We start from the raw sequence: 108129 nt of genomic DNA on the forward strand, positions 1-108129 counted from the left end.
GTTGGGCGATATTTAGACAAAGAATTACCAAATAGTAAGCTTCACGTCTATTCAAATGTCGGTCATTTGTTGCCAGAAGAAATTCCAGAAAAGACATCGCAGGCGATTGCTAAATTTCTTGCGTGAAGGAAGTTAGGGGAGATGGCTTATTGACGAACTAGACATCATGATGAACATGGACAAAATATCTCCGAAGTTTCAAGCAATCTTTGTGACAGGCAGCCAAAAAGTTGTCGGGTACGAAGTGTTTCCGTATTACCGAGATGAAGGACAAGAGTATGAGCTCACTTCTTTTCTAAACAACCGTACAATTCCAGAAGAGTATCGTCTGGAAGTAGATCAGCACGTTCGTAGAATTGCTTTTAAAGAGCTGTCAGCACTTGCACCAGGAAAGGCTATTTATGTAACAATTCGACCTGAATTGTATACTGGAACGATTGGGGACAGCCTCGTTGAAGAACTAGAAACGGTTAAAGATCAGGTTGTCCTCGGTATTCTGTTAACTGATGAATTCACCAGTTGGGCAGATCATAAACATTTTACGTATTATTTGCAAATGAGTGGATTGCGTGTGTCAATGAAGCATACGTCCATTAAAGAAATTGCGATGTCTGATATCGTACACGTAAAGCCAGACATTATTGAAATTGATATGAACGACATTGAAGATGACGTTGCGAACGTTCATCGCGAGTTATTACACGTCTATTCGATTGCAGCGAGCAAGATCGGTGCGTCGCTACTATTTCAAGGGGTTGAAAGCTTTCAGCAGCTCACCGATGCGTGGAAACATGGCGCAAGGTTCGTACAAGGGAACTTTTTAGCCATGAAAAAAGAGTCGACAGCTCACAACCAATCGTATCAAGCAGACTTAGTGAAGCATTTCCGTTCATTCGTCTCGTTTGAGCAAAACCGTATCCAGCGCTTGCTTGATTTTACCGTGTATTTAGATCGGCGAGTGTCGAGCGTTCTTGAAGAAGAGAAAACACGCTCGTACGATGATCTAGCGCTTACAATTGGGAAACGACTCGAAGACGTTTGTTTTCGGGTGTACATCGTAAATAACGATGGAGAGCAGCAATCCGCCAATGCAGTGCAGTCAGACGGAGTGTGGAAGCTAGATGAAGCGAATCGTTGGCAAAATTGGAGTTGGCGACCGTATTTCTTGGAGAACATTATTCGCATGAATGTTGATGGGAAGGGTGTATTGTCCGTATTGTATAAAGATTTGACGTCAAATGAGCACATTCGTACGTTCTCTTATCCAATTACTACTAGCGAGTACGTTTTTATAGACATTGCCTATCATTATTTGTTTGATCATGATTATGTTCACTAAAAGAGTCATCATTTAGTGGACATTTTTAGTTTTCAGAATTTACCTTGCATTCATTTGTTTTCTAAGCGTTTCTATGATACGATGAACGTAGACAAAATTGAGTAGGTGACATATTTTAACTATAAGCCAAGAAAGCTTAGGTGGTAACATGGATAAAGTGTTTATGGATGACGTCCGTGAAAGCCCGGGTGACCACCATCTTGTGCGAACTGCTGAAGACTGTATTGCGATTTTGAAGACAGACTTACCATTAAATCATTTGTCACTTGATCATGACTTAGGAACAGACCAGAAGAATGGTTTTGAAGTTGTTCAATATATGATTGACCATAGACGATATGCAGAGCGGATTACGGTTCACTCCGCGAATGCCCCTGCTGGTAAGCGAATGTACGATGCGCTAACCGAAGCTAGAAATCAAGGGTCGTTCCCATATCACGTGAAGATTTATCTTCGACCTTTACCTTTAGACTGGAAACAGCATTAACAAAGACTCCCTGTCTGAGGGAGTCTTTTTTTAGCATTAAGGTCTCGTAATGAAAAAGGTTGCCAACTGCTTAATCATCGGCGTAACTTGTTGGTACGTTTTCATTGCAGTATCGACTGTTGCCATCGTTTTCTGAACGTCAATTTGTCCTTCTTGGTCAACGAAGCCGTTCATTAAGCTTTTCATATTCATTTTCTTTTGTTTAGGCATTTGCCCTGGGAACCCCATTGACTGAGCTGCGCCGTAAGGGTGAGACGTATACTCTGCTGATTGAGGGTAAGGGGGCACAGAAGGTGGATAAGGTCTTGGTGGATACATATACGGCTGCTGATTGGCAAACTGCGGCGGGCGACCTTGAACGTGTTGCGTATTCTTAAACATTCCATCACCACCTTTCGAAGATTAAAGTCTCGTTCTCGGTTGTACTTCTTTACTACATAGCCTATGAAAACGTGTTGTCCATCGTTCAATGGATCACTAAATTTTAACGGAAAAGGACTGAAACGATGTTTATTGCAGATGGTCATTGTGACGCTACGTTGCGTCAATTTGAAGCGGAGACCCCTTCGTTTACAGAAGGGATGACAATTACTGAATCGTCATTACGTGAAGGACAAGTGAACATGCAATTGTTTGCACTGTTTGCACCGGTTTATGATGAACGCGCCGATTTATTTGACGCAGTATTGCGACAAGTCGATCACTTTTACAATTTGATCGTATCGAACGATCAAATTGAATTTGCGCCATGTACACCGCTTACTGAAACGTCAAAAACGAGAGCCATATTAGCTTTAGAAGGCGCAGATGGGCTTCAAGACGATTGGATGAAATGGCGACTTATAAAGCGGCTTGGCGTTGAAAGTGTCGGACTTACGTGGAATGAAAGCAATGCACTAGCCGCTGGTTGTATGGAAGAACAAGGTCATCGTTTAACGAACAAAGGCCGTGAAGTCGTCACATTTTTACGCAATGAGGGAATGATTGTAGACGGTGCACATTTACATGATGATAGTTACTTTGAAGCAGCGTCATTAAGTGATTCTTTCTTTGTCAGTCATGCGAATAGCCGGACAATCCACAATCACCCACGGAATCTAACAGAAGAACAGTTGCAAGTAATAAAAGATAAAAACAGCCTTGTCGGCATGACATTCTTCCCGAAATTTATAAATGGTAGTGAAGAAGCGACATTCGCTGATTTACTTCGTCATATCGACCATATTGCCGGTTCAATTGGAAGTGATTATGTCGGGTTTGGTTCGGACTTCGATGGCATTCCTCAAAGTGTGAGTGGTCTTGAATCGCCTAGAGGCATCCTCAATTTAATCGACTATATGCAAAAGCATTATAAGGAAGACGATGTTCGCAAATTTGCGGGTGAAAATTACCGCAGGTCTATAACGAACACGTTAAACGCAACACAGACCGCTACCACCGTCAATGATTTGTCACAACTGTCAAAGATAAAGAGAAACTGTCAAAGACGTTGCGTGCATCCCCTGCGTGTGTGATACAATGCGTACAACTGCATGAAAGAAAGGGGATGTCATCTTGAAGAAGAAATGGCTAGCAGGAGGCTTCGCACTCATGTTATCGGTTGGACTCGTTGCATGTGGTGATGAAGAGCAAGAGCAAAACGAAGAAGCTGATGTCGAGAATGGTGAGGAACAACAAGCTTCTCCTGAAGACGAGATGCCAAATCCTGACTTTAGTGAACTACCAGAAGTTGTCGCTGAAGTAAATGGAACTGAAATTTCTAGAGATCTTTTTGAAGATCAATATATGTTCCAAATGCAACAAATGATGATGTTTGGTATGCCTATGGAAGGCGATGAACTAGACCCTGAACTATCAGAGAATATCGTACAAGGTCTTGTCGGACAAGAGTTGTTAGAGCAAGCAGCTGAAGCTGAAGGTGTCGAAGCGACGGACGACGAAATCGATGAGTACGTTTTGATGCATTATGGACAACCAGGTATGGAAGTCGAAGAGATTTACAGTTCTATTGAAGAAGAACAAGGCGTAACAGCAGATGAAGTACGTGACGATCTTAGAACAGCCGTATCCGCTGACATGTACGCAACAAACGAAGCGGATGTTGAAGTAACTGATGAAGAAGTTGAAGAAGCTTACGAGCAAGAAGTTCAACAAATTGAAGAAATGAACGCAATGATGGAAGAACAACAAGAAGAAGCGGATGAAGAAGAAGCGCCAATGCATGAACCACAAGAAGTTCCTGAATTGGAAGAGCTAGAAGATGAGCTTCGCCAAGCATTGCAGCAAGAGAAAGAACAAGAATATGTGTTCAACACATTAATTCCTGAACTACAAGAAGAAAACGATGTGACGATTCACATTTAAGTTTACGTCAACCAGATGAGCATAAGCTCGTCTGGTTTTTTATTGGTTGAAACTAGGTTTAACCAACCTCTGTGAAAAAAAGTTGTAGTTAAATCGCGATTTTTGACGAAAAATAGGTTTTGAAAACAGTGGATTAGGGAAAAAGTAGCTGTCGGTAGAGATATTATTTTTACATAATAGATTCAATTCCAAACCTTCAATCGTGAATCTCGTGTTTTTCGATTAATTTTTCGCAAATATTCTCAGTTTCGTTCAAAATGGGAGAATGATGGAGCTATCATTAGAATTTAATACGCAGTGTCCGTTTAATTCATATTGAATATCAAATATCGAGTATAGGAACGTTAGAATCCATTTGAGCGAACATGATAAACAGCGTATAGTTTTGGAATATGGTGCAAATAGCATGCACACATTGTCTTGGCCGAATAAGAAATGAAAGTATAGTGATATACTCATAAATTGTTGGAGGGGTGGATGCATTGTCAAAGATTAAAGTGGAGAATCTGACAAAAGTATTCGGTAAGAAGCCGAATCGAGCGCTTTCGCTATTAAGCGAAGATAAATCAAAAGCGGAAATTCTCGAAAAAACAGGATTAACTGTAGGGGTTAACAAAGCATCGTTTGAGGTGGAAGACGGTGAGATCTTCGTTATTATGGGTCTCTCAGGTAGTGGGAAGTCGACGCTCGTTCGATTGCTAAATCGTCTTATTGAACCAACACAAGGTTCGGTATACTTGAACGGAAACGACCTTGCAACGGTTGATCAGAAAACATTACGTAACATACGTCGTAAAGATATGAGTATGGTATTCCAGAAGTTTGGCTTATTCCCATTTCGTACGATACTTAGCAACGTGGAATATGGCCTTGAGATTCAAGGGGTAGAGAAGAAGCAGCGTACTGAAAAAGCGATGGAGTCTTTAAAGCTCGTTGGACTTGAGGGATATGAAAATAAATATCCAGACGAATTATCAGGTGGTATGCAGCAGCGTGTTGGACTTGCTCGAGCGTTTGCGAATGATTCGGACGTATTGCTGATGGATGAAGCCTTTTCAGCACTTGACCCATTAATTCGTAAAGACATGCAAGACGAATTGTTAGATCTACAAGAGACGATGAAGAAGACGATCATTTTCATCACGCATGACCTTGATGAAGCACTTCGAATTGGTGATCGCATTACGATTATGAAAGATGGGAAAATTGTTCAAATTGGAACGCCAGAAGAGATTCTCACAAATCCAGCAGATGAGTATGTTGAGAAATTTGTCGAAGATGTCGATCGTTCGAAAGTGTATACTGCATCCAACGTTATGATGCGTCCGGAAACGGTACAACCCGAACGTGAAGGTCCAAGAGTTGCGTTGCAACGCATGCGTGAAAACGGAATATCGAGTATTTTTGCGGTGAAAAGAAACCGTGAATTGATCGGAATTGTCGATGCGAGTGACGTTCGCAAGCTCGTTGATGAGAAACAAGACGATCTTACGTCTGCCATTAAAAGAGACGCGCTAAAGGTCGTTGAAATGGATACACCGGTAAATGATGTTATTGAACTGACAGCAGAGACGAGCTACCCGATTGCGGTACTTGAAGATGGGAAGCTTAGAGGCATTATCATTCGAAGCTCAATCTTGGCTGCACTTTCTGGAAAAGAGGTGAATCTAGATGACTGAAGCAATTCCTAGAATTCCTCTTGACGAATGGACAAGAAGTGTCGTTGATTGGATGACGAATGCAGACTTTATCTTTGATTCAATTGAACAAGTGATTAGTTGGATTCTCCAAGGGTTATACTGGGGAATGGATCTTGTTCCTGCGCTATTATTTATTGCAATTTTAACTGCGGTAACATACTTTTTCGCAGGCCGTAAAATTGGCCTCACAGCTTTTGTGTTTTTCGGACTATTACTCATCGTGAACCTCGGTTTCTGGGATGACATGATTACGATGTTATCACTCATACTAGCCGCAACGATTCTCTCGATTGTCATCGGTGTTCCGATTGGAATTTGGATGGCGAAGAACAATACGGTTGAAGCGATTGTGAAACCGATTCTAGACTTTATGCAAACGATGCCAGCATTTGTTTACTTGATTCCTGCGGTTGCCTTCTTTGGAATTGGTATGGAGCCAGGTGTTATTGCCTCTGTGATCTTCGGTATGCCACCAACGATTCGTTTGACGAATCTCGGAATTCGCGAAGTTTCGACAGAAGCGATTGAAGCTGCAGATGCATTCGGTTCAACAGGTACTCAAAAACTATTTAAAGTTCAACTTCCAATGGCGAAAACGACGATTATGGCCGGTGTGAACCAGACCATTATGTTATCACTTTCAATGGTCGTTATTGCGTCAATGATCGGTGCAGATGGACTCGGAGACATTGTGTACACCGCGGTTGGACGAAATGATGTCGGTAGTGGTTTTGAGGCAGGACTTGCGATTGTTGTTGTTGCCATTATCCTCGACCGTCTAACAGCAGGGTTCGGACTTAGAAAACGTAAATCATAACGAAATCTTCCCTAGCGCTGACAGCGTGTGGGGGTCAAATTAACGAAAAAAAAGAGATCTAAGGGAGCGTGTATGTATGAAGAAGAATTGGCAAAGAATTGGGTTTGCATCAACATTAACACTTGCACTCGTTGCAGCTGGATGTGGGACGGACGACGCGGAAGAGCAAGACACAGCAGATGAGAACGGTGACACTGAAGCGAGTGAAGACGAAGATGACGCTGATACAGCGGGTACGAACTACGGTGAAGAGTTAGATTACACGATCACAGGAATCGACGCTGGAGCAGGGGTTGTAGCGGCGGCTGAACGTGCAATCGAAGATTACGACCTTGAAGGTTGGAACGTACAGACGAGTACAGGTGCTGCAATGACTCAAGAGTTAACGACAGCGATTAATAACGAAGAGCCAATCATCGTTACAGGGTGGACACCTCACTGGAAATTTGAAGCATATGACCTAAAGATCCTCGATGATCCTGAGAACTCATTCGGAGATGCAGAGAGCATTCATACGATTGTTCGTGAAGGACTTTCAAGTGACATGCCTGAAGCTCACGAGATGCTAGACAACTTTGCTTGGACAGCAGAAGACATGGATGCGGTTATGTTAGAGATTCATGAAGGAACAGACGAAGTCGAAGCTGCACAAAACTGGATCGATGAGAACCAAGACGTCGTTGACGGATGGACAGAGGGAATCTCTGAAGTGGATGGAGACGAAATCCTACTTGCATACGTTGCTTGGGATACTGAAATCGCATCAACAAACGTCGTTGGTCTTGTTCTTGAGAGCCTAGGTTATGATGTAAGTATGAGCTCAATGGAAGCAAACATCATGTTTACAGCTGTAGCGAACGGTGATGCAGATGCAATGGTTGCCGCTTGGTTACCAGGAACGCATGAAGAATACCACGCACAAATGGAAGATCAGTACGAAGATCTTGGACCGAACCTTGACGGTGAAGCAGCACTTGGATTAACGGTACCTGCTTACATGGACATTGATTCAATTGAAGATCTTAAAGAGTAATCATCTTGAGAAGCCAAGAAAACTTTCATGTTTTCTTGGCTTTTTTTAATAGTTTTTATCGTACTGCCGATATATACAGTAGAGTGTGTATAGGAGGCAGACAAGATGAGTTCCTTTTTTGATGAAACGGATTATGAAAATGAGGATTTAAATGAATTTGAAGTCATGGTTTACCGTGCGAACGCCATTCACTTGGCCATTAACATTTTAAAAATACGAGAAATTATAACGGTGCAACCGATCACACCGACACCGAATCGTCATCACTTTGTTGAAGGCGTGATTCAAGTCCGTGAGGAGACCATTCCAGTGATCGACGTAGGCAAAGTGTTAGACTTGCCAGCTCAAAACAACGATCAAACGAAAATGATGATCGTAGAGATCAATGAGCTTACGATGGCGCTCTTAATTGAAGATGTGGACCAAATTTGTACGCGTGAACTGGTCAAACGTGCACAATGCCGATGAAATTGCTGCTGGCAGTGAAGCGCAAGCAACAGGAACGTTCATGTTAGAAGACAAATCGATCTTTTTGCTCGATTACGAGAAAATGATTATGGATATTGCAAGTGAATCGTCGCTTAGTCAAGATGAGACGTATCGTTATGTGAATGAGCGGGAACAGAAAATGGTCGTCGCGATTGAGGATTCAAAAACAATGTTAGTGGTGCTCCGCACACAGCTAACAGCAGCAGGTTATACGAATGTCCAGTATTTCGATGACGGTCGTAAAGCATTTGAAGCGTTACAGCGATTAAACCACTGTGACTTGATCGTGACAGACTTAGAGATGCCGGGTCTAACTGGTCATCAATTAACGAAGTACATCCGAGACGATCAAACGCATAAAGCTGTTCCGATCGTGTTATTCTCAGCCATTGAAAGCGAGAACGTCGTAGAGCGAAATGATGAAGTGGGTGTTAGCACTCAAGTATCAAAACCAAACTATGAACAACTCATCCGTGTAATGGACAGCTATGCAACCGTAAATGTTTAAAACAATAAAAGCGAGTCATCGAACGAAGTATTGTTCGATGACTCGCTTTCTTTTTTTTGTGTCAGAGCGTCAATAAATCGCTCCCTGTATTAAAACAGATAAACAATTAAAGATTTACAGTAGTATAGAAACGGGATTTTTTTGGAGTGCTAAGTAAGTGGATCTACAATTTATGCTGATTAATAGGCGAATATCCATTGTGTGAAAGGGATAAAAGAAATATCCAGAATTGTTATATAAAATTGATAAAAATAGTTGACTGTATTATAACAATAGCTTACAATGAGCATACACTATTCCAAAAAGGGAGAGGAAACCTATGGAAATGACACACCGTTATCAAGAAATGAAAGAAAATAACAAAAACGAGACGACAGAGGCGCCATCTGTTATTCAACAGATTAATGAGTACTATGAGCACGATTTCCAAGCGTAACACTCGTCATACGCCTAGTTGTGTGGTACAATGCTAGTCATGTATTGATTTTACCGCATAAAGGCTAGGTGAAATTTTATGGAAGAAAAAGAGAAGTTGTTTCAAATTGGTGAATCAGTGAAATACGAAGGTGAGATGATGAAGGTCATCGCAGAATATGAGCGGACAATCGTTGCTGAATTCAACCGCTTTCCGATTCCTGATAAAGAGGAAGATTTCCCATTTCGTCGAATCGTCATCAAAAAGGGAAACGTACAACGTACGTAACACATCAAAAACCATCGGTGCAATTGCACCGATGGTTTTTTTACGTTAAATGGTATGTTTTTCTTTTAGTGAACGAATGGTCTCTACAATCATTGCTTCTGTCCTTGCGTTCAATTGGATCTGTTCCTTCGCATAAGGGAACAGAGGCGCGAAGTCACCGATCATCACCGAATGAACGGCTTTTTGGAACAATGGCAAATCGTTCAAGTCATTGCCGAACATAATGTAATCTTCGGCGCAAACGCTTTGAAATCCAGCTCGCTTGTTTACGTTCTCGCCAGTTAAATCAAAACGAGCTTCATCGCGGTAACGATGTCTCGTAATGTTTAATGTCGGAATCTGATCAAGGAGTGGCGTTGGGTCGCCGCATTCTAAAACGAGTAGCTTTGAAATGAATTGCAACTCGTCAACAGAGACCTCTTTAGCGTCTTGTAAAACATTAATCAGCGGGAGAAATGGATGTTCTTCGTCCCCGACAATGCTATAGTCCCAATGACCGTCAATTAAGTAGGTGCATCGATGTCTTGAAGAATGGCTGTTACAGTACGAAAAGTTTCGTGATCGATGTCTACATAACGCCTGAGTTTTTGATTCTCCCAAACGACAGCACCGTTGGCACCGATCAATCGAACGTTATGCAGACGCTCATCAATAACAGGAAGCATATCACGGATCCCTCTCGCGGATGCAAAGGTAACATCGTGGCCGTATTCTTTGAGTGCGACAAGTTCATCAGCAATCAATGTCGACATTTTCTTCCCGTTAAAGACGATTGTTCCGTCCAAATCAAAGATAAATTGCATCGTTACTCTTCTTTCCTTGGAAGTGGAAAGGACGGTGTCTTTAACGTGCTGTAGTCACCGGCTAACCGTGCAAGAGGTGAGAGTTCCGCGATATTCGTCTTATAATTGCCTAAGTAAACGTCATCATTAACACGTACTCGTTTGACTTTACCGAGTACGAGGTGGTCTGTACCGACTTGAATAATATCAGATTTCTCACACTCAAATGCAATAGGAGCCTCTTTAATCGTTGGAGGCTGCACGGTAAGTGAAGAAATTGCTGTTAACTGCGATTCGTTAAATTCATCAATATGTTCTGGATAATGAAGAGACGTCTCATGCATCGCATTCGCTAAGTGTTCTGGAACGACGTGGATGACGAATTGTTCCGTTTCTCGTATGTTGGTGAGTGTATCTTTAACCGTGCCACTTCGCTCTTGGACTCCGGGACCAACAGAAAATAATAAGGTTGGCGGCTTTCTTGAAGCAACGGTAAAAAAAAGCTAAAAGGAGCAAGGTTAGAGACTCCGTCTTTTGAACGTGATGAAACCCATGCAATCGGTCTCGGTACGACTGATCCAATCATTAATTTATACATCTCTTGTGTTGAAAGCTCTGTAGGGTCAAATACATGGCTATCATCTTTAGGCACGACTCAACAACTCCTTTATATGTAGAAGTAGTTTAAGTGTAGCACAATTTGTCCAACTACATATGGGTGTTACTCTTAAATTTTCCGCCGTGCACTTCTTGTGCATCCATCACGGTAATGAATGCTTCCTTATCAATGTCAAAGACGATTGACTTTAATTTCATCACCTCTAGTCGCGTGACGACGATGTAGAGCACCTCTTTATCAGAGTGAGTAAACGCGCCGTATCCAGGCATGACCGTCAGAGAGCGTCCGAGTCGATGAACAATCTCGGAGCTAAGCTTTTTCTTTTTGTTGCTCACAATCATGACGGCTTTCGTCTCATCAATCCCTTGAATGACCGCATCAATCGTTTTAGAAGCGACAAAGTACGTAATGATGGACAACATCGCTTGCTCAACACCGAAAACGAACGCTGCCCACGCAAAGATAAAGATGTTAATAAACATCACGAATTCCCCAACCGAAAAGGGAAGGTTTCTCGTAAGCAAAATGCCTAGAATTTCAGTACCGTCTAGCGCACCACCGTGGCGGATCACAATGCCGACACCAGCGCCTAAGATAAACCCACCGAACAATGTGGATACGAGCGGCTCGTGAATAAAAGAATCCATATGAGCAAGTTGTTGCTCGCTAATCGCCATGACGACAATGGCAAATAGAGATGTGACAAAAAAACTGCGGACCGATATGCTTTAATCCAAAAAAAAGAAAAGGTAAGTTAATAATTAAGACGAAAAACCCGAACCCTAGCCCGGTAATTTTAGATAAGATGAGCGCAACGCCGATCACGCCACCATCAATCACCATATTCGGAATTAAAAAGAGTTGGATGGCGATTGCCACAAGGGAAGCGCCGCTTATGACCATCATTGCGCGGTAAAGAACGTTCGACACGACGCGTTTTTTTTCTACGATAGACCATCAGAGCCCTCCCCTTTTAGCTTCTATACTTATACATATCGCTAAAGAGGGACAAACATGCCAATCAGATTTGCTTCGAGGATTTTGTCTCTTTTGAGTGTTGGAGTTTGTACACGGTTGCTTCATCAGGGTAAGCAGGATATAACGACGCTTGTTGTTTCTTTCTCTTTATAATTCCGACCGTAACCATTAGGATGGGTAGCAGTGTACCGACAGTAATGGAATGGGGAACACTGACATATTGATAGAAGCTTCGTTCTTCAGCGATATTGTTGAAATAATAATCGGCTAAATAAACGAGTAATAACGCAATCGCTGGAATGAGTGTGCGCACACTTTTCAGTTTGAAGAAGTGCTTCAAAGCGATGATGATGCAATGAAAATACAACACTAAGTTAAAGTAGATGCAAATAAACCAGATGATCGTAATCGTCGCTTCGACACGTTGAAGAAAACCGGCGGCGTTAATTTCTTGAGCGAGCGTGAATGCTGGATAATGATCAACTGCAACGAGTTCAGGAGATAACACGGCAATACACAAGAAGGTAATAATGGTAAGTGTCAAACAACCAAGTGAGTAACCTGTCCAAAGCGCTCGCTCCCCAGCTTTTTTCTTTGCAAGGTATTTCGGGAAGACGGTTAATTGAATCACAACATTTGAAATGACGTTTCCTAAAAAGATTGAAAATGCTTCAGTCATGTCAAACACTGAAAACGTAAAATGTGGTTGTAAAAATCCAAAATCAATTAACGGTGCGGTCGTAAAGATGAGAAACAATAGCGGAACAATGAAAAAGACGAAACAAAGCTCCGCCGTTCTTGCGATAGGCTCAATACCTGAAAAAAAATACCGAAAGCAATAATGCCAATTCCGATTGCCGCGATAACGATAAACGGTGTTGAAGGTAACGTATAGTTTTGAATGAACGTAACGGAGTACGACGTAATTGCCGGGAAATGAAAAACAGGCAATGACAGAAAGAGTAACGAGAAAACGGTTCCGATTGTTTTACCAAAAAGCTGATCATTGATTTCATAGATCGTTAAGAGAGGATACCAACGAGCAAGCATCGTAAAAAGGAATACGACACCGGCACCAAGTACACTTCCTACGACTGGAACGATCCAGGCATCTTGATGTAAAAACGATGTGAGTGACGTTGCAAGTCCAAGAAGCGCGGTACTACACGTCGCATAGAAAACGAGAAAACCGTATGAACGTGGTGAAACTTGTGCAATGGTTCTCATTTAGCGACGCCTCCTTTGGATGCGTGTCTTTTTTTTCTTGATAATCGTAGTGATCAGAAGTGCGGATGGGATTGTAATCCCAATCATGAGGGAAAGCGTTGAGACGATATAACGATAATAAAATAAATCCTCTGCAGTATTTGAGAAGGCGAGCACCGTTAACATCACCATCAACATGCCGATTGGCAGTGATAATGGTTTGTATGTTTCTAAATTCGAGAGTCTTCCAACGCCGTAAATAATCGCTGTTAAGTAAACGGTAATTTTAAAGTAAATCGTTATAAACCAAATGACGGTAATTAACACTTCAACGCGTTCAACAAACCCTCCGAGCGCAATACGTTGAGCCAAAACGAACGCAGGGTAGTAGGAGGTACTCATATAATGTGGACCTAAAACACTCGTACAAAGGAATGTCATGACGAATAAAATAACATTGCCAAAAATATAGCCTAATTTTATGACTTGTACCGCTTTTTTTTCTTGTCACCTGCCATTTGTGGAAAGAACGTCAATAAAAAGATCGCGTTAATTGCTGTTACGGAAAAGTAAAACAAAAATGCACTAACATAATCTGAGAATGGTTGTTGCAGCATCGGCAAGAGCAGGCTGCCATCTGCTTCAGGGATTTTGAGCACGATTAACAGTACGTAAGGTAAGAAAAAGAAGGGCGTTGATAAGATCGCAAACAAACTGTACGTTTCTGTTCCTAAATAGACCCCATAAATGACGACGGTCATTGAAATGGCAAGGATCCATTCGTTTGGCGTTGACACGAGGATATGACTGCTAATAAACCCCGCAGAGTAATTCATCACTGTGAATAACGTAAGGATTGCAAGCAACACGAGTAAAGCATTGCACAACTGCCCGAGTGCTGTACCGAAGGCTGTAATTGTCATGTCAAATAGGTTTTTGTTTGGGTACAACAACCCGAGTTTGCAGATGAGCAATACAAACACATAACCAACACTCCCGGCAATAAGCGGAATCATCCACGCGTCTTGTTGTACATCGTTCCGAGGATGAGTGGCAAGCTAAGCAGTGATGTACTACACGTGCTATACATCGTAAGGGCAAATAAACCCGGTGTTGAAACATGTTGATGCATCATGGCCTTACAATCCTCTCAGTCGTTTTACGAATTTGGTACTGGCAGTGGCGAAGCTCGGGATGTTAACGTCCAAGGCGATGAGTAAACCGAGAATGGTAGCGGCGGATAAAAAACTATAGAAAAGGACAGTTAGTTTTTTATTATTGTTCTGTTTTAGTGTGTGCCGTTGCGTGATCCAAATCATAAAGCTTGTGAACACGACAGCTAAGACGTTTCCAATCACCATCTACTTAATCATCCTCAGAAAATGAATTGATAATGTTGCCTGTATCTGTAATATTAATGTTTACTTCATACGTCACTTCAACGTTTGGAAACTCTTCATCCCAGTTATCTTCTAGCTGCTCCCATACTTTCGGGTGCTTGCGGTGAATCATTTGACCAAACCCTAATACATCTGCTTGATGAGCCTTTGCTTCTTCTACGGTGCTTTGTAATGTGGCCATAAATTGTTGTTCTGATTGATCTTCAATGAGATAGAAGTTCTCTTCTTTTGATAGATCAAGATCTTTACAATTCACTTCAGAAATATGTGTACCGATATCAACGGTCAGGTCAATAATTGGTTTATTGTTCACGATTCGAACGTCGTACTTTGTACGCTCTTTAAAACTTTCCAGTGCAATCTCACGATCGGGTTCGTTTGGGCAAGTGAAACTACCAACGCTGTCTCTAATATCACCAGTAATATAGTTAAGCCCTTTACTTTGGTCTTGATTTAGCCAACCGACGAGCGCGTTGTTACGGAACATCGCAAGACCTTCAATAAGTAACGTCGTTGTTGGAGCATTTTTCTCTGCGTTTGCACGGTCTTGACCTTCTTTTAAATCCCCAGCGACAGTGACTCCCATTAATGCAGGTTCGACCCTGGTGCGGTTGCATCTTGATACAAGTCATCTAGCGTAACAATTCGTGTCCCTCCGTACGAGCGAGCACCATATTGTAGTGAATCGAATATATTTTGCGATGGAACGTTTTCAAGAGGTGTTACGATACTCATAATTTCTTTCGCACTTTGGTCGTCTTTTGCGACTAAAACGAAAAAGTCAGAGCGTACTTCATGATCCCGGTAAAAGAAATCAAGAATGCTCGTAATACCTTCGCGAGCGACTTCTTCACTAATAACGAGCACTTGCAAATGAGAAATGAACGCACGCCTAGGACTTTTATTCACATGTTTTCGTAACGATTCGTGGATTGTCGGAGCTACTTCGGTCGTGTTAAACGCTTGCGCATAGCCATTTCCAATTTCTTGGGAGGCAATTTCAGCAGGGTTAATTGATTGCATCGTCAATTCATAATGATCATCTGATTTATCAATCGCCATTCCGGTAATAATGGATAGTTCGTTTAACTCCCAACGGTCCCAGCAACCGGAAAGGAGTAAAACGCTCAGTATAACGAGCAAGCCAGAAGAAAGTCGTTTCATAAGCATTCTTTTTCACTCCTATTGGTCAGGGCTCGGTTTTTTTTGTGTGTTGCCGTTCAACGTCTTGGTGATCGGTCGTCTTAGGCCGTTCTTTCATCATCCATTTCGGCAACCGTATGAGCGCGTCTTTTTGATCGGAATACACGAATGGTGATAGATCAGACATATATGGAATACCAAATGATTTTAAGCTTGATAAATGAAGCAGCATCGCGGTAAAGCCGACGGAGATCCCTAACAATCCAAACGACGCCGCAAGCCCCATAAAACCAAATCGCAAGATTCGAAACGGACTTGCCATGCTATAGCTCGGAAAGACGAAACTTGCGATTGCAGTTAGTGAGACGACAATCACGACCGCAGCAGAGAAAATCCCCGCTTGTACGGCAGCTTGACCGATTACAATTGCCCCAACGATTGAAACGGCTTGTCCGACCGGTTGAGGCATTCGAATTCCAGCTTCTCGCAAAATCTCAAAGGTGATTTCCATAAGGACAGCTTCAATAAAGGTAGGAAACGGCGTTCCTTCACTTTGGGCGGCAAGGTTACCGAGCAGCCTCGTTGGAATTAATTCTTGGTGAAACGTCGTAATGGCAATATAAAGAGAAGGAGCGAGTAAGGCGATAAAGGCAGCGCCGAATCGTAACAGTCGCACGAGTGAAGCGATGTCTGCTCGTTGGGTATGGTCTTCAGCATTGTGAAAAAAACTGTACAAAGAGTGCAGGTACGATCAGGACAAACGGTGACCCATCCACGAAGATTGCCGTTTTTCCTTCAAGTAAATGAGACGTAACCGTATCTGGTCGTTCTGAAGAGTAGACGGTCGGAAACGGTGTATACGTAGCATCTTGAATTAACTCTTCTATACTTGCGTCTTCAAGAATCGAATCGGTTTCGATCCGGTCCAAACGTTGTCGTAATTCCGTTAGTAAGCTTTCATCGGCAATTCCTTCTATGTAAGCGATGTTGATTTTTGTTTTCGTTCGTGACCCGATTGTTCGTGGTTCAAAACGTAATTTCTCATCAGGTAATCGACGTCGTACGAGTGATGTGTTGACACGAAGACTCTCAATAAAGCCTTCACGAGGACCACGAATGACCGTTTCAGTTAATGGTTCTGTAATCGAACGTTCTGGAATTTTAATAAGAGAGACACTATAAGCATCAGTTTGACCATCAATAAAGATAATGACGTGACCCGATAAAAGTTCATTAAGTATACTTGGAATTGAGGAATGAACTTTCGTCGTACCTACTTCGTTGAAATAAGAAAGATAGTTTTCATCTTTGTTGTCTGAGTAGAACTTTGCTCGGCTTAAGATCTTTTCAATCGCTTGACTATCAACGGTTCCATCAACATAAATGAGGGAAGCTTTCGTTTTGTTCGTCGGAAATGAAAAAGAGCGATGAAGAATATCATCACTTTCACCCGTTCTTTTCATAATTTGATGAAAGTTGTTCACGGCGTGAGGAGATATGTGGTCGTGCACGTGTGAGGCAGGATGTTTGTTTTGCTTATAACGACGTCGTAATCGTACACTCATATAGACACGCCTTTCTTTCAAAGTTTTGATCGTATTGTGTGAAAAGGAAAGCTTTTCTATTCGAAGAAAATCATGAACAAAAGAGGCGATTACATGAAATCGAACTTTTACGAACGAGTGTATACAGTCACTGCAGAAATTCCTGAAGGAAAGGTTGCAACTTATGGCCTGATTGCAAGGTGGTTAGGAAAGCCTAGAGGTGCAAGAGCGGTTGGATGGGCATTGCGAGATGTACCGACAGATTTACAGATTCCAGCTCATCGCGTCATTTATCGGGACGGTTCACTTGCTGCCAGTGAGGTGTTTGGTGGCGCTGGTATTCAAAAAGAGCGATTAATCGCTGAAGGTGTGCCGTTTAAAGACGACGACCACGTCAACATGAAAACTGCTGTATGGGAAGGTCCGTTACACGTTGTGGATGAATAGGAGTCTACCATTTGGTCATGCTAATCATAACCGTGATTAGAAAGGAGCTTAACAAATGGACGAAGAAAAACATACACAACGAGGCTTTGGAACAAATGCTGATGGAGCCGGGGATGCGAATGACAAGCGCATGGCCGAAAATGAAACAGAAGAGACGCTAACGAACCGACAAGGGCAACCGGTGAAAGACAACCAGAACATACGTACGGTTGGCAATCGAGGACCGTCCACGCTTGAGAATTATGATTTTCTTGAAAAGATGAGTCATTTTGATCGTGAGCGTATTCCAGAACGAGTCGTTCACGGGCGTGGAGCAGGTGCGCACGGATACTTTGAATCTTACGGGAAAATTGGCGACGAGCCGATTTCAAACTATACGAGAGCGAAAGTGTTTACGAATACAGAAGCAAAAACACCGGTTTTTGTCAGGTTTTCAACCGTTATTCACGGCACACATTCCCCAGAAACGCTGCGCGATCCTCGTGGGTTTGCTGTGAAATTCTATACAGAAGATGGAAACTGGGACCTAGTTGGAAACAACTTAAAAATATTCTTTATTCGTGATGCGATCAAGTTCCCAGATATGGTGCATGCATTTAAACCGGATCCGCTAACGAACGTCCAAGATATGGAGCGGTTTTTTTGATTTTATCGCTTCAAGCCCAGAATCAACACATATGATTACATTTTTGTTCTCACCGTGGGGCATTCCCGCAAATTACCGTCAAATGCAAGGCTCTGGTGTGAACACTTACAAATGGGTCAACGCAGAAGGCAAAGCGGTACTCGTAAAGTATCATTGGGAGCCACTCCAAGGCATTCAAAACTTATCGCAAAAAGAAGCCGATGACATTCAATCACAAAACTTTAATCATGCAACGGAAGATTTATATAAAGCCATAGAAGATGGCAACTATCCAGAATGGGAGTTGCACGTTCAGATTATGGAAGACGGAGAACATAAAGAGTTAGACTTTGATCCGTTAGATGATACGAAGTTGTGGTATCGTGACGAGTTCCCATGGTACAAAGTCGGTAAAATGACGTTGAACAAAAATCCGCAAAACTATTTCGCGGAAGTTGAACAAGCAGCGTTTGGGACAGGGGTCTTAGTAGACGGATTGGACTTCTCAGATGACAAGATGCTACAAGGTCGTACGTTCTCGTACTCAGATACACAGCGTTATCGTGTTGGCGCGAACTATTTGCAATTACCGATTAACGCACCGAAGAAACGAGTGGCAACAAATCAACGAGACGGGCAAATGGCTATCACGTCGATACGCCACCGAGTCATGACCCACATATTAACTATGAACCGTCGCTATTAGGAAGCTTAAAAGAAGCCGATCGTACGAACCGTAAATTCCATGAACCTGAGATTAGCGGCAAGCTTGTGCGTGAGTCGATCGATCGTCCGAACAACTTCGGTCAAGCAGGGGAAACGTGGAGACGATTTAACGATTGGGAGCGGGAGGATCTTATTTTAAACCTTTCGGGAGCACTTGCAGATGCGCATGAATCGATTCAACAAACGATGATTAAGCATTGTACAGAGGCAGATTCAGAATACGGGAAACGCCTAGAAGAAGGCATCAAAAACCATATCGCAAGTACGAAAGACAAACACGACGAAGGTGTAGAAAAGTCTCGTGAAATGGGACAGTCATCCGATCCATACTAAATCGCGATAAAAAAGGATAGGAGAGCAGTAGAGCTGCTTTTCCTATCCTTTTTAGTTATTCTCCTAGATGGGCGTGCATTTTCATGAGCGTGTGTTCATGCAAATGAAGATCATAACTTCTTACTAAGTCAGCGTGAAGGCTCTCAACGAAACGAAGAGCATAATCGTAGGCGTAAACTAAAGATTCGCGATCAAGTGAGGCTGTTGTTCGTCTGTAATTCTCGTAGGAATGTTCACTTAAATCGTGCTCAAGGTTTTTAGTAGCATTTATCCAACGTTCAACGGTATTTTCTTGAATCCGTAATAGTTCAATACTTCGTTTTGGACTCGTGAGAGAATGTCGAGTGAGCGGGCGTGTTCTCCTCGTTTCAACACGTTAACACCAAAGATCCATAGGTTAACAAAGTTGTTAAAAGCATCATTTACGTGTTCGTTTGTTTTCCAATTCGGTCCGTCACCGCTTAAGTGTTCTAATAACTCATATAATTGGTCGGTATCATCGTAAATAAACATCTGATCGGCTTTTGGAAATGAACCAGTCTGCTTAAACGCTTCGATTATATTCATTTCAGATTGCGGGAGAAAGTGAAACTCTCCACGCACGAGGTTGCTAAAGATCGCTACCAACGTACCGTATTCGTTATTATATATCAGGTCTGTCGTGAAAAGGTTCGTCACCCACTTATGTGAATCGAACGCATTCATTTGATGATCTTTAACGAAGATATAAAATTCCACGTCTGAATGCGCATCGCCTTCGCCTTTCGTAAATGAGCCATACATCATAGCAGCGGCGATTGAACCATCGACCTGGCAAATGTTTGTAACGTCTTGAATTAATTTTTCTTGAAATAACATGCTCTATTCCCCTTAGTCTTTTTTTAGTTCGTTAGCGTAAGACTAGAGGGCAGATCAATGACTGCAATACATAAACACATAAGAGTCGCCCCTTTCAAGTTGGAGTCAACCTGAGTATAACAGCAATGTGTAAAGAAAAGAAGAACACCAGCCACGATTGGCCGATGTTCTTCTTAACGATTTATTCTTTTTTTGGGTTGTGATCATCCGTGTCGTTTTCTTCGACTGATGGAGCGCTTTTCGTTTCAGAGATGTCGTTACGAATCTCTTCATATACTTCTTCTTTCAAGTCGTCATAGAGCTCATCGCGTAAGTCTTGTTTAATTTCATTTCGTTCTGTTTCTTTCGCTTGTTCTCGAATTTCTTTTAAATCTCGTGTCATTAAGATGAGCATACAAGCTAGCATACCGAGCATTATGAAACTAAACGGTAATGCGGACACGATGGCGGCGGTTTGTAACCCTTCAAGTCCTCCAGTGAGGAGAAGTACACTTGCAGTACCTGCAATAAGAACTCCCCAGATGAACTTGATTGAAATCATCGGCTTTAATCCACCTTGACTTGTCATAACGCCTAGTACGTAAGAAGCCGAGTCGGCAGAGGTGATAAAGAAAATCCCGATGAGAATAAACGCAAGCACGCTTGAGATAAATGCGAGCGGCATGTTCGATAACATATCGAACAGTGCAACTTCAGGGCTTTCTGCAACGATCGAAGAAATGCCCGTTCCACCAAAGATCTCTTGGTGTAGCCCTGTACTACCAAACGCTGTAAACCAAATCACACCAACGAGAGAAGGTAGAAGAAGAACGCCCATCATAAATTCTCTGACTGTACGACCTCTAGAGATCCTTGCGATAAACAATCCGATAAATGGTGCCCAAGACATATGCCAAGCCCAGAAGAAAATCGTATTGTTTCCTAGCCAATCGCTATCCGAGTAAGGAGTCATTTGTAAACTCATCGGAATAATGTTAGCGATGTAGCCACCGAGCACTTGAACGAAGTTATCAGCAATAAACAGCGTAGGTCCTACAAAAATGACAAATAATAATAAGATCGATGCTAAGACTAGGTTCACATTACTCAAATACTTAATTCCTCGGTTAACCCCTGTAGCCGCTGAAACCATAAATAACACGGTAACAATAGCGATAATTGTAAATTGTGTTAAGAAGTTGTTTTCGAGAGGAGATATGTAAGAAAGTCCTCCCGACATTTGCAGTGCGCTAAGTCCGAATGTTGTTGCGACACCCATTGCGGTTGCTATGACAGCAAAGATATCGATGCTTTTCCCTGCCCAACCTTGCATTTGTTTCCCGAAAAGTGTGGAAAACGCGGAGCTGATGAGTGCAGGCTGATTCTTTCTAAATTGAACGTATGCAAGCACGAGTCCGACTAAGCCAAAAATTGCCCATACGTGAAGTGACCAGTGAAAGACGCCGTAACGAAGGCCAACGATCGCTGATTGATCCGTACCTGGAGCAATGTTGTCAGGTGGATCGTCAAAATAAAGGACCGGTTCGGCAACGCCCCAGAAAACGAAACCAACGCCGATTCCAGCGGCGAAGATCATCCCGACCCACGTCGGATAGTTGTATTCTGGACGATCATCTGATTTTCCTAAGCGGATTTTACCGAAAGGACTTACTACTAAGAATAATGATAATGCTACGAAAATAGCGGTAATAATCATGTAATACCAACCGAACGTTTCAATCATAAAGTCTAGTGCTGTATTCGCAGCGGTTTCAAGGGAACCTGGACTAAGTGCACCCCAAAGTACGAATGACGCTACGAGAACAGCGGAGATTGCAAAAACGATGTTCGGTCTTTTCGTCTCGTATGTATAGTGGTTTGCCATTGAGTTCGTAAAGATGAGCGAGTCACCCTTACGCTTCCTCCCTTCAAAATGTAAAGTGTAGTAGAATGGCATATCCTATAACTTACCCATAACGAGTTCATTTTTAACGTGTTTTTATGAAAAACAATCTGGCGATTAGAGCCCAAATTGTTTTTTCGTGTTTTCATCGCTCTCAAGTGACGCAATAAATTGTTGAAGCACCTTAGCATCAAGCGTCACATTCACACCTTCAGGCGTTGTCACAAAGACGTGATTTGCTTTTTTAGCTTTTTTAAATTGATACCCGTCAACATTCATGAGTACTCGTTCATCAGGACGTGCCATCTAATCACCTCAATTATTCATTGTACAAAAAAAATCTAAAGAGTATGCGACAATGTTTTCTAAACGAACCATTTGCAAAAGGATGATAAACGTGAATCATAACGAACTTTTAATCGATGAACAAGTGAAAGCCATAAAAACGTCTGGAATCCGTCAATTCTTTAATCGAGTGAGTACAGTTGAAGGCGCCGTCCAACTAACGCTCGGTCAACCAGACTTTCCGACGCCAGATCACGTTAAGAAAAGTGCCATTAAAGCGATCGAAGAGGGTGCAACGACGTATACACCGAATCAAGGCATTGAACCGCTCAGAATTGCGGCTGCTGACTTTGTGAAAGAAAAATACGGATTGAGCTATAACGCTAAAAGCGAAGTCATTACGACTGTGGGCGCAAGTCAAGCGCTCGATCTTGCAGTGCGAACGCTCATTACAACAGATGACGAAGTCATTATTCCCGCTCCTGTCTACCCAGCGTATGAACCACTCATTACGTTGAAGGGTGGAAAGCCAGTATTCGTTGATACGAGAGAAACGAACTTTACACTTACAGCCAATGCCTTACGAGAAGCGATTACGAGCAAAACGAAAGCGGTTATTTTACCGTATCCTTCAAATCCGACGGGGGTCATGCTTGAAGAAGCGGAATTACAAGAGATTGTTGACGTATTAAGAGAACACCCGAACGTGTTTGTCATTAGTGATGAGATTTATAGTGAACTCGTCTATGAAGGATTTCATCGTTCGATTGCAACGATTGGAGAAATGAGAGAACGAACGTTCGTAATTAACGGCGTTTCCAAATCGCATAGCATGACAGGTTGGCGGATTGGGTTCTTATTCGGACCTGAGTCATTGATTCAACACGCACTAAAAGTTCATCAATACAACGTCTCGTGTCCAACATCGATTTCTCAATATGCCGCACTTGCTGCACTGACGAATGGAAAAGATGATGCAAACGCCATGAAAGATGCGTACGTCGTGCGACGAAACTATGTGATGGAACGCTTGGATGCTATGGGGATTTCTTATACGTTACCGAAGGGCGCTTTTTATTTGTTCCCGTCGATTGAGAAAACAGGGTTAACGTCGTTTGACTTTGCCGTTACATTGCTTGAACAAGAAAAACTTGCTGTCGTACCTGGGACGGCATTCTCTGATTACGGAGAAGGCTACGTGCGCTTGTCGTACGCATACAGTATGGACAACTTAAAAGAAGCGTGTGATCGTTTGGAGCGGTTTATTCAGTCTCTTTAGGATGTCTGGAGACGTAAGGGTTGTCGGCCTCATAAAAACGCCAAAGATAATCTTTTGCTTCGCCGCTATTTGGGATGCCAATTCGTTTTGAACGTAAAACAGTGCCTCGTTTTCCGTCTTCAAGGAAAAGGGTAGAAGAACAAAAGTCATGCCCGTCCATTTCGTCACGGGAAACCCCAAAAGCTTGCCCGAACTTTCCGGGTCCGTTCGTAAGATTTAATCGTTCACGTCTCGTCAGTTCCTCAATTGGTTTGCCGTAGCGTCGCTTACTCATCGTCTCGATTCCTTCGAGTGGTTCAACGGCTCGAAGAAGTACGCCTTCAGGTTTACCTGCACCACGCGTGACGACGTTCATACAATGGTGCAAACCGTAAATGATGTACACATAGGCGGTTCCGCCCCGTTTGAACATGGATTGATTGCGTACGGTTTGTTTACCGCCATACGTATGGCTTGCCTGGTCTTTGGGCCCGATGTACGCTTCGACTTCAACGATGCGACCTTTAAGGTGTGTGCCATCGTCGTGGATGATCGTAAGAACTTTACCGATTAATTCTGGTGCAACGTTGAGCGTTGGTCGTTCATAGAACGTTCTAGGTAACATGAGTCATTCACTCCAAATTGTAGCGTAGAAGTTTGAGTTCTGTTTCATTTTCAAGTATGATATTAGTAGAATGATTGTTGATTAAAGAGGTGACGAAAATGGCAGATGAAGCACTATTAGAAGAAACAAGAGAACGTGTATTTGCAGAATTGGAAAATGTAATCGACCCAGAACTTGGTGTTGATATTGTTAATTTAGGTCTCGTTTATGATATTCAACTTGATGAAGAGATGAACGCAACGGTCGTTATGACACTCACATCAATGGGTTGTCCATTAGCCGGCATGATTCAATCAGAAGTGAAGAATGCACTTAGTGACCTGCAAGAGAACAAAGAGATTAACGGTGTAGAAGTGAGCATCGTCTGGAACCCACCGTGGACGAAAGATAAGATGTCTCGTTACGCTAAGATTGCACTAGGCGTTGCTGATTAATAACAAACGACCGATACATTCGTGTATCGGTCGTTTTCGTTCGTCTAGATGTCCATTGCTCGTAATTCCTCAACCGTTTCTTTAAACATTTTCATCGCATTTTCAACTGGGGCGCTAGTCGTTAAATCGACCCCTGTCTCGTTTAGCAATTCGAGCGGGTCCTTTTTGCTGCCGCTTGCGAGGAATGTTAAATAATTGTCGAGTGTTTCCTTGTCACCATCTAAGATGCGCATGGCAATGTCAATCGCAGATACGAACCCTGTCGCATATTGGTACACATAAAACGCACGATAAAAGTGAGGAATACGAGACCAACCGTATTTCACTTCATCATCAAAGACGAGTTCTTCACCGAAGTACGTACGGAATAATCCTTCATAAAGCTCATTTAAAGACTCTGCATCGAGTGGTTCGCCGTTCTCAGCACGTTCGTGAGTTTGTTTCTCGAAGTCCGCGAACATGACTTGTGTAAAGAACGTTCCTCTAAACTGTTCAATGAAATGATTGAGTAAATACGCTCTCATTCGTTCATCTTCTGTATTTTTGAGTAAATATTGAATGAGAAGCACTTCGTTCACCGTTGATGCGACTTCAGCAACGAAGATTTTGTAGTTTGCGGTGATTTGTGGCTGTTCTTTACTTGAGTAATGGCTATGAAGGGCATGACCCATCTCATGTACGAGAGTGAACAAACTGTTCAAGTCGTCATGATGATTAAGAAGAACAAACGGGTGAACCCCATAAACGCCCATGTTGTATGCACCTGAACGTTTGCCTTTCGTTTCTCGAACGTCGATGTAACGTTTGCCTCGAAACAGTTTTAGTTGAGCTACATAGTCTTCTCCGAGCGGCTCTAACGCTTTTAACATCGTGTCATACGCCTCATCGTAAGGGATTTCTGCTTTAACGCCTTGTACAATTGGTACATTTAAATCATATTGACGTAGTTCATCAATCCCGAGTCGTTCTTTGCGAAGCGTTGCATAGTCGTGAAGCGGCTTGCTATTGTCTTTTGCGGATTGCAACAAATTGTCATACACTTCCTCAGGGATCTCGTCGCTAAATAACGCTTCTCCTAAGGCAGAAGAGTAGTTGCGAACCTTGGCAAGTGCAGCGTTTGTCTTCACTTCGGATGCGTAGTTCGTCGCAATTGTATTGTTCATTTCAACATAAGGTTTATAATACGCTTTATACGCTTCTTGACGCTTCGTACGGTCTTCATCTTCAATGAGCTTCGAATACATACCCCGAGTTAATTGCACGGAATTCCCATCTTCATCTGTTACATCACCAAATGAAATGTCGGCGTTGTTAAACATGTTGTACGTGTTTGATGGGGCTTGGAACGTTTCGTGCAGTTGTGAGAGCAGCTGTTCTTGTTCTTTTGAAAGCACATGCTCTTTTTCCCGGAATGATTTCCATAAACTATCTTCAAAATAAGCAAGCTCAGCTTCCTCTTGAATGTATTGCTCTAGCGTTTTCTTTTCTAAACTTAATAAGAATGGCATAAAGAATGCGGTCGATTCACTGATTTTGACACTAAGTTGAGCAGTTTGACCGTTAAGTTTTTGCGCTTTTGAATCTCTCGTGTCAATATCTTGACGAAACATCGCATATGCAAACACTTTACGTACGATTAAGCTTAATTCTTCTTGTGTTTTTAAATACTGTAGAAGAGAAGTGCTGTCATCAATCTTTCCGTTAAATGTTTGAAGTTTGTCAGCAAGTTCATACGATTGTTTCACATCTTCTTGCCACGCAGATTCATCTTTGTAAAGGTCGGTTAAGTCCCACTTTTCATGATCGGGAACGTCTGTTCGGTTATTGTATGTTTTCGCCAAATCTAATCACCACTTTTTTCTGTTAATGTACCCGTAATTGCTTGGGGGAATTCTTGTTCTAAACGATTTTTAAGTGATCGTGCAATTTCTTTCATGCCGAATTGATTCACTTTTTGTTCTGCATCGCTATTGTAGTTCGTGTTCGTATTAATGTCGTACGTGTACGTATTCCCATCTTCGTCTTGGATCGATTCAATCCCTGCAAATTGTATGCGTGCGTCACGTAAAAATGCTTCATATTGTTGAATTAACGATGGATTAAACTCAGATAAGATCCGGAATTTTTCCTTTGGCGTTTCAGTCGTAGGGCAAGAATCAATCGCAATCGAGCACGCATCAGCAGGACAAAGTTCAAACCCTTCAGACGTATCGACTTCAACAGCATAAAGAAATTTGCCATCAATAAATTCAGAGCGGGTAATCGTTTTCGTTTTACTTTCGATGTATTGTTGAATCAACGTAATGCCATCAATTGAAGGCTCAAATTCATTGTCTAAATACTCAACAAGTCCTTGAATTGAATAAAACAAACGTACACCGAGTCCTTTACCTGCTCGGTTATGTTTCGTAATAAAAGGACCGTCCATTTTCTTTGCACTTGTGATGATGTCTTCTTTGCTCATCGCAACGTACGTTTTTGGAACTTGGATGTTGTTCTTTTCTAAATGTGCATATTGCATAGCTTTGTTGAGTTCAAATTGCAACGCCTGTGTGCCGTTATATACGATGCGGTTATGGCTTTCTAACCAGTGCAACAGAGCAGATGTATACTCGGGTGCATAACGATGACCACGTGTATGTGAAGAGGCACTCATTCGATTGTAATACACGCCTTCAGGGGGCGTGTCTAACACGTTAAAAGCACCATCAGCCATATGCCAAAGTTCAAAAGGGACATTTAGCGCTTCCAGAGCGGTTTTTAACGGTTCTGTCCATTCATCATTTTCATGAAGTACGTAAATCTTTGCCATTACAGTCACACCTTTCCGTTACTTGTATTTTTACAGATAATGTAGAAAAAAACAAAGAAAAAAAGACAGAAAAGAACCTAAGGAAATAGGTTCTTTTTGCATGTTAATCAAATGAACGTTCAAGTTCTGAGATGAGAGAGCCAACGTGAGCGACAGCTTCAGATATTGGTGCTGAAGAGCTCATATCAACTCCAGCCATTTGCAGAAGCTCGAGTGGTGGTTTGGAACCACCTGCGTTAATCATGTCGAGCCAGCGATCGACAGCAGGTTGGCCTTCTTCAAGAATGCGCTGTGATGCATACGTTGAAGTGGTAAGACCTGCAGAGTACGTGTACGGATAAAGCCCCATATAATAATGCGGTTGACGCATCCACGTAAGTTCTGCACCGTCGTTTAACGTCACAGCATCTCCCCAAAAGCCTTTAAGCGTTTCGCGTTTCAATTCGTTCAACTTAGAAGTCGTTAAAATCACATTTTCTTCAGCGAGTAAATACACTTCTCGCTGGAAATGGGCTTCAAGCAAATGCGTTACAAAGTTATGGTAATACGTTCCGAGCAACGAAAGAATGACGAAACGTTTCATTTCGTTAGAGTCGGCTTGTTTGAGTAAATGATCAGCAAGCAACAATTCATTCATTGTAGAAGGCGCTTCAATCATGTACTTGGAAGGACGAGAAGTGCCGATTCGTTGGTTTTGATATGCATGATAAAAGTGTCCGGCGTGTCCAAGTTCATGAGCTAGAATAAATGTCCCGCGCATCATGTTCGTCCACGTTAATAAGATATAAGGATGATATCCATACGGACTCATGCAAAATGCACCTGTCTGCTTCCCGATGTTATCCGCTTGGTCAACCCAGCGCTCTTCATGCGCTTTCTCAATCATGTCCACGTAGTCGCTACCCATCACTTGTAAGGCTTCTTTAATGACGTCCATTGCGTCATCAAACGACATTTCAGGGTTGTAGTTCGGATCAAGTGGGGCTTTTAAGTCGGCGAACGTCATCTCATCGAGACCGAGAATGCGTTTCTTAAGCTTAGCAAAGCGTTGCATGTGAGGACTTAGTTGATCATAAATGGTATTGATTTGACGGTGGTATGTGTCTTGGTCAACTTCTTGGTCGTCAAGAAGCATATCAAGCACAGAAGAATACCCGCGCAGTTGACTCTCTTGTACTTGGCGATTCACTTCAGTGGCGAACGTACTCGCAAACGTATGATTGTAGTTTCGTAACCCTTCTGAAAACCGAACAAATGCGTTCCGACGAATGGATGGATCGCTAGAAAGTTCATATTTGTCTTCAAACAGTGCTTGTGATAACGGGTATTCGTTGCCTTTGTCATCGGTAAACGATGAGAAGTTCAAGTCAGCAGCTTTGCTTTGCTTGTAAATCGTGTACGGCGCTTGTAATGTTTCTGAAAGTGACGCTAATACGTGCTCGGTTTCTTTTGAGAGCAAATGATTTTTGTTCGTTTGGCACATCGTAATAAAGCGCTCGTATTCTCGCAATACCGGCTCTTCATTAAAATATTGCTCTATCTCATCTTTTGAGAGTTGTGCAATCTCATACTCAATAAATGCAAACGCTCGAAGCATGCGGGAGTGAACGCGTGATGTTTTTCCTGAGAGCTCTTGGTTCTTCGGATCGGTTCCGTCGGCTGCGCTCTTTAAGTGAGCATACGATTGAATCGGTACAATTTGTTGTTGCAATTCTTCTTGATAGGTTAGCACTTCAAGCAGTGCTTTTGCTGACTCTGTTACGTGTCCTTCATACGCATCAAGCTTAGGAAGCTGCTTACTAAATTCGTCATAAGCGTGTTGCCAATTGTCATCATTAGAAAATAAAGAGTCAAGATCCCACGTTTGTGATTGTTCAATTTCTGCTCGCTTTAAACGATTAATCATAAAGAACCGTCCTTTCGTTTCTGTTCATAGACTTGGAGATTGCCATAGACGACTTCTAAATAGGGGGTATCAATTTGATGAGCTTTCGCTTGTACATATAAGTAACCTGGGATGTGATCAGCTTCGACAGCGAGCCCTTTTTCTGTGTCTCGTTGCATAGACGCTTTAAAGCTAGCGTTTAAGTTGTCCCATTGTTTCAGGGCTTTTTTTACGTAATCGTTCGCTGTCCATAGAAGGATCAATGCGTTCAATGACGGTTGCGACTTCAGTAATTAATGCTTCGGCAACGTTCATCGCACTTTGAGAAGACTTAATCTGACCGATGTTCGCATCAAAAAGCGTTGTCGTCCCTGAAAGGACTGTAATGAGCATATACTTTTGCCACATATCTGAGTCGATGTTCTCACGAAGGGCAAACGTTGTTTTGTCAGATTGGAACAATTGTTCTAGTTCATCAGTAGACGATGGCGATTGTTCATTTCTTGGGCCATAAAGCATCGTATGCATGTCGCCGTGATGCACAATCGTTCCGTCTTGTTTTAGCGTTGACTCAATGAAGCATACGCCTCCAAAAACTTGTTCCTTCGGTATGTAGCTCTCAAGTGTTTCTAAATGAGCAATGCCATTTAAAAGCGGAATGACGATCGTTTTGTCATGCATGAATGGTTTAAAGTCTTGAATAGCTTGTTCTAAATGATACGCTTTTGTCGTAAGTAAAATCATGTCGAACTTGCCGCTGTCTTCTGTTGTGATCAGCGGTGGATGAATGTTGATATTTCCGTGGGGACTTTCAATAATAAGCCCAGTTTCTTGTAATTGCTGACGCTTTTGTTCGCGAACGAGAAAGGTAACGTCTTTTTCGGCTTCAAAGAGACGACCTCCAAAGTATCCACCAACTGCACCAGCACCAATGACGAGTAATTTCAAAACGATACGACCTCCTTTAGTTACAATTCCAGTATAACGAAATTCATAAAAATTCGAAATAAAATGATCTTATTTTACAATTCATGATAGACTTGTAGAAAAACAGTAATGATCAGGTGGGATTTCATATGATAGAGTTTTCTGCTTCAAAAGCGATTGAACGTTTACCGAGTCAATTTTTTGCTAAACAAGAAAAAGCTGTTTTAGAACGCAAAAACTTAGGGCGCGACATTATTAACTTCTCACAAGGGAGCCCCGATACGAAAACACCAGAGCATATCGTTGAATCTTTAAAAGAAGCGGCAGAAGACCCGAACATGCATCGGTATTCGCCGTTCCAAGGGTTTCGTTTTTATAAAGAGGCCGTATGTGAATTTTATGAGCGGGAATACGGTGTGACACTTGATCCAGATGAAGAAGTGTGTGTGTTATTCGGAGGGAAAGGCGGACTCGTTGAAGTGAGTCAATGTCTTCTTGATGACGGAGACGTTGCGCTCGTTCCAGACCCTGGTTATCCAGATTATTGGTCAGGCGTGGCACTTCAAAACGCTTTGATGCACCCGATGCCACTTCAAGAAGAACATCAATTTTTACCGAACTATAATGATCTTACGAAGGAAACGTTAGAAAAAGCGAAAGTGATGTTCTTAAATTACCCGAACAACCCCACAGGGGCAGTATGTGATGCGAGTTTCTTCGATGAAACGGTACAACTAGCAAAAGACAACAACATTTGTGTTGTTCATGATTTTGCATATGGAGCATTTAGCTTTACTGATCAAAAGCATCCGAGCTTTTTGCAATCAGAAGGTGCCAAAGATGTAGGGATTGAAATCTATACGCTTTCTAAAACATACAATATGGCAGGGTGGCGCATCGGATTTGCTGTTGGGAATCGTTCTGTTATTAAGATGTTAAATGTGTTGCAAGACCATTTGTATGTAAGTTTGTTCGGAGCGGTTCAAAAAGCAGCAGCCACCGCATTAACGAGTTCCCAAGACGAAGTGAAACGACTTCGCGAGATGTATTTGAAGAGGCGAGACGTATTAATGGAAGAAGCAAAAAACATTGGCTGGGAAGGAACAGCGCCAGACGGGTCATTTTTTTTGCTTGGTTCCCTGTACCCAATGGCATGAGCTCTCAACAGTTTGCAGATCAAGTTCTCCTTGAAGCAGATGTGTGTGTCGCACCTGGAAATGGTTTCGGAACTTACGGAGAAGGGTATGTCCGATTAGGACTCGTTCATGACGAGGAGACCATTCGAAAAGGTATGCAGCGAATTGGTTCATTAAATCTTTTCTAAAGGGTGTTTGGAATGAAAGTAATGATGTATCAAATGGACGTTATTGCAGGTAAGCCTGAAGAGAACCGTGCAAAAGTGTCGGAATGGCTTCAATATGAATACAAAAAGTACGAACCAGAAGTCGTTGTATTACCTGAGATGTGGACGACAGGCTATGCTTTAGATGAGCTTGAGCAGATTGCAGAAACGAGCGGTGGAACGACGGAAGCCTTTGTTCAGCAACTCGCAAAAGAGTATAACGTAACGATTGTAGCAGGATCGTTTGCTGTTAAAACGGATCGAGGGATTGTGAACCGAAGCATCGTCGTCAATGAAGAAGGGGAGCTCGTTCATACGTATGATAAGATTCACCTTGTGCCGATGCTAAACGAACCGGATTATCTTGTCGGAGGAAATGAAAAGGCGGCAACGTTTTCTCTGAACGGGGTAAATGCAGGCGTTCTCATCTGTTATGACTTACGTTTCCCTGAAGTGTTTCGCACACTTGCATTAAACGGTGCCGAAGTCATTTTCGTTGTCGGAGAATGGCCAGCAGCAAGAAGAGATCATTGGGATACACTTCTTAAAGCACGAGCGATTGAGAATCAATGTTATATCGTCGCCTGTGACACTGTCGGTGAACATAACAACGTGGAGTACTCTGGAAACTCTCTCGTCTATTCACCATTTGGGACGCAATACGTGAGAGCCTCACCTGTCGAAGAAGAGACTGTGTATAGCGTACTTGACTTAGAAGAGGTCGCTACGTTTCGCAAATCGGTACCGAACTTGAAAAACCGTGTTCCTGACCTTTATTGACAAATGACAAATCTCTATGTATACTAGGTATCTAAGTGATTGCTGGTAATCACAAATCGACTTCACCCTTCTAAACTATGGAGAATGGAGATCGAGCGAGGTTTGTGCTTGTTAAGCTTAAATTCGCAAACTAACGTCACCCATTCAAATTTCATCTAGATCGTAGCGGACGGCCATTGGAGCCGTGGCAGCAGAAGAGATGGAAGGGCTTTTGTGATCTAGACACGCCCACATGAAATTTAAATCTATAAGATATGACCATTAGCGAGAACTGCGGCAGCTAATGGTCTTTTTGTTGTTCAGATTATCTATCGGTCATGAGTACGAGGACGATTGAATACATTCGTTGTAGTACGGTTTAGAGGAGGCTCGTGATGATTGATGGAGTGAAGAAAAAGACGTTGTTAAAGCATCATGATGATCGGGGGTATTTCACAGAACTCGTTCGTGATGATGAAGATCTATTATCACAATTTGGGCAAATGTCACTGTCGATGAGTTATCCAGGCGTGATTAAAGCCTTTCATTATCATGACAAACAAGACGATGTGTGGTTTTTTCCGAGTGGAAATGCACAAGTCGTGTTGTATGACATTAGACGAACGTCTTCAACGTATAAACAAACAGATGTCTATTATATGGGGGAGAATAACCCAATCGTGTTACTCATCCCTAAAGGCGTGGCGCATGGCTATCGAGTGCTCGGAGAGAAGCCAGCGACGATTATTTATTTAACGACACATTCGTACGACAAAGATAACCCAGATGAAAAGCGGATTGCTTGGAACGACCAACGAATTGCGTTTAATTGGCAAACGGAACATCATTAAAAAGAAGACGTCGAATGATTTTCGTTCGACGTCTTCTTTTGTTTATAAAAACCATGTCACATACAGCATTCCAAAGCCACTTAACAACAAAGAGGCCAAGATACAGATCAACAGCAAAGTGAAACTACGCGGATCGATTGCGGAAAGCTTAATTTGTAAACCGAGACCTGCCATCGCCATGCCAATGAAAACATAGGCGAGTTGGACGAGTGGATTCACAATTCCATCTGGGAGGTTGCCGTATGTGACGAGAATACTCATCAAAAGAAACCCGATAATAAACCACGGAAAAGGGAGAGGGGATGATGAAGTGTTTGAGTCCTTGCGCTTATAAACGTAAGCAATAATGATAACGACCGGAACGAGTAATAACACACGTGTTAACTTAATGAGTAAAGCAGCATCCATTGCGGCGTCACTCGCTACACTACTGGCTGCCGTTACATGACCGATTTCATGCAATACGCCACCAACAAACAACCCATACTGTTCATCGGTCCATTGTAGATAAGGATACATAAGCGTAAAGATCAGGGTAAACAATGTACCTGTAATTGAAATCACTGCGACTGCGATTGCGATGTCTTGTTGCTTCACACGGAGTTGTGTTCCGACAGCGGCTATAGCAGATGCACCGCAAATACCAGTCCCTGCGCCAATTAAAAACGTTGGTGTTGGTGACGAGCGAAACAAGCGTCCAATGAGTACGACCAGTCCAATTCCGAAAACGACTGTTATGGTTGCATACAACAGTAAATCAACACCCATTGAGAATAAGTCATTAAATTGTAGTCGTAAGCCAAGTAAAACAATTCCTACACGTAACAGTGTTTTTGTACTAAAAAGAATGCCATGTTCTGCATTGGCAGGTGTACCGATCGATTGTTTTATGATCATGCCGAGGATGATTGCAAGAACAAGAGGTCCAAGCGTTGTGAACAAGGGTAGAGCGGTCAGGAGTTGTGCTACGATTATAATGAGTAGTGTAAGTGAAATTCCTGGTAGTAGGTTCATCGAAGCGTGCCTCCTCGGAATTTACTTTACGTAATGTAGTAGTATTAATAAAATACATATTTATTATCATTGCCATAAATTTAATTAATGATAAGGGAGTTGTGCATTTCGTGATCATTGATGAACGGATGAACGTCTTTTTTTACAGTTGCTAAAGAGCGACAATTTACAAAAGCAGCAATCACGCTCAATCGGACACAGCCAAATGTCAGTTTAACGATTAAAAAACTAGAAGAAGAATTAAAGACAAAGTTATTTATACGAGGAAAACGCCACGTGGAGTTAACGAAAGCGGGCAACATCCTTTATGAGCGTGTGAAGCAATTGTATGATTTAGCGGAAGAAACGACGTTGATGCTTCACGAACTACAAACAGAGGTTCGTGGACTCGTAACGATCGGAGCGAGTTATTCAATTGGTGAGTACGTATTACCGCCATTATTACAGACCATTCGTTTGCAACATCCGAACTTGTTTTTTGACGTTGTGATTGCGAATACGGATGAGATTAAACGAGCGCTAATGAACCAACACATCGACTTTGGCTTCATTGAAGGAGAAATTAGCTCAGAGGGGTTAACCATTGAACAACTAAGTGAAGATGAGATGTGCTTAACGCTTCGCCAAACGATCCGTTAGCTTCCATTGCACAAGTTACTGTTGCTGATTTGCAAGATCGTGCCTGGGTGATTCGTGAGGAAGGTTCAGGAACGAGAGATTATTTAAATGCATTTTTTTGAGCGGCATCAATTATCAACGCAGACGATGACAACGATCGGAAGCAACCAAGGGGTAAAAGAAGCGGTTATGAGTGGCCTAGGCATTTCATTGTTATCACGAGCGGTCATCGATCGCGATCTTAAAAATGGTCTGCTCGTTGAATTGTCATTAGAAGAACTTAATTTAAGGCGTCATTTTTACACAATCACAAAAGGACCGTTATATGCGAGAGAAGAGATCGTGATCTCGCTAGTTAAGGAGCTCATTACATAACGAACTTATCGTTCATCTTCTATTCATAAAACCTCGATACGCTCATCGTAAAGGAGGAAGAGAAGATGTCATACTGGAAAGTGTTATTAATTGCATCTGCTTTATTCGGACTATACGGAGCAGGGATGGGAGCGCATATGGCGGGTGCCGGGTCACTTAGCTTACGACCGATTCATGCACACGTACTCGTACTCGGATGGCTTAGCTTATTTGCTTGGAGTGTTTTTTTACAAAGTGTATCGCCCGAAACAAAAATGGCTGTCACGCATTCACGTCGTAAGTGCAATTGCAGGCTCATTCTTGTTAACGTTTGGGATGTGGCTCTACTTTGAATCGCCATTTAACTTAAACGAAGGGTTTACACTTGCTGCTTATATTATCGGCGGTGTGTTTGTCGTCGTAAGTTTCTTTACGTTTGTCGTACAAGCGATTCTTTTAGAAGATGAGAAAAAATCGGTACAATCGTAAAAACTTTCGATTGACTCCATTTTTGTATATACTAGTGGAATCTGAACTATAGACAAAAGGGAGTCGTATCATTGATTAACAATATCGTGAAGAAACAAGAAAAGTACAAAGAGAATACGAAAAACCGTGGAAGAATTCTCATTACGTGTGAAGATCGTCCAGGAATTGTAGCAGCCGTATCTGAATTCCTAACGGATCATGAAGCGAACATTATCGACTCTAGCCAATATTCAACAAACCCAGAAGGCGGCAAATTCTTTATGAGAATAGAGTTTGAATGTCCTGGGCTTCAAGATCGAAAAGCACAATTAGAGCGTGACTTTAAAGCGATTGCGACAAACTTTCAGATGGACTGGAAGTTGTTCTTCGTCAGTGAGTTGAAGCGTGCGGCAATTTTTGTATCAAAAGAGTTGCATTGTTTACGAGAACTGCTTTTAGAATGGGAAAATGGCGATCTTGTTGCTGAGATCCCGCTCGTCATTAGTAATCACGCGGATGCAAAAGAGTACGTCGAAAGCTTCGGTATCCCATTTGTGCACATTCCTGCGAGTAAAGAAAATCGTGCACAAGCTGAACAACAGCAATTGCAACTATTAGATGAGTACAACATCGACTTTGTCGTCCTTGCGCGCTACATGCAAATTCTAACGCCGAACTTCGTTTCAAGCTTAATCAGAACATCATCAACATTCATCACTCATTCTTACCGGCATTCGTCGGCGCAAAGCCATATGATCGTGCCTTTGAACGGGGCGTGAAATTAATCGGTGCAACGAGCCATTACGTAACGAACGATCTTGATGAAGGACCGATTATTGAACAAGACATTAAGCGGGTAAATCACCGTGATCAAGCCGAAGACTTAAAGAAGAACGGGCGCATCGTTGAACGAAGCGTGCTCGTACGCGCTGTGAAATGGCATAACGAAGATCGTATTATCGTGCATGGCAATAAAACGGTCGTTTTTTAAAGCGAAGCCTCTTCCTTAGGAGAGGCTTTTTTTAATGTCCACAAAATAGCCATTGACTATGAGAATCATTTTCAATTAAACTAAACGAGTGAGAATACCATATAACAATCCTTTGGGGGTACATGATGAAAAAGATTTATCCTTATACACTCGCGATCGCAACGTCTGCGATGCTACTGACTGCGTGTGGGGACCAAGAAGATACAGACAACAATTCAGCAAACGGAGAAGCTGATGAAACGGTAGAAGAAACCGAGGATGCAGACGACAGTGAGTCAGATGCTGGAGGTTCTGAGAAGACAGTAACAGATGGATACGGCAATGAAGTGACGGTTCCAGCGTCACCAGAGCGCATTATCGCACCGTATTTAGAAGATCCCCTCTTAACGATTGGGTTAGAGCCAATTGTGCAATGGTCTGTGAACAATGGAGCGAGTGTTCAAGACTATTTAGCGGACGAACTTGGCGATCTTCCATACATTGATTATCAGTTACCATTAGAATCTGTCATGGAAGCAGATCCGGACTTTATTGTCGTTCCTGATGAGGGTACACTCGGTTCAGGTGACTACAACCAATATTCACAAATGGCACCTACGTACGTAATGGATAGCGAAACGAGTGCAGATTGGCGTGCAACTCTTCTAGAAATGGGTTCATTGTTTGATCGTGATGAAGAAGCTGAAATGGCACTAGAGGAGTATGATGCTCACGTTGAAGAAGTGAAGCAAGAATTGAACGATGCTGTTGGGATGATAAAGTGGCTGTTGTTTGGTTGATTAACGGCTCGTACTTCGTCGTTGCACCGAACATTGCAAGTGGAGCGGTATTGTTTGAAGACCTTGAATTACAACCAGCAAATGCAATTGCTGAGTTGCCAGAAGACCCTGATCACTGGAATGAGCTCTCTCTTGAAGCATTTGCGAATTTAGATGCGGAGTATTTATTCCTCGTTAATGGTGATGAAGACAGCGTTGATTCATTAATGACTGAAGACGTATGGTCGACAATTCCTGCAGTAGAAAACGATCAGGTCATTGAAATTGCTGATGATAGCAGTTGGTTATACAACGGTTACCAAGCAAATCGTCAAACGATCGAAGAAGTACACGATCAAATGATTTCTGAATAAATTCGAGCATAGCTATTGAGAATGATAGCCGTTTTCATTAAGATGAGAATAGGTAAGAAGAATTGTTCAAATAGGTGAGTAGGCAGACGGTTTAGAATGTATTCTAGATCGTCTGTTGTCGTCAATGTATTTGACATAATAGACCATTCAAGGACTGAATAAAACGGAGTGACAGCTTTCTTGTAGATAATGAACTGAACAATCGTTTCTTTAGTTTCTATAAGTTCAATCAGTTGAAAGTGAATGTGCCGTGAAGTGGGAGAACTATGAAAGAAGCGAGCATTACACGAAAACCAACAAATTTTATTATTACGTTGTTAATCGGCATTGTTAGTCTAGTGATCGCATCCATCATTTCTGTTACGTTTGGAGCGGCTTCAATTACGCCTAGCATCATTTGGGACGCAATTGTATCATTCGATGGCAGTTTGACCGAACATCAAATTATTCAAGAAATACGAATTCCTCGTGTTGTGGCAGCCATCTTAATCGGTGGAGCTCTTGCCGTTTCTGGTGCAATCATGCAAGGCATGACGAGAAATGCATTAGCAGAACCTTCGATTATTGGAATCTCAGACGGCGCAGCACTCGCGCTTGCGATTATGTTTGCCTATTTCACAGCTGCTAGTTATACAGGATTGCTCGTTGCTGCCTTTATTGGAGCTGGAGTCGGAACAGTACTCATATTTCTCGTCGGTACATTAAGTAAAGGCGGTCTATCGCCGGCAAAACTAGCGTTAGCTGGGGTTACGATCGGGGCATTTTTAAGTGCGCTATCTTCAGGGATTGCCATTTATAATGATGTTGCTCAAGACTTAAGTTTTTGGTTTGCTGGCGGACTATCGAGTGTGACACGCCAAAGCTTACTCATGGTTGCAATCCCATGTCTCATCGGAATTTTGATTGCACTCGTATTGTCGAAATCGATTACAATTATGAGTCTTGGCCAAGACGTTGCGCGCGGGTTAGGTCAACGAACGGCTATTGTGCGTACACTCGGTGTAATTGCTGTTATGTTAATGACAGGAGCATCGGTTGCGATTGCTGGAATTATCGGTTTTGTTGGCCTTGTTATTCCACATATGGTACGCGCTGTCGTTGGGATGGACTATCGCTATATTATCCCGTGCTCGGCTGTATTTGGTGCGTTATTGCTCGTTGCAAGTGACATTGTTGCCCGGATGATTAATGCGCCATACGAAACACCAGTCGGAGCAATTACTGCGTTAATTGGTGTCCCGTTTTTCCTCTACCTTGCGAGACGAGAAGGGAGAGGTGTTTAAATGAAACGAAAATCGTTCATTGTTTTTACAACACTCGTCGTTTTATCGTTTTAGTTTTGCTTGTTAGTCTACAGTCAGGTACGTTTCAAATGACACCAGCTGAAGCGTTTAAAACGATAATCGGTCAAGGCAGTGACAAACAAGAACTCGTCTTGTTTGAATTCCGACTGCCACGTATGGTACTTGCAATCTTAATTGGTGCAGGTCTTGCGGTTTCAGGTGCAATCTTGCAAAGTCTTTCTCGTAACGACCTTGCAGACCCAGGAATCTTAGGAATTAATGCAGGGGCAGGCTTTGCCGTCGTATTGTTTATTTATTTATTCCAAGGAAGTTATCAAAACCTTGGTGGAAGCGTCTATATCTTGCCGATGTTCGCCTTTCTAGGTGCGCTTACAGCAGCAGCACTCATTTATAGCCTTGCTTATAAAAAAAGGGATTACACCCGTTCGTCTCGTACTTGTCGGAATTGGGATTAATGCCGGGTTTAGTGCATTACTCATTATTATGCAACTAAGAATGAGTCCGAATGATTTTATGCAAGCGACCGTCTGGCTCTCAGGCAACATATGGGGTGCTAACTGGAGTTCTGTGTTAGCGATCTTACCTTGGATTGCGATTTTAATTCCACTCGTAATTAGGCAAGCGAACACGTTAAATGTAATGAGAATTGGTGATGAATCAGCGGTCGGAGTTGGGATTTCTCTCGAACGTTCACGACTGTTGCTATTGTTTTTAGCTGTGGCACTCGCAGGTGCATCCGTTGCAGCTGGAGGCGCGATTGCATTTTTAGGTCTCGTTGCTCCGCATATCGCTCGCAGAATCGTTGGACCGAGGCATCAAGTAATGATACCTACGGCAGCGCTCGTCGGTTCACTTATCTTATTATTTGCCGATTACATTGCAAGAAACATGTTGGCGCCGTCTGAAATTCCCGTCGGTATTGTCGTAGCAATTATCGGTGCACCGTACTTTTTATACTTGCTTATTAAAACACCGTAAACTGAGGTGAACAACCATGACTGAAATCGAAGCGAAAGAACTATCAATTGGTTATGAAAAACGAAAGATTGTTGAAGCGTTAAATTTAAAAATCCCAAAAGGACAAATTACAACGATGATTGGTCCGAACGGTTGTGGGAAGTCAACGATCTTAAAGACGTTAGCGAGAATCATGAAACCGAAGTCTGGTTCGGTCTATTTGGATGGGAAAATTATTCATAAAGAGTCAACGAAACAAGTCGCGAAGAAGTTGGCGGTATTACCACAATCACCAGAAGCGCCTTCAGGCTTGAAAGTCAAAGAACTTGTCGCTTATGGACGGTATCCACATCAATCTGGTGCACGCTCATTGACGAAAGCCGATTTAGACATCATTGATCGTTCCTTAAAGCAAACAGGTATGGATGCGTTTAAAGACCGAGACATTGACGCACTGTCAGGTGGGCAAAGACAACGGGTGTGGATTGCTATGGCTCTTGCACAAGAAACTGACATTTTGTTACTTGATGAACCGACAACGTATTTAGATCTCGCTCACCAATTAGAAGTTCTAGAAGTATTAAAGAAGCTTAACGAAGAAGAAGGTCGTACGATTGTGATGGTTATTCACGATCTTAACCACGCTGCTCGTTTTGCTGATTACATGGTTGCATTAAAAGCAGGAAAGATTGTGCAAGAAGGGGCACCAGAACAAGTGATCTGTTCAACGGTACTAAAAGACGTGTTTGCCATTGATGCAGACGTTGTGACTGATCCGAGAACAAAGAAACCCGTTTGCCTTAGTTATGATTTAATGATTCCTGAACGAGCGAAAGACAATGAGCTAATACATGCAGGAGGTGCACGCTAAGATGGGGAATGACTTGGAACTGTATGATGTAACGGTTGTTGGTGGTGGTCCGGCTGGTCTGTATAGTGCATTTTATAGTGGAATGCGAGACTTAAAAACGAAAATCATCGAGAGTGAGCCCCATCTTGGTGGTAAGCTAAATGTGTACCCTGACAAAACGATTTGGGATATCGGAGCATTGCCACCGACAAAAACGAGTGAAGTAATTCAAAACTTAAGCACGCAAGCGACGACGTTTGAGCCGACGGTTGTATGCGGTGAAAAAGTAACCGACATTACAAAAAAATCATGACGGCACATTTGTCATTGAAACGTCGTTACAACGTAAACACTTCACAAAAGCGATTATTCTAGCAACCGGGTACGGGATTTTGCGGCAAGCAAAGCTAACGGTTCAAGGTGCTGAAGCTTATGAAACGGAAAACCTCTATTATGAAGTGCCTGATATCGAACAATTTCGAGGCAAAGATGTTGTCATTTCAGGTGGGGGGAATTCAGCAGTCGATTGGGCAAATGAATTAGAACCGATTGCAAAAAGCGTAACCGTCGTACATAGACGTGATGCTTTTGGTGGCCATGAACAGTTCGTGACGAAAATGAAAAACTCACGAGTGAATGTGATGACGCCATTTGCCATCTCTGGCTTAACTGGATGTAACCAAGGGAAATGTATTGAACAAGTACAATTAGAGCACTGTGAAAGCAAATCGTGTCAAATTAAGCGTGTTGATGCGGTCGTTGTGAATCACGGTTTTGAAGTAGAACTATCGTTTTTAGAACATGAACCGTTAGGATTGAAAGTTGAAGAAAGCAAACTTCAATTAAATGATCGTATGCAAACGAATGTACCGGGAATCTTTGCTGTAGGGGATCTAGCGAACTACAACAGCAAACTGCCGTTAATTGCAGGCTGTTTCCAAGATGCAGCACTTGCAGTGAATAGCGTGAAACAATACGTTGAACCGACAGCAAATGAATACGGCATGGTATCTTCCCATCACGAAAAACTAACCCAATAAAAATCGTGGGTTAGTTTTTTAATATCTATTATAATTTCACGTACCGTATTTTAGTAAAATATGAATCGAACAAAGAAGAGAAGAAGAAAGAGAAAAAAACACGAAAGACCAAGTCGTCAAGACTCAACCTTTCGTGCAGTTAACGTCCAACCAGTATACGCGTAAAAAAAGTGCGATAAACGGTGTAACGATGCTTAAGAACGTGTAGAACACATACGTGAAATCAACGTTTAGTGTGGTCATCACAAAGGCACCGATAATTCCCCACGGAATGAGGGGATGTAAAATCGTTCCGCCATCTTCAAGTGTACGGCTTAAGTTTTTTGGGTGTAAGTTGTGTTTTTTTGTATACATCTTCATACATTTGTCCAGGCAACAGAATCGATAAGTACTGTTCACCGGTCACGAAGTTTACTCCAAAACAAGAAGCGAGTGTTGATGCAATCGTGTTGCCACGGCTTTTTAGTACAGACTGTATGCCTCGAATTAGCGCTTCTGTAATACCTGTCGCTTGAATTAATCCACCGAATGAAAGTGCAATAATAATAAGAGAAACTCCAAATAACATATCTTCAAGCCCACCAAGGGACAATAATTCATCAATGGCCACGTGTCCTGTATTCGCTTCGTAACCGCCATACATCGCATCAAACAGTGCACTTACTTGTAAGCCTGGGACGGTATAGAAGGCCGTACAAACCGCAACAAACATCCCTGCTGCAAGTGCTGGTAATGGGCGAACTTTCATTGCTGCTAAAACGATAATGACTAAAGGCGATAAAACGGTAAGGATATGAATGAAGAACTCTTGATCTAACACAAGGATGAGTTCTTGGACGTCGGCTAAGCTGGCACTAGTACCGTTTTGATTTGTATAACCGATAATAAGGAAAATAACGACGGTTAAAATTAAAGCAGGAATCGTCGTCCATAACATATGACGAATGTGCTCAAATAAATCGACCTTCGCCGTTGCTGCGGCCAAATTTGTCGTGTCTGACAGAGGCGACAATTTATCTCCGAAAATCGCGCCGCTCACAATCGCTCCAGCTGTCATGGCAGGATCGGCTCCCATTCCAATCGATACACCCATGAGTGATACACCAATCGTACCAATCGCACTTAATGAACTTCCTGTCATGAGCGCAACTACAGCTGTAATGATGACGGTTGTAGCTAAAAAGTACGTCGGTGATAAGACTTGTAAGCCGTAGTAGGTGATCGTTTGAACCGTACCACCGAGCAACCATAGACCAATTAAGATTCCAATCATAAGTAAGATGAGGATCGGAATTACACCGTAGCTCACAGACGAGACAATTTGCTTTTCTAATGTATCAAATGGAATTTTAATGAGTGCTGCATACAAAGCAACAACGATCGCTGACAGTAAAATAGGAAGATGCGGTGGAGCTTCGTATGCTAAAATACCAAAACTTAAAATGAGAATAACGATAAAAAGAACAATTAACGCTCCCCGTAATGATGCTTGACGTTGCATAAAACGTTTCTCCTTTATAAATAACTATGTTACATAACCGCGGTAAAGTACAAAAACTACAATCTACACTATAGCATGAAACGGTGCATTTGAAAACTATACAATTTCACGTACCGTAATGAATGAAAATATAAGTTCCTTCACATAGTATCAACAAAGAGGTGACAAGCATGCACTTAGAATTGTTGCAAACAGGAGTAGAGTTACTCGTAGGGTTTATTGCGCTACTAGTGATGTTGAAATTGCTCGGTAAGGCGACATTATCGCAAATCACACCGTTTGATTTCATTTCAGCACTAATCTTAGGTGATCTAATCGGAAATGCCATTTACGACGAACAAGCACGCGTAGGATCGATTCTATTTTCAGTCGGAATTTGGGGCACGCTCATATATACATTAGAAATGATTACACAAAAGTATCGCGGTACGAGGAAAGTACTTGAAGGAAGCCCATCAATTATTGTTAAAGACGGCCAGATCAATAGAAAAGAATTAAAAGCAAATAAATTGGATTTAGATCAATTACAACACTTACTACGCCGTGAAAATGTGTTTTCATTTAGAGAAATACAACATGCCATTTTAGAAACAGACGGTAAAGTAAGCGTACTTAAAAAGTCTGATTATGAGAATCCAGCTTCACAAGACTTACAATTACCAGCAAAGCCCGTGTATTTGCCAATTACATTGATCAGTGACGGCAAAGTTAACTGGGACAACTTACAATTAGCCGGCTATGATGAATCATGGTTAAACAAACAACTACGTAGCAAAAACATAACGACCTATAGTGATGTGTTTTTCTTAGAATGGAAACAAGACGAAGGATTATACTTAGAGCCCATGTAGCAGGTTCTAAGTCGCAAGTGAATAATTTCACATACCGTAATGGTTTAAAAAAAATAAATATATTATAAAGGGAAATCAGTCATAGAATACGACAAAAAAATGCAGATTAAAAAGGGGAGAATAGTTACGGTTCGTTGATGAGAGTAAATCACTGAACTAATTAATGAAATTTAACTAAATCAGTGACTTCCGATAATATATATTATGTTAACTAAAATAAATTTCCAAGAGAAGCAATCTATTTTTTCATGTATCTTTCATGTATCTATAATAAGCTCTAACACACCTTTCTGTTTTGTAACGTGTGCTAATAAAAGTTTATGGAGATGTTAATCAATGAGCAAATCTAATTTACTATTGATCTTAGGATTATTTTTCATTTTTATAGCTGCAATACTCTACTCAGCAAGAATTATAGCGATTGGCGTGTTATCTATGCCAATCGCAGATGTTATTGACATCCTAAACGAAGATATTGTCAGTTACGCTAATAGTATATTGCCCATAACACTTCTTCCTTTTACTGTTGTGTCACTTGTCATTGGACTGTTATTTCTAATCATCTTCTTGTATTCATTTTTATCTAAAAATAATAAAATTTAAACGACACCTTGTGTGATAAAGCTAGTGAAGTATTATGTTAACTAAAATAAAAAGATCGAACGTACATCACTGTACGTTCGATCTTTTTTTACTAAATCAATCTTCTTCTAATAGAGATAAAAATTCTTTTGTTCGCTGTTGTTGTGGGTTTGTTATTACTTGATTACCTTCACCTTGTTCAACAATGTAACCTTCATCCATAAAAAGGATTTTATCAGCGATACGCTTAGCAAAATTCATTTCATGAGTTACGATGACCATCGTCTGACCTTCATTTGCTAAGTTTTCAATAACCTTTAGAACTTCTCTTACTAATTGTGGGTCTAAAGCAGACGTTGGCTCGTCAAATAACATTACTTCAGGCTCCATGACTAATGCTCTTGCAATTGCTGCTCGTTGTTGTTGACCGCCCGACAATGCATCCGGGTACTTGTTTTTATGCTCTGACATACCTACTTTTTCTAGGAGTTGTTCACTCTTCTTTTTAACCGTTGTTTTATTATCTTTTTTTACGGTTATAGGTGCTGTAACAAGATTTTCAATAACTGTTTTATGAGGGAAAAGGTGAAATCCTTGAAAAACCATACCGGAGTACTGTCGAATTTCCTTGATCTCTCGCTTCTTCAATATTGAATTAAACGATACTCTAGAATCACCTATAGCAATCGTACCAGCGTCGGGAGTTTCTAATAAGTTCAAACACCGGAGCAACGTCGTTTTTCCTGATCCTGATGGACCGATTAAACAAACAACCTCTCCTTTGTTTACTGTAAAATCTATAGATTTTAAGACTTCTACTTTATCAAATGATTTTTTTTAATGATGTCACTTCAATCATCTTAATCTACTCCTTACTGCGCGTCACTCAAATAACGGTTATAACGTTTCTCTAATCGATTTTGGAAGTAGCCAATAACAATACATACAACCCAATAGATCAGCGCTGCAGTGATGTACATCGTCATACTGTCATACGTTCTTCCAGATATTAGTCTTGCACTATATAATAGCTCTTGAACGGTAATTACAGAAGCTAGTGAGGTTCCTTTTACAACATCCATAAAGATACTAAACGTTGGTGGTAATGCAATACGTGTGGCCTGTGGAATGATAATTTTAGTCATTGTTTGCACGTAATTCATTTGAAGAGATGCAGCTGCTTCCCACTGCCCTCTAGGGACCGACATAATTGATGAGCGAACGACTTCTGCACTATACGCAGCAAAGTTCAAACTAACCCCAACAATACCTGCAACGATCGCGCTCGTAAACTCAATGCCTATTACAGGCAAACCGTAATAAAGAATAAAGATAAAAACTAAAAGCGGAGTCCCTCTCATAAACGAAATATATATTCGAGCTGGCCAACGAATAAACCAAAGCTTAGACATGCGTGCTACACCTAGAAATATTCCTAGTATAAGTGAAAAAAATCATACTAAAAAAACGCGATGATCATTGTGATTCTAAGACCTTCTAATAAGAAAGGTATTGAATCAATTGCAAGTTCAAAATCATAAAGATATTCCCATTGGATTGATGCAAACCATTCAAACATAAATACGCTCCAATCTAAAAATTGAGACACAGTCAATCCTGCATCTCAATTAGAATCTACCCTTCAAGACTAACAATATCTGAATCATCCGCTGGTTGAGAAACATCTTCACCCAAATACTCTACGGATAATTCTGACACGACCCCTTCTTCTATTAACTCAAGAATTGTATTGCTAATTTGTTCTTCAAGTGCTTCATTTCCTTTTAAGACCGCTAAAGCACTTTCAGTCGCATGATATTTAACGTCTTCAGCTAATACTATGCGATCATCACCAAATTCCTCTAATGTGCGTTGTAATACAAGATAATCATTAAGGTAAGCACTTTGGTTTCCATTTATAACATCTCTTAAAATTGCTTCAGTCCCACCATCGTAAGCTGTACCATTAGCCCCGATGTTATCTGCAAAAATAGCATAGTTGCTTGTTAATGACCCTAGAGCAACGTCGACCCCTTCTAAATCATGTGCAGATGTGAATTGATCTTTATCTTCTTCTCGTACGACCGCAGATCCGTAAGAATATTTATGGGGTTCTGCGAAATCAAACGTATCTAAACGTTCCTCAGTAATTGCAAAATCATGTGCGGCAACATCGATTTGTCCATTTCGTAGAGCAGGTAAGATACCATCAAAATCCATCGTACTAAACTCAATATCTAAACCTAAGCGATCTGCGACTTCTTTTACCAATTCAACTTCAAAACCCGTTAATTCATTGTTTTCATCAATGTATGTAATAGGTGCGTATGTTCCTGATGTACCTACTACTAAACTTCCGGAAGATTCAACATCTGTCCAAGAAGTATCTTCGTTGCCATCACCATTATTACTTTCTTCTTCTGAGCCGCTTCCGCAAGCGGTTAAAAGTACCGTTGATAAACCTACGAGAAAAACTTTATTGAATGACTTCACTATTTACACCTACTTTTCTAATAATACATATTGAATTACTCGGCTTTTATAAAGTATCATCACCCCATTTGTTTGTCAATATAAAATTCTAAAAATTAGTACTCTCCCTCGCTTCTCATAAACAAAAAGCTTAATGACTTCTCACCACTAAGCTTTCACTCACCATATACTGCAGATCTTGCATCCATGTATGTACTTTTAGCACGTTGATTACTACTGAATTCTCCTAGTTCTGCCTATAAATGGTTTGCCATTGTGAAAAATAATCTATAAGATAATGAAATACAACTATAGGGGGATAAGAAATGTCCGAACAGAATACCAACCGGGGAATTAACGTATTTGCCTTGATTTTTGGCGTCATCATTTTTGCTACTATTCTGACTTACGTTATACCTGCAGGTAGTTACGAAAGAGTAGAGCACGATGGTCGCGAAGTGGTCGACCCTGGTTCATACACCGAAGTGGAATCAAGTCCAGTACAACCGTTTCAAATTTTCACCTCTATACATACAGGACTCGTTGAAGCCTCTGATATTATTTTCTTCATCTTGATTATCGGAGGTACGTTTGGCATCTTAAATCACACGGGTACCATTGATCGACTTGTTACAGTGGCTTCATACAGGCTGGTTAATCAAGAAAAATGGTTTATTCCAATTACGATGCTCATTTTCGCTCTTGGCGGAACGCTTATGGGACTTGCTGAAGAAACATTGGCATACATCCCGATATTAATCCCGCTTGCTCTCGCGCTTCGTTTTGACGCAATTACAGGAACAGCGATTGTTTTGGTTGGTAGTTCAATCGGATTTACTACTGCAATCATGAACCCGTTTAACGTTGGTGTTGCTCAAGGGATTGCTGAGTTGGATATTTATTCCGGAATGTGGCTTCGTCTCATACTTTTCGTTTTAATGTATACGATTGCTGTCATTTTTGTCTATCGCTATGCAATGAAAGTAAAGAAAAATCCTGAACTAGGCTATTACGGGAATTATACAGCCAATACTGAACTTAATGAGATGAAAACTGAAAAAACATTAACTACTACGCATAAGGTGATTTTAGGGCTGTTTATCGTCAACTTTATTGTGCTAGCTTTTGGCGTTATTCAGTACGAGTGGTTTATTACCGAGATTGCTTCACTATTCTTACTACTCGGCGTTATTATTGGCGTTGTTGCTCGATTGGTGTGCATGATGTTGTTGATGGCTTTCTAAAAGGGGCTTCTGGTGTACTTGCTGGTGCGCTGATCGTCGGATTTGCACGTGCCATCTTAGTCGTTTTGGAAGACGGCAATACAATTGATACAATGTTGTATTACGCAGTAGGTTTTTTGGAAAACATTCCTACCGAGTTAAATGCTGCTGGCATGATTTTTATTCAAAGCATCATTAACTTCTTCATCCCATCAGGTAGTGGTCAAGCCGCACTCACCATGCCGATCATGATTCCTCTTGCAGACTTGCTCGGCATTACGAGACAAACGACCGTACTCGCCTTTACTTTAGCTGACGGTATCGGAAACATCATTCTACCGACTTCAGGCTATTTCATGGCAGCATTGGCGCTTGCAGGAATTCCATGGACGAAATGGGTTCGCTTTATTTGGCCATTTATCCTAATTCAATTGACAATCGCTGTTATCACGGTTATGTTTGCCGCCTGGTTTGGATACGGACCTTTCTAAAAAAAAGCGAGGTAGAGTTGATGAATAACTCTACCTCGCTTTTATCGTTTAACAGTAAGATACATTGCTTACCTAATCTCCTCTACCGTTGCTTCTCCTTCATACATTAGAACCGTTGTCACGAGTTCAATATGTACAAATATCTGAATGGTATTGCTACTTGTGGCCTTCTCATACACGTTCACCTTTGCAGATAATGCATTTGGTAAACGAATCAAGCGATTGCCGATGTGTGCATACGTCTCGTCTGACGTGATCAATAACCCTCCTGTATTCGTCACGTGAAAATCTAACGGCTGAACGAGACGCCCGCTTTTTCCTAAGGAATCATAGACGCGGCTTTGTTTGTCGTTCCACCACATTTCAGCGTAAAAACGTCGGGTAGCATTTGGAAAGTGGAAATGGCGATCCCAACTAACGTATGGCCCTTTACGGTTTGTGCTATATGTATTACGAATTGAGAACGGCACGTTAGCGCCTCTTTCCGGAAATAAAAAATCATCGTGTACGAAACCGTATGCAGCGGGTTGATAGAATGCTGAGCCACGAATTTGTTTCATGACACCTTCTCCGTGCACAACACCGGACGTCTTTCCGTACTTCATTTGTAACAATGGGTGCAATTGTTGGAACTTCTCCCCTAAGGCTCGTTCATAAATGGATGATTTCATCGTTTCTCCTTACGTATACAGTGTCTGGCTAATACTAATTGTTTGCTGTTTACCCATGCAGCGATGCTAATCCCAATCGTTACAATATTAAGCGCACCTGGGTTAAACGGCAATGCATATAAATACGGTGAGGTGATCAGTGCTCCAATCCCTAGCAAAGTAACAGCAATGGCCGACAATAAGAATAGCCACCGCTTCGTGATCGGTAAAAGAAATAAGGTAGCCATTAATAACTGGCTAATTCCGATTACCGCTACGACAGTCGATTCAAATCCACTCATAATCCTGTCGCCGCAATTAGATCAAGTTCACCCGTTTCAGGAAATAACAATTTAGGGATTAATCCTTGATAAGCCCATAAGAGCGCTAATGTCACGCAAAATAAAACGTGCAAGAGTGATTGTCTAAGCTGTCTTCAGGTCGCTTACCCGTTTCAAGCCACTGTTTTAATGCCGCGAAGCTCCACGCAGTTGCCCAGCCCATTAACGGTCTAAAAACGGCATCCAATAGCTTTCCTGCTTTGCCAAAACGCGTGTCGTAATCATAGCGTGTTAAAAACCGTGTGTGATTCTCCTTTTGTTCGTATTTCCAATACCCCCGGCCTTCTTTAATGAGTGATAACGGCTGATCACTTGCAAATTTTAATGCAGATACCTTCTCTCCATTTGCTTTCTCTGCACTGCCGACCGATTCCCCGAGACCATGAATACGTAATCCAAAGCCAATCCGTGTTTCATAATAAAACGTTTGAACATCATCGTCATGTTCTTTAGGTAAATAATCGATTTGGCTAAAGCGAAGATCCCATCGTTCGTGAAGCTTCGGATTTTGCGTCGTTTCCCATACGTCTTCAATGGGAGCGTTTATGTCAAGTTCTACATAGATTGGTTTTCCCATACACACCCATCCTTTTGATCAATCATTTGCTGTTAATTCATACTCAATGCTAAATAGCGATAACCCAAACAATTGAATGTCGTGATTCGCCTGTAATTCCGTGTTATGTACTTTTTTAATATGGAATGTTTCTTTTAGTGGTAAACGAATGGTAATCGAACCAATCGTGTAAAAGATGCCGTTCGGTTCGCTGTTAAGAATCAACCCTCGGTGATGATCATGTGCTGGTTGGAGTATTCCTGTCATGGTCCCATACGGCAATGGAAGAGCAATGTTCATTTTCTGATCAACCGTACTATAAATCGCAGTAAAGATATGTGCGTCATCTGACCACCGTAACCATACGCTTGGCGTTACTCTACCATCATCAGTTGAATCTAATGGTTCTACAGTTCCGTTCATCGTCGTTTTCCCGCTCTTTGGTACATTCAATTGCCCAAAACGGCTTGTAACGAAATGAATGATTGGCAACAACGGTTTAAATCTCTTTGACCATGCCACATTCGCAACCATCTTATAACGATTAGGAGACGTGTAGAAGTTTAAGATCTCAATATCGACCGCTGATGGTGTAAATGTCTCATCTGCCAACTCATCCCAATTACTTACTAGTGCTGGAGTATGGTCGCCTTTCTTCCAGCGTCCTTCATCAATTGGCTTGCTCCCGACATAGCCTCTCGTGCGCAATTGACTTACTGTAATCTCGTTGACTGACGACGGGGTACGTAATTGCCAAACGACGATAAATGCGAGCGTTGCAAAGACGCTGGCGTTAACCGCTCCGTGATAGCGTGTCATCCACTCAATCGTGACTAAGATGTTCTCTGAAAGTAAGCCAAAGCTATAAACGAGTGTCCAAGTTGTCGTAAGCGCAAAAACCAACGAGGCAGAGAGTAATGTTAATCGAAGCTTTAACGTGAATTCGTTTCGTTTCAACGCATCTAAGAACCATAAACCAACGAATAAAAACAACCCAACTGCATAAGTAGCAACAAGATAAAACTCAAGTGGTGGTCCTTGATCAATGCCAATCGCAACGAAAATCGGTCCGAGCACTAACAATATCGCAATGAATGACCATTGTTTTGGCAATCCGATTTGTTGACGTCGACTCCGAATGTAAAGACCCGCAACGACGGGTAAGAAAAACGCTGCGTAATGAAAATGAATCGCCGTAAGCCAGACGATCACGTCTGTATACGGTAAGAGCTGTGAGGTACCGGACGCCCTGCAACGAGCCACAAACCTCCTACAGGCAAATACATTAAACTTAAATTAATGAGCGCTTCTTCGCTTCGTTGAAAACCATACCGCAACTGTCGTAATAAGCCTAATCCACCGATGATGGTTACGTAAACCAACCATACTGCTGCAAACAGACCCGCAACTATACCTTGAGGTAAGAAAAACGAGACGCTTGCAATAATCGCAAAATACATCGCAACAAAAGAAGTACGCCGTAACCATCGATCAACCTTGATTTGTGGATCTTGCGTAATCAATTGAAGCAAGTGCGGTACCCATATAAACATCGAAAGTAACAAAGCCGCTTCGATGATGCCAACATACAGTAGTGCAATTACAGAAAGTAACACACCGACTGCAATAGATCCTTTCATGAACTCATCCTCTCCTATGTAACCCTACAATTATCATATCAAGGGGATTCAGCCGTTCATAGACATTTACTAAAATAGGAAAGATAAAAATAGACAAAGAACCAACGAGGCTCAATGTCTATTTTCCATAACAAAGTGACATTCATTATAATTGTAGGCCTATAACTTTAAAATATAATTAATTGGCTTACTACAGCGAAGCCAGATTTGTTATGATCAACAATAAATACTCAACTATATCTATAAAACTTATTCCGTAATTGAAGTGTCCCAAAAGATCGGCCCATCTTGAAATTCATAATTAACATTTTCATTTGATGCATATACTTTTGAAAAATCTGCGATTTTAGTAACAGGTTTATACTCATAAAACCAAGCTTGCAATTCTTCATACAATTCTTCAGCCTCGTCAGGTGTCGCCACGTTAAATTCATCTACTAATTGATCTAATTCTGAACTATTTGTCCACCCAGGTTGTTCGCTTCTTAAAAACCCAAGTGAGGTAGGAGAAATTCTTGGTGTACTCGCTCCTAAATATAAATCCCAATTTGCTGGGTCTGCTCGCAACTCTAAATATGCAGACCACTCCACAATTTCTAAATTAATGTTTAATCCAAGTTGTTCAAGTTGTTGTTGTAAAACCACACTACCATTGTAATAGTAACCATGTTCTCGACTAGCTAGAATAGTAATCTCTTCTCCAGTATATCCTGCATCTGTCAACAATTGTTTCGCCTTTTCTGGATTATGTTCGTAGTACTCTTGTTCACCGACATCGCTAGACCACAGTTCTGATTGATCTCCACTCATCAAACTATGATCTAAAGTGTAATAATCTTCACTAGTAAATGCGGCTTGTAAAATCCCTTCCTTACTAATCGCTAATGAAATTGCCTCTCTTGCTCTTTCATCTGCAAAGAGGCCTGTATCTTTATTGTACGTTAGTACATACATTCCAAATGGATGAGCATTTACATTTAAATGTGGAACAGTTCCTAACCTCTCAGCGCTATCATAACTTATATCAAATGCTACATCATATTCTCCAGTTTCCACTCCCGCTTCTCTAGTAGCTGGGTCTGTAACATCCATAAAATATAAGTTATCAATAATAGTATTCCTTTCTCCTGAAAGTCCGTCTGATTCGCCTGCCACTGATTCATAGTTTTCGTACGCACTTAAGTGGATGTATTGGTCTTGTGTCCACTCTTCCAGTTTGTATGGACCAGTTCCAATATACGTATCTACACCGGTAGTATCTTCCTCATCAATGACCTCTTTTGGCATGATAGAAGCAAAGTTCGCACCACTATAAGCTAACGTTTCTAATATTGTAGAAACAGGCGTTGGAAGTTCCATAATCACCGTATGATCACCCTCACTACTAAGTGTTGTTCCTTCTGGGAATGTATCGATTCCCGTTGTTGATACTGCAATCCATCTTTCTAGAGAGGCAACAACATCTTCAGCAATCATCTCTTTACCGTTATGAAATTGAACATTTTCCCTAAGGTTAAATGTAAAAGTAGTTCCATCATCATTTTGTTCCCAAGACTCAGCTAACATCGGTTGAACGGTAAAGTTTGAATCAAATGTCACAAGTGTTTCGAAAATATTCCTACCTATAATGGAACCATTAGTATCCATAGACATATGCGAATCTAGGACTGGAGGCAGAGCACCTAAAGCAACTCTAAGTTCTTCACTATTAATTTCTGTACTCATGTCAGCAGTTTCTCCAGAATCTGCTCCATCTGACGAACAACCGAACAACACAAGTAATAAGAAAAAGATACCGGCTTTACTCTTATTATGAAACATATTAAACCCTCCTGTACTTTACGTTAGTGTTTTCGTCATTTTAATTGTGCATGTGCAGATCTCATAGCTTAAGAAACTTACGCCCCCTATGGGAGTTTCAACGTTTATACCTCCTGGTTATTAAACCATTCAATAGCACCTTTCAAGCCCAACTCATCAATCTTTTTCCGAACTGATTTTATGCCTTCAGCTGTATGAATAATCGCATCTTGTTCGGGCCCAAACATTAACGTGTTTCGAAATCCTTGTGTTTCCATAACACGATTATGTGCTTTTTTTCTTTAGCTTAAGAATATCTAGAGGTGTTTTGGCGATGCTCGAGCTATGTTTAATGTTTCTTCTTCTAATCGATCTTTGTTAAAACACTTTGCTGCAAAACCATAGTCTGTTGCTGTTTTTCCACTAATTCTGCTACCGGCTGTCAAATCTAGCATTTTGGCACGTTGCACGCCAACATGCCATCCCCAATACATACCGACAAATCCACCTCCGAGTGGTAACGATGGGAAACCAAAAATTGCATCCTCATCTGTGATTACAATATCGCAGCAAGCCAACAATTGTGTTCCTCCTGCAAGTGCGTACTTGTACCTGAGCAATAATTGGCTTCGGGAAGTCCCATAATCTCAACCATCGCAACGTGTATTCTTCTAACTTATCGCGATCTTCTAACGTTGTTTGATTTGTATATTTTCCAACGTCATAGCCTACACTAAAAGCTTTACCTTTCGCCTTTATTATGATAACGCTTACATTTTGATCGTTTTCAACTTCATCAAGCGCTGCATCTAGATCATTAAACAACTCATTACTTAATGCATTTAATTTATCTGGACGGTTTAGTGTCAAATAAGCAACTTTCCCATTTCTTTCAACTAAAACTAATTTCTCAATCATTGATTTATTCACCCTTCCTTTTCAAATAAATTTATACTGGCATCTTTTTGACCACGTACGTAGCTCTACCAGTCGCTACTATCTTTCCGTCCTCCTCATAAATATTTGCTGTACCAACGGCTATCGTATTTCCTTTGTTTAAGACTTTTCCTTCTGCTCGTAGTGTTCCCTTCATTGCAGGCCTGAAGTAGTTGATGTTCATTTCGGCCGTTATTGCGATTGTCTTTTCATTTAAAACCGAGCGAATTGCCGTACCAATGACTGAGTCAACTAAAATAGAAAGAACACCACCGTGTAACATATTTGCTGATTGTAAAAGGTTCTCATTGAACGGCAACTCAAGAATTGCTCTGCCTTCTACAACCTCTTTAATTTGAATTCCTAATAATTCTCGAAATCGATTGTTTTTCATTAAACTTTCTTCATGTTCTTCTAATAATTGCTTTTTCATTTAAGTTTCCACCTTTCCTATTAAAATGGCTTTTACTTTTTCTATTATTGACCAAAAGAGATAGCCAATCTTTGAATGCGAGTTGCTTTATAAACAATACAGTTGTATGAACGCAAAATATACAATTTAAATAGTCAGTAAACTTTGTCTAGAACATTAAATCACCTTTCAGTAAACTTTTTGCAATCGTACGTCGGTGAATTTCAGAAGTACCATCCGGAATTCGTAAAATTCTTGCGAGACGATACCCTTCTTCCAATCCAAGTTCATTTGTGACGCCAATCCCACCATGAATCTGAATTGCACGGTCATATACTCGGCCCATCATTTCTGTACAAAACGTCTTGACCATAGAGATTTCTTTTCTAGGTGATTTCGTATTGTTTTCGATCTTCCAAGCACAATTGAGAGCCATATTTCTTGCCGCATAAATATCGATTGCACAATCTGCCAGCATTGTTTGAATCATTTGATGATCTTCAATTTTCTTTCCAAACGTTTCTCGAAGTTTCGAATAGTCTATCGCTTGTTTTAATGCCCATTGGCAGATCCGATACACTTGCCACTCATTCCTAGTCTCCCCGTGTTAATGCCATTAATTGCTCTTGTGAAACCCATGTGAAGCTCACCGACGATGTTTTCTTCAGGTACATGTAAGTGATCCAAGCTTATAATTCCTGCTTCGCCACCTAGGTCTCCCATCACTGGAATTGCGGAGTCTACAGAAAACCCTACAGAATCTGTTTCTACGAAGAAACATGTGATACCACCTTTTCGATTGGACTTCAATTCAGGGTCTGTTACTGCAAAAAGCAAACAATAATCTGCATAAGGTGCGTTTGTAATCCATTGTTTAGTTCCATTAATTACCCACTCTGACCCTTTTTTTGACTGCTTTCGTTTTGATATTCCACACGTCGGAGCCAGCATCTGGTTCTGAAAGTCCAAAACAAAGCGTTTTTTCCCCAGTTCCAATTCCACTAATGTATTTATTTTTCAAATGATCACTCAAACCATTTAAAACTGGTGTCAAACCATTCGTAAACGGTGAAGGAATAACAATGGGGTGGATTAATTTATTGTTTGGGTAATTTTTATTTAAAAATTCCTGAACAAGTAAAGCCATAACAGGTCCAAATTCTCCTGCACCAAGTTCCTTTGAACCAAACATCGTGTAGAACCCAGCTTTAGCAGATTCCATGCGTACAATTTTCCTTAATTCTTCTACCTCTGGCGCATGACGACCATCTTCTGTAAAATACTTTCTCGGATTTTTCAACAATTCTTCATTTTTTTCTTCTAATGGAATCACTTTTTTTTCAATAAATTGTTTCAAACCATTCAGTATATCCTGTGTTTCTTCTGTAACTGTAAAATTCATCGTCGCTTACTCCTATCTATATGTTATATTTGCCAGATCACGTATTTGTTAATGTAATGAGTGCGTCTGCGATTACCACACCTTCTCCATCTTGATATACCATCACTGGATTCAAATCTACTTCTTGGATCTGGTCTTCGGTAGTATAAATGAAATAGCTGAATTTTGAGATTAGTTGGCAAAGTGCTTGTAGGTCATAAGGCCGTTTTCCTCGTACTCCTTTGAATAGTTCATTAACTTGTAATTGATTGACCATATGTTTAGCTTCTTCCGGTGAAACAGGCGCTTTTCGCATCGACACATCTTTAAAGATTTCAATATAGATGCCCCCCATTCCTACAAGGACAATTTGACCGAAAACAGGGTCTTTCTTTGCGCCAATATACATTTCTAAAGGATCTCCTGTTAACATTTCCTGTATTAATACACCATCAAATTGCACACCTGGAATACCATTAATTTTGCTTTTCAAATATCTATACGATTGCGCAACTTCATGTTCATTCTCGATGTTTAAACAGACGATTCCTTCATCAGTTTTATGAAGAACTTGAGGAGACATCCCTTTCATCACTACAGGGTATCCGATTTTTTTCGCAAACTCAGTTGCCTCTTCTTCAGAAAGTGCTAGATTTTCTTTTGTAACTAGCATGCTATGGTTTTTAATTAATTTTTTTACTTTCATATTCAGTTAAGACAGCTCGCGATGAGGAAATTACAATCTTTTCTTTTTTTACTACTTTCTCGTTCATTTGATTTTTTTATTAAAATACTTACGGTAGAAATTTAAAGCTTTTAACATATAAACCGCATCAGTTGGGTCATCGGAGAGAACAAGGCCGTGATGTAAAAAAGAATTTTTCGATGCTTCATTATTTAATGTGACGGTTATGAGTGGAATTTCTTGATAACGATTCGTAATCGTTTGCAAAGCTTCGATTCGTTTTCCTAATGTATCAGGATTCAATCCGGTGTATGCTAAAAAAAGCAATAGCTGAATCATACAAACCTGTGGAAAGAACAATATCCATAAAATCTTCTAATAACGTAGGAATTGAGTTGATTTGAGCTGTTGTATCAATAGGGTTTTTCACACCAGCAATCGGTAATATTTCTTTTAATTTCTCCTGAACAACTTGGGGAGTTTCTAATACACTCAAAGATTGTTCTGACAATTGATCGGCTAACATGATGCCTACCCCACCAGATACAGTGAAAACCGCCACTCTATCACCTTTCGGAATCGGTAATTCTGTGCATGCGTAAGCGACACCAATAAACTCTTCAATAGTGCTAGCCCGGTAGACCCCAAACTGTTCAAAAATGGCATTATATACATCATCCGAACCCACTAACGAACCTGTATGCGATAATGCTGCTTGCTTTCCTACATTTGTAGTCCCGACTTTTAAGACAACGACTGGCTTGTTGTTGTCAGCAGCCAACTTAAACGCATGGATTAATTTATTTCCATCTTTAGCACCTTCAATGTAACAAGCAATAACTTTTGTACTCTTATCCTGTGCAAGATATGCAATACAATCGGCCACATCAACATCACTTTCGTTTCCAGTAGCAATAAAATGACTAAATCCGATTTGCTTTTGCTTAGCCAGCGTAAATACGTGGGAACCAAACGCACCACTTTGGCTAACGAAACCAATTTTCCCTTTTAGAGGCGTCTGATCTCCAATAATAATAGAAAACGTAGCATATACACCTTTATTTACATTAAACATCCCTAAGCAATTAGGACCCAACACTCGAACATTGTGCTTTTTCGCAATAGCAGTCATTTCTTCTTGGATTCTTCTGCCTTCATCGTCAACTTCCGCAAATCCAGCACTAAAGATTATGACCGATTGCACGCCATTCTCAGCACATTTCTTAAATTCATCTAATACTAAATCTCTTGGTAAAGAAATAACCGCTAGCTCAATGGTCTCACCGACCTCGGCAATGCCACTGTAGCATTTTAAACCTGCAATCTGATCATAGTTTGGATTAATTGGGTAAATCGAGCCTTGGTAATCATGCTTTTGTAAATACGCTAACGGCCTTCCTCCAATACGTTTAGCATCGGGAGTTGCACCAATAATTGCAATGCTCGATGGATTAAACAGTGCATCTAACGTCATCTCTTTAGTAATCATCCAATCCCCTTCTCCTTTTTCTAATTTAGCTGCTACGAAACAAGTATCCTTTTTCACTCCTTCAAGTATGTTACGTATTTTTTTATTTCACTTATCAAACATTGCAATATATATGCCAAACCTTTAGGGTGAAAAATTATTTTAAAAAGACCCTTCAATTCCCGATTTTTCATACAAAAAAAGACATGTTGATACATAAGCATATGTTTCATTTGAATAAGACAGTTTCAAAAATGAGACATAAAAAATAAAGCATTGCAAAGCCTATTAGGTTTGCAATGCTTTATTTTTGTTGTTCCGATTTTTGTAACTTCCGCCAAAGTGTACTCCGGCTCATTCCAAGAATCTTAGCTGCTTCTTGCTTATTTCCATTTGTTTCTGCTAACACTTCTTTTATTTGTTTATATTCCATCTCTTTAATTACATGGTGAAGTGGATCGCTATTTAATCCCTCATTAGATAACAATATGTTATTTTCTTTAATGGCTTCAGTGATTTGTTTTACAATTTCTAGTTTCGTCGCTTTTTCCGGATTTTCTAAGTAAGCGAACATTCGTTCAAGCGTATTTTCTAGTTCTCTAATGTTACCGTGCCAACTGTGCGTGGATAACGTTTGAACAATCTGATCTAAAGATTCAGTGATTTCATTAAGAAAATGTGGGTAGTTTCTTTCTGTATACGACGTCACAAGGTCATCGATATCATCAAGACGTTTCCTTAACGCCGGTAAAAACAAATTAAGAACCGCAATTCTATAATATAAATCTTTACGGAATTGAGCTTTTTTTCACTTTGTTTATAACATCCATATTTGTTGCAGAGATAACTCTCACGTTAACAGGTATCGTTGTTGTGTCTCCAACACGCATAACCACTTTTTCCTGTAAGACACGAAGAAGCTTCGCCTGTATACTTAAAGGAATTTCACCAATTTCATCTAAAAAAAGTGTTCCGTTATGAGCTTGTTCAAAATAACCCAATTTCCCACTTTTCTTTGCACCCGTAAATGCACCCTCACTATATCCAAAAAAAATTCACTTTCCAACAAGCTCTCAGATACAGCTGCACAATTCACAGCAATAAAAGGTTGAGCAGCTCTTGAACTTTCGTTATGAATGCTTTGTGCAAATAGCTCTTTACCTGTACCTGTTTCACCAAGTATTAGAATGTTAGAGTCGGTATGAGCAAATTGCTTTGCTTTACGAATTGTCGTTGTCATCTGATTACTCTTACCTATGATTTTTTTGAAAGCTATAGGGGGCACTCAACTTTTGACTGTACATAGTTTTTCTTATCTTTGTTTCATTTTTTTTGTAACTCATCAATATCAGAAAAAATGGCAACTGTCCCATTGAACCGCTCATTAATAAAAATTGGGAGTATGTTGATAAAAAGTAGCTTCTTTTTATATCGAATAATTTTATCTTTTACCTCTTTTGTAGAAATCAAAAGGTTACTCATCTCACTGTTAGTAAAAAGGCGAAGGATTGGTGTTCCATGGGGATCAGGATAGCTTGCCAGTTCAAGTAATTGTCGCGCCTTTTCATTAATATTTGTAATCCTGCCACGTTCATTTACAATCACTACGCCTTCATGGAACCTTTTTAGAATATACTCTTCTTGCTTGAAGCTTTTTAGTTCTTCGAACCTTGATTGAAGCAAATTAAACGCAATACTTACTGCTTGATGTATGCTTTCTTTTCCATACCATAAGATTCCATTCATCCCGTTTTGTTTAGCTAGATTTGTAATTAGACCTGATCCGATCACGATCAACTGGCCCTGTCTCTTCAATTCTCTAATTAAATGTTCCGCACCCTCAGAATCTTGGTAATGATATTGATTGATCTTGAGTTGAAAGACTTTTTCTAACTCATATTTATCACTGTGCAAAAAAAATCCTTATTATAATTAATGACATTTACTTCATTCCCAATTTCTTTTGCGATCGTCAATGCGTGTATAAAGTCGTTAATTTGTACCCTCACTGGAACCATTCTTGCACTTACATTTAATTTTATGAACACTTTATAAATGGTTTGGCCACAAATTAACACGTCATCATTAGAAATTGAGTCTGGATTTCTAAGTATTTCTTGACCTTCAAGTTTTTCAATTGTTAATCCATCAAAGTTTTTTTCTCTTTCTTTTAGCTCTTTTAGTACTAAACTGTCTAAAGGTGCAAACCCTGTTACAATTAACCTCGGCATATGAATCACCCTTTCACGCCAACCTTACATACCCTATCAACTACTTCACTACATTTATACTACTCGCAACAAGTTCGGGACATGCTTATTACAATCTTCACCTCAATCATATTAAAGTGAGTAACAATTCTCCATTACCCACTTCACACTTAGAGCACCATAAATGAGGTTTAGTTTTAGCCAATAACTTTACTCATATTTCAACCCTTTATTTTCCATGAAACCGCTCATATAACTTCAACACATCATCGGTATGTGTCGTTAATAATTGTTTTGCTTCTTGAATTTGATTTGCTTCTAGATACTGTGTTAGTTGATTATGCTCTCGTTTTGACTTCTCTAGTTTCCCTAATTCAGAGAAAGCGATTGCTTGCACGCGAAGTAGCGATGAACCTAATCGATGATACAAATCTAAGATCATTTTGCTTTGACTCATTTCAATTAAAAGTAAATGAAACTGGTGATTGTAATACGTGTATTGATACACATCTTGCTCTTTTTCCATCACTCGCTCTAGTTGTTGCATGCGGCAGACAAAGGACGGATCAACTCCGTTCTCTTCAATCCGTTCCATTGCAAGACGTTCTAGAAAATTACGTACTTCTAAAATGTCTTTGATCTCATCAAAACTATAGCTCCTTACTACCGCTCCTTTACGTGCTTCTTTCTCAACGAGCCCTTCAGCAGTTAGTAAATAAAGGGCATCACGGATAGCGCGCGGCTAATGCCATATTCATCTGCGTACTCTTTTTCAACGAGCTTATCGCCGGGTTTTAAATCTCCTGAGAGTATTTTCATAGAGATTTGATCGGCAATTTGTTTGGCCAACGAATGTTTATTTAATCCTTCCACGTTCTTCCCTACTTTCATTTGCCCACTGTTGTTCCATTTGTACTCTGACTTCAATTGAAGCTGCACGTGATTTTTTTCGCACGTGCGTTGTTAAGACGGTGTTCTGAAACTAAGCCTCCAGCCTCTAGATCCGCTAGTTGGTTAGCGATCAAGGTTTGCACGCGCGATACGTCTTCTTCAGTTGGATGTTCTACAGAGATTCCTTCAATAAGTTCGTCCGTTGCACCGAGCTTATGGAAAGAACGAACATCGTAAGCCATTGCGGGGACATCCTTTGTGAATCGTTCAAGTTCATGTAACGATCTTTTTGTCACTTTCGCTGCAGACTGCTTCGACATCACGTGTACTTGGACGTAAGGGTCATCAAATGCGAGTAGTCGATCGGCTTGTAAACCGTGGCTTAAAAAGGCAGCAGATAATGCTTTACCAACAACGAGTCCAATGACTTTATGGCCGTGTAAACGTGCTCTAGCATACGCATGAACAGCTGCTGCACACGACTGATGTAAGCCGAGTAACTCTTCTTGAGCCCCGTACGCTTGGCTAACTACATCAATAACAGCAACGATTGGCGTTTTCTGATCTTTTGTTGCATCCGCAGCAATCCATTGATCAATTACATCTGCAAGTGCATAGCCTTCAAGTAGACCGAATTCACCGTTTCTAACTCTTGGGAAGCGGTGATACGCATCTTTCGTCACCGCTAAAAGATTGAACTTCTCACCTGAGACAGTCATTGTTCCTGACTGTACCGTTGAAATACGTGAACTTTGCACGCTGTCGATGTCTGAAAGCACTTCAAGCCACGTGCGACCACGGGAATCATTCGTTCGCTCCTCGTCTTCACTTGAAGTGAAAGCTTCTACCTCTTGATATAGTAACTCATTCACGTGTTCTTCGTTGGATGTTACACGTTGATTGATTTTCGTAAGTCTTGCATGATCAACGGCCTCTTGAATTGCTTCAACAGAGTCTTCTACGAGGTATTCGATCAGTCCATTCTTCTTTCTCGACGCACTACCGATTCGTAAGTACGTTGCTTTACGGTCACGACTATTGACTTCTTCAATTCCCGCTTCTTGCTCAATCACTTCAGGACCATTTAAGCCGAGTCGAGCTTCTTTTGTCATAATTAGAGCGTTAAACAGTCCAGCTGTAATCGACATCCCACCAAAGCTTCCGATTCGACCTGGGATAATGCCCACGATTGGTACATATTGTTGGAGATTTACCGCTGCTTGTTGAATCTCAGAAATTGCGAGCAAACCGTAATTTGCTTCTTGTAACCGTACACCGCCTGTATCTAGAATAACGATGACGTCTAAATGTTTTCCCCGTTCTACATCTCGTAAAGCAAGTTCGAATGCAGCCGCAATCTTAGCTCCAGACACTTCGCCGATGCCGCCTCCTTGGAAACTCCCTTCAATTGCAATCACGCAACATGGATGGGACTTTCTCGTTCCTTTCATTACGACCACACCGTCGTCACTTTGAGGCACGATGTTTTGCTTTTCTAAGTGTGGTGAGACAAGACGATCAAATGGGCCGAGTAATTCCCTTGCTGAGTTCTCATCTAAAAGTGCTAACGTACGTTCACGAGCGGAGCATTCCGTTAACGACTGAGGTACTATGATTTTCATGAAGATGCCTCCTCAAACGCTTGTTTTAAACGAAGTCCAATAACGCCAGGCGTTGCACCAAAGTCATGAATGTGTATGGATGCACGTACATCGTAAGCAGACATGAACCGTTGCACGACTTCTTCCCACGTTTTTTTTGAAATCCTTCCACGTTCGTTTTTATGAATACTTCTCCAATATGACTTGGCTCCATAAGAATTTCTGCATCCCCAGAGCCGACAACACCTGTATGCGCACGTTTTGGAATTGCCGTTGCTGTATTATACGTGTAGCGAAACTCTTCCATGCGATTTCCCTCCTAATCGTTTCACGTACAAACTCGCTGCAAGTAGATCTGCACTGCCCCCAGGAGAAAGATTGTTTTTAATAAATCGTTCATCAACTTCCTCCATGGATAAAGCACCTCGTAATACTTGTTGAGCTTGTTGTTTCACATAAGATAATCCCTTACTTCCTGCCCGGTGAAGAACACACGTATCCGAAAGTGTTGTCATGAGCGTGAGCAGAGCAAGTTGTTTTGCTTTCGTTTCTGTGAATAGTTCAGTGGCATCGTTTAAAGTTTGTAAACCGAGTAGCACATGCGGAAATCCTGCTTGAGCTTCGCCTTTCGCACCGGTGACACCGTACCGTTTGCACGCAATAGAACCATTCGTACGAGTCGAGGAAACTTTCAGTTCAACGTTTGCAAGTTCGCCTGCAACTTCACATAGGGTAGTTGCCGTACCTTGCCCTCTTTGGATTGCATAAGCAGCACTAAGTAGACCTAAACACCAAATCGCGCCTTTATGGGTGTTCACCCCAGCAGTTACGTGTAACATTTTCCGCTCTGCCTCAATTCCAATCTCTGACAATTGCTTGCGTAATTGAAGAGACGGGGATTTCCCATAACTCACACGCGCCATTTCGGCAAAATAAGGAGCAACCGCATGACTCGATGCTTCCATCATCGCTAATGTCATATCAAGGTGGGCACCATTGTTACATTTGTCGATCAAACCTGGTTTTACAGTTAGATAAAGCTCTTCAAGTAGGGATTGTTCTGACCAACGTGCCACTTGTTCAGTGACGAGATGAACATGTAATGGATGTGTCGCTACACTCACGTCCAATAACTCCTAAACTTTTCAGGTGGGTCGTAAAGACCATCTGACCACATAACAAGTTCTTCAATGCTTTTTGCTGCTAGTAGTGAACGATTGGCCTTTTTCACATCGATTTCTAGATCATCCGTCGTTGCAATGATTCCTTGCTCTCTTAATCGGTGCTTTTGACGAGCAGTACTCGTCATCCCAAGTTCGGTAACACCAGCAACCGCTGCAATCGCTTCTTTACGTTCAGCAGGACTGTCACTTTTGTACAGGTAAGCAACCCCTTCCTCGGTTACGAGGTGTGTGACATCATCGGCATAAATCATAACAGGAGGTGTGCCTAGATTGGCTTCTTTAGCGACTTGAATGGCATCTAACTGTTCAACGAATACGGGACGGTTACCTGGTTGGTGCGTTTCCATCATTTGAACGACCAACTTACGACCACGCACGAGCTCGTCACCTGTTTTTTGCATATCAAGCCACGCTTTTGTGCTGTGTCTACGACCTTTCGGATCATGCCCCATGTTCGGTGCACCGCCAAACCCTGCTAATCGACCGCGAACAACCGTTGATGAATTACCAACATAATCCATTTGAAGTGTGGAACCGATAAACAAATCTACGGCGTATTGCCCAGCCATTTGGCAAAGCGTCCGATTTGACCGCATCGTACCGTCACTGCCGACAAAAAACACATCTGGACGCGCAGCGATGTATTGTTCCATGCCTTTCTCTCCACCAAAAGAATGAATGCTATCAATCCAACCGCTTTCTATTGCTGGGATGAGTGTCGGATGGGGGTTCGCGGCCCAATGCTTACAAATCTTTCCCCGTAAATTAAGTGATTCACCGTACGTCGGTAATAGCAATTCGATCGCGGCAGTATTAAAGCCAATACCATGGTTTAAGGACTGTACAGAATGCTTTTCATAAACGCCACGGATTGCAAGCATTGCCATGAGAATTTGAATCTCTGTAATATGTCTTGGATCTCTAGTGAACAACGCTTCCAATTGATAAGGCTCATCACCTAAAACGATCACATCAACCCACGATGAAGGGATATCAACGCGTGATAGCTCATCTACGATCTCATTTACTTGAGCGATCACAATGCCATTTTTAAATGCGGTCGCCTCAACGATCGTTGGTGTTTCTTCCGTATTTGCACCAGTGTACAAATTACCGTTCGCATCCGCTTGATCAGCGGCAACGAGGGCGACGTTCGGAATTAAATCAATAAACAATCGTCCGTAAAGTTCGATATACGTATGGATGTTGCCGACTTTGATTTCTTCGTCTTCGATCATTTGCGCAATTCGTGTACTTTGCGGTCCTGAAAATGAAAAATCAAGTCGATCAGCTATCTTGTTTTCAAATAGATCTAGATGCTCTGGTCGAGACACACTCGACATGATGAGATGTAAGTGATGAAGTGCTTCATTTGAAGCATTTGCCAATGACTTCGATAAAAACGATGCTTGCTTTTGGTTGTTGCCTTCAAGAATGACACGATCATAAGGCTCAATGACCCGTTCTAGTACTGAGACGATGTTGTCTTGTTGAACGAATTTGCCATCAATTATTGATGAAATCCGACTCAGACGATCTCTTTTTGCATCTCGCTTTTTCGTCCATCTTGTATTTGTAGACGTAGGCACACTCGTCACTCCTTAGTTACAAATTGTAGAATGTTGTCAACACTCAAGGTTTCTACTGATAGCGCTTGAATTCCTTCAAACTCACCGTGTAACAAGTCCGTATATACGGTTCCCGGGGGGAGTTGTACGTAGTTTTTTTATCCCCCGCTCAATTAACATTTTCATGGCATGATGCCATCTGACCGTTGATGCAATATTCCCTGCTAAATCTTCAACAATCGCATCTTTGTGTCGCAATAATCGTGCAGATTGATTTGACACGTACGGTAATTTCGGTGAATTGATCTTAAGATTTTTCATCGCTTCACGAAGCACATCCGCCTCTTTTTTTAAATAAAGGAGAGTGTGAAGGAACAGTCACAGATAACTTGGTTACACGACGTGCTCCTTTCTCTTTTAACGTGTCACGTATCGTTTGAAGTGATCGTTCACTTCCTGATAACACCACTTGTTGCTGAGCATTCTCATTCGCTAGATACACGTCACTTTGCGACTCTATCACGCGCAGTACGACGTTTACATCAAGGCCTTGAACGGCCATCATTCCGTATACACTCGGAAAGGCTTGCTCCATTAATCTTCCTCGAAGATCAACGAAACGAATGGCGTCCTTTAGAGTAAGTACTTCTGAAAGTACTGCTGCTGAATAAGCGCCCGCAGAATGACCGGCAACACAATCCGGTCTAATCCCTGCTTCTACAAGTTGTTTAGAACTGCTAACACCAACGATGAGTAATGCTAATTGCACGTGTCGTGTAGAACTGAAATCAGCGGTATACTGATTCACATCTTCTTGTAATTCGTCTTCAATGAGTTGTTTGATCAACTCGAAATGTTTGGTTCCTTGATAAGGTTGAAACATGTCATGACGTTGTGATCCTTGACCTGGAAATAAAAACACCGTATCCATGAAAATCGCCTCTTTATCCTCCGAAAATCAACCGCATCATCATATACAACACAGACGGCCCTAAGAGACAGCCAAGCCCTGTATAAAACGTCGCCGTAACCGCCCCGTACGGAACGAGCTTTGGATTTAATGCTGCAAGTCCACCAGCAACACCACTTGTCGTTCCGAGTAATCCCCCGAACACCATCGCAGAACGGGGATTATCAAGTCCGATATACTTACCTAGAAATGGTGTGAGTGCCATCGTTAAAATCGCTTTCACAAGGCCTGCAGCGATACTAATCGCAATCACTTCAGAACTTGCGCCGATTGCAGCACCTGTAACTGGCCCGACGATATACGTCGTGGCGCCTGCTCCAATTGTCGTTAAACTTACAGCATCGGTATAGCCAAACATTAGTGCAAACACAACACCGATCGTAAAAGAGAGCAAAATCCCAAGAACTAAAGCGAGGACACCTGTAACACCTGCTCGTTTAATCTCTCGAAAATCCGCCCCAAATGCTGTAGCCACAATCGCAAAGTCACGCATCATCCCGCCACCGAGTAAACTGATTCCTGCGAAAAGGGAGACATCGGAAAGTCCATTCTCTCCACCAGTGAGTCTTCCGCCAATGTAAGCTAGAACGAGACCGAGAAGAATGGCAATTGATGATCCGTGTACGAGTCCTCGGGTCGCATACTTTGACAACGCGTAGGCGATGACCATAATTGCACCTACAATCGCAAATCCAAAGATGAGACCATTCCCGACTAACACATTTTCGATTGATTCAATCATAGAGGACGCCCTCCTTCGTCAATCGATTCGCTTTTTTTCTTTTCCGATTCGACTGACAAGAGGAACAGCTAAAAACGAAATGACCACAACAGCAATTCCTGTCACAATCGCAAGTGGTCCACCATCGAGGGCTGCAACAACGTTCTGATTTGCAGCCATTGCGACTACGATCGGAATGTACATCGCATTCCAAAACCCTAAGCCCATTTGCGTTGGCTCACTAAGTCGGTTCGAAATTTTCAACCGATCAATGACGATAATTAAGATCAACATTGCAATCCCAACGCCACCTACATTTGCTTCTACCCGATCGCTATACCCAACCATTCTCCGAGCAACATTCCTACTATCATGCAGACCGCCAATATGGCCACACCATAAATAACCATCAACGCACTCCTTTGTAAGCGTTTTCAATTAATGGTATACAGTCGACTGTGTACTGAGTTTAGATTATAATGAGTTTACTTCTGATTGTCTATACTTTTAAGAAAATTAAATCTATTGTCTTGTTAGGAGGCAACTCATGTATAACCCTCATGATTTATTGCGCATTGATGTGACATCCGTTTTAAAAAGAAACGGTGACCTCCCGCTCTGGCACAATCTTCAATACAAAAAACCCCCTACGTCGTCGTACGACGCGGAGTCAATGATCGCTTTAGTATTCCAGTAGGAATCCGCGGTGCATCCCGTAGTGAGCGTTGTGCGATCACTGTTTCTTGTGACCATGTCCAAGGCGTGCTTACGCCCTATGAACTTCAAACCTCTGAAAGTACACGGTTACGACACAAGAAAGCACAAGAGACGTTTGGGATGTTAAAAGAGCTTTTACGTTCTATGCATTGGGGACCTACCGGAAGTGTAGGCTTTGAATTAGCCTCCGGGACACTAGCCATGAATGAACAGAGTGATTTTGATTTATTAATTCAAAGTCAGTGGTTTTCTGTAACAGAAGCGAACGATCTCATGAACCAACTTAACAAAACCCCAATGACAGTCGATCCGCTCATTCAAACAGAAAATGGTTGGTTTTTATTAAGAGAATACGCCTTAGGAAAAGGCGTACTGTTCAAAACAATGACTGGACTTGAACTGCAAGGAGACCCTTGGCGTCCGTCTCGTTCTTAGATCCCTTCGTTTTGACGCTTTATAAATTCTTCGCCCCATTGATTTAGATCTTGAAGAATTGGTTTTAACGTTTCTCCGTAATCTGTCATTGAGTACACAACTTTCGGAGGGACTTGTTGATGAACCTCACGATGAACAATCCCTTCTTTTTCGAGTTGTTTTAAATTGTTCGTGAGCATTGTACGACTTATTTGTGGAATTCTTTTTTTTGAAGATCACTAAACCGCAAATTTTCAGAAGCCAATTCACTAATAATAATCGATTTCCATTTCCCAATGATTGTATCAATGGTTGTGAGTGCCTTACACGCCTCGTTCGTATGCTCAGCTTGTTCTAGATGATCTTCTGGACGTCGATGGCCTTCGCCCCAGTCATTCATTTTCACTAATAATGGATGCAACGTAAGACCATACTCGGTCATTGAGTATTCCACTTTCGGAGGAACTTGATTATACACTTTCCTTGAAACAATCCCACTCTCTTCAAGTTCTCTCAATTTTAATGTTAACATCCGTTTCGTAATTTCAGGAATGGATCGTTGCAAGTCACTATACCGTTTTGTCCCATCATTCGTTAAATGATAAATAATAATCGGTTTCCATTTGCCGACAAACACGTTCAACGCTTGTTCTAAATCTTGATATTCATTCATCAGTTTGACTCCTTATCGTTATCATCTGTCGCAATCACCTAGTAAATCAATAAGTACGTAAAATGTTCCTATGTAATATAATAGTGCCTACTTACATAATTGGCAACAATAATGAATAATAACGGTAAGCTCACTTCATTATAAATTATTGTGAAAAACAAACACTAAGCGCAATGCAGTGTAACTACACAAAAGGAGTCAAGCAAATGAAGAACTTATGGAAAGAAATTAAAGTAGGAAATATGACCTTACCTCATCGTCTGGCGATGGCACCAATGACGAGGAGTCGTGCGTTAGAAGACGGCACGCCCCCAGAAATGGCTGCAGAATACTACAGTCAACGCGCATCATTAGGGTTACTGATTAGTGAGGGGACACAACCTTCCGCTGACGGCCAAGGCTATCTTTTATCTCCTGGGATCTACTCTTCAGAGCATGTAAAAGGGTGGAAAAACGTTGCCGATCAAGTCCATGAAAAAGGCGGCTATCTTTTTATTCAATTAATGCACGCTGGACGTGTCGCTCACCCAGAAAACACACCACACCACCGTCAAGCCGTTGCACCGTCGGCCGTTGCTCCAGGGGAGCAAATCTTTACAGCTAAAGGAATGCAAGACATTCCAGCTCCACGAGAACTCTCAAGCGAGGATATTAAAGAGGTCATTCAAGAATTCCGTCATGCAGCAAAAACTGCGATTGAAGCAGGCGCAGACGGCGTTGAGATCCACGGCGCAAACGGTTACCTTATTCACCAGTTTATCGGAGAAAACTCAAACGTTCGTGCTGATGAATATGGCAACACAGTTGAAGATCATGCTCGCTTTGCACTAGAAGTAACAAAAGCGGTAGTTGAAGAAATCGGTGCAGATAAGACAGGGTTTCGCATTTCTCCAGGAGTTCCACTCGGCGGAATTGACGAAGGGTCACAAGGACCTGACGTCTACCGTTATTTAGTCAAAGAATTAGCTAAAATGAACCTCGCTTATTTGCATGTGATGCATGTTGGCAATGACGAATTCTTAAAAGAAATTCGTTCACTTTGGCCAAACCCACTGTTAGTCAACCGAGCAGGCAGACCATTAGAAGAACTAAGTAAAGACATCGATGCCGGACTCGCAGATGTTGCTCCAGTAGGAGCATGGGCATTAGCAAACCCTGATTTTGTTGAACGATTAAAGAAAGACGCACCATTTAATGATCCAGATAAAACGTCATTTTACGGCGGCGGTAAAGAAGGCTATATCGACTATCCGTTTTTATCGAAATAATGATAATCCCCCATCTACGGGGGATTGTTCAATTTGTAGAGATCATGACCGTGCCTTCATCCCAAATGTGCAAAAAACGCTCACCTAACTGATGACTTTCTTCACTATTTCCGAATTGCTCATTTATAAATTCTGCATACTTCTCACAATCAACCATTAAACGATACGTATTTGGAGCACCGTCATGATTGTTGATTTCTAAAAGCTTGAAATGCGAGAACCCAAAATGATAACGAAAATACATAATCGCATCATCCTACTCGTAAAATACATGACATTTTCCATCGATCATTCCCTCATTTAACGTGTATTTACTGTATAGTTGCATTTTTGCCCAACAAAAAGCAGGCGTATTCACACTTCATCGGAATACGCCTGCTTTAGAGATTTCACTCTTCTAATTTCAATATATCTTCGTCTTTGAAACTCGACAATTACTCTTCAGGAACTCTTAACTTTAGTGCGATATCATAATCAGCGATTACTTGATAATCATTACCCCACATTTCCTTTAACCAAATGACCATGTCTTGTAATTCTCGGTCACCTTCCAATTCGTCCTCTAGACACTTAATTGTTCAAGCTTCTCGAGGGACCATTGAGGTTTCGGATTTTTCAAGCACTCCAATACGACTTCTTGATCTCCCCTTACTTCATCGATTAAAAATTCGATAACCGTACCTGGAATAAGTTCAGAAAATGTACACGTCATTCCTTGCTCCTCTAATAAAGAAGATAACTTTAAAACATTATAATATTGTAGCGTTTCTTCTTGATAATCTCCATCTTCAAAGAAGAGAGAATACCGTTCAAATTCTGGCGTAGGCGCCGGTCTTCTTAGAATTACATCTAGTAAGCTTCTTGATGGTTCGAATTTCTGAAGATTATAGTTACGATAGGCATGAAAACTAACCCATCTCTCTTCTTGAGCTTTATTGTAATCGACCTTCCTACCATATTTCTCTTCAATACGTTGTTCAACACTGCTCAAAACAGTTCCAAGCTTTTGTTGTTCTTCGTCTGAAAGCTTCCCATTTACTTGATTCATTCTTAATCGAAGTAATTCTTGATAGATTGGTTCGAATTCTATGCTCATTAAATAAAACGCCTCCTAAGTAAAATTTTCCCTCGCTTCATTGATGTGCGTGTAATCCAAAATCATATGTACCCATCCTGATATGGCGAACTATCTGCTTGTCAGGTGACAGATTCACCATCACGTAAAATGAGTTGAACATTAACCTCTTCAACTCGACTCTCAAAAGAAAACTCAAACGACCCAAGTTGTTCTATAACAATCGTTTCGATTTGATAAGTCCCTCGTAAGCTATTTCAATTCAACACATGATCGCAATGCTTACCGTACAGGAATTATCTCAATGACGTTCACTTAGGAAATCGTAATCGTCATCGCTTCGTCGTAATCAATAAAGAGCTGATAGTCTTTATGCCACATTTCCTTTAGCCAAAGAACCATATCATGTAATTCTGAATTCGTACTTTTTAAGATCTCGTCTAGACCTTCAATCTCATCTACTTTCGAAAGACACCATGTAGGATCGGGCAATCGCTCCATTTGTTCTTTGTCTTCTTTAGACAATTGGTTACTATAAAAGTAGTCCATGAATCCTGGAAGGACGTCTGAGAATACAATCCCTTCTTTTTCAAACATCATTTTCAACTTCATCACGTTTGGGAATTGTAAATAATTCACTTCCCAATCTTCCTCTTCGACATTAACACTGTAGCAAGGAAATTGCGGCCGGCTCAATAGAACATCCATGAAGGTTTTTTTAGGTGTTACATCTTGAAATGAGAAATTACGAAATGCGTGGATGCTTACCCAACTTTCTTCTTGCATTTGATTAAGGTCGAACTTTTTCTTATATTGTTTTTCTAACAGTTGTTCAATATCGTAAATAACAGTTTGTAATTTCTGCTTTTCAGCATGTGAAAGCGTATCTACGATTTGTTTCGTTCTTAATTGTGTTAAATCTTCATACAATTGATCCTGCTGACTGCCCATTTAGAAAGCGCCTCCTAAGTATGATTCCCTCTACTATTTTCGGAGTATTTTTAATAAGAAGTCAACCATTTGCCTACAAGTCCGTTCTTTAGTAACGTAAAAATGAACTAGTTCCTTGTTGTTGGATGACTTTAAGCCTACGAAAGTAACAGTAATCAACAAACGATTATTGGGGTTCACTGGCAACACGAAAGTGAATGACTCCACTACCGGATGTAGAATTTCTTATTTATTTGAATACATCGGTAAACTATGATAGGATAACGTTCTGTTTTAACTGATGTAAGGAGGAGAAATGAATGCAAATACTACTAATTAGGCACGGGGAATCGGAAGCGGATATTTTAAACGTGCATGAAGGCAGAGCAGACTTTGAATTAACGGAAATGGGCAGAAGACAAGTGGAAAGTTTAGTACATAAAGTGAAAAATGACTTTCCACCCGATTTTATATGGGCGAGTACATTAAAACGAGCGCGAGAAACCGCTGAAACATTAGCGGAAGCCATAGGTTGTCCAGTGAAATTTGAAGAAGAACTCATGGAATTTAATAATGGTATACAAGCTGGCATGTCTTTTGAAGAAGCGAAAAAGTATCCGAAGCCAAAATTCCTTCACGATCGTTTTGAAAATGGCGAATCATTCATCGAGTTTCGAATGAGAATTGAAACGATATTTTCTAAAATTGTGACAGAGAATAAATGCGAACGAATCGCGATTGTCGCTCATGGTGGCGTTATTATTAGCATATTACGTGCCTTTTTCCAAATGCCAATGACCATGGATTACTACTTTAAAATAGGGGATACAGGGATTAGTATGATTGAAATTACGGATAAAGAAAAGGTCATTCATTTTATCAACGATACAAATCATTTAGATAGTCTCTAGGCAAAGTTGGAAATCAGCTAGTCATCGACTTGATGTTATTTCCATTTACAATAAAAAAGCGAATGCCATTGTATACCCATACGATAGAATTCGCTTTTTAATTTATGTAATTACCCTTAAGTTCTAGTCAGCTTGGAAATAATAAGGAGCTGCTACCCTTTGTTCTACGAAACATTGAACGCCATTAGGAAAGTAATCCATAATATTTTCAGCTTCTTTTATATCAATCCAACGGATATCCGTAATTTCATTTGGATCGTTAATGGATTGTTCTCCTCCTATTATTCTAGCGCCAAAGGTGAAAAACACAGCATGTGCGTGTGGAAAGAATTTCTCATTAATAGCAACAATATTATCAATTGCAACGTTTAATCCAGTTTCTTCAAATGTCTCGCGAATAACAGCTTGTCCTAATGTTTCTCCACGTTCTCTTGCTCCGCCTGGAAGGCTCCACTCACTCCCATGTTCGCGTCTGTTTCCAACCATAAGAACCTTGCTAGTTGTATCATCATAAATAAGCGCATAGACTACATCGACTCGTTTCATCAATTATCCTCCATTAGATCATTAAACGTTAAAAAGGTAATTCCGGATTGTGTTTTTTTGTAAAACCTGAGCTTTTCTTGAACGTAGGGTTAGTGTATACAGTAAAGCCGTTTTTCACTTAATATGTATTAATTTTCTTAATCATCAGTCACATGCTTGAATTTGCAAATTAGATTAACAATCATGGGTAATCATCCATCTAATTTGCAAATTCGATTATAGGTAAAAATCGTCCAAACTCTCGTCAATTTCATCTTGCCGAATCCCAATATAACGCTTTGTAATTTGCGGTGTCGAATGGTTAAAGATTTCTTGTAAGATCGCAACATCTTTTGTTTGATTGTAAAAGTGATAACCTAAGCTTTTCCGCATGCTGTGCGTTCCGATACTCTGAAGACCAGCACGATCAGCTGCTTTTCTAAGAATACGATACGCCTGTACACGACTAATCGGCTCTTTCGTCTTCTTAGATGGAAACAAGTACTCTGTACTCGCCATTCCTTCTACATATTCGTGAATATCTTGTTGCAACTCAAAATTCACTTTAAAACGACGTGTCTTCCCGGTTTTCTTCTCAATGACTTCAATATGTTTACGGTTTATAACGTCATTCACACGTAAACCGATAAAATCACTAATCCGCATTCCTGTATTTAGGCCGAGGGAAAACAAAAAAATAGTTCCGTAAACTATCGCGTTTTAATATACGTTTCATTAACTGGATATCATCACGATTACGAATTGGTTCAACGAGCTGCATCCCCTTTGTTCGTAAGGAATGATAATCACTCAGTTCAAGTGGCTTTTCACCGTTTTGTTTCTTTTTAGAAAGCTGCTGAATCCGCTTCTCTAGATGGTCTTTCCCGTAACGTTCATGTAGGCGTTCGTATTGTTCGTCGGTTAAATAAACATAAGGAGCTACTTCTCTCTTCTCCACAAAATCGCCTCCTTTATTCAGATTACCTTAGAAGTAATGTGAACGCAATATGTTACATTAGGATTCACATGAAAACACTCAACATCCCTTATCACAACAACGCTTCTCTTAATTCTCCTTCGTTATATTCTAATGTAACAAAATAGATATTGTGTTACATTATCTATTATCAAAAAAACACCCATAGAACATTGTTCTACGGGTGCATCAATTAAGCAATGAGGATCAATAACCCTACAGCGATGACTGCAAACAGCAACGCAAATGGCAAATTCGTAAGCATAATTCTATATGGATTCTGGTTCGTATGACGGGCGGTCATCGTCACAACAATTCCATAAGGAGACATCGTAAACGTTGCTAACGCACTGACGATATACATAATGGTAAGTTCGATTGGCATGTCTGGTTGTAAGATTGGTGCCACGATTTCATGAACTAGAACCATTGATGCGATCGGGTGAATCCCAATAAGTGCTAGTGAATAAAAGCTTAGTGGGATTAACAATAGCAAGACGAACGGATGCTCTTCAAATGCTCGTAAAGGTTCTTGTACGATGGTAAGTAATTCGGTTTGATTTAAGATTCCTGTAAACCAACCGAGCGACATAAATAAGACGAGAAACGGGTGAATCCCCATTGAAAGCTGTTGCTTTAATGCTTTTTTTCCATTTTCTATAAAGGGTTTTACTTGCCCAAATAAAAGCGTCCAAGTAAACGAAAACAATGGAATAAGTAAGATTACCGTCAACAAAAAGGAAAGTTGTAACCACTCTCCGATTAATGTAACGAGAAGTAAAAAGACGACAACTGCCGTTATAAGTGAACCTTTTGACCTTCCATGTTCACTCGTGTACGTATTGATGTGATTAAGGCTTGTCCCTTTTAATACGCGAGGTCGGATCAGTTCAATAATGGTCATCGTAACGGACAATAACAATAAATAAGGTAGCAGTGAGAAATAGCTCTCCCCTGTTAACCCGATCGCGGTTACGACCATAATTTCCATAGGCATCCAAACGAGGGCTAACGCGTAAGCACGAAGTGTAGATTTACTAATGATGCGATTTCGTGTCTTAATTGGCAGTTCAGATAGATGGTCATTTAACGTGTTTTGTAACAAAGGTAAAATTGAGAAATTCATAAATGGTACGAATCCATAAGTCGTTAACAAGGCGCGGTTTTCAACGTTTCGAGTATGGGTTGCACGTGTAAAAAGCCAAGCGTTCACGTTGCGGTCATAATAGAGGGTTTCAATTGCTGCTTGCATGAGCGGTACGATGGCTACAAATACAACAAGCGTTAAATTACTTGAAAACAATTGCGGTAATTCATTGAAAGAAATCGTGCTGAACGGTAATAACACCGCTCCACCAAGTAAAAAAAGCAAGCCCCATTCCTTTAAAGAGTCGATTACTCTGATAAAATGAATAAACAAGCATCGGTAAACTTAGAATGCCACATAGCGATAATAAGAGAGACGATTCTAACGCCAAACCGATAAAGACAATAATGAGGATAATAGCATAATACAAGCGTTGCAAACTTCTCCCTCCAATGATAGTTAGATAACTTTGGTGACGGTTTATTTTACCATAACTTTATATAAGCAACCCAATGAACTTCAAAAGGAGATGTCTTTATGATCACTACACAAGATTATACGTATTTAGAACGGTGTGTGGAACTCGCAGCGATCGCATTGGAAGAAGGAAACGAGCCCTTCGGTTCAGTACTCGTATCGGAAGGTGGCGACATTTTGTTTGAAGATTATAACAAAATTTCAAGTGGCGATCCGACGAAACATCCTGAATTTGCGATCGCTCAATTTGCCTCGATACATTTAAGTGAATCAGAACGTCATCACGCAACGGTGTACACCTCTGGAGAGCACTGTCCAATGTGTGCATCCGCGCACGGTCTTGCTGGATTAGGCCGAATCGTCTATGCAAGCTCCAGTGCACAGCTAAGGGAATGGCGAAAAGAATGGGGACAAAAAGCAAGTAACTTGAAGCGTTAACCATTCAAGACGTGTTAGTCAAAGCAAATGTTGATGGTCCTGTACTCGAGCTAAGTGAGCAAATAAAAACACTTCATGTTAAACGACGCTCACGTGCGTAACGAATACGTTTGTCGGTACGTTATTACGGGTAATTAACGTCCATTACGTTAAATTGAGGTGATGAAGACGTTGACACGATTACAAAATAAAGTTGCACTCGTTACAGGTGCTACAAGTGGAATTGGCTTAGGAATTGTAAAGCAATTTAGTAAAGAAGGCGCAACAGTCATTGCAACCGATGTACAGAAAAGAATTCTTCATGAAGAAGCCCCTCATGCACCATTCATGACGCTCGATGTGACCTCCGAAGAGGACTGGAAGCATGTCGTCTCTTCAGTGATTGAGAACTATAAAACGATCGATATACTCGTCAATAATGCTGGAATCCATGTTCCTGATAAACTATTAGAAACGTCGCTGGATGATTATAAGCGCATGATGGACACGAACGCAACGAGCGTTTTCTTAGGAATGCGTGAGGTCATCCCCCATATGCAAACAAACGGCAAAGGTTCGATTGTAAATATAGCTAGTCTAGCTGCTTTGACTGGTAGTGGTGCTGCGAGTGGTAATGGTACCGCCTATAGTGCATCAAAAGGTGCTGTTCGTGCACTTTCAAACCATGCAGCAAATCACTTTGCTAAAGACAATATCCGTGTGAACACGATTTTCCCAGGACCAATTAAAACACCAATTATGGGTAAGCGCCAAGAAACCATCCAAGAACGTAATCGCGACGTCGTTCCCCTGCCACCACATTACGGCGAAGCGAGCGACATTGCATTTGGCGCTCTCTATTTCGCCTCTGACGAATCCCGTTTTGTCACGGGCGATGAACTCGTCATAGACGGAGGATCTGTTCGTTAACTCAAGAAAAAGTACAATGCTGAATGGCATTGTACTCAAAATTATTAACACAACTTAGAAGTTTGAAGTTAGGCAACCTTACTTCCATTTTATCCTCTATGTTTTTATATTTGGAGCAGCTGAATGGGTGTTTCTTTTGAACAATCTTTTTATCAAAGGGAACGTCAGTGCAAGTAAAGCAAGAATAAGTAGGGTTGCACTAATTGGTCTTGTGATAAATATTGATAAATCTCCACCAGCCATTAATAAGCCTCTACGAAACTCTTCTTCTGCTATAGGACCTAGAACAACGCCAAGTATAATTGTTGCGAGAGGAAACTTTATCTTATCAAAATAAAAACCGATAAGACCGAACAACAGCATAATCCATACATCAAACATGGAATTTCTTACAGCAAACGTACCAATAACGCATAGCAATAAGATAACCGGTCCCATTACTGAATAAGGAATATTCATGATTTTAGAGAAAACCGCTATAAAAGGTTTCGCGAAAATTATCATTAGTATGTTAATAATCAACATACTAATGATAATTGTATAAACAAGTTGTGGCTCATTCGTGAATAACATAGGCCCTGGTTGAAGACCATGCATAATAAAGGCACCGAGAATAACTGCAGTGGTTGCCCCACCTGGTAAGCCTAACGATAATAAAGGAACCATTGCGCTTACTGCGGCACTATTGTTAGCAGATTCTGGAGCAGCTATCCCTTCTGGAGCCCCTTTTCCAAACTTCTCAGGGTGTTTTGACCATCGAACAGCTTCACTATAACTTAACATTGCCGCAGTCGTTGCTCCAACACCTGGTAATACACCGATTGCTGATCCAAGAAGTGAAGATCGCCCAAGAGTAGCCAGGATCTTCTTTATAATTGGGAAATCGAAAATTTTAGTTTTGAATTTTTGAAATGTATCTTTTAAAGAATGGTCATCACGACTTCGTCTTAACACTTCAGATACGGCAAACAATCCTGCAAGGATTGGAATAAAGTCAACACCACTTAACAAGGAAGCGTTTTCAAAAGTGAAGCGAGGAATTCCTGATAAAGGGTCCATCCCTATTGTTGCAATGAATAACCCAATCGTTACACCTATGATTCCTCTTATTAAATCACCACCACTTAACGTTGCAACTACGGTTAAACCTAGAATAGCTAGCGCAAAATATTCTGGCGCTGAGAATTGCAAGGCGAATGTTGCGAGGATAGGTGCTAGAAAAATCAAGAATATAGCACCGACCATGCCTCCAGTTGCTGAACTAAGTACAGCGATGCCCAATGCTTGCCCTGCTTTACCTTGTTGAGTCATAGGGTATCCATCGAAAACAGTTGCTACTGATTCTGGAGTACCTGGGACCCTAAATAAAATTGCTGTAATCATTCCAGAAAACACACAAGCTACATAAATCGTTGTTAATAAAATAAAAGCTGAAATAGGCTCCATTCCATATGTAATTGGCAAAACAATAATAATAAGCATCGTTCCACTTACACCCGGTAATGCACCACCAATAAAACCTACGAAAACACCAATAAGTAATACAAGAAAATGTTGGGGTTCAAAAATAGATTGAATACCAAGTAATAATCCTTCTAACATCACTACCTCCTTCCAATGATTCTCAAACCATTAATAGATTAAGAAACTAAATGTCCTGAAAAATCCAATCCCTCTTGGTAACGGAATATTAAAACCATAAATAAATAATGAAATTGCAGCTCCATGACTTACGAATGAAGTGAGTAGTAAATATCGAATCTTAGTCATCCCTAATACTATAGCTAAAAGAATAATAAACAGAGGAGTTGCAATTAAAAAAAACCGATCACTGGCATAAATAGTACATACCCAACCAATACAATCATAATTAACCAATGATAATGTGGATTTGCTACCTCAGATTGTTCTTGCTCTTTATTATGTTGATTATTTTTATTTTCGCGAAATGTCCGGATTGCCAACAAGATTCCCATCAACAACATAACTAAGAGGATGATCATTGGCCAAATATTAGGGTTAATCGTTCCAGTAGACTCTGTCTCTGGGAGATTGAATGTCATAATAAGAAAAAAACAGAGAAAATGCAATAACGATGACGGATAAAACGCCATTATATTTCACGTATTCCCCTCCTTATAAGTCTTCTAGTATACGCTCATATAACTCCATGTCTTGAATGAGCTTATTTTCATATTCCTCTGAGTTAAGCCAACCTTCTCTGAAATTTAGAAAAGCATTTTCTTTATACTGATTGAAGCTTTCAGTTTGTTGTGCTTCATGTAAGACTTCTTCAAGGTAAGCGACAATTTCATCTGGTGTATCTCTGTGGATCATTAACCCACGTTCAATACCGTCTGTTAATTCCCAACCATGCTCAACAGTTGTGGGGATTTCTGGAACTCATCAACACGCTCATCTGCAAAAATGATGAGTGGTTTTATTTGTTCACTTTCTATATAAGAATAAGCAGGTCCCAATTCTTCTAAAATGACATCAACATGCCCACCTAGCAAATTAGAATGCATAGATCCCGCACCTTCCATTGGAACATAAGTCATATCAATTTCAGCTGCTTCCATGAACCTTCTAGCATTTACTTCATCCATACCCATCGTTCCAACTGAAGCAAATTGAAGTTCACCCGGATAATCTTTAGCATAAGAAACGAGTTCTTCAATAGATTCAAATGTACCTTCCCTGACTTGCAATGAATAGATATCACTTTCTACTCGCCCAATTGGTTGAAGCGTAGAGAGGTCATTTTGGTTAATTCCTGCAGCTGTTGTTACTGCAAAAGCCGACATACCTATTAACGTATAACCATCTGCAGGCTGATTAGAAGCACTTTGCTTGGCAATCACACCCGATCCGCCTTCTTGATTGATAATATTGAAATTAACACCTAGAATTTCACTCATTTCATTTGTTATAGTTCTCGTGAAAATATCAGTTCCACCACCAGGTCCATGACCAACATAAACATCAATGTCACGATTTGGATAGTTTTGAATGTCTCGATCACTTGCATCGGGTGTGATAGTTTCATGTACAAAAGCGCTTACAATTAAGAGAGCAGAAAATAGAGATGTAAGCAAAAACAACTTTTTACCCTTTGCTGTCACTATAAACCCTCCTTTTATAACTGAATAGCAAGCTTTAAAGCTTCAAGAGTCGCCCCTTCATCAGCTTCCCCTCTTCCTGCAATATCAAAAGCAGTACCATGAGCCGGCGTAGTTAAAGGAACGGGTAATCCTCCACTAATGGTGACCCCTTTATTAAAGCCAAGTAACTTCATACCTGTTTGTGCTTGATCATGGTACATGGCGACTAAACAATCAAATGGCTCTTTACGTCTTCGCACAAAAAGAGTGTCGGCAGGGTAAGCACCACGTACGTTAAGTCCTTCTTCTTTCGCACGTCGTACTTCTGGTTGAATGACTTCAATTTCTTCTAAACCAAGCATTCCTCCATCTCCCGCATGAGGATTTAGAGCGGCAACGGCAATTTCTGGATTTAGATAACCTGCTTTCTTTAATGTCTCATTGGCAAATCGTATCGTCCACGCAACTTTTTCTTTTGTTATAAGGTCCGCCACTTCTTTCAGAGACACGTGTGAAGTCACTCGTGTTACCCACAAATCTTCCATCTTATTGATTTCACTAAAACCTGATGTGACTCCAAATAATGATGCGAAGAAGTGTAGTTCATCTTTAAAATGATGCCCGCCACGGTGTAATGCTTCTTTATTTAATGGCGCATACATTATGCTAGAAATAATGTTTTCTTTTGCAAGTTCAATAAGGTACATCAAACACTCACCCGCTGATTTTCCAGCTTCGGGTGATAACTTTCCTAAAGAATACGATTCTGATGGTAATGTAGAAACTTCTATAAAATAAATTGTTCCTACATTTGTTTTTGCATCTTTTATATCTTGAATGTATGTTACTTCTATTTTTTTTCCCTGTAATCATTTGTGCATGTTCTAAAACTTCTTTATCCCCTGCTATGATCCACGTTGCCTGTGTTCGAACCTCCTCATTTTGGAATGCTTTTACAACGAGTTCTGGTCCAATTCCAGAAGCATCTCCTAATGTAATTCCTATTCTTTTATTCATAGTTACACCTTCCTTATAATTTTTCAGTACTTGAATTATTAAAATATGGCGCATATTGAGCAGCAACTTTTAAACACTCGATCATACTTACTTCACTTGCTATACCTTTTCCAGCAATATCAAATGCTGTGCCGTGATCGACAGAAGTTCGTAAGAAAGGAAGACCATTCGTAATAGAAACGGTTCTTTCAAAGTCAGTCATTTTTGCGGCAATGTGGCTTGATCATGATATAAAGAAAGTACAGCATCATATTTACCTTGTAATGCTTGATGAAATACAGAATCAGCGGGCACAGGACCAGTTACATCTAAACCATGTGCCTTTGCCCTTTCTATTCCAGGAGCAATTTCAACTACTTCTTCATTTCCAAATAATCCATTTTCCCCACTGTGTGGATTTAAACCCGCAACGGCAATTTTTCGTTCTTTAATCCCTAAATGTTTCATTGCTTCATCACAACGTTTTAGATAATCAAAAACACGATCACTCGTCATTTGATCAATAGATTGTTTCAACGATACATGTCGAGTTAAGAAAAAGATTCTAAGTGTAAGTACTTCAAACATCGTTAAAGGATCTTCAACATTGGCCATTGCTCCAAGCATCTCTGTGTGTCCAATATACGGAACTTCTGCAGCTTTTAGTGATTCTTTGTTTATTGGTGTCGTAGCTAATGCTTCGGCATAACCATCTTTTGTCAATTGAACTGATTTTTCGATATATTCAAACGCCGCTTGACCACATTGTGCTTGTACCTCACCTTGAACCAAACTCGTAAAGTCTAGATTTTCTATATGAATTAAATTTAAATGCGCTCCGCTAAAATCACCATCTTCAATTGAAGTAATTTGTCGCACTTTCAAATCAACATTGGTTTGCTCAATTGCTTGTTCCATTACTTTGCGATGACCGACAACAACAGGTCTACATAACGCATTGATGTCTTTATTGTATAAAGCTTTGGCTGTTATTTCTGGTCCAATTCCAGCAGCATCACCCATAGGGACAACAATTAGTGGTTTACTCATTCTTATACCTCCGATATCTCTTCATTGTAAGACTCAATTTCTAATTTTGTTACGCATGTCTCAATGATATCTAAATCTCCTACTGAACCGCCCTTTGTCATAATTCTCAAGCCATCTAAACTTCCGCCTTTTATACTTCCAAAAGCAGTAAGTGGAGCGATTTGTCGCCATAAGTGTAATCCATTTGCACCTGATTCTTTACAGAGTGCCGTGGTAAAATCTCCTCCGCTCGTAAAACACCCACTTATGGATTTCTCCTTTTTGAGTATTGAAAAAAATAAAGGTTGCAAATCCATTCGTTATTTTTTGCGATACTTCTTCTATCGTCATTTGATGATTTGCTGCATATTCTGCTAGAGATAGCCTTTGCTCTCCTGGTATGACCGTGGTTGCTACCACTACATCTTCGTTTGAAAACATTTCGATTAATTTCTCCGATAATTCGGAGAAATTAACTGTACTCGCCGGTTTTAAAAACAACTTAGGATTTAATACGAATGGTACTATTCCTCTCCCTTTAGTAAAGTTCATCATCTGTGTTTCTATTAACTGATTTGCACTGCCGATACAAACTAGCGTCTTTGCAGTGCTCTTACTTTTTCGATGTAAAATATTTCTCATAAAACGGTAAGTCAATGGACCTGGATCAAATGGGTATGTTGGACGTTCGCAGATGACCATGGCTTTGGCAATACAGTCGATTTGTTCATTCGTTTTAGCGTCCACGATTAAAACTTTTCGATTATGGTTTGCTTCTAAATTAAATTGCCTTGCAAGATGCAGCGGTCCACGTTCAACGTGAGATAACGCGATATTAGTTACTAATACATTTGTTTGCATTTTTATTATTTTTGAAATGTTTGAGTCCTCAATTGGTGTTGTCGGATCTTTTCCAACACTCGTTTGATGCATTAATTGTCCATCCACATATAGCAAACCATCTTCAACTGTTCTCCCTGAATCAGGAAAACTTGGAACGATAACGATTATAGATTCTTTTTCAAAAGCATGAAGCCAAGCTTCAATTTCAGTACCGATATTCCCTCGCATGGTGCTATCGATACGATTTGCGAATAGCCTCACCCCTGCAGTACGATAATTGTTAATCATATCAAGCAAACGTTTTTGTGCTACTACAGGTTCACTTTGTCGACTATTCGTATCAATCATCGTTACTTGGGCTGAAGAATCTATTCGATGATCAGACCAGTAAAATTTCGTTTCAACTTGAAATCCATCCTCCGAAAATAAAGCTCCACATGCATTTGCTCCTGTTAAGTCATCCGCAATTACGAGCAATTCCATTTTAATCCCCCTTGGTAACAACCTCCATGCTCATGCTCTGCGTATACTCTTCTAACTGTTCATCCGACAAATTATCGTTTGTAATTGCATATGTAATCACATTAAGTGAACATACGCTAGCAAAAGATTTAAGATTAAACTTTGTTGAATCTGCAACGAGAACTGTCATCTCTGATGCTTCTATCATTTTCTTTTTAATATTGGCTTTTTCTAGTGTTGGTGCAGTTATTCCAGCTTTAGGATGTATCGCATGAGCGCCTAAGAAGAATAAATCAGCATGAATCGTTGATAAAAAATTCTCAGCCACTGGACCTGTACAAGCACCTATACCTTGTTGCATTTCTCCCCCCGTTAAAATTATTTCGATGGGATCGTCAATACATTCCATTGCTAATTTAATATCATTGGTAATAATAGTTAAATCTCTTCGATGTTTAATAAGTCGAATAATCTCTAACGTCGTCGTTCCAGAATCCATTAAAATCCTTCCATTTTCGGGAATATAGTCCAAAGCTAAAAGTGCAATTTGTTTTTTTTCTGAGAGATTAATTGAGGCTTTATTTGTATAAGGAACTTCTGCTACAAGCTCTTTAACAGGTACTGCCCCCCCATGAACCCTAATCAGATGACCTTGATTTTCTAATTCAGTTAGGTCTCGACGAATGGTCATCGTAGAAACATTTAAATTCTTTGCTAATTCTTCAATTTCTACTTTTTGAGAATCATTGGTTAAACTAATAATCTTATTCTTACGTTCATTTGCATGCATGGCACACCTCACAAAAGTTCATAAATAACATTAATAATTTCATTATTGTTCATTTTAAACATTTTGTCAATCGAATTCTGATAATAATTATAATTACATGTGTTTTATGTTCAATGTAAACATTTGTGTTTTCGATTTCTGAGATCGAGATAAATTATATAGCAGCGTGCTGAAAAGAAAGTCTGAAATGGCCAGGCTCTATCATTACTTATTAAGTATTTGATTTGTGCTTTGGCTGTTTATGAACCAATTGGTACACACCTTTCATAGTCTCCAACTTCTCCAACAATGCCAGAAGTACCAAGGTTTTTGTACGTGACAAACTTGTAACAAGCTACTTCAGTCATTAATACAATAACTGGGGAACAAGTTGTCGATCCAATACCGGTTAGTGTATTTCCTATAGCTATTGCATATAATCCTGTGACTGAACTAGCTTATGTTGCGAATACAAACACGGATGACGTATCCGTTATTGATGGTGCAACAAATACAGTGATCGCTACAGTTCCAGTAGGGACAGCAGCATCTTTTGCAGCTGTAAATCCAGTAACGAATCAAATATTAGTTACAAATACGTTTAGCAACGACGTTACAGTCATTGATGGTAGCATGAATACACCACTGACCCCAACGATCCCAGTTGGTGAAGATCCTCAAGGCATTGCGTATAACCCAACGACAAATCAGTACTTTGTTTCCAATAATTCGAGCAATACGGTATCAGTCATTGACAGCACATCACTTCGTGTTATTGCGACAATTCCAGTCGGTGTGCAACCTTATGCGGTTGACATTAAGCCGATTACGAATCTTATTTACGTAACGATATTAGTGGATGACGCTCTTGCTGTGATAGACGGAGCGACACTTACTCTAATTGATACAATTCCAATCGGGGATGCACCATACGACCTCGCTGTTGATCCTACTAAAAATCGTATTTATGTCTTGAATAGTCTTGATGATCAAATCGTTGTCCTTGATGGGGCAACGAATACAATTCTACCGTTTGCTTATAGGACTGGCCGCCAACCGTTTAGCATCATCGTAAAATATCCGTAAATCTACTTGCGGTAACAAAAAAAGTACAATGCATCTTTGCATTGTACTCCATTTATAAATTTATCAACTCACGAACACTAGTCAGTGTCGTCTTAGGCACGATCAGCGACTTCTCGAGCATTTCCGTCGTCGTTACACCCGTTAATACGAGCACGCTATGCCAATTGGCTTCATTTGCCATCTTAATATCGGTTTCTAACCGATCACCGATCATATAACAAGACATTGCAGGTAATCCAACGGCGTCTTGGATGACGTTTGTTGTAATGCTTGATGGTTTACCAGCGATTTCTGTAATTTTCTCCCCAGTTGCTCCCTCAATGGCGCCAATGATTGCACCGCAATCTGGTATCGCGCCCCCTTCGATTGGACACGTACGATCTGGGTTGGTCGCAATAAACGTAGCGCCATTTCGATAAGCAAGGTATGCCTGTTTTAACTTTTTATACGTAAAATCACGGTCCCATGAGACGACAACAATTGTCGCTTCTGTTGCTTGAAATGTGAGTGGAATGTTTGCATTTTGTAATTCTTCGTATAACGGTGCTTCTCCAATGACAAATACACGGTCAGTAGATGCCAAACAATTTTTTTAAATGCCTTGCTAAAATATAGTTTGAGTTATAAATCTCATCAACCTTTACATCCATCGAAAGTGCTGCTAACTTCCGTTTAAAATCAAGTCTCGTAAAGAGTGGATTGTTCGACATAAACAAAACGCGATCACCACGCTCTCGAAGCGTGCGAATGGTCGTTGCAGCACCTGGAATTTCTTTATTCCCTAAATAAATTGTGCCATCTAAATCAAAGATATAGCCTCGTTGCATTCCACTCCTCCTTTGTTAATATAACGAATTTTTCGTCAGGCGATTTGCGACGAGTTGGAGGATGAGTACGACACCGATAATTAAGATCGCCATCGCAGATGCTGTATACATTTGCCCACGTAAAATGTTTTGGAATACCATCAAGCTCATCGGTGCCCATTCAGACGGTGCCAAAAGAATTGTGACACTCGTTTCTTTAATAACCGTAACGAATACGAGAATGGACCCGGCGACAATGCCTGGCAACATCAATGGACCGACAATTGTCGTTAACGTCAACAACCTTGATGCGCCAAGGTTTACGGAAGCTTCTTCAATGTCAGAACGAATGGCCATCATACTCCCCATCGTCGAGCGAATCATGTATGGCATTCTTCGAATTGCATACGCAACAATTAATAGAAAAGCAGTGCCTGTTAATTGTAGAGGAGCGGTATTAAACGTCTGAATAAACGCAATTCCAAGCGCAATCCCTGGTACGACTAAAGGGATGGACGCAATAAAATCAAGTTTCGTTGCATTTTGTCGTACAACAAAATAACTTACCAATGTCGCAACAATCACGCTAATAACAAGCGCCCCACTCGCTAAAATAATGCTGTTCATAATGTTATCCGTTGAGCGGGTAAAGATCGTTGCATAGTGATCGAGCGTAAATCCTCTCGGTAACAAATCGCGGCCCCATGTCGTTGCGATCGATTGAATAAAAACAGAGAACACGGTAAGCACAGGTAATAGAACAACGAGACTTGTGTAAGTGAAAAGTGGTAACGTCACTGCTTTTTTTGTATTGAGTTTTACTTTTTTAGGCTTACCAGAAACCGTTCCGTAATCTTTCCCTTTTGTCGCCAACCGTTGTAACCAAAAGAAGATGGCTGCAACGATGACCATGATGACCGTTAAAATTGATGCGCCAGCCCAGTTAAAAAAACCCAGAGATTTCTCGGTATGCTTGCACGACGATTAAGTTTAAGCCGTCAGGTGCTAAGATGATCGGTGTTCCAAAGTCAGAAAAACTGACAGTGAAAATGAGTAGTGCACTTGAAATCATGCCAGGTAAAGCAAGCGGCAACGTAACAAATACCATCGTGGACCAGCTTTTTGCCCCAAGATTCCGTGAGGCTTCTTCAACAGAAAGATCAGCAATTTTAAATGCTGCAACCATTGGCCAAAGGGCAAACGGAAAGAAGAAAAACACTTGCACAAGAATGATACCTAACATCGAATACACGTTAAAGATTGCGCCTTCTGTTCCGAGCATTGTATTAAAGACGTGTGTCACCCAGCCTGTACGACCGAACATGATAATAAAGCCAGCAGCAGAAATAAATGTTGGTACGATAATGGGCATCGTACAAAGTGCCGCTAAGGTTTTCTTAAATGGCATCGCTGTTCTTGCAAACGCGTATGCGATCGGTAAACACATCACAATGACGATGACAGACACTAAAATGGAAAGTAACAAACTGTTGTTTAATGCTGATAAATAGACACTACCACTTGAAAACAGATTTGCGTAATGTTCAAATGAAGCGTTTTGTAATCGCTCGATGTTTGTAGAGAGAATTTCCGGATTCACAAAGGAACCAAATAGATTCACCGGTTCTCCAGTGAAACTGACGATAAAAACCGATAACAACGGAATCATCAGAAATAAGGCAAAGAAACCGATCACTGCATACTTTAGGAGCTTCAGACTATCCCAGTTTTTTTTAGGCGTTGAAAACGTCTCGTTTTGTTGCGCTTTTCTTTCATAGAAGTAGCACCCTTTCTTCAGGAATATGAAGAAAAAGATGATCTCCTTGATCATAGACCGGAATCCCGGGTTCGAATTCTTGTTCAACGACGACCGTTGCTTCTCCGACATTTACATCGTAACGAATGTTCGGACCAAAATACGTACTCATCGTTACTTTCCCTTCAATCACATTTGTACTCTCGTTACGTTCACGAAGAATTTTAATGCCTTCAGGGCGAATTAATACTTTTGCTTCATCGTTTTCTGTTACTCCGTTCGTATGAACGACAAATTGATCGTTAATTTTCACTTGTCGTCCATCGATGACCGTTGCGTCATATATATTAGAGGAACCAACAAAATCAGCAACAAACGGAGTTAACGGTTTTCCATACAATTCAGTCGGTGTCGCTTGTTGGACAATCTCTCCATCTTTCATAACCGCGATGCGATCTGCCATACTCATCGCTTCTTCTTGGTCGTGTGTAACAAAGATTGTCGTAATACCGATTTCTTGTTGAATCGTTCGAATCGTTGTGCGCATTGTGTTCCGCAACTTTTTATCTAAGTTCGATAGCGGCTCATCCATTAATAATACTGCGGGTTCCATGACGAGTGCTCGTGCTAATGCGACTCGTTGTTGCTGCCCCCCAGACAATTCACCGACGCCACGTTCAGCTAAGTGGTCTAGTTCAACCGTTTGCAGCGCATCCATGACCTTTTGATACAGTTCTTTCGGTGGCTTTCCGAGCTTTTTGCTCATTAAGCGTGCAAAACTCTTCATCCGCTTTCCGTAAGAACCTCGATAAAGGTCTCGAACTGTTAAACTATACGCTACATTTTCAAACACATTATAATGAGGAAACAATGCATAGCTTTGAAACACCATTCCGCAGTTTCGTCGGTTGGCAGCGACATCATTCACCCGCTGTTCTCCAATGTAAATGTCACCTTCTGTAATGTCCTCAAAACCAGCAATACAACGCATCGTTGTCGTTTTCCCACATCCAGATGGCCCGAGAAGGGCATAAAACTCCCCTTCTCGGATGTTTAAATCCACCCTTTTAGTGCGGGGACGTCGCTATATTGTTTGACTAATCCTTTCACAGTTACAGAACCCATATTGCCCTCACACCTTTACTGAAATTAATGACGACAGAACTTCTTTAATACCGTTGTTGCCACTCGTTTCTAGCATCATCATAGTTTTCGATAATCCAATCTACATCAAGTTCCATTGCATGATCTTTTAACGCTTCTGCATTGAGAGGTGTTTGGGACTCAACGTCTGGATGAAGTGGAATATGACCCCAATCGGCTTTAATTTGCTGTCCTTTTTCCGATAACAAAAACTCAATAAACTTCTGCCCACCTTCTGGATTCGGTCCGTTCGCAATAAGCGTTGCAGGGTTCACGAGTACTGGTGTGCTCTCAGGCACGTGAAAATCAATCGATTCTCCACGCTCTTTCATTTGATATGCCATAAAGTCAAATCCAATCCCAATTGAAGCTTCCCCAGAAGCAGCCGCTTGCGTTGGCGCAAGTCCGGAGTCTGGCATTGCACTCATTTGCTCAACGAGTTGGTCAAAGTATTCCCAACCTTCTTCTTCTCCTTTAGCAAGAAGTTGACTGAGTACGAGTAGCGTGGCTGTTCCTGAAGCAGCTGGATTTGGCATTTGAATTTCGCCTTCCCACCTTGGATCGAGTAAGTCATCCCACGTTTGTGGTAACTCCTCTTCAGATACAAGTTCAGGGTTGTAAGAGAATCCAAGTGCGAACAATTCGATACCTGTATACATCCAATCTTCATGTCTCATTTTGATATCGTTTTCATAAACTTCCCAATCACTTGCTGCTTCTGGTTGATACGCTTCCAAGATTCCCATTTCAACAGCTGATTCGAACGGCATAAATCCACCACCGCCATACCATACATCCGCTTGAGGGTTGTCTTGTTCTGCAAGCATTTGGTTTACAAGCACATTCGTGCCTGCATACTCAACATTCACAGTACCTCCGTACTCTTCTTCAAAAGCTTCGGCTAATTCTGCCGACATATCTGGCGTTTCTGGTGAGTAAAGCGTAATTGTGCCAACATCATCTTCTGAATCTCCACTACCACATGCACTTAAAACCACAAATGATCCCATACCGACGAACCATAATGAGCGTTTCATCTTTTTCATGAATCGTTCCCCCTTTTTCTGATAAAGAAAGACGACCAACACAAACAAAGGGTCGAGTTTTGTTTGTCGGGTCGTCTCATCATGTCTCTACCCTATTAATTATTTATCGAAGTGTAACTACTATTAACCTATGACAATCATTATGAGATTATTTACCTTTTTTTCGAGATTTACGACTAGACACTATTGCAGCACGTCTTGTAAACGATCTGGAAAGTCTGTAATGATTCCATCTACACCGTACTCAACCAACTCTTCCATTCGGTTAGGATCATTGACTGTCCACGTAGAGATTTGCATTCCATGATCTTGAATTCGTGTTACAAGGTCTTGGTCAACCATAAGATGGTTCGGGTTCGTATAATCCGCATACGTTTGGAAAGATTTAAGCTGTTCATCACTAATGCCATTCGGATTATTGCTCACTAACACTCCGATTGGAACGTCTGGAAGAATGTTATGGAATCGCTCCATTGAAGCATGATCAAATGATTGCACGATTACTTCTTCATCGGTTGGCTTTCGGAGCTGACGTTTAATCAGTTCTATTGCGACAAACCGTTCCATATTGTTATAGTTGGCAGGGTCCTTGACCTCAATTAAAATGCCAATTTCACCGAGGTAGCGGTCTAATACTTCTCCAAGTGTTGGAATTTGCTCTCCCTTATATTCGTCGCTAAACCAACTACCTGCATCAAGCTGGCGCAACTCACGCAATGTAAAGTCGTTCACTCTACCTTCACCATCTGTTGTTCGGTTCACTGTTGCATCGTGAATGACAACAACTTCATTGTTTTTGCTCATATGAACATCTACTTCAATGTAATCCGCACCAATCTCAACGGCTTTATCGAAGGCTGCGATCGTGTTTTCTGGTGCGTGCCCTGATGCACCACGGTGTGCGACATTCGTAACATCATCCCCGTTTGTCGTACCTTGTGCGAAACCTTGAGTTTGAGGTAATAACAAAACTCCGAGCACCCCACATGCTAAAATTCTCTTCATCGTCTTCATTTTCATTTCTCCCTTCTAAACAAATGGATCGTTCCGTTTGTCCGTTTCACCTCCTTACAAACAAAAGAAAACACCATAAAAAGCCATAGGGATTGCCTATGCCTCTCTAAGGTGTCTCCACGTCTCTACCTTTGAAAGCGCTTCTATTCAGTTGTATGCTAAAGGTTATACACCCATTCTCCAAAGGGGATCTTCTCCAGTTGATACAGCCAACACTCCAGCTTCAAGCGCTTCATAGACTTCAACTTTTTGATCAACAAGGCCGCCTGCAATAATTGGGAGCTTGCTTGATGCAAGGTATTGTTTAATCACTTTCGGGATAATTCCTGGCATGATCTCTATAGCATCAGGATCAGAATCACGAACCATCGCAATTCCTTTATTTACTGCATTTCGATCCAAAACGAACAATCGTTGAATCGTTAACAAGTTCTGTTTTTTTTGCCCATTTGATAAGGTGGCTTTTTGTCGTAATAATACCTGTTGGGCGTACCATTTTGGCAACGTATTCAATCGCACTTTTATCATTAGCTAGCCCTTCAATAAAGTCCAAGTGAACAAATACGTGCATATTTGCTCGTTTCAGTTGTTCAACATACTCCGGCAATACGATTAAATCTCCGGTTAATAAGAAAGCAACATTGCAATCACTTTCAATGGCTTTCGTAATTTTTTCTTTATGACTAATCGCTGCAATTACTTGAGAATCAATAAGGTCATTAAAGTAAGATGTCGTTTTTTTCATCGTATCCCTCCGAAGGATCGTCCTTCAGTTTATACGTATGATTGTAGACTTCGGTTATGCACGTTCTTCGATATTTCTTACCTTCTATTTAGAAACATTGTTCTATAAAAGGAGTCAATCAATAGCTCATATTTCTACAAGATTCCTTCATGAAATGGTACAATTAAGGAAGATTTTTTACGTAACGTATTGATAGAAAAGTAAGGAGTGAACGGTTGATGGAAACGGTGGAGTTATGGGAACAAACATTGCGTGCTGTGAAAACACACGTAAGTAAGCCAAGTTACGAAACATGGTTAAAAGTAACAAACGTTCATGCGATTGAAAACAATACGATGTTTATCGAAGCACCAAACGAGTTCGCAAAGGATTGGTTAGCAGACCGATACGAGACGCTTTTATCTTCAATTGTTCAAGAGATTACGGGGCATCCTTATGAATTAACGTTTGTCGTGCAAGATACTTCAACGAAAGAACCCATCCGTACAGCTCAGACTTCTACAGCTTTGGATCTACAGCTTTATCAACAAGGAGCTGAAGACCTTCTCAAAAAACAAATACAGCTAAAGCTTAATAAGCATTTACCCGTTGAGTACATTGCTGATAGCTTGGAAGTTTCATTAGATGATGTCATACAACTCATTGAACAACATCAACTCGTAGCCGAGCACTAACCTTCACTTTCTAAGAAACTTTCATTGTCAGTTGATCCTCATTGATTGATAATGACTTTTTGTGTATAACAGTAAAACGAACAGACGCTCTCGTTTTTTTTCTTAAGCTTTCATACGTCCCAACTGGTGATAAACACATGACTTTTCAGCAGTTTAGCGAGATAAAAAGCGAGGTTTCGTTGTGAATCTAGTAATTAATGCTTTTCAATTCGCCGATATTTTATTATAATGATTACATAATAACGATTATAATTTAGTGGTCGTTGTAGATGTATCTAATTCTTACTAGTGAAAAGGAGAATTCGTATGAGTGAAAACAACATTATTTCTGAAGCGAATCATTCTTCTGAAGGAAAATGTCCATTTTCTCACGGAAGCGTTACAAGCCCTAGAACAAAAGCAACGACGAACCAAGATTGGTGGCCAAATCACCTTAACTTGAACATTCTTCGTCAACACGATAATAAGTCAAACCCTATGGGTGAAGACTTTGATTATGCTGAACAATTCAGCAAACTTGATTACGATGCACTTAAGAAAGATCTTACTGATCTTATGACAGATAGCCAAGACTGGTGGCCAGCAGATTATGGTCATTACGGTCCGATGTTTATTCGTATGTCATGGCACGCTGCAGGTACATACCGTACCGGCGATGGCCGTGGTGGCGGTGCAACAGGCGCACAACGTTTTGCACCATTAAACAGCTGGGCAGACAACGCGAACCTTGATAAAGCACGTCGCTTGCTTTGGCCAATTAAGCAAAAGTACGGAAACAAAATCTCATGGGCTGACCTTCTCCTTCTTACAGGAAACGTAGCGATCGAGTCTATGGGTGGTAAGACGTTCGGTTTCGGTGGTGGACGTGCAGACGTTTGGCATCCAGAAGAAGACGTAAACTGGGGTAACGAAAAAGAAATGCTCGGAGATAACCGCTATAGTGGTGACCGTGAGCTTGAAAACCCACTTGCTGCTGTACAAATGGGTCTAATTTATGTAAACCCAGAAGGTCCTAACGGTAACCCGGATCCAAACGCAAGTGCATTTGACATTCGCGATACTTTTGGTCGTATGGGAATGAACGATGAAGAGACTGTTGCACTTGTTGCAGGTGGTCATACGTTCGGTAAAGCACACGGTGCTGGAGATGCTGAGCAAGTAGGTCCAGAACCTGAAGCCGGTTCAATTGAAGACCAAGGTCTTGGTTGGATTAGCTCTCACGGAAGCGGCAAAGGTAGCGATACGATTACAAGTGGGATTGAAGGTGCATGGACTGCGAACCCAACAAAATGGGACAACGGTTTCTTCGATCTACTCTTTGGTTATGAGTGGGAACTTACAAAGAGCCCAGCAGGCGCTAACCAATGGACTGCTGTAAACCCTGAAGACAAAGATTTGGCACCAGATGCTGAAGACGCTTCTAAGCGAGTAGCTACAATCATGACAACTGCTGACATGGCACTTCGCATGGACCCAGCCTACGAGAAGATTTCTCGTCGTTTCCACGCGAACCCAGAAGAATTCCAAGATGCTTTCGCACGCGCTTGGTTCAAACTTCTTCACCGTGATATGGGACCACGTGACCGTTACATGGGACCTGAAGTTCCTGAAGAAGTATTAATCTGGCAAGATCCAGTTCCTGCAGGTAACTACGACCTTACAGATAGCGATGTAGCTGATCTAAAAGCGAAGATTCTTGATTCTGGTCTTAGTGTCGGAGAACTCGTTAAAACAGCTTGGGCTTCAGCAAGCACTTACCGCGGATCTGACATGCGCGGTGGAGCAAACGGCGCACGTGTACGCCTTGAGCCACAAGTAAGCTGGGAAGCTAATGAACCACAAGAATTAACAAAAGTACTCAACGTACTTGAAGATATCAAAAAAGACGCAAGCCAAGACGTAAGTCTTGCTGACCTTATCGTACTTGCTGGTAACGCTGCAATTGAGAAAGCTGCAAGCAACGCAGGCATGAACGTAACGGTACCATTTGCTGCTGGACGTGGGGATGCGACTGCTGAACAAACAGACGTTGAAAACTTTGACGTTCTTAAGCCAGAAGCTGACGGTTTCCGCAACTATCAAAAAGAACTATTCAGTGTACCATCTGAAGAACTTCTTGTTGATAAAGCACAGCTTCTTGGTCTGACTGCACCAGAAATGACAGTTCTTGTTGGTGGTATGCGTGTACTCGGTACGAACCATAGTGGAACAGACCACGGCGTATTCACTGAAAACGTTGGAACACTTTCTAACGACTTCTTCACGAACCTTCTTGATATGAACATTGAGTGGAAGCCAGTTGATGGCATCGTGTACGAAGGTAAAGATCGCAAGTCTGGTAACGTTGTTCGCACTGCAACACGTGTTGACCTCGTGTTCGGTTCGAACTCAGAGCTACGTTCTCTATCTGAAGTTTACGCACAAGACGACAACAAAGAGAAGTTTGTAAATGACTTTGTTGCTGCTTGGGTGAAAGTCATGAACGCGGACCGCTTTGATCTTAAAGTTAAAAAAGCAGAATACGCGAAGTAAGCTTAATCTAATTCAAAAAGCTAGGAAAGTCCGTTGGACTCTCCTAGCTTTTTTTCTATTTTATACGTAACGGTCGACTTCTTCGTAACCCAAACCTCTTAGACGTTGATTCTTTCTCGATCGTTTGATTTGTTGAAGCAACCATTTCAATGATACTCTCGTTAAACAATCGTTGACCATTTACACAGTCATCTAACCAGTCACCGTAAACCGTCTCATCTGCCGCTTCTGTAACGATTTCTAAACTACACAATTCTGGATACCGGTAAATGTAGTGAGTAGAGTCGCTATCTTCCTTTTCTTGCCATCGATTAAAGATCATATGATGCACAGTAGGAAGTGGGAATTTCTTCGCAACATGAGGATAAGCATAACGCTTAATGCGCGATTGCCACTGTTTGTTTTTATTGTACAAACGATCATTTTTACCGATTGCTTTTGCACTCCAGACCGTCGCCTTATCAAGGATTAAGCGATGCTCTTCACAATCAACGACGTCCTTACCGATTCCATACATCATTGCGTTTGGTAACCAATAAGAAACTGGGAATCGCGGGGGACTATTGTAACCTGCGAATGGTTGAATCCATTCGTGTGCAGGGATGCCGTGATTATCTAAATAAACATCAGGTAACCAGCGATTAATCAATGCAGGTACGCTCATCGCTTCTCCAAACACACTGTCTTGAAAGCGAACATGATTGAACTCTAAACCGACTGCATTAAACCTTGCCGCATGATGCTTCCATTCCGGATGTTCTTTAATTAATTGTTGATGTAAAGCTGTCCCATCAGGATTAGAGCCTGGAATTGCGACGATTGTAATTGCTTTTAACGTTTCTTGATCGATGCTCTTCATTAATTCATACAACGCTGGAACACTCGACACTTCGTTTGCATGGTGACCTGTTTCAATTAAAATGGTTGGCTTATAGACGCCTAATTTACGTGCACTTTGCCAACTTGCATTTGTTTCAGCCGTAATCTCAAAAGCGTAAATTGGATTTCCGTTAAATGAGCGAGAAACTTCAAATGCAGAAACACCGGGTTGTTTTGCCGCTTCTACAATTCGTTCATCCTCTAAATCATTGGAATAGGTAACTTTTCGCTCAACGTGTTGATCTGTTTCGTAATGTATTTCATTGTTTTTAAAAAAACAACGATTGAATAAATCGACTAATCGGTGCTTGAACGTCTTGCCAACGAGTAACTGTAATATTGGCTTTCGGTTTACTTCCTTCAACGACATGCATAAAAGGCAACACCGCACCCGGTGTATTCCAAGCAACCCCACTTTTTTTTGAAGCCCTAATTCACGGTAATATTCTAACGTGTTAAAATACAAATCTTCATGTAGGGCTTCCATTGAAGAAATCCGTTCATGTTCAAAATCCAGCTTTGTTTCTGCTTCACTCATCGTCACATCCAGCGTTAAGGAATGAAAGAGAGGCTTCGTCATGCCAGATTGTTCGTCAAGATCAAGCTGTTCATGAATGGTCGGCAAAACTTCTTGTACGTAATATCGCCAAAACCGCTCACGATCGGTTTGGACGAGCTGTTTTTGACCATCTACGGCAACATAACTCGTTGTTGGGTAAGACCAAGAATTTTCGTTAATATACTGAACTTGACTCGTTGGTACGTCTAAGTACGTATCCACAATCAACTGATTTTCTCGATCGTACGCTTTAACCTCATACGTATGTTCCAAATCTTTTTTTGATCGAAACGTTTACAGTCCTCTTGTTTGTTTCAATCATTTCATCGATTGGATACAGTTCTTGCAACCAACGGATCGGCATCTCCATACCGTCCCCGGATTCCTCCAAACAAGCAATTGTCACATGCTTTGCTTCACCAATAAGAGGAAGTATTTCTTCTTGAATCCAATGAAATCCAGGCTTAAACGATGACCGAACGTGTACATCACTGGCTCCTTGGGAAAGCCACAGCTGTTTAAGGTGATCTCGAACCGATTTTGATTCAGAAATGAAGACTTCAATGGATGCATTTGGTTGCCATACCTTCCCCACAAACGTCTCAATCTCTGAACGTTCACCTTCGTTCGCCCATTCAACATTTAGAATCGTATCAGTTGGTTTTTCTTTCACGTCTCGTGGAATTCTCAAATTCCCATGATTTAGTGCATGAAGAAATGACACAACCTCTTCTTCATTTCCTCGTACTAGAAGGTGTTGTTTTTCTAAATTTACAATTGCCTGATGATCCTGATGGATCGTTACATGGAACGTTCGCTCGTCTCCAGTAATTGGGAATTGAATGTGCGTACTGTACATGCCCATTTTCGCAGCGTAATAACAAGTCTCTTTGAAAGCATTTATACCGAGTTTTTGATCGAATTCAATCGTGAAGTCTCTATAAACGATTGATGACAAACGTCGTTCAGAATTGTAATTGCTTTGTTCAAATAATTCATTCAAGCCTTCAACAGGAGTAAGCGGCCATGAATGATTGTCTCCTTCTGACTCGTCCAAAAGCCAAGTACCCTCGTTTAAACGATATTGACCGCTTCTTAATTCAATGGTCGTCACGCTCTCACTACTTGCCTTTGGCCATTCACTTGCAAACCAACGGAGGGCTTCACTCATTGCCTCTTTCGTTGGCGCACAAATTCCTTTTGTCGTAATAATGGTACGTTCCCCTTCAATCGATAGATGGAATGGAGAACGTGTTGGCTTCTCTGATAAAAATCTGGAGTCATTGCTGACGTTTCATAACCAAGACGTGCCGAAAAGTCAATAAGGCCTTCCGGCAATCCAGCTTCTCTCCAACCCGTAACTCGAATGGCAATACCATCGGGAACCCCGTCACCGTTCCAATCCGAAATTGCCCCATCAATCGTCCAAAAGTTTAGTAAATCATTCATTATAATTCCCCTTTAATAACTTCCGTCTTCCTCAACAGCATCCAATACACGTACATCATCAAAAATAAACGTTCCATTTGGATGTTGAATTAGTCCTTCAATACTTTCGTTCACACCGGTCAAGTGTTGTTCATGAACCGTGTAAATGTGCGGTGCCTCATCGATTAATTGTTGTGTAATGTCTTCATACAACTCTTGTCTTATCGTTTCGTCCGTTTCTTGTCGAGCGTCTTCAATCAACGTATCCAATTGCTCATTTTCATAAAAAGAAGTATTCCCAGCACTTCCTAAATTGTCTGTATGATACAGTGAGTAAATGCCATAATCTGCGTCACCCGTTGCTGTTGTCCAGCCACTTAACTGAATGTCATACGTTCCTTCTGACGTTGCATCTAAAAACGTGCCCCATTCCAAGCTTTGAATTTCGACGTCAATTCCTATTTCACTAAGGCGATCTTGAACGAGTGCAGCAATTTGATTACGAATCGGATTTTCTTCATTGGTCGTGATGGTCGTTTGAAACCCGTCCTCATATCCCGCTTCTGCTAATAGCTCTTTGGCTTGATCAACATCATAGTCTAAAGGTTCAGCATCTTCAGCGAACCCGAATACTAATGGACTTACTGGGCCTTTTGCATGCATGCCATACCCTTCATAAAGACCAGTGATAATGTCTTCTGTATTAATTGCATGGGTGATCGCTTGACGAACTCGAACATCATCAAAAGGTTCAGACTGCGTATTAAAACCGATATAGTCTACACGTAAACCATCTTGAATTTGTAACTCCGCATTTGGCATTGATTCAACAGCCGTCGTGTTGACCGGTTCAATGGATGCTGCAACGTGCGCTTCATTGTTCTCAAGCATCCCAATTCTCGTCAATTGTTCAGGAATCACACGAAATGTAACTGAATCAAGATCAGGCTGTTCACGCCAATAGTTGTCATTTCGAGTGAGAACAACTTCATTTCCTTGGTCCCAACGGTCAAATGTAAACGCGCCTGTACCAGCAGGTTCAACATCGAGGTTGCGTTCGCCGCTGAACCCTTCTTCAATGGCTTTAGGACTAATCATACTCGCACCATCATGAGAAAGATGATGAAGTAATGGTCCAAACGGATACTCGGTGTGAAGTCTCACCGTAAAGTCATCAACTTTTTCAACTTCTGTGATCATGTCATACAAAAACGCACGGGGAGAGGCGATCTCTGGGTTTAATAAGCGCTCAATGTTTGCTTCTACTGCATCGGCATTAAACGGTTCACCGTCGTGAAACTCAACCCCCTCTTGCAACTCGAATTCCCACGTTGTTTCATCGATTTGCTCATACGAGCTTGCTAAACCGGGGATGAAGTTCATGTTCTCATCTGTTTCAATTAAGCGCTCATAAAGGTTCGTGGATACGATGTTCGATGGAATATCGTTTGAGCGATGAGGATCTAACGTGACTGCATCCGAAGGCATTGCTAATAAAAGCTCTCCAGCTTCACTCCCTGCTTCTTCCCCACTTATTGCTTGTTCGTCTTCGCTTACTTCTTCTTGCCCTGAACAAGCAGCTAATACCGCTAACCCACTCATCGCACTTAATAACAGCAAAGCATTCTTTTTCATTGCCATTTCCCCTTTAAATTATTATGTAGGTTGCTTCTCGCTGTATCCTTTCTGAAAAATTAAATACTTTATTTTAATAATATTCTATCAAAATTCAAGTATTTCGTATATAGAAATTAAAAGACACACCTGTATATAAGATGTGTCTTACGCTTTAGAAAACATATCGTATTGGTTACATACTTATCAATGAATACGCGGTTTCTGTGGCTACGCTTGTCGCAGGCATCTTCGCCACACCAGTTGCTCTAAAAAATCTCATATAACTGCATCTTTCTCATGAATGATTTCCTCTATGAACTGTGTTGCCAGCTTTTCTTTGTCGAGCGTATTCGGATGCCAGATAGCCTTATGATAAATGTTTGCAAGAACGTGGTCACGATGATCTTCAATTCGTGCATAGCCGTGAACGACGAGGAGAAGGTCCACCATTTTTCTTGCGATCAATCGTACGTGTAACGTTTGCTCTTCTTTGTTACACGTTGATAAATATGCAAAATCAGCCGTAACTTCGTGAATATGTTGTTCAACATCGATTAAAACGTGCTCACTCATTTGTAATTTTGCTTTCGTGAGTTGACGATTGATTTCTTTGAAAAAAACGCGCTTCGCCTTCATAATTCGTAATTAAGCGTAACACTTCAAGGGCAAGAATGTTCTCTGTCCCTTCCCACACGGTCAACACTTGAGCGTCACGTAAAAGCCTTGACGTTACAAAATCTTCAATGTACCCATTCCCTCCATGAATCTCAATTGCTTCATGTGAAAATGCGATCGCTTCTTCTGCTGTTCTTGCTTTTAATAGTGCAATAAGCAGACGATTTAAATACGGATCCCCGTTGCCTTTACGAGTCACTTCATCATAGACGACGATGGAATCAAACACTGCTGATAATTGAATTTCTTGTCTTGCATACAATTTTGCAATGCTTTCTTGAATCATCGGAAAATCGATTAATCGTTGTTTAAATGATGTTCTAGATAACGTGTACGACTTCGCCTCAACCAATGCGCGCTTCATAATGCCAAGTGAAGCTATGCTATTACAAATGCGTGAAAGATTCAGTGCTTCCATCATATAATAGAATCCTTGATCTGCTTCACCAATTAAATACGCTTTTGCTCCTTCAAACATGACTTCTCCTGATGGCACGGCGCGTACCCCTAGTTTGTCTTTTAGCCGTCTTACATATAGCTGATTGATTGAGCCGTCCTCGTCTTTCCACGGGACGAGAAATAGACTTAACCCTTTTGAACCAGGAGGTGCATCGTCGCACCGAGCGAGCACTGCTGCAACACCACACTGACCGGCATTTGAAGCAAAATATTTCTCCCCGTAAATTCGGTAATGGTCGCCTTCTTTCACAGCCCGAACTTCATTAGCGCCAACATCTGATCCTCCTTGGCGTTCAGTTAAAAATGTTGCCCCCTCATACAATTCCACATCACCGGTTGCTAACACGTGTGGCAAATATCGTTGCTTAATCGTCTCATCAGCATAATGATCAATCAAATACGCTACCGCCATCGTTAACGTAACCGGGCAATAAAAACCAGGCTCAACTTGTGAGAGTACGTAGCCTTGAGCAAAGCTGTAAGAATAGTTACCGGTTGAGCCTAGCTTTGGAATCGGTTTGTGAACATAGCCTACAATCCCTGTGTTGTATGTCTCTTCAACCGTCTTCTTATACCCTTCATTTACCCACACCTGTGAGACATCATTCCCATAGCGGTCATAACGAATGAGTCGTGGTTGCCCTTCACGATCTGTATGCGCTGCCCTTTCGTCGAATTGTTCATAACATCTCGCATAGAAAGTATCTAGTTCTCCCTTTGCATACGCGTACAACTGTGGTGAACACGCTTCTTCTAATTTTTTTAGCAAGACACGTTCTACGGATTCAATACTCATCTTGATTCAACCTTTCTTGTTTTTAACACTTGTTTTAGCAACTTACCAGAAGCGTTTCTCGGTAATTCTTCTAATGCTTCGTACAGTTTAGGAATTTTATAGCTTGCAAGTTGCGTAGACAAATAATCGTTTATGTTCGGCACTTGACCATCGGTCGTTACAAGAAACGCTTTAATCGTTTCTCCCCATTCAGGTGGGGAACACCAACAACTGCTGCTTCAATAATTGCTGGATGATCTTGTAACACGTGCTCAATTTCCTTAGGATAAACATTTACTCCACCACTAATGATCATGTCTTTCTTCCGATCTACAACCCAGATATACCCATCTTCATCTTCTCGAGCCAAGTCTCCCGTAAAGAGGAGGTCATCTTTTAACACTTCTGCTGTTTTGGCTTCATCTTTATAGAATCCAAGCATCGTGCCTTCCCCGCGTAGCACGATTTCACCAACTTCACCTCTCGGTACGTGATCACCGTTGTCGTTTACAATATCAATTTCACAGTTTAATGCGGCCCTTTTACCGATGCTTCCGGCTTTTCGTTCGTGCTCATTTGGGGCTAAAAACGTGCCACTAGGACCAGCTTCTGTAAGGCCGTAAACACACATGAATTGATCGCTCTGAAACGCTTGTTGAACAAATTTAACTTCTGAAGCTGAAAGCGGCGCACCACCATACACAAACCGTTGAATGGAGGTAAGGTCTCTTGATTGGATCTGTTTATGTTTGGCAGTGAGTAAGTAAGCGACAGGTGCACCAAAGAAATGAGTCACAGATTCTTGTTCGATAAGGTCCAATAACAGATCAGGCGTAAACGTAGGTGCAAGAATGTGAGTCGCTCCCACGTACATTCCTGCAACAAAGAACAAATGTAGAGGCGCTGAATGTGTGAGTGGCATTAAGTGTAATACGTTTGATGGTTCGTTTATTTCAGTTTCAATACACATCATTGTGGCAACGCTTAAGATGTTACGGCTGCTAAACATCACGCCTTTTGGATCACCGGTCGTTCCAGAAGTATACAAAATTGTCGTAAGTTCATCATCTGCTCTTGTGCTCTTAAGAGGCAATTTGTAATCGCTTTCATTCCCTGTGTAGATTGATACGATTCGTTTATTTGACTGACCAGTTGTAAACCAACTAATCGGATGGCGTTCTAGGAGGGGTTCCGCTTGAGTCATTAGTTGTTCGTGTACAATACAAGCTTTCGCTCCACTATGTTCAATCACATACGCAAGCTCTCTTGATGTGAACTTTGCATTTACGGGAACTACAATCGCATCAATCGCATGATCGCAAAGTAACTATAAACGAAATCCAGCGTATTCGGGCAATATAACAGAACACGATCATCCCGATCAATGCCTTGATTTCTAAATCCATGTGCCAGTGTATTTACGATTCGATCCACTTCTCCGTATGTTTGACGAACCGAACCACTAACAAAAGCTTCTTTGTCATAATACTTCCTTGCATTCCGTTCTAACAATTGCGAAATATTCACAACGAACCCTCCTATAGTTATTCCAATTTGTTTATGCGCTGCAGCTTATCTTCAAATGTGACGAGCATCTCTTCCATTTCATCTCGAAGTGCAATAAAACTTTCAATCGTTTCGTTAAGCTCGGCAACCTTCTTCCTTCCATAAGTAATCGTCGTCTCAAGTTGCTTCTGTTCGGTCCGATCAACATCAAACAGCTCGATCATTTCTGCAATTTCAGACAAAGAAAACCCATATCGCTTTCCACGCAAGATTAACCGCAAGCGAACGAATTCACGCTTGGAATACGTTCTTTGACCTGCATCTGTACGGTCAGGATGTATCAACCCCTTTTCTTCATAAAATCGAATGGTTCTCGTTGTCACATCAAATTGTTGAGCAAGTTCTGTTATTGTCCAAGCCACGTCGAATCTCTCCTAGTTTTCTTTTCTAATTTTCAGTTTAATTAACGTTGACGTTAACGTCAACAATATTTTATTCGGAACCCAAAAAAAATCCCCTTACCTAATGTGAAAGGTAAAGGGACGTTACCAAACGACTTACTCCGTTGGCAATTCAAATGTTACACGATTGCCTTTTGATAGATCCGCTGCTTCTTGATCGCGCATCGGACCAATCTCGATTTCAAATGATTTATCTTTCCAGATTTTCTCGTATTGCTCTTGATCGAGCGTATACAGTTGTAACAATTCTCCTGATTCACCAGGTTCAATCATATCATCATATCTGTAATCAAGGAGCATTCCTTCATTTAATAACGACTGTGCGCCGTCATTAACATAAAGTGTTGACATAATTGAGCTAAGAGCAATTTCAGAGTCTTCTTGGTTGTCGATGCCAAATTGAACCGTCAACAAAACGATGCCATTCGTAAAGTTCTCAAAACGAGGAGCCTCAACGTCATTTGGTGTGAATTCAGTAAATTGATAGCCATCAAGTGTAATGGTCGTGTTGCCAAGTTCTTGGCTGTCATTAATGTCATCATTCTCTGAAATCATCTCTTTGTCACCCATATCATTAGTCGTCACAAGATCTGGGTAAAACGCTTCATTATGCTCAGCGCGCTCTGCACCTTCTTCATTCAAGCTTACTGTAAAACTTCCGTCGTCTCCGAAGTTAGAATTTACATCACCAAGTTCAGAATGAGGGGCAGGGATGTCAATCATGGCTGTTGATTCTGCTAAAACTTCTTCTAGCTGGTCTGGGCCAAACGGTACGTATAGTACCCTGTAATTGTTTCACCATCCGCAATGGCATAATCTGTTGAATGAGCAAGTTGTACGTCTAATTGCTCTTCTTCTGGCAGAAGTTCTCTATAGTTGTTGAAGTATTTCATTGCACCTGTATACATGAGTGATAACGCTGGCATAAAGTACGCATCGTCACCGGTATCATTTGTGACCGTATAGTGCGCCAGAATCACACCACCGTCAGTTTGATCATCAAAAGGAATACGGAAATTTGTATGGAAATCATTTAATTCAACGAGCGTATAGCCGTCTAAAGAAACAGAAAAACCTTCTGTCTCATGAACTTGTTGTTCATTGTTCTCAAAAAGAACACTCGCTGTTCCTTCTGTTGTCTCTTCCATATATTCAATCATTTCAGCAAATTCAAGAGAGCTGCTGCTTTCCTCATCCTCTGATTCGGTTTCTTCTTCCTCATCCTCTTCTACTTCTTCCACTTCTTCAGGCTCTTCTGCGTCTTCTTCCTCTTCAAGAACCTCTTCCTCAGCTGCATTTTCTTCGACATCTGTTGTGTCGTCACTTGAACCACAAGCAGTTAATACGAGAGCGGCTGTAGCAAGGACGCTAAAGCGTAATGAATGTTTTGACATCGTTTTTACCTCCATTTGTTGTATTTGCGTTTTCCCATAAAAGAGTCAAGTTGCCTGTATGCAAGTATGTGATCGACGTATAAAAGCACCTTAACTAAAAAATAAACGTAAGTAGTCATCCATTTTTCTCTGGACGACAAATCCACTGTATAGCCTAGCAGACCTTAGTCATCAAACTCTGATTCTTTATGAAATTGTAATCAAATGAACGGAAAATCCCGATTTTGCCATCATCAACAAGATTCTTTATCCCTACATTTATATCATATATTTCCAATGATTACGTAAAGGATGACTTGAACTTTCTATCATCAACCTTACGTTATGTGAGCAATTTCTCTGAACAACGGTACAGATTATGGTAGCATTTTTATAGAAAGGAAGATGGTATGGAACGCACACTTGCATTTACGACCGAGCGGCTTTTTTTTCTATTTTGCAACTGAAGAAGATCGCGCACTCATTCATCAAATGGCGTTTGAAGATGATGCCATCTGGCAACAAATGTTTACATCAAAAGATGATTTCACTCTAGAAGAAGTTGAATTCGAACCAGCAGAATTTTTTTTCGGGAGATCTTAGTCCAAATAAGTACGTCTTAATCGCAACGGAGGATCAAATTATTGGCACACTTGCCCATACGTATCATCATGGCAAGATTTCAAATATGGAGCTTGATATTTGGTTTCGGAACCATCACTATACTGGGAAAGGCTACGGACAAGAAGCATTACGAGGTATAATCGACTTTCTTACTCAAAAATATGACATTCAAACTTACTTAATGCGACCGTGGAGAAAGAATAAACCGGCGGTTGCCGCTTACAAAAAAAGTAGGTTTTCATGAGATCAAAGATTTCGATATTAGAGATTACTATGAACCTCACATGCTCATTCATCACGGCGATGGGGATTACGGTGAGGAAACTGTTAACCTAGTGTTTAAGCGCAAATGAAAAACCGCCCTAGATAGGGCGGTTTTTAGGGTCTAGATAAAGGTGGCCTAGCGCTTGCCAATATATCAAGCACACTCATACTGTAGCATAGTCCTATATTGAAACACAATCATTACGCTTGATTGCCATAACCTGCCTAAAAACGCGTACGTTTATTTCGTTCTTTGATTCAATATTAATCAATTGAACACGTGCGTGCCTTATCTACAATAACGTTAAAAGCACAATTTCTTAATCGTATCCTAAATCGTTCTTACACACTTTCAATAATAGTTAACCCAATACCACCAGTAAAATACATATAGTAGCTTCGAGCTTTTCCTGTCGTACCATCTCCTGTAATTTCCATCATACCGACTACCATTAAACGAGTTCCTTTTGGAAATTGAAGACCGATCCCTTCTAAAGAACCAAAGGTCATCGATTGTTGTGGCATTGCAGTTGTAAAAGGAACCCCATTTACTCGTGTAGTTGGTAGAGGTGTAAAAAGGTTTCCTCCAGGAGGTGCTGTATACAAAATCATATATGAAATAATTTCCCCATTCGGTGGAGGTGCTGCAATTGCTGTCCAAAAACCAACAGTCGCATAGATTCGATCAATTTCACAATCATAAGGAAGCGAAAAAGCAAACTGCCGATCATCATTTGCAGGGATAGCGGCACTTAAATCGATATTTTCGCCGGTCATCGTTACCATTGCAATTTCTGTTCCTAACGCATAACCTGCAACCCCAGCAATTGTGGTGACTCCTTGTGAATTCGTAGTAATTAGTGGCGGATGACCAGAAGCAAAAGGGATAATGACTCTCGCATTGCCGTTGGAAGCTCCAGTTGCTCCAGTAGGACCGATTTCTCCGGTCGCCCAGCTGGACCCGGTTCGCCAGTGTCTCCTGTAGCTCCAGTTATTCCCGTGCCCGTTGCTCCAGTAGGACCGGTTTCTCCAGTTACACCAGCTGGACCTGGTACTCCAGTGTCTCCTGTAGCCCCAGTTA

Annotated in this window: 117 protein-coding genes and 20 pseudogenes; 39 read left to right on the top strand and 98 right to left on the bottom strand. The window is 41.0% G+C overall.

Annotation, left to right across the window (positions count from 1 at the left end):
* Window positions 1-175: 175 nt before the first annotated feature.
* Window positions 176-1339 carry an EAL-associated domain-containing protein gene (locus tag JCM19055_RS15590; protein WP_152549924.1) on the top strand — a complete coding sequence of 388 codons (1164 nt, stop codon included), beginning with the start codon at window positions 176-178 and terminating at the stop codon, window positions 1337-1339.
* Window positions 1340-1487: 148 nt separating this feature from the next.
* Window positions 1488-1826, top strand: coding sequence for a cyclic-phosphate processing receiver domain-containing protein (locus JCM19055_RS15595; RefSeq protein WP_042360377.1), 339 nt, complete (start codon window positions 1488-1490; stop codon window positions 1824-1826).
* Window positions 1827-1862: 36 nt separating this feature from the next.
* Here the strand turns inward: JCM19055_RS15595 and JCM19055_RS15600 are convergent, their stop codons facing one another.
* Window positions 1863-2207 carry a YppG family protein gene (locus tag JCM19055_RS15600; protein WP_042360378.1) on the bottom strand — a complete coding sequence of 115 codons (345 nt, stop codon included), beginning with the start codon at window positions 2205-2207 and terminating at the stop codon, window positions 1863-1865.
* 125 nt (window positions 2208-2332) lie between these two features.
* Between JCM19055_RS15600 and JCM19055_RS15605 the strand changes: the two genes are divergently transcribed.
* The 8 genes from JCM19055_RS15605 (at window position 2333) to JCM19055_RS15640 (ending at window position 9440) form a co-directional block, all read left to right on the top strand.
* Window positions 2333-3340, top strand: a complete 1008-nt coding sequence (locus tag JCM19055_RS15605) for a dipeptidase (protein ID WP_042360379.1) — start codon at window positions 2333-2335, stop codon at window positions 3338-3340.
* Window positions 3341-3380: 40 nt separating this feature from the next.
* Window positions 3381-4190: a SurA N-terminal domain-containing protein gene (locus JCM19055_RS15610; protein WP_042360380.1), complete on the top strand. Its 810-nt coding sequence runs from the start codon at window positions 3381-3383 to the stop codon at window positions 4188-4190.
* A 482-nt stretch (window positions 4191-4672) separates the two neighbouring features.
* Window positions 4673-5869, top strand: a complete 1197-nt coding sequence (locus JCM19055_RS15615; RefSeq protein WP_042360381.1) for a glycine betaine/L-proline ABC transporter ATP-binding protein — start codon at window positions 4673-4675, stop codon at window positions 5867-5869.
* On the top strand, window positions 5862-6707 hold the full coding sequence (locus tag JCM19055_RS15620) for a proline/glycine betaine ABC transporter permease (RefSeq protein WP_042360382.1): 846 nt from the start codon (window positions 5862-5864) through the stop codon (window positions 6705-6707). Before JCM19055_RS15615 ends, JCM19055_RS15620 begins: the two co-directional genes overlap by 8 nt.
* A gap of 76 nt (window positions 6708-6783) precedes the next feature.
* Window positions 6784-7740: a glycine betaine ABC transporter substrate-binding protein gene (locus tag JCM19055_RS15625; RefSeq protein WP_042360383.1), complete on the top strand. Its 957-nt coding sequence runs from the start codon at window positions 6784-6786 to the stop codon at window positions 7738-7740.
* A gap of 105 nt (window positions 7741-7845) precedes the next feature.
* Window positions 7846-8208, top strand: coding sequence for a chemotaxis protein CheW (locus JCM19055_RS15630; RefSeq protein ID WP_042360384.1), 363 nt, complete (start codon window positions 7846-7848; stop codon window positions 8206-8208).
* Window positions 8177-8737: a response regulator gene (locus JCM19055_RS15635; protein ID WP_265182236.1), complete on the top strand. Its 561-nt coding sequence runs from the start codon at window positions 8177-8179 to the stop codon at window positions 8735-8737. The genes JCM19055_RS15630 and JCM19055_RS15635 overlap by 32 nt, the downstream gene beginning before the upstream one ends.
* Before the next feature lie 514 nt (window positions 8738-9251).
* A complete protein-coding gene (locus JCM19055_RS15640; protein WP_042360386.1) occupies window positions 9252-9440 on the top strand; it encodes a hypothetical protein in 189 nt (62 codons plus the stop codon).
* 45 nt (window positions 9441-9485) lie between these two features.
* Here JCM19055_RS15640 and JCM19055_RS27530 read toward each other — a convergent pair whose 3' ends face one another.
* From JCM19055_RS27530 to JCM19055_RS32025, 13 genes and pseudogenes are all read right to left on the bottom strand, one after another.
* Window positions 9486-9842 carry an HAD hydrolase family protein gene (locus tag JCM19055_RS27530; protein ID WP_052366421.1) on the bottom strand — a complete coding sequence of 119 codons (357 nt, stop codon included), beginning with the start codon at window positions 9840-9842 and terminating at the stop codon, window positions 9486-9488.
* A gap of 101 nt (window positions 9843-9943) precedes the next feature.
* A complete protein-coding gene (locus JCM19055_RS24325) occupies window positions 9944-10243 on the bottom strand; it encodes an HAD family hydrolase (protein ID WP_052366422.1) in 300 nt (99 codons plus the stop codon).
* Between the two features lie 2 nt (window positions 10244-10245).
* Window positions 10246-10659: pseudogene (locus JCM19055_RS15650) on the bottom strand (flavin reductase family protein); the annotation flags it as partial.
* Window positions 10575-10874, bottom strand: coding sequence for a hypothetical protein (locus tag JCM19055_RS32020; protein WP_370543177.1), 300 nt, complete (start codon window positions 10872-10874; stop codon window positions 10575-10577). The pseudogene JCM19055_RS15650 and the gene JCM19055_RS32020, both read right to left, overlap by 85 nt.
* Before the next feature lie 56 nt (window positions 10875-10930).
* Window positions 10931-11747, bottom strand: a pseudogene (locus JCM19055_RS15655) (YitT family protein).
* A gap of 115 nt (window positions 11748-11862) precedes the next feature.
* Complete coding sequence (locus tag JCM19055_RS15660) at window positions 11863-12576, bottom strand: GerAB/ArcD/ProY family transporter (protein WP_042360387.1); 714 nt, start codon at window positions 12574-12576, stop codon at window positions 11863-11865.
* The gene (locus JCM19055_RS15665) at window positions 12546-13046 is read right to left on the bottom strand and encodes a GerAB/ArcD/ProY family transporter (RefSeq protein ID WP_042360388.1); all 501 of its coding nucleotides are present in this window, start codon (window positions 13044-13046) and stop codon (window positions 12546-12548) included. The genes JCM19055_RS15660 and JCM19055_RS15665 overlap by 31 nt, the downstream gene beginning before the upstream one ends.
* Window positions 13047-13466 carry a spore germination protein gene (locus tag JCM19055_RS15670; RefSeq protein WP_265182237.1) on the bottom strand — a complete coding sequence of 140 codons (420 nt, stop codon included), beginning with the start codon at window positions 13464-13466 and terminating at the stop codon, window positions 13047-13049.
* Window positions 13467-13504: 38 nt separating this feature from the next.
* Window positions 13505-14041 (bottom strand): GerAB/ArcD/ProY family transporter, encoded by a 537-nt coding sequence (locus tag JCM19055_RS15675; RefSeq protein ID WP_042360390.1) that lies wholly within the window; start codon window positions 14039-14041, stop codon window positions 13505-13507.
* Entirely contained in the window at window positions 14038-14160 is a 123-nt protein-coding gene (locus tag JCM19055_RS30020) for a hypothetical protein (RefSeq protein ID WP_265182238.1), read from the bottom strand. Before JCM19055_RS30020 ends, JCM19055_RS15675 begins: the two co-directional genes overlap by 4 nt.
* 230 nt (window positions 14161-14390) lie before the next feature.
* The gene (locus JCM19055_RS15685; RefSeq protein ID WP_042360392.1) at window positions 14391-15011 is read right to left on the bottom strand and encodes a Ger(x)C family spore germination C-terminal domain-containing protein; all 621 of its coding nucleotides are present in this window, start codon (window positions 15009-15011) and stop codon (window positions 14391-14393) included.
* Window positions 15011-15595 carry a Ger(x)C family spore germination protein gene (locus tag JCM19055_RS15690; protein WP_042360393.1) on the bottom strand — a complete coding sequence of 195 codons (585 nt, stop codon included), beginning with the start codon at window positions 15593-15595 and terminating at the stop codon, window positions 15011-15013. Before JCM19055_RS15690 ends, JCM19055_RS15685 begins: the two co-directional genes overlap by 1 nt.
* 19 nt (window positions 15596-15614) lie before the next feature.
* A pseudogene (locus JCM19055_RS32025) lies at window positions 15615-17133 on the bottom strand (spore germination protein).
* Window positions 17134-17226: 93 nt separating this feature from the next.
* Between JCM19055_RS32025 and JCM19055_RS15700 the strand changes: the two are divergent.
* Window positions 17227-17559, top strand: a complete 333-nt coding sequence (locus tag JCM19055_RS15700; protein WP_042360394.1) for an MGMT family protein — start codon at window positions 17227-17229, stop codon at window positions 17557-17559.
* Window positions 17560-17689: 130 nt separating this feature from the next.
* Window positions 17690-19243: pseudogene (locus tag JCM19055_RS15705) on the top strand (catalase).
* Window positions 19244-19298: 55 nt separating this feature from the next.
* On the opposite strand, the pseudogene JCM19055_RS15710 reads toward JCM19055_RS15705, so the two are convergent.
* The 3 genes and pseudogenes from JCM19055_RS15710 to JCM19055_RS15720 all read right to left on the bottom strand — a co-directional run bounded on the left by JCM19055_RS15710 (window position 19299) and on the right by JCM19055_RS15720 (window position 22289).
* A pseudogene (locus JCM19055_RS15710) lies at window positions 19299-20101 on the bottom strand (nucleotidyltransferase).
* A gap of 181 nt (window positions 20102-20282) precedes the next feature.
* On the bottom strand, window positions 20283-21965 hold the full coding sequence (locus JCM19055_RS15715; protein WP_042360395.1) for a BCCT family transporter: 1683 nt from the start codon (window positions 21963-21965) through the stop codon (window positions 20283-20285).
* Window positions 21966-22100: 135 nt separating this feature from the next.
* Window positions 22101-22289 carry a hypothetical protein gene (locus JCM19055_RS15720; protein ID WP_042360396.1) on the bottom strand — a complete coding sequence of 63 codons (189 nt, stop codon included), beginning with the start codon at window positions 22287-22289 and terminating at the stop codon, window positions 22101-22103.
* Between the two features lie 82 nt (window positions 22290-22371).
* Between JCM19055_RS15720 and JCM19055_RS15725 the strand changes: the two genes are divergently transcribed.
* Complete coding sequence (locus tag JCM19055_RS15725) at window positions 22372-23547, top strand: aminotransferase A (protein ID WP_042360448.1); 1176 nt, start codon at window positions 22372-22374, stop codon at window positions 23545-23547.
* Here JCM19055_RS15725 and JCM19055_RS15730 read toward each other — a convergent pair.
* Window positions 23531-24151 carry a DNA-3-methyladenine glycosylase gene (locus tag JCM19055_RS15730; RefSeq protein ID WP_042360397.1) on the bottom strand — a complete coding sequence of 207 codons (621 nt, stop codon included), beginning with the start codon at window positions 24149-24151 and terminating at the stop codon, window positions 23531-23533. The two genes, JCM19055_RS15725 and JCM19055_RS15730, sit on opposite strands and share 17 nt — an antisense overlap.
* A 98-nt stretch (window positions 24152-24249) precedes the next feature.
* Here JCM19055_RS15730 and JCM19055_RS15735 point away from each other — a divergent pair, with 98 nt between their 5' ends.
* Window positions 24250-24585, top strand: coding sequence for a metal-sulfur cluster assembly factor (locus JCM19055_RS15735; protein WP_042360398.1), 336 nt, complete (start codon window positions 24250-24252; stop codon window positions 24583-24585).
* Window positions 24586-24629: 44 nt separating this feature from the next.
* Here JCM19055_RS15735 and pepF (JCM19055_RS15740) read toward each other — a convergent pair whose 3' ends face one another.
* The 5 genes from pepF (JCM19055_RS15740) to JCM19055_RS15755 form a co-directional block, all read right to left on the bottom strand.
* Entirely contained in the window at window positions 24630-26426 is a 1797-nt protein-coding gene (gene pepF, locus JCM19055_RS15740; RefSeq protein ID WP_042360399.1) for an oligoendopeptidase F, read from the bottom strand.
* Between the two features lie 2 nt (window positions 26427-26428).
* Entirely contained in the window at window positions 26429-27397 is a 969-nt protein-coding gene (locus JCM19055_RS15745; RefSeq protein WP_042360400.1) for a RimK family alpha-L-glutamate ligase, read from the bottom strand.
* A 103-nt stretch (window positions 27398-27500) separates the two neighbouring features.
* On the bottom strand, window positions 27501-29303 hold the full coding sequence (pepF, locus tag JCM19055_RS15750) for an oligoendopeptidase F (RefSeq protein WP_042360401.1): 1803 nt from the start codon (window positions 29301-29303) through the stop codon (window positions 27501-27503).
* Complete coding sequence (locus JCM19055_RS30035) at window positions 29300-29461, bottom strand: ketopantoate reductase C-terminal domain-containing protein (protein WP_265182242.1); 162 nt, start codon at window positions 29459-29461, stop codon at window positions 29300-29302. Before JCM19055_RS30035 ends, pepF (JCM19055_RS15750) begins: the two co-directional genes overlap by 4 nt.
* A gap of 13 nt (window positions 29462-29474) precedes the next feature.
* Entirely contained in the window at window positions 29475-30230 is a 756-nt protein-coding gene (locus tag JCM19055_RS15755) for a ketopantoate reductase family protein (protein ID WP_193745465.1), read from the bottom strand.
* 128 nt (window positions 30231-30358) lie between these two features.
* On the opposite strand from JCM19055_RS15755, the pseudogene JCM19055_RS15760 reads away from it, so the two are divergent.
* The 3 genes and pseudogenes from JCM19055_RS15760 to JCM19055_RS15770 all read left to right on the top strand — a co-directional run bounded on the left by JCM19055_RS15760 (window position 30359) and on the right by JCM19055_RS15770 (window position 33161).
* Window positions 30359-31533 (top strand): annotated as a pseudogene (locus JCM19055_RS15760) (pyridoxal phosphate-dependent aminotransferase).
* Window positions 31534-31545: 12 nt separating this feature from the next.
* Window positions 31546-32331 (top strand): carbon-nitrogen family hydrolase, encoded by a 786-nt coding sequence (locus JCM19055_RS15765; protein ID WP_042360402.1) that lies wholly within the window; start codon window positions 31546-31548, stop codon window positions 32329-32331.
* A 374-nt stretch (window positions 32332-32705) separates the two neighbouring features.
* Window positions 32706-33161, top strand: coding sequence for a dTDP-4-dehydrorhamnose 3,5-epimerase family protein (locus JCM19055_RS15770; protein WP_042360403.1), 456 nt, complete (start codon window positions 32706-32708; stop codon window positions 33159-33161).
* A gap of 42 nt (window positions 33162-33203) precedes the next feature.
* On the opposite strand, the gene JCM19055_RS15775 is transcribed toward JCM19055_RS15770, so the two are convergent.
* A complete protein-coding gene (locus JCM19055_RS15775; protein ID WP_042360404.1) occupies window positions 33204-34175 on the bottom strand; it encodes a YeiH family protein in 972 nt (323 codons plus the stop codon).
* A gap of 150 nt (window positions 34176-34325) precedes the next feature.
* On the opposite strand from JCM19055_RS15775, the pseudogene JCM19055_RS30040 reads away from it, so the two are divergent.
* The 10 genes and pseudogenes from JCM19055_RS30040 to JCM19055_RS15815 all read left to right on the top strand — a co-directional run.
* Window positions 34326-35168: pseudogene (locus JCM19055_RS30040) on the top strand (LysR family transcriptional regulator); the annotation flags it as partial.
* A 65-nt stretch (window positions 35169-35233) separates the two neighbouring features.
* Window positions 35234-35500: a hypothetical protein gene (locus JCM19055_RS15785; protein WP_370543178.1), complete on the top strand. Its 267-nt coding sequence runs from the start codon at window positions 35234-35236 to the stop codon at window positions 35498-35500.
* Window positions 35484-35636, top strand: a complete 153-nt coding sequence (locus tag JCM19055_RS32030; RefSeq protein WP_370543179.1) for a hypothetical protein — start codon at window positions 35484-35486, stop codon at window positions 35634-35636. The genes JCM19055_RS15785 and JCM19055_RS32030 overlap by 17 nt, the downstream gene beginning before the upstream one ends.
* 71 nt (window positions 35637-35707) lie before the next feature.
* Window positions 35708-36606: pseudogene (gene purU / locus JCM19055_RS15790) on the top strand (formyltetrahydrofolate deformylase).
* A 125-nt stretch (window positions 36607-36731) separates the two neighbouring features.
* Entirely contained in the window at window positions 36732-37385 is a 654-nt protein-coding gene (locus tag JCM19055_RS24330) for an ABC transporter substrate-binding protein (RefSeq protein ID WP_052366423.1), read from the top strand.
* Window positions 37367-37738 (top strand): ABC transporter substrate-binding protein, encoded by a 372-nt coding sequence (locus tag JCM19055_RS24335; RefSeq protein WP_193745466.1) that lies wholly within the window; start codon window positions 37367-37369, stop codon window positions 37736-37738. The genes JCM19055_RS24330 and JCM19055_RS24335 overlap by 19 nt, the downstream gene beginning before the upstream one ends.
* Window positions 37739-38004: 266 nt before the next feature.
* Complete coding sequence (locus JCM19055_RS15800; protein WP_042360405.1) at window positions 38005-39021, top strand: iron ABC transporter permease; 1017 nt, start codon at window positions 38005-38007, stop codon at window positions 39019-39021.
* Window positions 39022-40020: pseudogene (locus tag JCM19055_RS15805) on the top strand (FecCD family ABC transporter permease).
* Window positions 40021-40036: 16 nt separating this feature from the next.
* Window positions 40037-40870, top strand: a complete 834-nt coding sequence (locus JCM19055_RS15810; protein WP_042360406.1) for an ABC transporter ATP-binding protein — start codon at window positions 40037-40039, stop codon at window positions 40868-40870.
* A gap of 1 nt (window position 40871) precedes the next feature.
* A pseudogene (locus JCM19055_RS15815) lies at window positions 40872-41889 on the top strand (NAD(P)/FAD-dependent oxidoreductase).
* 123 nt (window positions 41890-42012) lie between these two features.
* Here the strand turns inward: JCM19055_RS15815 and JCM19055_RS25710 are convergent.
* Window positions 42013-42243: a Na+/H+ antiporter NhaC family protein gene (locus JCM19055_RS25710; RefSeq protein WP_193745467.1), complete on the bottom strand. Its 231-nt coding sequence runs from the start codon at window positions 42241-42243 to the stop codon at window positions 42013-42015.
* Entirely contained in the window at window positions 42191-43390 is a 1200-nt protein-coding gene (locus JCM19055_RS15820) for a Na+/H+ antiporter NhaC family protein (protein ID WP_052366425.1), read from the bottom strand. The genes JCM19055_RS25710 and JCM19055_RS15820 overlap by 53 nt, the downstream gene beginning before the upstream one ends.
* A 170-nt stretch (window positions 43391-43560) precedes the next feature.
* On the opposite strand from JCM19055_RS15820, the gene JCM19055_RS15825 reads away from it, so the two are divergent.
* Window positions 43561-44241 carry a DUF421 domain-containing protein gene (locus JCM19055_RS15825; protein WP_042360407.1) on the top strand — a complete coding sequence of 227 codons (681 nt, stop codon included), beginning with the start codon at window positions 43561-43563 and terminating at the stop codon, window positions 44239-44241.
* A 699-nt stretch (window positions 44242-44940) separates the two neighbouring features.
* Here the strand turns inward: JCM19055_RS15825 and JCM19055_RS15835 are convergent.
* The 3 genes and pseudogenes from JCM19055_RS15835 to JCM19055_RS15845 all read right to left on the bottom strand — a co-directional run bounded on the left by JCM19055_RS15835 (window position 44941) and on the right by JCM19055_RS15845 (window position 47316).
* Window positions 44941-45624: an amino acid ABC transporter ATP-binding protein gene (locus tag JCM19055_RS15835; RefSeq protein WP_042360409.1), complete on the bottom strand. Its 684-nt coding sequence runs from the start codon at window positions 45622-45624 to the stop codon at window positions 44941-44943.
* A gap of 71 nt (window positions 45625-45695) precedes the next feature.
* Window positions 45696-46402: pseudogene (locus tag JCM19055_RS15840) on the bottom strand (amino acid ABC transporter permease).
* 56 nt (window positions 46403-46458) lie between these two features.
* Window positions 46459-47316, bottom strand: a complete 858-nt coding sequence (locus JCM19055_RS15845; RefSeq protein WP_042360410.1) for a transporter substrate-binding domain-containing protein — start codon at window positions 47314-47316, stop codon at window positions 46459-46461.
* 305 nt (window positions 47317-47621) lie between these two features.
* Between JCM19055_RS15845 and JCM19055_RS15850 the strand changes: the two are divergent.
* Window positions 47622-49009 (top strand): annotated as a pseudogene (locus JCM19055_RS15850) (YfcC family protein).
* 68 nt (window positions 49010-49077) lie between these two features.
* On the opposite strand, the gene JCM19055_RS24340 reads toward JCM19055_RS15850, so the two are convergent.
* The 31 genes and pseudogenes from JCM19055_RS24340 to madL all read right to left on the bottom strand — a co-directional run bounded on the left by JCM19055_RS24340 (window position 49078) and on the right by madL (window position 68433).
* Window positions 49078-49680: a DUF4166 domain-containing protein gene (locus JCM19055_RS24340; protein ID WP_052366426.1), complete on the bottom strand. Its 603-nt coding sequence runs from the start codon at window positions 49678-49680 to the stop codon at window positions 49078-49080.
* Complete coding sequence (locus JCM19055_RS24345) at window positions 49677-49961, bottom strand: DoxX-like family protein (protein WP_052366427.1); 285 nt, start codon at window positions 49959-49961, stop codon at window positions 49677-49679. The genes JCM19055_RS24340 and JCM19055_RS24345 overlap by 4 nt, the downstream gene beginning before the upstream one ends.
* On the bottom strand, window positions 49958-50056 hold the full coding sequence (locus JCM19055_RS32035; RefSeq protein ID WP_193745468.1) for a DoxX-like family protein: 99 nt from the start codon (window positions 50054-50056) through the stop codon (window positions 49958-49960). The genes JCM19055_RS24345 and JCM19055_RS32035 overlap by 4 nt, the downstream gene beginning before the upstream one ends.
* Window positions 50053-50577, bottom strand: coding sequence for a hypothetical protein (locus JCM19055_RS24350; RefSeq protein ID WP_052366428.1), 525 nt, complete (start codon window positions 50575-50577; stop codon window positions 50053-50055). Before JCM19055_RS24350 ends, JCM19055_RS32035 begins: the two co-directional genes overlap by 4 nt.
* Before the next feature lie 18 nt (window positions 50578-50595).
* Window positions 50596-51768 carry a YndJ family transporter gene (locus JCM19055_RS15865; RefSeq protein WP_042360411.1) on the bottom strand — a complete coding sequence of 391 codons (1173 nt, stop codon included), beginning with the start codon at window positions 51766-51768 and terminating at the stop codon, window positions 50596-50598.
* Entirely contained in the window at window positions 51765-52196 is a 432-nt protein-coding gene (locus JCM19055_RS15870) for a YndJ family transporter (RefSeq protein ID WP_042360412.1), read from the bottom strand. Before JCM19055_RS15870 ends, JCM19055_RS15865 begins: the two co-directional genes overlap by 4 nt.
* A gap of 249 nt (window positions 52197-52445) precedes the next feature.
* Window positions 52446-54017, bottom strand: coding sequence for an ABC transporter substrate-binding protein (locus JCM19055_RS15875; RefSeq protein ID WP_042360413.1), 1572 nt, complete (start codon window positions 54015-54017; stop codon window positions 52446-52448).
* A gap of 296 nt (window positions 54018-54313) precedes the next feature.
* The gene (locus JCM19055_RS24355; protein WP_193745469.1) at window positions 54314-54577 is read right to left on the bottom strand and encodes a hypothetical protein; all 264 of its coding nucleotides are present in this window, start codon (window positions 54575-54577) and stop codon (window positions 54314-54316) included.
* Window positions 54543-54914 (bottom strand): enoyl-CoA hydratase/isomerase family protein, encoded by a 372-nt coding sequence (locus JCM19055_RS15880; RefSeq protein WP_052366430.1) that lies wholly within the window; start codon window positions 54912-54914, stop codon window positions 54543-54545. Before JCM19055_RS15880 ends, JCM19055_RS24355 begins: the two co-directional genes overlap by 35 nt.
* Before the next feature lie 31 nt (window positions 54915-54945).
* Complete coding sequence (locus JCM19055_RS15885) at window positions 54946-55365, bottom strand: PaaI family thioesterase (RefSeq protein WP_042360414.1); 420 nt, start codon at window positions 55363-55365, stop codon at window positions 54946-54948.
* Window positions 55366-55513: 148 nt separating this feature from the next.
* A complete protein-coding gene (locus JCM19055_RS30045) occupies window positions 55514-55924 on the bottom strand; it encodes an acyl-CoA dehydrogenase family protein (RefSeq protein WP_265182243.1) in 411 nt (136 codons plus the stop codon).
* The gene (locus tag JCM19055_RS30050; protein WP_265182244.1) at window positions 55897-56295 is read right to left on the bottom strand and encodes an acyl-CoA dehydrogenase family protein; all 399 of its coding nucleotides are present in this window, start codon (window positions 56293-56295) and stop codon (window positions 55897-55899) included. Before JCM19055_RS30050 ends, JCM19055_RS30045 begins: the two co-directional genes overlap by 28 nt.
* Window positions 56228-56746: an acyl-CoA dehydrogenase family protein gene (locus JCM19055_RS30055; RefSeq protein WP_265182245.1), complete on the bottom strand. Its 519-nt coding sequence runs from the start codon at window positions 56744-56746 to the stop codon at window positions 56228-56230. Before JCM19055_RS30055 ends, JCM19055_RS30050 begins: the two co-directional genes overlap by 68 nt.
* Before the next feature lie 37 nt (window positions 56747-56783).
* A complete protein-coding gene (locus tag JCM19055_RS15895) occupies window positions 56784-57431 on the bottom strand; it encodes an acetate--CoA ligase family protein (RefSeq protein ID WP_042360415.1) in 648 nt (215 codons plus the stop codon).
* A 63-nt stretch (window positions 57432-57494) separates the two neighbouring features.
* Window positions 57495-57713 (bottom strand): hypothetical protein, encoded by a 219-nt coding sequence (locus tag JCM19055_RS15900; RefSeq protein ID WP_042360416.1) that lies wholly within the window; start codon window positions 57711-57713, stop codon window positions 57495-57497.
* Entirely contained in the window at window positions 57703-58899 is a 1197-nt protein-coding gene (locus JCM19055_RS15905) for an acetate--CoA ligase family protein (protein ID WP_052366431.1), read from the bottom strand. Before JCM19055_RS15905 ends, JCM19055_RS15900 begins: the two co-directional genes overlap by 11 nt.
* Window positions 58900-59182: 283 nt before the next feature.
* Window positions 59183-59635: a helix-turn-helix domain-containing protein gene (locus tag JCM19055_RS24360; RefSeq protein ID WP_052366432.1), complete on the bottom strand. Its 453-nt coding sequence runs from the start codon at window positions 59633-59635 to the stop codon at window positions 59183-59185.
* A 31-nt stretch (window positions 59636-59666) separates the two neighbouring features.
* Window positions 59667-59879, bottom strand: a complete 213-nt coding sequence (locus JCM19055_RS32040; RefSeq protein WP_052366433.1) for a sigma 54-interacting transcriptional regulator — start codon at window positions 59877-59879, stop codon at window positions 59667-59669.
* The gene (locus JCM19055_RS24370; protein WP_265182246.1) at window positions 59837-60163 is read right to left on the bottom strand and encodes a sigma-54 factor interaction domain-containing protein; all 327 of its coding nucleotides are present in this window, start codon (window positions 60161-60163) and stop codon (window positions 59837-59839) included. Before JCM19055_RS24370 ends, JCM19055_RS32040 begins: the two co-directional genes overlap by 43 nt.
* 38 nt (window positions 60164-60201) lie before the next feature.
* Window positions 60202-60792: a PrpR N-terminal domain-containing protein gene (locus tag JCM19055_RS15915; protein ID WP_042360417.1), complete on the bottom strand. Its 591-nt coding sequence runs from the start codon at window positions 60790-60792 to the stop codon at window positions 60202-60204.
* Window positions 60768-61109 (bottom strand): hypothetical protein, encoded by a 342-nt coding sequence (locus tag JCM19055_RS15920; protein WP_042360418.1) that lies wholly within the window; start codon window positions 61107-61109, stop codon window positions 60768-60770. Before JCM19055_RS15920 ends, JCM19055_RS15915 begins: the two co-directional genes overlap by 25 nt.
* A 208-nt stretch (window positions 61110-61317) precedes the next feature.
* Window positions 61318-61683 (bottom strand): FCD domain-containing protein, encoded by a 366-nt coding sequence (locus tag JCM19055_RS24375; protein ID WP_052366435.1) that lies wholly within the window; start codon window positions 61681-61683, stop codon window positions 61318-61320.
* Between the two features lie 113 nt (window positions 61684-61796).
* Window positions 61797-62015 (bottom strand): GntR family transcriptional regulator, encoded by a 219-nt coding sequence (locus JCM19055_RS24380; protein WP_052366436.1) that lies wholly within the window; start codon window positions 62013-62015, stop codon window positions 61797-61799.
* On the bottom strand, window positions 62012-63601 hold the full coding sequence (gene mdcD, locus JCM19055_RS15930; RefSeq protein WP_052366437.1) for a biotin-independent malonate decarboxylase subunit beta: 1590 nt from the start codon (window positions 63599-63601) through the stop codon (window positions 62012-62014). The genes JCM19055_RS24380 and mdcD overlap by 4 nt, the downstream gene beginning before the upstream one ends.
* Window positions 63598-63705: a hypothetical protein gene (locus tag JCM19055_RS32045; protein ID WP_370543182.1), complete on the bottom strand. Its 108-nt coding sequence runs from the start codon at window positions 63703-63705 to the stop codon at window positions 63598-63600. Before JCM19055_RS32045 ends, mdcD begins: the two co-directional genes overlap by 4 nt.
* A gap of 156 nt (window positions 63706-63861) precedes the next feature.
* Complete coding sequence (locus tag JCM19055_RS15940) at window positions 63862-64704, bottom strand: triphosphoribosyl-dephospho-CoA synthase (protein ID WP_042360419.1); 843 nt, start codon at window positions 64702-64704, stop codon at window positions 63862-63864.
* Window positions 64701-66362, bottom strand: coding sequence for a malonate decarboxylase subunit alpha (gene mdcA / locus JCM19055_RS15945; protein ID WP_081833769.1), 1662 nt, complete (start codon window positions 66360-66362; stop codon window positions 64701-64703). The genes JCM19055_RS15940 and mdcA overlap by 4 nt, the downstream gene beginning before the upstream one ends.
* A gap of 72 nt (window positions 66363-66434) precedes the next feature.
* On the bottom strand, window positions 66435-66653 hold the full coding sequence (locus JCM19055_RS24385; protein WP_265182247.1) for a hypothetical protein: 219 nt from the start codon (window positions 66651-66653) through the stop codon (window positions 66435-66437).
* Between the two features lie 4 nt (window positions 66654-66657).
* Window positions 66658-67263: an ACP S-malonyltransferase gene (locus tag JCM19055_RS15950; RefSeq protein WP_052366439.1), complete on the bottom strand. Its 606-nt coding sequence runs from the start codon at window positions 67261-67263 to the stop codon at window positions 66658-66660.
* A 13-nt stretch (window positions 67264-67276) separates the two neighbouring features.
* Window positions 67277-68044, bottom strand: a complete 768-nt coding sequence (gene madM, locus JCM19055_RS15955) for a malonate transporter subunit MadM (protein ID WP_042360421.1) — start codon at window positions 68042-68044, stop codon at window positions 67277-67279.
* 18 nt (window positions 68045-68062) lie between these two features.
* A pseudogene (gene madL, locus JCM19055_RS15960) lies at window positions 68063-68433 on the bottom strand (malonate transporter subunit MadL).
* A gap of 208 nt (window positions 68434-68641) precedes the next feature.
* On the opposite strand from madL, the gene JCM19055_RS15965 reads away from it, so the two are divergent.
* Window positions 68642-69175, top strand: coding sequence for a malonate decarboxylase holo-ACP synthase (locus JCM19055_RS15965; RefSeq protein ID WP_081833770.1), 534 nt, complete (start codon window positions 68642-68644; stop codon window positions 69173-69175).
* Here the strand turns inward: JCM19055_RS15965 and JCM19055_RS27540 are convergent.
* Both JCM19055_RS27540 and JCM19055_RS27545 read right to left on the bottom strand, forming a co-directional pair.
* The gene (locus JCM19055_RS27540; protein ID WP_081833771.1) at window positions 69172-69354 is read right to left on the bottom strand and encodes a helix-turn-helix domain-containing protein; all 183 of its coding nucleotides are present in this window, start codon (window positions 69352-69354) and stop codon (window positions 69172-69174) included. The genes JCM19055_RS15965 and JCM19055_RS27540 overlap by 4 nt on opposite strands.
* 167 nt (window positions 69355-69521) lie before the next feature.
* Window positions 69522-69827, bottom strand: a pseudogene (locus tag JCM19055_RS27545) (winged helix-turn-helix transcriptional regulator); the annotation flags it as partial.
* Window positions 69828-70033: 206 nt separating this feature from the next.
* On the opposite strand from JCM19055_RS27545, the gene JCM19055_RS15980 reads away from it, so the two are divergent.
* On the top strand, window positions 70034-71095 hold the full coding sequence (locus JCM19055_RS15980; RefSeq protein ID WP_042360423.1) for an alkene reductase: 1062 nt from the start codon (window positions 70034-70036) through the stop codon (window positions 71093-71095).
* A 28-nt stretch (window positions 71096-71123) separates the two neighbouring features.
* Here the strand turns inward: JCM19055_RS15980 and JCM19055_RS15985 are convergent, their stop codons facing one another.
* From JCM19055_RS15985 to JCM19055_RS15995, 3 genes are all read right to left on the bottom strand, one after another.
* Entirely contained in the window at window positions 71124-71339 is a 216-nt protein-coding gene (locus JCM19055_RS15985; RefSeq protein ID WP_042360424.1) for a hypothetical protein, read from the bottom strand.
* 318 nt (window positions 71340-71657) lie between these two features.
* Window positions 71658-72191, bottom strand: a complete 534-nt coding sequence (locus JCM19055_RS15990) for a hypothetical protein (protein ID WP_042360425.1) — start codon at window positions 72189-72191, stop codon at window positions 71658-71660.
* Window positions 72192-72485: 294 nt separating this feature from the next.
* Window positions 72486-73121 carry a hypothetical protein gene (locus JCM19055_RS15995; protein ID WP_042360426.1) on the bottom strand — a complete coding sequence of 212 codons (636 nt, stop codon included), beginning with the start codon at window positions 73119-73121 and terminating at the stop codon, window positions 72486-72488.
* A gap of 299 nt (window positions 73122-73420) precedes the next feature.
* On the opposite strand from JCM19055_RS15995, the gene JCM19055_RS16000 reads away from it, so the two are divergent.
* Window positions 73421-74011 (top strand): histidine phosphatase family protein, encoded by a 591-nt coding sequence (locus JCM19055_RS16000; RefSeq protein ID WP_042360427.1) that lies wholly within the window; start codon window positions 73421-73423, stop codon window positions 74009-74011.
* Between the two features lie 123 nt (window positions 74012-74134).
* Here JCM19055_RS16000 and JCM19055_RS16005 read toward each other — a convergent pair whose 3' ends face one another.
* The 4 genes and pseudogenes from JCM19055_RS16005 to JCM19055_RS26585 form a co-directional block, all read right to left on the bottom strand.
* Window positions 74135-74557 carry an NUDIX domain-containing protein gene (locus JCM19055_RS16005; protein WP_042360428.1) on the bottom strand — a complete coding sequence of 141 codons (423 nt, stop codon included), beginning with the start codon at window positions 74555-74557 and terminating at the stop codon, window positions 74135-74137.
* A gap of 216 nt (window positions 74558-74773) precedes the next feature.
* Window positions 74774-75317 (bottom strand): annotated as a pseudogene (locus JCM19055_RS16010) (site-specific integrase).
* 388 nt (window positions 75318-75705) lie between these two features.
* Window positions 75706-76860: a hypothetical protein gene (locus tag JCM19055_RS16015; RefSeq protein ID WP_152549929.1), complete on the bottom strand. Its 1155-nt coding sequence runs from the start codon at window positions 76858-76860 to the stop codon at window positions 75706-75708.
* Window positions 76826-77038 carry a hypothetical protein gene (locus JCM19055_RS26585; RefSeq protein ID WP_152549930.1) on the bottom strand — a complete coding sequence of 71 codons (213 nt, stop codon included), beginning with the start codon at window positions 77036-77038 and terminating at the stop codon, window positions 76826-76828. The genes JCM19055_RS16015 and JCM19055_RS26585 overlap by 35 nt, the downstream gene beginning before the upstream one ends.
* Window positions 77039-77136: 98 nt before the next feature.
* Between JCM19055_RS26585 and JCM19055_RS16020 the strand changes: the two genes are divergently transcribed.
* Window positions 77137-77514 carry a nucleoside deaminase gene (locus tag JCM19055_RS16020; RefSeq protein ID WP_370543180.1) on the top strand — a complete coding sequence of 126 codons (378 nt, stop codon included), beginning with the start codon at window positions 77137-77139 and terminating at the stop codon, window positions 77512-77514.
* Window positions 77515-77685: 171 nt separating this feature from the next.
* On the top strand, window positions 77686-78423 hold the full coding sequence (locus JCM19055_RS16025; protein WP_081833773.1) for an SDR family NAD(P)-dependent oxidoreductase: 738 nt from the start codon (window positions 77686-77688) through the stop codon (window positions 78421-78423).
* Between the two features lie 96 nt (window positions 78424-78519).
* On the opposite strand, the gene JCM19055_RS16030 is transcribed toward JCM19055_RS16025, so the two are convergent.
* The 10 genes and pseudogenes from JCM19055_RS16030 to JCM19055_RS16060 all read right to left on the bottom strand — a co-directional run bounded on the left by JCM19055_RS16030 (window position 78520) and on the right by JCM19055_RS16060 (window position 85647).
* Entirely contained in the window at window positions 78520-80025 is a 1506-nt protein-coding gene (locus JCM19055_RS16030) for a tripartite tricarboxylate transporter permease (RefSeq protein ID WP_042360431.1), read from the bottom strand.
* A 212-nt stretch (window positions 80026-80237) separates the two neighbouring features.
* On the bottom strand, window positions 80238-80537 hold the full coding sequence (locus tag JCM19055_RS16035) for a tripartite tricarboxylate transporter TctB family protein (RefSeq protein WP_042360432.1): 300 nt from the start codon (window positions 80535-80537) through the stop codon (window positions 80238-80240).
* Between the two features lie 22 nt (window positions 80538-80559).
* Window positions 80560-80760, bottom strand: coding sequence for a hypothetical protein (locus JCM19055_RS24390; RefSeq protein WP_052366440.1), 201 nt, complete (start codon window positions 80758-80760; stop codon window positions 80560-80562).
* 23 nt (window positions 80761-80783) lie between these two features.
* Window positions 80784-81548 (bottom strand): tripartite tricarboxylate transporter substrate-binding protein, encoded by a 765-nt coding sequence (locus JCM19055_RS16040; protein ID WP_052366441.1) that lies wholly within the window; start codon window positions 81546-81548, stop codon window positions 80784-80786.
* Window positions 81549-81562: 14 nt separating this feature from the next.
* Window positions 81563-82357 carry a PdxA family protein gene (locus tag JCM19055_RS16045; protein ID WP_370543183.1) on the bottom strand — a complete coding sequence of 265 codons (795 nt, stop codon included), beginning with the start codon at window positions 82355-82357 and terminating at the stop codon, window positions 81563-81565.
* On the bottom strand, window positions 82242-82544 hold the full coding sequence (locus JCM19055_RS30060) for a hypothetical protein (protein WP_265182248.1): 303 nt from the start codon (window positions 82542-82544) through the stop codon (window positions 82242-82244). Before JCM19055_RS30060 ends, JCM19055_RS16045 begins: the two co-directional genes overlap by 116 nt.
* A 13-nt stretch (window positions 82545-82557) precedes the next feature.
* A pseudogene (gene pdxA / locus JCM19055_RS16050) lies at window positions 82558-83573 on the bottom strand (4-hydroxythreonine-4-phosphate dehydrogenase PdxA).
* 2 nt (window positions 83574-83575) lie between these two features.
* Window positions 83576-83869: a nucleotide-binding domain containing protein gene (locus tag JCM19055_RS32050; RefSeq protein ID WP_081833775.1), complete on the bottom strand. Its 294-nt coding sequence runs from the start codon at window positions 83867-83869 to the stop codon at window positions 83576-83578.
* The gene (locus tag JCM19055_RS16055; RefSeq protein WP_042360433.1) at window positions 83772-84878 is read right to left on the bottom strand and encodes a four-carbon acid sugar kinase family protein; all 1107 of its coding nucleotides are present in this window, start codon (window positions 84876-84878) and stop codon (window positions 83772-83774) included. Before JCM19055_RS16055 ends, JCM19055_RS32050 begins: the two co-directional genes overlap by 98 nt.
* A 1-nt stretch (window position 84879) precedes the next feature.
* On the bottom strand, window positions 84880-85647 hold the full coding sequence (locus JCM19055_RS16060; protein WP_042360434.1) for a DeoR/GlpR family DNA-binding transcription regulator: 768 nt from the start codon (window positions 85645-85647) through the stop codon (window positions 84880-84882).
* Window positions 85648-86070: 423 nt separating this feature from the next.
* Between JCM19055_RS16060 and JCM19055_RS16065 the strand changes: the two genes are divergently transcribed.
* Window positions 86071-86712, top strand: a complete 642-nt coding sequence (locus JCM19055_RS16065) for a YncE family protein (protein ID WP_052366442.1) — start codon at window positions 86071-86073, stop codon at window positions 86710-86712.
* Window positions 86713-86764: 52 nt separating this feature from the next.
* Here the strand turns inward: JCM19055_RS16065 and JCM19055_RS16070 are convergent, their stop codons facing one another.
* The 9 genes from JCM19055_RS16070 to JCM19055_RS30085 all read right to left on the bottom strand — a co-directional run bounded on the left by JCM19055_RS16070 (window position 86765) and on the right by JCM19055_RS30085 (window position 93222).
* The gene (locus JCM19055_RS16070) at window positions 86765-87295 is read right to left on the bottom strand and encodes an HAD-IIA family hydrolase (protein ID WP_265182249.1); all 531 of its coding nucleotides are present in this window, start codon (window positions 87293-87295) and stop codon (window positions 86765-86767) included.
* Window positions 87282-87539, bottom strand: a complete 258-nt coding sequence (locus JCM19055_RS30065) for a hypothetical protein (protein WP_265182250.1) — start codon at window positions 87537-87539, stop codon at window positions 87282-87284. The genes JCM19055_RS16070 and JCM19055_RS30065 overlap by 14 nt, the downstream gene beginning before the upstream one ends.
* Before the next feature lie 15 nt (window positions 87540-87554).
* Window positions 87555-88430: an iron ABC transporter permease gene (locus tag JCM19055_RS30070; protein WP_265182251.1), complete on the bottom strand. Its 876-nt coding sequence runs from the start codon at window positions 88428-88430 to the stop codon at window positions 87555-87557.
* A 31-nt stretch (window positions 88431-88461) separates the two neighbouring features.
* Window positions 88462-89349: an iron ABC transporter permease gene (locus JCM19055_RS30075; RefSeq protein ID WP_265182252.1), complete on the bottom strand. Its 888-nt coding sequence runs from the start codon at window positions 89347-89349 to the stop codon at window positions 88462-88464.
* Entirely contained in the window at window positions 89291-90337 is a 1047-nt protein-coding gene (locus tag JCM19055_RS16080; protein ID WP_265182253.1) for an ABC transporter ATP-binding protein, read from the bottom strand. Before JCM19055_RS16080 ends, JCM19055_RS30075 begins: the two co-directional genes overlap by 59 nt.
* A gap of 106 nt (window positions 90338-90443) precedes the next feature.
* Window positions 90444-91463: an ABC transporter substrate-binding protein gene (locus JCM19055_RS16085; protein WP_042360435.1), complete on the bottom strand. Its 1020-nt coding sequence runs from the start codon at window positions 91461-91463 to the stop codon at window positions 90444-90446.
* A 183-nt stretch (window positions 91464-91646) separates the two neighbouring features.
* The gene (locus JCM19055_RS16090) at window positions 91647-92477 is read right to left on the bottom strand and encodes a glycerophosphodiester phosphodiesterase family protein (protein ID WP_042360436.1); all 831 of its coding nucleotides are present in this window, start codon (window positions 92475-92477) and stop codon (window positions 91647-91649) included.
* Window positions 92478-92642: 165 nt separating this feature from the next.
* Window positions 92643-92879 carry a glycerol-3-phosphate responsive antiterminator gene (locus JCM19055_RS30080; RefSeq protein WP_370543181.1) on the bottom strand — a complete coding sequence of 79 codons (237 nt, stop codon included), beginning with the start codon at window positions 92877-92879 and terminating at the stop codon, window positions 92643-92645.
* Window positions 92857-93222, bottom strand: coding sequence for a glycerol-3-phosphate responsive antiterminator (locus tag JCM19055_RS30085; protein ID WP_265182255.1), 366 nt, complete (start codon window positions 93220-93222; stop codon window positions 92857-92859). The genes JCM19055_RS30080 and JCM19055_RS30085 overlap by 23 nt, the downstream gene beginning before the upstream one ends.
* Window positions 93223-93440: 218 nt before the next feature.
* Between JCM19055_RS30085 and JCM19055_RS16100 the strand changes: the two genes are divergently transcribed.
* Together JCM19055_RS16100 and katG are read left to right on the top strand one after the other, a co-directional pair.
* Window positions 93441-93896 (top strand): DnaA N-terminal domain-containing protein, encoded by a 456-nt coding sequence (locus tag JCM19055_RS16100; protein WP_042360437.1) that lies wholly within the window; start codon window positions 93441-93443, stop codon window positions 93894-93896.
* Between the two features lie 306 nt (window positions 93897-94202).
* Window positions 94203-96428, top strand: coding sequence for a catalase/peroxidase HPI (katG, locus tag JCM19055_RS16105; protein ID WP_042360438.1), 2226 nt, complete (start codon window positions 94203-94205; stop codon window positions 96426-96428).
* A 55-nt stretch (window positions 96429-96483) separates the two neighbouring features.
* Here katG and JCM19055_RS16110 read toward each other — a convergent pair whose 3' ends face one another.
* The 8 genes and pseudogenes from JCM19055_RS16110 to JCM19055_RS16150 all read right to left on the bottom strand — a co-directional run bounded on the left by JCM19055_RS16110 (window position 96484) and on the right by JCM19055_RS16150 (window position 106181).
* Window positions 96484-98139, bottom strand: a complete 1656-nt coding sequence (locus JCM19055_RS16110; RefSeq protein ID WP_042360439.1) for a M14 family metallopeptidase — start codon at window positions 98137-98139, stop codon at window positions 96484-96486.
* A complete protein-coding gene (locus tag JCM19055_RS16115; RefSeq protein WP_042360440.1) occupies window positions 98123-99037 on the bottom strand; it encodes a hypothetical protein in 915 nt (304 codons plus the stop codon). Before JCM19055_RS16115 ends, JCM19055_RS16110 begins: the two co-directional genes overlap by 17 nt.
* Window positions 99034-99315, bottom strand: a complete 282-nt coding sequence (locus JCM19055_RS16120) for a hypothetical protein (RefSeq protein ID WP_042360441.1) — start codon at window positions 99313-99315, stop codon at window positions 99034-99036. The genes JCM19055_RS16115 and JCM19055_RS16120 overlap by 4 nt, the downstream gene beginning before the upstream one ends.
* Before the next feature lie 12 nt (window positions 99316-99327).
* Window positions 99328-100929: a glutathione ABC transporter substrate-binding protein gene (locus tag JCM19055_RS16125; protein WP_265182256.1), complete on the bottom strand. Its 1602-nt coding sequence runs from the start codon at window positions 100927-100929 to the stop codon at window positions 99328-99330.
* Window positions 100930-101187: 258 nt separating this feature from the next.
* Window positions 101188-102841: pseudogene (locus tag JCM19055_RS16135) on the bottom strand (acyl-CoA dehydrogenase family protein).
* Window positions 102838-104347: pseudogene (locus tag JCM19055_RS16140) on the bottom strand (class I adenylate-forming enzyme family protein). The pseudogenes JCM19055_RS16135 and JCM19055_RS16140 overlap by 4 nt, the downstream one beginning before the upstream one ends.
* A gap of 17 nt (window positions 104348-104364) precedes the next feature.
* Entirely contained in the window at window positions 104365-104748 is a 384-nt protein-coding gene (locus tag JCM19055_RS16145) for a MerR family DNA-binding transcriptional regulator (RefSeq protein WP_042360444.1), read from the bottom strand.
* 135 nt (window positions 104749-104883) lie between these two features.
* Window positions 104884-106181, bottom strand: a pseudogene (locus tag JCM19055_RS16150) (DUF5068 domain-containing protein).
* Window positions 106182-106565: 384 nt separating this feature from the next.
* Between JCM19055_RS16150 and JCM19055_RS16155 the strand changes: the two are divergent.
* Both JCM19055_RS16155 and JCM19055_RS32055 read left to right on the top strand, forming a co-directional pair.
* On the top strand, window positions 106566-106763 hold the full coding sequence (locus tag JCM19055_RS16155) for a hypothetical protein (RefSeq protein WP_042360445.1): 198 nt from the start codon (window positions 106566-106568) through the stop codon (window positions 106761-106763).
* Window positions 106723-107028, top strand: coding sequence for a GNAT family N-acetyltransferase (locus tag JCM19055_RS32055; protein ID WP_081833776.1), 306 nt, complete (start codon window positions 106723-106725; stop codon window positions 107026-107028). The genes JCM19055_RS16155 and JCM19055_RS32055 overlap by 41 nt, the downstream gene beginning before the upstream one ends.
* Window positions 107029-107390: 362 nt before the next feature.
* On the opposite strand, the gene JCM19055_RS27550 is transcribed toward JCM19055_RS32055, so the two are convergent.
* Window positions 107391-107825, bottom strand: coding sequence for a hypothetical protein (locus JCM19055_RS27550; RefSeq protein WP_265182257.1), 435 nt, complete (start codon window positions 107823-107825; stop codon window positions 107391-107393).
* An 80-nt stretch (window positions 107826-107905) separates the two neighbouring features.
* Window positions 107906-108129: pseudogene (locus JCM19055_RS26590) on the bottom strand (hypothetical protein); the annotation flags it as partial.

The organism is Geomicrobium sp. JCM 19055, assembly GCF_000698185.1.
GTDB lineage: Bacteria > Bacillota > Bacilli > Bacillales > Marinococcaceae > Geomicrobium_A > Geomicrobium_A sediminis.

Coding starts and splice junctions, on each gene's coding strand:
- JCM19055_RS15590 (WP_152549924.1), top strand. CDS start 176: ATGGACAAAATATCTCCGAAGTTTCAAGCAATCTTTGTGACAGGCAGC.
- JCM19055_RS15595 (WP_042360377.1), top strand. CDS start 1,488: ATGGATAAAGTGTTTATGGATGACGTCCGTGAAAGCCCGGGTGACCAC.
- JCM19055_RS15600 (WP_042360378.1), bottom strand. CDS start 2,207: ATGTTTAAGAATACGCAACACGTTCAAGGTCGCCCGCCGCAGTTTGCC.
- JCM19055_RS15605 (WP_042360379.1), top strand. CDS start 2,333: ATGTTTATTGCAGATGGTCATTGTGACGCTACGTTGCGTCAATTTGAA.
- JCM19055_RS15620 (WP_042360382.1), top strand. CDS start 5,862: ATGACTGAAGCAATTCCTAGAATTCCTCTTGACGAATGGACAAGAAGT.
- JCM19055_RS15625 (WP_042360383.1), top strand. CDS start 6,784: ATGAAGAAGAATTGGCAAAGAATTGGGTTTGCATCAACATTAACACTT.
- JCM19055_RS15630 (WP_042360384.1), top strand. CDS start 7,846: ATGAGTTCCTTTTTTGATGAAACGGATTATGAAAATGAGGATTTAAAT.
- JCM19055_RS15640 (WP_042360386.1), top strand. CDS start 9,252: ATGGAAGAAAAAGAGAAGTTGTTTCAAATTGGTGAATCAGTGAAATAC.
- JCM19055_RS24325 (WP_052366422.1), bottom strand. CDS start 10,243: ATGCAATTTATCTTTGATTTGGACGGAACAATCGTCTTTAACGGGAAG.
- JCM19055_RS15665 (WP_042360388.1), bottom strand. CDS start 13,046: ATGAGAACCATTGCACAAGTTTCACCACGTTCATACGGTTTTCTCGTT.
- JCM19055_RS15670 (WP_265182237.1), bottom strand. CDS start 13,466: ATGACATTCCTTTGTACGAGTGTTTTAGGTCCACATTATATGAGTACC.
- JCM19055_RS15675 (WP_042360390.1), bottom strand. CDS start 14,041: ATGATTCCGCTTATTGCCGGGAGTGTTGGTTATGTGTTTGTATTGCTC.
- JCM19055_RS30020 (WP_265182238.1), bottom strand. CDS start 14,160: ATGATGCATCAACATGTTTCAACACCGGGTTTATTTGCCCTTACGATG.
- JCM19055_RS15685 (WP_042360392.1), bottom strand. CDS start 15,011: ATGGGAGTCACTGTCGCTGGGGATTTAAAAGAAGGTCAAGACCGTGCA.
- JCM19055_RS15690 (WP_042360393.1), bottom strand. CDS start 15,595: ATGCTTATGAAACGACTTTCTTCTGGCTTGCTCGTTATACTGAGCGTT.
- JCM19055_RS15700 (WP_042360394.1), top strand. CDS start 17,227: ATGAAATCGAACTTTTACGAACGAGTGTATACAGTCACTGCAGAAATT.
- JCM19055_RS15715 (WP_042360395.1), bottom strand. CDS start 21,965: ATGGCAAACCACTATACATACGAGACGAAAAGACCGAACATCGTTTTT.
- JCM19055_RS15720 (WP_042360396.1), bottom strand. CDS start 22,289: ATGGCACGTCCTGATGAACGAGTACTCATGAATGTTGACGGGTATCAA.
- JCM19055_RS15725 (WP_042360448.1), top strand. CDS start 22,372: ATGATAAACGTGAATCATAACGAACTTTTAATCGATGAACAAGTGAAA.
- JCM19055_RS15730 (WP_042360397.1), bottom strand. CDS start 24,151: ATGTTACCTAGAACGTTCTATGAACGACCAACGCTCAACGTTGCACCA.
- JCM19055_RS15735 (WP_042360398.1), top strand. CDS start 24,250: ATGGCAGATGAAGCACTATTAGAAGAAACAAGAGAACGTGTATTTGCA.
- JCM19055_RS15745 (WP_042360400.1), bottom strand. CDS start 27,397: ATGGCAAAGATTTACGTACTTCATGAAAATGATGAATGGACAGAACCG.
- pepF (WP_042360401.1), bottom strand. CDS start 29,303: ATGATTAATCGTTTAAAGCGAGCAGAAATTGAACAATCACAAACGTGG.
- JCM19055_RS30035 (WP_265182242.1), bottom strand. CDS start 29,461: ATGCAACGAGACACAGAAAAAGGGCTCGCTGTCGAAGCTGATCACATC.
- JCM19055_RS15765 (WP_042360402.1), top strand. CDS start 31,546: ATGAAAGTAATGATGTATCAAATGGACGTTATTGCAGGTAAGCCTGAA.
- JCM19055_RS15770 (WP_042360403.1), top strand. CDS start 32,706: ATGATTGATGGAGTGAAGAAAAAGACGTTGTTAAAGCATCATGATGAT.
- JCM19055_RS15775 (WP_042360404.1), bottom strand. CDS start 34,175: ATGAACCTACTACCAGGAATTTCACTTACACTACTCATTATAATCGTA.
- JCM19055_RS15785 (WP_370543178.1), top strand. CDS start 35,234: ATGTCATACTGGAAAGTGTTATTAATTGCATCTGCTTTATTCGGACTA.
- JCM19055_RS32030 (WP_370543179.1), top strand. CDS start 35,484: ATGTGGCTCTACTTTGAATCGCCATTTAACTTAAACGAAGGGTTTACA.
- JCM19055_RS24330 (WP_052366423.1), top strand. CDS start 36,732: ATGAAAAAGATTTATCCTTATACACTCGCGATCGCAACGTCTGCGATG.
- JCM19055_RS15800 (WP_042360405.1), top strand. CDS start 38,005: ATGAAAGAAGCGAGCATTACACGAAAACCAACAAATTTTATTATTACG.
- JCM19055_RS15810 (WP_042360406.1), top strand. CDS start 40,037: ATGACTGAAATCGAAGCGAAAGAACTATCAATTGGTTATGAAAAACGA.
- JCM19055_RS25710 (WP_193745467.1), bottom strand. CDS start 42,243: ATGTATACAAAAAAACACAACTTACACCCAAAAAACTTAAGCCGTACA.
- JCM19055_RS15820 (WP_052366425.1), bottom strand. CDS start 43,390: ATGCAACGTCAAGCATCATTACGGGGAGCGTTAATTGTTCTTTTTATC.
- JCM19055_RS15825 (WP_042360407.1), top strand. CDS start 43,561: ATGCACTTAGAATTGTTGCAAACAGGAGTAGAGTTACTCGTAGGGTTT.
- JCM19055_RS24340 (WP_052366426.1), bottom strand. CDS start 49,680: ATGAAATCATCCATTTATGAACGAGCCTTAGGGGAGAAGTTCCAACAA.
- JCM19055_RS24345 (WP_052366427.1), bottom strand. CDS start 49,961: ATGAGTGGATTTGAATCGACTGTCGTAGCGGTAATCGGAATTAGCCAG.
- JCM19055_RS24350 (WP_052366428.1), bottom strand. CDS start 50,577: ATGGGAAAACCAATCTATGTAGAACTTGACATAAACGCTCCCATTGAA.
- JCM19055_RS15870 (WP_042360412.1), bottom strand. CDS start 52,196: ATGAAAGGATCTATTGCAGTCGGTGTGTTACTTTCTGTAATTGCACTA.
- JCM19055_RS15875 (WP_042360413.1), bottom strand. CDS start 54,017: ATGTTTCATAATAAGAGTAAAGCCGGTATCTTTTTCTTATTACTTGTG.
- JCM19055_RS15880 (WP_052366430.1), bottom strand. CDS start 54,914: ATGATTGAGAAATTAGTTTTAGTTGAAAGAAATGGGAAAGTTGCTTAT.
- JCM19055_RS15885 (WP_042360414.1), bottom strand. CDS start 55,365: ATGAAAAAGCAATTATTAGAAGAACATGAAGAAAGTTTAATGAAAAAC.
- JCM19055_RS30050 (WP_265182244.1), bottom strand. CDS start 56,295: ATGCTGGCTCCGACGTGTGGAATATCAAAACGAAAGCAGTCAAAAAAA.
- JCM19055_RS30055 (WP_265182245.1), bottom strand. CDS start 56,746: ATGAATTTTACAGTTACAGAAGAAACACAGGATATACTGAATGGTTTG.
- JCM19055_RS15895 (WP_042360415.1), bottom strand. CDS start 57,431: ATGAAAGTAAAAAAATTAATTAAAAACCATAGCATGCTAGTTACAAAA.
- JCM19055_RS15905 (WP_052366431.1), bottom strand. CDS start 58,899: ATGATTACTAAAGAGATGACGTTAGATGCACTGTTTAATCCATCGAGC.
- JCM19055_RS15920 (WP_042360418.1), bottom strand. CDS start 61,109: ATGCCGAGGTTAATTGTAACAGGGTTTGCACCTTTAGACAGTTTAGTA.
- JCM19055_RS24375 (WP_052366435.1), bottom strand. CDS start 61,683: ATGGAACGGATTGAAGAGAACGGAGTTGATCCGTCCTTTGTCTGCCGC.
- mdcD (WP_052366437.1), bottom strand. CDS start 63,601: ATGAAAATCATAGTACCTCAGTCGTTAACGGAATGCTCCGCTCGTGAA.
- JCM19055_RS32045 (WP_370543182.1), bottom strand. CDS start 63,705: ATGTCTGCTTACGATGTACGTGCATCCATACACATTCATGACTTTGGT.
- JCM19055_RS24385 (WP_265182247.1), bottom strand. CDS start 66,653: ATGAAAAATCTTAAGATCAATTCACCGAAATTACCGTACGTGTCAAAT.
- JCM19055_RS15950 (WP_052366439.1), bottom strand. CDS start 67,263: ATGGATACGGTGTTTTTATTTCCAGGTCAAGGATCACAACGTCATGAC.
- madM (WP_042360421.1), bottom strand. CDS start 68,044: ATGATTGAATCAATCGAAAATGTGTTAGTCGGGAATGGTCTCATCTTT.
- JCM19055_RS27540 (WP_081833771.1), bottom strand. CDS start 69,354: ATGCTCACGAACAATTTAAAACAACTCGAAAAAGAAGGGATTGTTCAT.
- JCM19055_RS15980 (WP_042360423.1), top strand. CDS start 70,034: ATGAAGAACTTATGGAAAGAAATTAAAGTAGGAAATATGACCTTACCT.
- JCM19055_RS15985 (WP_042360424.1), bottom strand. CDS start 71,339: ATGTATTTTCGTTATCATTTTGGGTTCTCGCATTTCAAGCTTTTAGAA.
- JCM19055_RS15990 (WP_042360425.1), bottom strand. CDS start 72,191: ATGAGCATAGAATTCGAACCAATCTATCAAGAATTACTTCGATTAAGA.
- JCM19055_RS15995 (WP_042360426.1), bottom strand. CDS start 73,121: ATGGGCAGTCAGCAGGATCAATTGTATGAAGATTTAACACAATTAAGA.
- JCM19055_RS16000 (WP_042360427.1), top strand. CDS start 73,421: ATGCAAATACTACTAATTAGGCACGGGGAATCGGAAGCGGATATTTTA.
- JCM19055_RS16005 (WP_042360428.1), bottom strand. CDS start 74,557: ATGAAACGAGTCGATGTAGTCTATGCGCTTATTTATGATGATACAACT.
- JCM19055_RS16020 (WP_370543180.1), top strand. CDS start 77,137: ATGATCACTACACAAGATTATACGTATTTAGAACGGTGTGTGGAACTC.
- JCM19055_RS16030 (WP_042360431.1), bottom strand. CDS start 80,025: ATGTTAGAAGGATTATTACTTGGTATTCAATCTATTTTTGAACCCCAA.
- JCM19055_RS16035 (WP_042360432.1), bottom strand. CDS start 80,537: ATGGCGTTTTATCCGTCATCGTTATTGCATTTTCTCTGTTTTTTTCTT.
- JCM19055_RS24390 (WP_052366440.1), bottom strand. CDS start 80,760: ATGATCCACAGAGATACACCAGATGAAATTGTCGCTTACCTTGAAGAA.
- JCM19055_RS30060 (WP_265182248.1), bottom strand. CDS start 82,544: ATGAATAAAAGAATAGGAATTACATTAGGAGATGCTTCTGGAATTGGA.
- JCM19055_RS32050 (WP_081833775.1), bottom strand. CDS start 83,869: ATGGATTTGCAACCTTTATTTTTTTCAATACTCAAAAAGGAGAAATCC.
- JCM19055_RS16055 (WP_042360433.1), bottom strand. CDS start 84,878: ATGGAATTGCTCGTAATTGCGGATGACTTAACAGGAGCAAATGCATGT.
- JCM19055_RS16060 (WP_042360434.1), bottom strand. CDS start 85,647: ATGCATGCAAATGAACGTAAGAATAAGATTATTAGTTTAACCAATGAT.
- JCM19055_RS30065 (WP_265182250.1), bottom strand. CDS start 87,539: ATGCAACGAGGCTATATCTTTGATTTAGATGGCACAATTTATTTAGGG.
- JCM19055_RS30070 (WP_265182251.1), bottom strand. CDS start 88,430: ATGGTCATCGTTGCAGCCATCTTCTTTTGGTTACAACGGTTGGCGACA.
- JCM19055_RS30075 (WP_265182252.1), bottom strand. CDS start 89,349: ATGATCAAGGAGATCATCTTTTTCTTCATATTCCTGAAGAAAGGGTGC.
- JCM19055_RS16085 (WP_042360435.1), bottom strand. CDS start 91,463: ATGAAAAAGATGAAACGCTCATTATGGTTCGTCGGTATGGGATCATTT.
- JCM19055_RS16090 (WP_042360436.1), bottom strand. CDS start 92,477: ATGAAGACGATGAAGAGAATTTTAGCATGTGGGGTGCTCGGAGTTTTG.
- JCM19055_RS30085 (WP_265182255.1), bottom strand. CDS start 93,222: ATGAAAAAAACGACATCTTACTTTAATGACCTTATTGATTCTCAAGTA.
- JCM19055_RS16100 (WP_042360437.1), top strand. CDS start 93,441: ATGGAAACGGTGGAGTTATGGGAACAAACATTGCGTGCTGTGAAAACA.
- katG (WP_042360438.1), top strand. CDS start 94,203: ATGAGTGAAAACAACATTATTTCTGAAGCGAATCATTCTTCTGAAGGA.
- JCM19055_RS16115 (WP_042360440.1), bottom strand. CDS start 99,037: ATGAGTGAAGCCCTCCGTTGGTTTGCAAGTGAATGGCCAAAGGCAAGT.
- JCM19055_RS16120 (WP_042360441.1), bottom strand. CDS start 99,315: ATGAATGATTTACTAAACTTTTGGACGATTGATGGGGCAATTTCGGAT.
- JCM19055_RS16125 (WP_265182256.1), bottom strand. CDS start 100,929: ATGAAAAAGAATGCTTTGCTGTTATTAAGTGCGATGAGTGGGTTAGCG.
- JCM19055_RS16155 (WP_042360445.1), top strand. CDS start 106,566: ATGGTATGGAACGCACACTTGCATTTACGACCGAGCGGCTTTTTTTTC.
- JCM19055_RS27550 (WP_265182257.1), bottom strand. CDS start 107,825: ATGACCGGCGAAAATATCGATTTAAGTGCCGCTATCCCTGCAAATGAT.